Annotated in this window: 92 protein-coding genes and 1 pseudogene (1 of these 93 running past the window's edge); 56 read left to right on the forward strand and 37 right to left on the reverse strand. The window is 67.0% G+C overall.

Translation table 11 applies throughout. The annotated features are described in order from the left end of the window. The 4 genes and pseudogenes from ACM9HJ_RS14780 to ACM9HJ_RS14795 all read right to left on the reverse strand — a co-directional run. The coding region (locus tag ACM9HJ_RS14780) for a hypothetical protein (protein WP_416572509.1) at nucleotides 1–502 on the reverse strand (502 nt) is incomplete at its 3' end. A gap of 12 nt (nucleotides 503–514) precedes the next feature. Further along, entirely contained in the window at nucleotides 515–712 is a 198-nt protein-coding gene (locus tag ACM9HJ_RS14785; protein ID WP_416572510.1) for a hypothetical protein, read from the reverse strand. Further along, nucleotides 637–1,725, reverse strand: a pseudogene (locus ACM9HJ_RS14790) (DUF4347 domain-containing protein). The gene ACM9HJ_RS14785 and the pseudogene ACM9HJ_RS14790 overlap by 76 nt, the downstream one beginning before the upstream one ends. A 567-nt stretch (nucleotides 1,726–2,292) precedes the next feature. After that, the gene (locus ACM9HJ_RS14795) at nucleotides 2,293–3,036 is read right to left on the reverse strand and encodes an aspartate/glutamate racemase family protein (RefSeq protein WP_416572511.1); all 744 of its coding nucleotides are present in this window, start codon (nucleotides 3,034–3,036) and stop codon (nucleotides 2,293–2,295) included. Between the two features lie 189 nt (nucleotides 3,037–3,225). On the opposite strand from ACM9HJ_RS14795, the gene ACM9HJ_RS14800 reads away from it, so the two are divergent. The 4 genes from ACM9HJ_RS14800 (at nucleotide 3,226) to ACM9HJ_RS14815 (ending at nucleotide 11,194) form a co-directional block, all read left to right on the forward strand. Further along, nucleotides 3,226–5,931, forward strand: coding sequence for a LuxR C-terminal-related transcriptional regulator (locus ACM9HJ_RS14800; protein ID WP_416572512.1), 2,706 nt, complete (start codon nucleotides 3,226–3,228; stop codon nucleotides 5,929–5,931). A 282-nt stretch (nucleotides 5,932–6,213) separates the two neighbouring features. Next, nucleotides 6,214–7,779: a hydantoinase/oxoprolinase N-terminal domain-containing protein gene (locus ACM9HJ_RS14805; RefSeq protein ID WP_416572513.1), complete on the forward strand. Its 1,566-nt coding sequence runs from the start codon at nucleotides 6,214–6,216 to the stop codon at nucleotides 7,777–7,779. A gap of 42 nt (nucleotides 7,780–7,821) precedes the next feature. Then, a complete protein-coding gene (locus tag ACM9HJ_RS14810; RefSeq protein WP_416572514.1) occupies nucleotides 7,822–8,922 on the forward strand; it encodes a DUF917 domain-containing protein in 1,101 nt (366 codons plus the stop codon). Nucleotides 8,923–9,109: 187 nt separating this feature from the next. Continuing rightward, nucleotides 9,110–11,194: a TonB-dependent receptor gene (locus ACM9HJ_RS14815; RefSeq protein ID WP_416572515.1), complete on the forward strand. Its 2,085-nt coding sequence runs from the start codon at nucleotides 9,110–9,112 to the stop codon at nucleotides 11,192–11,194. Nucleotides 11,195–11,252: 58 nt separating this feature from the next. Here ACM9HJ_RS14815 and ACM9HJ_RS14820 read toward each other — a convergent pair whose 3' ends face one another. Both ACM9HJ_RS14820 and ACM9HJ_RS14825 read right to left on the reverse strand, forming a co-directional pair. Further along, complete coding sequence (locus ACM9HJ_RS14820) at nucleotides 11,253–11,657, reverse strand: 2,4'-dihydroxyacetophenone dioxygenase family protein (protein ID WP_416572516.1); 405 nt, start codon at nucleotides 11,655–11,657, stop codon at nucleotides 11,253–11,255. Between the two features lie 24 nt (nucleotides 11,658–11,681). Further along, the gene (locus ACM9HJ_RS14825) at nucleotides 11,682–13,880 is read right to left on the reverse strand and encodes a TonB-dependent receptor (RefSeq protein WP_416572517.1); all 2,199 of its coding nucleotides are present in this window, start codon (nucleotides 13,878–13,880) and stop codon (nucleotides 11,682–11,684) included. Between the two features lie 263 nt (nucleotides 13,881–14,143). Here ACM9HJ_RS14825 and ACM9HJ_RS14830 point away from each other — a divergent pair, with 263 nt between their 5' ends. From ACM9HJ_RS14830 to ACM9HJ_RS14860, 7 genes are all read left to right on the forward strand, one after another. Continuing rightward, nucleotides 14,144–15,112: a helix-turn-helix domain-containing protein gene (locus ACM9HJ_RS14830; protein WP_416572518.1), complete on the forward strand. Its 969-nt coding sequence runs from the start codon at nucleotides 14,144–14,146 to the stop codon at nucleotides 15,110–15,112. A 186-nt stretch (nucleotides 15,113–15,298) separates the two neighbouring features. Then, complete coding sequence (locus tag ACM9HJ_RS14835; protein WP_416572519.1) at nucleotides 15,299–16,051, forward strand: SDR family NAD(P)-dependent oxidoreductase; 753 nt, start codon at nucleotides 15,299–15,301, stop codon at nucleotides 16,049–16,051. Next, nucleotides 16,048–17,052 carry a thiamine pyrophosphate-dependent dehydrogenase E1 component subunit alpha gene (locus ACM9HJ_RS14840; RefSeq protein ID WP_416572520.1) on the forward strand — a complete coding sequence of 335 codons (1,005 nt, stop codon included), beginning with the start codon at nucleotides 16,048–16,050 and terminating at the stop codon, nucleotides 17,050–17,052. The genes ACM9HJ_RS14835 and ACM9HJ_RS14840 overlap by 4 nt, the downstream gene beginning before the upstream one ends. Next, a complete protein-coding gene (locus ACM9HJ_RS14845; RefSeq protein ID WP_416572521.1) occupies nucleotides 17,052–18,068 on the forward strand; it encodes an alpha-ketoacid dehydrogenase subunit beta in 1,017 nt (338 codons plus the stop codon). The genes ACM9HJ_RS14840 and ACM9HJ_RS14845 overlap by 1 nt, the downstream gene beginning before the upstream one ends. Beyond that, the gene (locus ACM9HJ_RS14850) at nucleotides 18,065–18,301 is read left to right on the forward strand and encodes a lipoyl domain-containing protein (RefSeq protein WP_416572522.1); all 237 of its coding nucleotides are present in this window, start codon (nucleotides 18,065–18,067) and stop codon (nucleotides 18,299–18,301) included. Before ACM9HJ_RS14845 ends, ACM9HJ_RS14850 begins: the two co-directional genes overlap by 4 nt. Then, nucleotides 18,301–18,990, forward strand: coding sequence for a 2-oxo acid dehydrogenase subunit E2 (locus ACM9HJ_RS14855; protein WP_416572523.1), 690 nt, complete (start codon nucleotides 18,301–18,303; stop codon nucleotides 18,988–18,990). The genes ACM9HJ_RS14850 and ACM9HJ_RS14855 overlap by 1 nt, the downstream gene beginning before the upstream one ends. Further along, nucleotides 18,959–19,714, forward strand: a complete 756-nt coding sequence (locus ACM9HJ_RS14860; protein ID WP_416572524.1) for a lipoate--protein ligase family protein — start codon at nucleotides 18,959–18,961, stop codon at nucleotides 19,712–19,714. The genes ACM9HJ_RS14855 and ACM9HJ_RS14860 overlap by 32 nt, the downstream gene beginning before the upstream one ends. Here ACM9HJ_RS14860 and ACM9HJ_RS14865 read toward each other — a convergent pair. From ACM9HJ_RS14865 to ACM9HJ_RS14885, 5 genes are all read right to left on the reverse strand, one after another. Then, entirely contained in the window at nucleotides 19,662–21,071 is a 1,410-nt protein-coding gene (locus tag ACM9HJ_RS14865; protein WP_416572525.1) for a glycoside hydrolase family 30 protein, read from the reverse strand. The genes ACM9HJ_RS14860 and ACM9HJ_RS14865 overlap by 53 nt on opposite strands. Nucleotides 21,072–21,208: 137 nt before the next feature. Continuing rightward, on the reverse strand, nucleotides 21,209–23,467 hold the full coding sequence (locus ACM9HJ_RS14870; RefSeq protein WP_416572526.1) for a beta-glucosidase: 2,259 nt from the start codon (nucleotides 23,465–23,467) through the stop codon (nucleotides 21,209–21,211). A 54-nt stretch (nucleotides 23,468–23,521) separates the two neighbouring features. After that, nucleotides 23,522–25,036: a tryptophan halogenase family protein gene (locus tag ACM9HJ_RS14875; protein WP_416572527.1), complete on the reverse strand. Its 1,515-nt coding sequence runs from the start codon at nucleotides 25,034–25,036 to the stop codon at nucleotides 23,522–23,524. 68 nt (nucleotides 25,037–25,104) lie between these two features. Further along, the gene (locus tag ACM9HJ_RS14880) at nucleotides 25,105–27,939 is read right to left on the reverse strand and encodes a TonB-dependent receptor (protein WP_416572528.1); all 2,835 of its coding nucleotides are present in this window, start codon (nucleotides 27,937–27,939) and stop codon (nucleotides 25,105–25,107) included. Between the two features lie 252 nt (nucleotides 27,940–28,191). Further along, entirely contained in the window at nucleotides 28,192–29,235 is a 1,044-nt protein-coding gene (locus ACM9HJ_RS14885; protein WP_416572529.1) for a LacI family DNA-binding transcriptional regulator, read from the reverse strand. A 285-nt stretch (nucleotides 29,236–29,520) separates the two neighbouring features. On the opposite strand from ACM9HJ_RS14885, the gene ACM9HJ_RS14890 reads away from it, so the two are divergent. The 4 genes from ACM9HJ_RS14890 (at nucleotide 29,521) to ACM9HJ_RS14905 (ending at nucleotide 33,042) form a co-directional block, all read left to right on the forward strand. Continuing rightward, the gene (locus ACM9HJ_RS14890) at nucleotides 29,521–30,534 is read left to right on the forward strand and encodes an aldo/keto reductase (RefSeq protein ID WP_416572530.1); all 1,014 of its coding nucleotides are present in this window, start codon (nucleotides 29,521–29,523) and stop codon (nucleotides 30,532–30,534) included. A gap of 38 nt (nucleotides 30,535–30,572) precedes the next feature. Beyond that, nucleotides 30,573–31,421 carry a VOC family protein gene (locus tag ACM9HJ_RS14895; protein ID WP_416572531.1) on the forward strand — a complete coding sequence of 283 codons (849 nt, stop codon included), beginning with the start codon at nucleotides 30,573–30,575 and terminating at the stop codon, nucleotides 31,419–31,421. 72 nt (nucleotides 31,422–31,493) lie between these two features. Further along, nucleotides 31,494–31,898 carry a putative quinol monooxygenase gene (locus tag ACM9HJ_RS14900; RefSeq protein WP_416572532.1) on the forward strand — a complete coding sequence of 135 codons (405 nt, stop codon included), beginning with the start codon at nucleotides 31,494–31,496 and terminating at the stop codon, nucleotides 31,896–31,898. 43 nt (nucleotides 31,899–31,941) lie between these two features. Then, nucleotides 31,942–33,042: an alkene reductase gene (locus ACM9HJ_RS14905; protein WP_416572533.1), complete on the forward strand. Its 1,101-nt coding sequence runs from the start codon at nucleotides 31,942–31,944 to the stop codon at nucleotides 33,040–33,042. A gap of 53 nt (nucleotides 33,043–33,095) precedes the next feature. Here the strand turns inward: ACM9HJ_RS14905 and ACM9HJ_RS14910 are convergent, their stop codons facing one another. Beyond that, nucleotides 33,096–33,863 carry a helix-turn-helix domain-containing protein gene (locus ACM9HJ_RS14910; RefSeq protein WP_416572534.1) on the reverse strand — a complete coding sequence of 256 codons (768 nt, stop codon included), beginning with the start codon at nucleotides 33,861–33,863 and terminating at the stop codon, nucleotides 33,096–33,098. Between the two features lie 188 nt (nucleotides 33,864–34,051). Here ACM9HJ_RS14910 and ACM9HJ_RS14915 point away from each other — a divergent pair, with 188 nt between their 5' ends. From ACM9HJ_RS14915 to ACM9HJ_RS14930, 4 genes are all read left to right on the forward strand, one after another. Then, nucleotides 34,052–35,014 (forward strand): alpha/beta hydrolase, encoded by a 963-nt coding sequence (locus tag ACM9HJ_RS14915; RefSeq protein WP_416572535.1) that lies wholly within the window; start codon nucleotides 34,052–34,054, stop codon nucleotides 35,012–35,014. Between the two features lie 273 nt (nucleotides 35,015–35,287). After that, on the forward strand, nucleotides 35,288–37,510 hold the full coding sequence (locus tag ACM9HJ_RS14920) for a TonB-dependent receptor (protein ID WP_416572536.1): 2,223 nt from the start codon (nucleotides 35,288–35,290) through the stop codon (nucleotides 37,508–37,510). Between the two features lie 247 nt (nucleotides 37,511–37,757). Continuing rightward, nucleotides 37,758–39,911 (forward strand): S9 family peptidase, encoded by a 2,154-nt coding sequence (locus ACM9HJ_RS14925; RefSeq protein WP_416572537.1) that lies wholly within the window; start codon nucleotides 37,758–37,760, stop codon nucleotides 39,909–39,911. Then, nucleotides 39,908–41,293, forward strand: a complete 1,386-nt coding sequence (locus ACM9HJ_RS14930) for an amidase family protein (RefSeq protein ID WP_416572538.1) — start codon at nucleotides 39,908–39,910, stop codon at nucleotides 41,291–41,293. The genes ACM9HJ_RS14925 and ACM9HJ_RS14930 overlap by 4 nt, the downstream gene beginning before the upstream one ends. 156 nt (nucleotides 41,294–41,449) lie before the next feature. On the opposite strand, the gene ACM9HJ_RS14935 is transcribed toward ACM9HJ_RS14930, so the two are convergent. Together ACM9HJ_RS14935 and ACM9HJ_RS14940 are read right to left on the reverse strand one after the other, a co-directional pair. Continuing rightward, nucleotides 41,450–42,538 carry a PepSY-associated TM helix domain-containing protein gene (locus tag ACM9HJ_RS14935; RefSeq protein WP_416572539.1) on the reverse strand — a complete coding sequence of 363 codons (1,089 nt, stop codon included), beginning with the start codon at nucleotides 42,536–42,538 and terminating at the stop codon, nucleotides 41,450–41,452. Between the two features lie 92 nt (nucleotides 42,539–42,630). Continuing rightward, nucleotides 42,631–44,091 carry a PLP-dependent aminotransferase family protein gene (locus tag ACM9HJ_RS14940; RefSeq protein ID WP_416572540.1) on the reverse strand — a complete coding sequence of 487 codons (1,461 nt, stop codon included), beginning with the start codon at nucleotides 44,089–44,091 and terminating at the stop codon, nucleotides 42,631–42,633. A 107-nt stretch (nucleotides 44,092–44,198) separates the two neighbouring features. Here ACM9HJ_RS14940 and ACM9HJ_RS14945 point away from each other — a divergent pair, with 107 nt between their 5' ends. The 4 genes from ACM9HJ_RS14945 (at nucleotide 44,199) to ACM9HJ_RS14960 (ending at nucleotide 48,453) form a co-directional block, all read left to right on the forward strand. After that, on the forward strand, nucleotides 44,199–44,813 hold the full coding sequence (locus tag ACM9HJ_RS14945) for an FMN-binding negative transcriptional regulator (protein WP_416572541.1): 615 nt from the start codon (nucleotides 44,199–44,201) through the stop codon (nucleotides 44,811–44,813). Beyond that, nucleotides 44,806–45,579, forward strand: a complete 774-nt coding sequence (gene proC / locus ACM9HJ_RS14950; protein ID WP_416572542.1) for a pyrroline-5-carboxylate reductase — start codon at nucleotides 44,806–44,808, stop codon at nucleotides 45,577–45,579. Before ACM9HJ_RS14945 ends, proC begins: the two co-directional genes overlap by 8 nt. A gap of 102 nt (nucleotides 45,580–45,681) precedes the next feature. Then, nucleotides 45,682–46,824 (forward strand): CaiB/BaiF CoA transferase family protein, encoded by a 1,143-nt coding sequence (locus ACM9HJ_RS14955; RefSeq protein ID WP_416572543.1) that lies wholly within the window; start codon nucleotides 45,682–45,684, stop codon nucleotides 46,822–46,824. Nucleotides 46,825–46,938: 114 nt separating this feature from the next. Further along, the gene (locus ACM9HJ_RS14960) at nucleotides 46,939–48,453 is read left to right on the forward strand and encodes an APC family permease (RefSeq protein ID WP_416572544.1); all 1,515 of its coding nucleotides are present in this window, start codon (nucleotides 46,939–46,941) and stop codon (nucleotides 48,451–48,453) included. A gap of 16 nt (nucleotides 48,454–48,469) precedes the next feature. Here ACM9HJ_RS14960 and ACM9HJ_RS14965 read toward each other — a convergent pair whose 3' ends face one another. Then, nucleotides 48,470–49,426: an alpha/beta hydrolase fold domain-containing protein gene (locus tag ACM9HJ_RS14965; RefSeq protein ID WP_416572545.1), complete on the reverse strand. Its 957-nt coding sequence runs from the start codon at nucleotides 49,424–49,426 to the stop codon at nucleotides 48,470–48,472. Nucleotides 49,427–49,758: 332 nt separating this feature from the next. Between ACM9HJ_RS14965 and ACM9HJ_RS14970 the strand changes: the two genes are divergently transcribed. Next, a complete protein-coding gene (locus ACM9HJ_RS14970) occupies nucleotides 49,759–51,912 on the forward strand; it encodes a TonB-dependent siderophore receptor (protein ID WP_416572546.1) in 2,154 nt (717 codons plus the stop codon). A 54-nt stretch (nucleotides 51,913–51,966) separates the two neighbouring features. Then, a complete protein-coding gene (locus tag ACM9HJ_RS14975) occupies nucleotides 51,967–53,721 on the forward strand; it encodes an amidohydrolase (RefSeq protein WP_416572547.1) in 1,755 nt (584 codons plus the stop codon). Nucleotides 53,722–53,850: 129 nt separating this feature from the next. Here ACM9HJ_RS14975 and ACM9HJ_RS14980 read toward each other — a convergent pair whose 3' ends face one another. From ACM9HJ_RS14980 to ACM9HJ_RS15000, 5 genes are read right to left on the reverse strand one after another with little or no spacing between them, the layout of a single operon-like run. Beyond that, a complete protein-coding gene (locus ACM9HJ_RS14980; RefSeq protein WP_416572548.1) occupies nucleotides 53,851–54,735 on the reverse strand; it encodes an alpha/beta hydrolase in 885 nt (294 codons plus the stop codon). A gap of 16 nt (nucleotides 54,736–54,751) precedes the next feature. After that, nucleotides 54,752–56,134, reverse strand: coding sequence for an amidase (locus ACM9HJ_RS14985; RefSeq protein WP_416572549.1), 1,383 nt, complete (start codon nucleotides 56,132–56,134; stop codon nucleotides 54,752–54,754). Further along, on the reverse strand, nucleotides 56,131–57,393 hold the full coding sequence (locus ACM9HJ_RS14990; RefSeq protein WP_416572550.1) for a cytosine permease: 1,263 nt from the start codon (nucleotides 57,391–57,393) through the stop codon (nucleotides 56,131–56,133). Before ACM9HJ_RS14990 ends, ACM9HJ_RS14985 begins: the two co-directional genes overlap by 4 nt. After that, complete coding sequence (locus ACM9HJ_RS14995) at nucleotides 57,390–58,493, reverse strand: DUF917 domain-containing protein (RefSeq protein ID WP_416572551.1); 1,104 nt, start codon at nucleotides 58,491–58,493, stop codon at nucleotides 57,390–57,392. Before ACM9HJ_RS14995 ends, ACM9HJ_RS14990 begins: the two co-directional genes overlap by 4 nt. After that, entirely contained in the window at nucleotides 58,483–60,051 is a 1,569-nt protein-coding gene (locus ACM9HJ_RS15000; RefSeq protein WP_416572552.1) for a hydantoinase/oxoprolinase N-terminal domain-containing protein, read from the reverse strand. Before ACM9HJ_RS15000 ends, ACM9HJ_RS14995 begins: the two co-directional genes overlap by 11 nt. Before the next feature lie 208 nt (nucleotides 60,052–60,259). Here ACM9HJ_RS15000 and ACM9HJ_RS15005 point away from each other — a divergent pair, with 208 nt between their 5' ends. Further along, the gene (locus ACM9HJ_RS15005) at nucleotides 60,260–62,968 is read left to right on the forward strand and encodes an AAA family ATPase (RefSeq protein ID WP_416572553.1); all 2,709 of its coding nucleotides are present in this window, start codon (nucleotides 60,260–60,262) and stop codon (nucleotides 62,966–62,968) included. A gap of 6 nt (nucleotides 62,969–62,974) precedes the next feature. On the opposite strand, the gene ACM9HJ_RS15010 is transcribed toward ACM9HJ_RS15005, so the two are convergent. From ACM9HJ_RS15010 to aroQ, 6 genes are all read right to left on the reverse strand, one after another. After that, the gene (locus ACM9HJ_RS15010; protein WP_416572554.1) at nucleotides 62,975–64,234 is read right to left on the reverse strand and encodes an MFS transporter; all 1,260 of its coding nucleotides are present in this window, start codon (nucleotides 64,232–64,234) and stop codon (nucleotides 62,975–62,977) included. Between the two features lie 91 nt (nucleotides 64,235–64,325). Beyond that, on the reverse strand, nucleotides 64,326–65,090 hold the full coding sequence (locus ACM9HJ_RS15015; protein ID WP_416572555.1) for an SDR family NAD(P)-dependent oxidoreductase: 765 nt from the start codon (nucleotides 65,088–65,090) through the stop codon (nucleotides 64,326–64,328). 13 nt (nucleotides 65,091–65,103) lie between these two features. Continuing rightward, entirely contained in the window at nucleotides 65,104–66,585 is a 1,482-nt protein-coding gene (locus tag ACM9HJ_RS15020; RefSeq protein ID WP_416572556.1) for an aldehyde dehydrogenase, read from the reverse strand. Between the two features lie 111 nt (nucleotides 66,586–66,696). Beyond that, a complete protein-coding gene (locus ACM9HJ_RS15025) occupies nucleotides 66,697–68,034 on the reverse strand; it encodes an MFS transporter (RefSeq protein WP_416572557.1) in 1,338 nt (445 codons plus the stop codon). 54 nt (nucleotides 68,035–68,088) lie between these two features. Then, nucleotides 68,089–68,940: a shikimate dehydrogenase gene (locus tag ACM9HJ_RS15030; RefSeq protein ID WP_416572558.1), complete on the reverse strand. Its 852-nt coding sequence runs from the start codon at nucleotides 68,938–68,940 to the stop codon at nucleotides 68,089–68,091. Further along, nucleotides 68,937–69,401 (reverse strand): type II 3-dehydroquinate dehydratase, encoded by a 465-nt coding sequence (gene aroQ, locus ACM9HJ_RS15035; protein ID WP_416572559.1) that lies wholly within the window; start codon nucleotides 69,399–69,401, stop codon nucleotides 68,937–68,939. The genes ACM9HJ_RS15030 and aroQ overlap by 4 nt, the downstream gene beginning before the upstream one ends. Before the next feature lie 139 nt (nucleotides 69,402–69,540). Between aroQ and ACM9HJ_RS15040 the strand changes: the two genes are divergently transcribed. From ACM9HJ_RS15040 to ACM9HJ_RS15065, 6 genes are all read left to right on the forward strand, one after another. After that, nucleotides 69,541–71,550: a bifunctional sugar phosphate isomerase/epimerase/4-hydroxyphenylpyruvate dioxygenase family protein gene (locus tag ACM9HJ_RS15040; protein WP_416572560.1), complete on the forward strand. Its 2,010-nt coding sequence runs from the start codon at nucleotides 69,541–69,543 to the stop codon at nucleotides 71,548–71,550. 269 nt (nucleotides 71,551–71,819) lie between these two features. Then, nucleotides 71,820–73,406: a carboxylesterase/lipase family protein gene (locus tag ACM9HJ_RS15045; RefSeq protein WP_416572561.1), complete on the forward strand. Its 1,587-nt coding sequence runs from the start codon at nucleotides 71,820–71,822 to the stop codon at nucleotides 73,404–73,406. Between the two features lie 5 nt (nucleotides 73,407–73,411). After that, nucleotides 73,412–73,891, forward strand: coding sequence for a DUF3237 family protein (locus tag ACM9HJ_RS15050; RefSeq protein WP_416572562.1), 480 nt, complete (start codon nucleotides 73,412–73,414; stop codon nucleotides 73,889–73,891). A 71-nt stretch (nucleotides 73,892–73,962) separates the two neighbouring features. After that, complete coding sequence (locus ACM9HJ_RS15055; RefSeq protein ID WP_416572563.1) at nucleotides 73,963–74,613, forward strand: TetR/AcrR family transcriptional regulator; 651 nt, start codon at nucleotides 73,963–73,965, stop codon at nucleotides 74,611–74,613. 317 nt (nucleotides 74,614–74,930) lie between these two features. Beyond that, nucleotides 74,931–76,016, forward strand: coding sequence for an alpha/beta fold hydrolase (locus ACM9HJ_RS15060; protein ID WP_416572564.1), 1,086 nt, complete (start codon nucleotides 74,931–74,933; stop codon nucleotides 76,014–76,016). Nucleotides 76,017–76,111: 95 nt separating this feature from the next. Next, nucleotides 76,112–79,036, forward strand: a complete 2,925-nt coding sequence (locus ACM9HJ_RS15065) for a TonB-dependent receptor domain-containing protein (protein WP_416572565.1) — start codon at nucleotides 76,112–76,114, stop codon at nucleotides 79,034–79,036. Nucleotides 79,037–79,057: 21 nt separating this feature from the next. Here ACM9HJ_RS15065 and ACM9HJ_RS15070 read toward each other — a convergent pair whose 3' ends face one another. Next, the gene (locus tag ACM9HJ_RS15070) at nucleotides 79,058–79,915 is read right to left on the reverse strand and encodes a helix-turn-helix domain-containing protein (protein WP_416572566.1); all 858 of its coding nucleotides are present in this window, start codon (nucleotides 79,913–79,915) and stop codon (nucleotides 79,058–79,060) included. A 148-nt stretch (nucleotides 79,916–80,063) separates the two neighbouring features. On the opposite strand from ACM9HJ_RS15070, the gene pobA reads away from it, so the two are divergent. From pobA to ACM9HJ_RS15125, 11 genes are all read left to right on the forward strand, one after another. After that, complete coding sequence (gene pobA, locus ACM9HJ_RS15075) at nucleotides 80,064–81,233, forward strand: 4-hydroxybenzoate 3-monooxygenase (protein WP_416572567.1); 1,170 nt, start codon at nucleotides 80,064–80,066, stop codon at nucleotides 81,231–81,233. A gap of 24 nt (nucleotides 81,234–81,257) precedes the next feature. Beyond that, nucleotides 81,258–81,980: a CoA transferase subunit A gene (locus ACM9HJ_RS15080; protein WP_416572568.1), complete on the forward strand. Its 723-nt coding sequence runs from the start codon at nucleotides 81,258–81,260 to the stop codon at nucleotides 81,978–81,980. A gap of 3 nt (nucleotides 81,981–81,983) precedes the next feature. After that, nucleotides 81,984–82,634: a 3-oxoacid CoA-transferase subunit B gene (locus tag ACM9HJ_RS15085; RefSeq protein ID WP_416572569.1), complete on the forward strand. Its 651-nt coding sequence runs from the start codon at nucleotides 81,984–81,986 to the stop codon at nucleotides 82,632–82,634. Next, nucleotides 82,631–83,836 (forward strand): 3-oxoadipyl-CoA thiolase, encoded by a 1,206-nt coding sequence (gene pcaF, locus ACM9HJ_RS15090; RefSeq protein ID WP_416572570.1) that lies wholly within the window; start codon nucleotides 82,631–82,633, stop codon nucleotides 83,834–83,836. Before ACM9HJ_RS15085 ends, pcaF begins: the two co-directional genes overlap by 4 nt. A 15-nt stretch (nucleotides 83,837–83,851) precedes the next feature. Further along, nucleotides 83,852–84,556 (forward strand): protocatechuate 3,4-dioxygenase subunit beta, encoded by a 705-nt coding sequence (gene pcaH / locus ACM9HJ_RS15095; RefSeq protein ID WP_416572571.1) that lies wholly within the window; start codon nucleotides 83,852–83,854, stop codon nucleotides 84,554–84,556. A gap of 3 nt (nucleotides 84,557–84,559) precedes the next feature. Then, nucleotides 84,560–85,201, forward strand: a complete 642-nt coding sequence (gene pcaG, locus ACM9HJ_RS15100) for a protocatechuate 3,4-dioxygenase subunit alpha (RefSeq protein WP_416572572.1) — start codon at nucleotides 84,560–84,562, stop codon at nucleotides 85,199–85,201. A 182-nt stretch (nucleotides 85,202–85,383) separates the two neighbouring features. After that, nucleotides 85,384–86,733, forward strand: a complete 1,350-nt coding sequence (gene pcaB, locus ACM9HJ_RS15105; RefSeq protein WP_416572573.1) for a 3-carboxy-cis,cis-muconate cycloisomerase — start codon at nucleotides 85,384–85,386, stop codon at nucleotides 86,731–86,733. Further along, nucleotides 86,733–87,518, forward strand: a complete 786-nt coding sequence (gene pcaD / locus ACM9HJ_RS15110) for a 3-oxoadipate enol-lactonase (protein WP_416572574.1) — start codon at nucleotides 86,733–86,735, stop codon at nucleotides 87,516–87,518. Before pcaB ends, pcaD begins: the two co-directional genes overlap by 1 nt. Before the next feature lie 5 nt (nucleotides 87,519–87,523). After that, nucleotides 87,524–87,907 (forward strand): 4-carboxymuconolactone decarboxylase, encoded by a 384-nt coding sequence (pcaC, locus tag ACM9HJ_RS15115; RefSeq protein WP_416572575.1) that lies wholly within the window; start codon nucleotides 87,524–87,526, stop codon nucleotides 87,905–87,907. Nucleotides 87,908–87,978: 71 nt separating this feature from the next. Further along, the gene (locus ACM9HJ_RS15120; RefSeq protein WP_416572576.1) at nucleotides 87,979–88,458 is read left to right on the forward strand and encodes a VOC family protein; all 480 of its coding nucleotides are present in this window, start codon (nucleotides 87,979–87,981) and stop codon (nucleotides 88,456–88,458) included. Nucleotides 88,459–88,566: 108 nt separating this feature from the next. Further along, nucleotides 88,567–90,051 (forward strand): glycoside hydrolase family 28 protein, encoded by a 1,485-nt coding sequence (locus tag ACM9HJ_RS15125; RefSeq protein ID WP_416572577.1) that lies wholly within the window; start codon nucleotides 88,567–88,569, stop codon nucleotides 90,049–90,051. Nucleotides 90,052–90,053: 2 nt separating this feature from the next. Here the strand turns inward: ACM9HJ_RS15125 and ACM9HJ_RS15130 are convergent, their stop codons facing one another. The 3 genes from ACM9HJ_RS15130 to gspD all read right to left on the reverse strand — a co-directional run bounded on the left by ACM9HJ_RS15130 (nucleotide 90,054) and on the right by gspD (nucleotide 93,932). Further along, the gene (locus ACM9HJ_RS15130; protein WP_416572578.1) at nucleotides 90,054–90,899 is read right to left on the reverse strand and encodes an OmpA/MotB family protein; all 846 of its coding nucleotides are present in this window, start codon (nucleotides 90,897–90,899) and stop codon (nucleotides 90,054–90,056) included. Beyond that, nucleotides 90,889–91,683, reverse strand: coding sequence for a motility protein A (locus ACM9HJ_RS15135; RefSeq protein ID WP_416572579.1), 795 nt, complete (start codon nucleotides 91,681–91,683; stop codon nucleotides 90,889–90,891). The genes ACM9HJ_RS15130 and ACM9HJ_RS15135 overlap by 11 nt, the downstream gene beginning before the upstream one ends. A 179-nt stretch (nucleotides 91,684–91,862) precedes the next feature. Next, complete coding sequence (gene gspD / locus ACM9HJ_RS15140; protein WP_416572580.1) at nucleotides 91,863–93,932, reverse strand: type II secretion system secretin GspD; 2,070 nt, start codon at nucleotides 93,930–93,932, stop codon at nucleotides 91,863–91,865. Nucleotides 93,933–94,182: 250 nt separating this feature from the next. On the opposite strand from gspD, the gene ACM9HJ_RS15145 reads away from it, so the two are divergent. Genes ACM9HJ_RS15145 through ACM9HJ_RS15195 form a run of 11 tightly spaced genes read left to right on the forward strand, consistent with a single transcriptional unit; the run spans nucleotide 94,183 to nucleotide 102,318 of the window. Then, nucleotides 94,183–95,871, forward strand: coding sequence for a GspE/PulE family protein (locus ACM9HJ_RS15145; protein WP_416572581.1), 1,689 nt, complete (start codon nucleotides 94,183–94,185; stop codon nucleotides 95,869–95,871). Nucleotides 95,872–95,875: 4 nt separating this feature from the next. Next, nucleotides 95,876–97,066 (forward strand): type II secretion system F family protein, encoded by a 1,191-nt coding sequence (locus ACM9HJ_RS15150; RefSeq protein ID WP_416572582.1) that lies wholly within the window; start codon nucleotides 95,876–95,878, stop codon nucleotides 97,064–97,066. Next, nucleotides 97,050–97,490: a GspH/FimT family pseudopilin gene (locus tag ACM9HJ_RS15155; protein ID WP_416572583.1), complete on the forward strand. Its 441-nt coding sequence runs from the start codon at nucleotides 97,050–97,052 to the stop codon at nucleotides 97,488–97,490. The genes ACM9HJ_RS15150 and ACM9HJ_RS15155 overlap by 17 nt, the downstream gene beginning before the upstream one ends. Further along, entirely contained in the window at nucleotides 97,477–97,863 is a 387-nt protein-coding gene (locus ACM9HJ_RS15160; protein ID WP_416572584.1) for a prepilin-type N-terminal cleavage/methylation domain-containing protein, read from the forward strand. The genes ACM9HJ_RS15155 and ACM9HJ_RS15160 overlap by 14 nt, the downstream gene beginning before the upstream one ends. Beyond that, nucleotides 97,860–98,474, forward strand: coding sequence for a prepilin-type N-terminal cleavage/methylation domain-containing protein (locus tag ACM9HJ_RS15165; protein ID WP_416572585.1), 615 nt, complete (start codon nucleotides 97,860–97,862; stop codon nucleotides 98,472–98,474). The genes ACM9HJ_RS15160 and ACM9HJ_RS15165 overlap by 4 nt, the downstream gene beginning before the upstream one ends. Further along, nucleotides 98,458–99,267 (forward strand): hypothetical protein, encoded by an 810-nt coding sequence (locus ACM9HJ_RS15170; RefSeq protein ID WP_416572586.1) that lies wholly within the window; start codon nucleotides 98,458–98,460, stop codon nucleotides 99,265–99,267. The genes ACM9HJ_RS15165 and ACM9HJ_RS15170 overlap by 17 nt, the downstream gene beginning before the upstream one ends. Further along, nucleotides 99,264–100,190, forward strand: coding sequence for a PilN domain-containing protein (locus tag ACM9HJ_RS15175; RefSeq protein WP_416572587.1), 927 nt, complete (start codon nucleotides 99,264–99,266; stop codon nucleotides 100,188–100,190). The genes ACM9HJ_RS15170 and ACM9HJ_RS15175 overlap by 4 nt, the downstream gene beginning before the upstream one ends. Beyond that, on the forward strand, nucleotides 100,180–100,743 hold the full coding sequence (gene gspM / locus ACM9HJ_RS15180; RefSeq protein ID WP_416572588.1) for a type II secretion system protein GspM: 564 nt from the start codon (nucleotides 100,180–100,182) through the stop codon (nucleotides 100,741–100,743). Before ACM9HJ_RS15175 ends, gspM begins: the two co-directional genes overlap by 11 nt. Next, complete coding sequence (locus ACM9HJ_RS15185) at nucleotides 100,740–101,117, forward strand: hypothetical protein (RefSeq protein WP_416572589.1); 378 nt, start codon at nucleotides 100,740–100,742, stop codon at nucleotides 101,115–101,117. The genes gspM and ACM9HJ_RS15185 overlap by 4 nt, the downstream gene beginning before the upstream one ends. Next, nucleotides 101,114–101,596, forward strand: a complete 483-nt coding sequence (gspG, locus tag ACM9HJ_RS15190) for a type II secretion system major pseudopilin GspG (protein ID WP_416572590.1) — start codon at nucleotides 101,114–101,116, stop codon at nucleotides 101,594–101,596. The genes ACM9HJ_RS15185 and gspG overlap by 4 nt, the downstream gene beginning before the upstream one ends. Next, nucleotides 101,593–102,318 (forward strand): prepilin peptidase, encoded by a 726-nt coding sequence (locus ACM9HJ_RS15195; RefSeq protein WP_416572591.1) that lies wholly within the window; start codon nucleotides 101,593–101,595, stop codon nucleotides 102,316–102,318. Before gspG ends, ACM9HJ_RS15195 begins: the two co-directional genes overlap by 4 nt. On the opposite strand, the gene ACM9HJ_RS15200 is transcribed toward ACM9HJ_RS15195, so the two are convergent. Then, nucleotides 102,308–102,976, reverse strand: coding sequence for a helix-turn-helix domain-containing protein (locus tag ACM9HJ_RS15200; protein ID WP_416572592.1), 669 nt, complete (start codon nucleotides 102,974–102,976; stop codon nucleotides 102,308–102,310). The two genes, ACM9HJ_RS15195 and ACM9HJ_RS15200, sit on opposite strands and share 11 nt — an antisense overlap. A 146-nt stretch (nucleotides 102,977–103,122) precedes the next feature. Further along, on the reverse strand, nucleotides 103,123–105,339 hold the full coding sequence (locus tag ACM9HJ_RS15205; protein ID WP_416572593.1) for a TonB-dependent receptor: 2,217 nt from the start codon (nucleotides 105,337–105,339) through the stop codon (nucleotides 103,123–103,125). A 369-nt stretch (nucleotides 105,340–105,708) separates the two neighbouring features. Here ACM9HJ_RS15205 and ACM9HJ_RS15210 point away from each other — a divergent pair, with 369 nt between their 5' ends. Then, on the forward strand, nucleotides 105,709–106,848 hold the full coding sequence (locus ACM9HJ_RS15210; protein WP_416572594.1) for an NAD(P)/FAD-dependent oxidoreductase: 1,140 nt from the start codon (nucleotides 105,709–105,711) through the stop codon (nucleotides 106,846–106,848). A gap of 4 nt (nucleotides 106,849–106,852) precedes the next feature. Then, nucleotides 106,853–108,334 (forward strand): M81 family metallopeptidase, encoded by a 1,482-nt coding sequence (locus tag ACM9HJ_RS15215; protein ID WP_416572595.1) that lies wholly within the window; start codon nucleotides 106,853–106,855, stop codon nucleotides 108,332–108,334. Nucleotides 108,335–108,398: 64 nt separating this feature from the next. Here the strand turns inward: ACM9HJ_RS15215 and ACM9HJ_RS15220 are convergent, their stop codons facing one another. From ACM9HJ_RS15220 to ACM9HJ_RS15240, 5 genes are all read right to left on the reverse strand, one after another. Further along, complete coding sequence (locus tag ACM9HJ_RS15220) at nucleotides 108,399–108,749, reverse strand: RidA family protein (RefSeq protein WP_416572596.1); 351 nt, start codon at nucleotides 108,747–108,749, stop codon at nucleotides 108,399–108,401. 77 nt (nucleotides 108,750–108,826) lie between these two features. Next, on the reverse strand, nucleotides 108,827–110,815 hold the full coding sequence (locus ACM9HJ_RS15225) for a serine hydrolase domain-containing protein (RefSeq protein ID WP_416572597.1): 1,989 nt from the start codon (nucleotides 110,813–110,815) through the stop codon (nucleotides 108,827–108,829). A 173-nt stretch (nucleotides 110,816–110,988) separates the two neighbouring features. Continuing rightward, nucleotides 110,989–112,329: an MFS transporter gene (locus ACM9HJ_RS15230; RefSeq protein WP_416572598.1), complete on the reverse strand. Its 1,341-nt coding sequence runs from the start codon at nucleotides 112,327–112,329 to the stop codon at nucleotides 110,989–110,991. Between the two features lie 171 nt (nucleotides 112,330–112,500). Next, entirely contained in the window at nucleotides 112,501–114,546 is a 2,046-nt protein-coding gene (gene pbpC / locus ACM9HJ_RS15235; RefSeq protein WP_416572599.1) for a penicillin-binding protein 1C, read from the reverse strand. Next, nucleotides 114,543–115,343, reverse strand: the final stretch of a protein-coding gene (locus tag ACM9HJ_RS15240; protein ID WP_416572600.1) for an alpha-2-macroglobulin family protein. 4,155 nt of this gene lie beyond the right edge of the window; only the last 801 of its 4,956 coding nucleotides appear in the window; its start codon lies beyond the right edge, outside the window; it ends in the stop codon at nucleotides 114,543–114,545. Before ACM9HJ_RS15240 ends, pbpC begins: the two co-directional genes overlap by 4 nt.

Raw genomic sequence — 115,343 nt, forward strand, 5'->3', positions numbered from 1 at the left:
AGCCGGTCAGGTTGGTGACGTCGTTCGTGCTGTTGTAGCGGTAAAGGTTGACGTAGGAACCGGAAGCGCTGGGCGACGTGAAATAGAGCGTACCCCCGATGTCCCAGATGCCGGTCAGATGCTTGGCAGCACCCGGATTGTATTCGGTGGTCACCGTGCTGTTGCTGGGGTCATAGGAGATCAGCCAGCGGGAATTGATGTCGTTCGTGCCGGAAGACGCGTTTGAATTGGCGCCGGCACAGAAGATCTTGCCGTCATGCACCGTGAGGTGGAACGGCATGTTCATCAAGGCGCTGTTGGAGGTGCCGACACGGTTGGTGACCTGCGTCGTCGTGTTGGTCGTCGCGTTGTACTTGTAGAGTTCGTGGAAGTTCACGGTGGCGGAGCCGCCGATGGATTCGGCCACGGGCTGCACGGCGCCGAAATACAGTTCCCCGTTCAGCGCCACCATGTTGTTGGAGAAGTCGGAGAGGTTGGCCAGCGCCTGGAACACGTTCTCCACGGCGCTGCCGTTTCAGCGGGCCAGATTATAGTCCTGGGTATAGAAATAGGGTTTGCCGTCATAGATGGTGAACGGACTGGCCATGGACACGGCGGTCAGCGTCGTCAGCGTGGACGTGCCGACATCGAACTGCATCAGCATGAAACCGCCGCTTTCGGACAGCGAGGCGGTGAAATAGATCTTGCCGTCGCCGACGGCGGCGACCTGCATGTAATCGAACCGCTGCGTGCTGGCACTGCCGAAATACTCGATCTGCGTGCCGTCATAGCGGCCGAACCGCAGGCCGAGCGCGATCTCTGGGTCGGCGAACAGCCCGTAGACCTTGTCCTGGTAGACGAAGAAGCCGTCACTGCTGCTGTTGGTGGCCAGGCCGTCGCGGCCATAGGGGCTGGCATCGACGATGACCCGGGCGCCCAGACCATCCGTGGCATTGTGCCCGCCCAGGTTGCCGGCGGAGGAAAGAGCGTCGGTGGCGCTGTCCTTAACCCTTCATTGTTGCCGCTCGTATAGAACCGGTTCGAGGAGGAGGGGATGCTGCCATCGTAGCTGGCGTCGGTGAAATGGATGACGGTGCCGGACCCGATATCGCGCAGAGCGACGAAGGCCCAGCGCTGTTCCCCGCTGGTGTCGTCGGCATTCAGGCCCAGGATGGCGATATCACCGGCCGCCAGGGTGGTGGCCGTCATCAGGCCGTCCCAGCCCTGTGCAACCTCGGGGGCGATGGCGCCGTTGGTCTCCACCGTCCCGACCTGGTTCTCCAGCACCCAGTCGCCGCCCCGTGCCACGGCACCCGTATCGTCGGTCGACGCGGCCACGTCGGCCCCGGTCAGCGTGGACAGCCGCTGCGCGAAGACCTGCCCATCACCCTAGGAGACATCGCAGCCATAGAGCAGGATATCGCCACCCTGCGTGAGGCTGGCGCCGATCGCGGACAGGGCGGCTTCGTTGTGGTCCAGCGTGTCGGTATTGACCCGGCTGGCCCCCAGGAAGATGCCGCCTTCGAAAGCATGGCTCAGCACATGGATGGCGTCATAACCGCTGTGGGTCTGCGCCCACTCGGCCATCTGCGCCAGCCCGTCCCGGCCCCCGTCCAGCACCACCACCTCCACCCCGTCGCGCAAGGTCTGCCAACCGGTAATGGCGGTATCGATGAAGGCGACCTCCTTGCGGGCAGGGTCCACCATGATAGCGGGTGCGGAAGCATCGGAACCTGTCCGTGGCATATCCGCCGCCAGCCGGGCCAACAGGTCGCCGGCCGTTTCATTATCCACGGGCACCCTTGCTTTTCGTGCCGCCGGTGGTCCCCTTGATCATCACTGGTCCTTTCGACTGAGAAGTCCGACCCGCACAATGTAAACGGGTTAACAATAAGTGATAAAATCACTTATGCTTTAGTGATAGCCATTTTGACTTGCGACTGAAAAACAGACGGGGTGCGTGTTCAGTCAAAAGGCGTTTGTTTCTATCTGAAATGTTCCTATATTTTGAAAATACATCTTCGTTTATTTTTCATTTTTAAAATAACGCCGCGCTCTGGGTGTTTTTCATAGAGTTGGTCGCGCGAAGGCAAACGTTCGCCGATCATTTCGAATTTCTAACCATTTGCGTGAAAGTGGCAGCATGCGCCCATGACCGGCAGATATTGTGCCAAGCCGGAAACCGGACTGATCATCTCCGGCGCGCACACGCCTACATTGTTCGTGTCCACCCGCCCATGGGGCTCAAATCCGCTTCGGGTTGATCGGGAACAGCTTTTGGCTGATCACGCCACAACAGGCCGGCGGCCGCGTTCAGCGCGCGATATCGAAACCGACCAGCGGCTTCACAGCCGGTGTCGGATAGGTCTTCTTGCTGTGGCGCAGGCCGGCGCGGACCAGCCCCGCCGCCACCATCACCGTCGTCGGGATCGGGTCGATGACCGGGATGTCATACCCCCGGGCCAGCAGGTGCCCGCCGATCTGTGTGGCACAGCCCAGGAACCCGGTGCAGCCCAGGACGATGGCGTCGGCATGGTGGTGGCGGACGGCGTGCAGGGCCTTCTCGGCCAGCCCCGCCCTTACCTCATCCATCCGCGCGCCCAGTTCCAGCACCGGGATGTCCACCACCTCCACCGAGGCCAGCTTGCCCGCCACGCCATAGGTCTGGGCAAGGTTGCCCAGCATGGGGCGTACGCTTTCCAGCACGGTGACGATGGAGAAACGGTGGCCCAGCATGGCCGCGACATGCATGCTGGTCTCCGCTGGGCCGAAGACGGGGACCTTCACCAGTTCGCGGGCCGGCTTCAGGCCGGGATCGCCCATGCAGTCGATGATGATGGCATCCACGCCCGCGCGCTCGGCCTCCAGCACCCTGGCCAGGGTGCCGGGCACGGACAGCGCCTCGTCGAACTCGCTCTCGATGGACGGGGGACCGGTATCGATCAGGCTGTGGCTGAAGCCCAGGTCCGCACTTTCCAGATGCGCGATTTCCGCCAGGTCGCGCAGGCCCCTGGTGGTTACCGGTGTGATCAGACGGAGATCGAGTTTGCGTGCCATGCGGGCCTCCTGCCATTGCGGCTGTGGATGATCGGGCCGTGGCGGGGCCGGCACAATGGTGGTGGCGGGTAACGGCCCGGCCCTACCCTCGACCGGGCCGCGCCCTACCCATGGGTGGGCATGGCAGGGGCGACGGCAGCTGTCATTGATGATATGTGCGGATATCGGCAGCCGAACCCGTTGAGGCCCATGGACCCGATCCACGACATCCATCTTGCCGCCAAGCTGGCCCCGCCGCGCCAGATGGTGGCGCTGGTGGAACGACCCGAACTGGCGCCGGTCGCGGCCGGGCTGGACGCCCGTGCCCTGACCCTGGTCCGCACGCCGGCCGGATATGGCAAGACGACGCTGCTGACCCAATGGTGGGCCGGCCTGGGCGAGGGCGACAGGCATCGCGCCTGGGTGACGCTGGAGCCGGAGGACCGGCAGCCGCTGGCCTTCCTGTCCGGCATCGTCGCCGCCTTGCGCCGGTCGGGGGTGGAGGTGGCGGAGGTCGTGCAGAATGCCGAACGCACCATGCGCGACCTGCCGGCCAGTTTCGTCCTGCGCATGCTGCTACGGGATATCGAGGCGGCGGCCCGGCCCATCATCCTGATGCTGGACGATTATCATCTGGTGGAATCCAGCGACAATGACGCCCTGATGGGCTTCCTGCTGCGCAACCGGCCGGACCATCTGCATCTGGTCGTCGCCATGCGGTCCCGCCCCGGCTTTCCCGTTTCGGCCCTGCGGCTGGCCGGCGCCCTGGTGGAGGTGACGGAGGCGGCGCTGCGTTTCACGCCGGCCCAGGTCCAGCATTATTTCGCCGGCCGCCTGGGCACCGACGACATCGCCCACCTGGTCGACCGGACGGAAGGCTGGCCGGTGGCGCTGCAGCTGGTCCGCCTGTGGCTGGACCAGCAGGGGGATGTGGCGCAATGGGTGCGGGGATTCACCGGATCGCGTGATGAGATGGCGGCCTATATCGCCGAACAGGTGGTCGCCGGCCTGCCCGACAATCTGCGCGACTTCCTGGCCGCCACCGCCATCCTGGAACGGGTGAACGGGGAACTGGCCGATGCCGTCTGCGGCACGCAGGACGGCTGGTCCCTGCTGGAGGAACTGGCGCGGCGCAATTCCCTGATCTTTCCGCTGGACCGGGAGGGGCAGTGGTTCCGCTATCACCAGCTTCTGCGGGAATTCCTGGCGGGCTGGCTGCGGCGCCATCGCGGCCGGGACCTGGCGCAGCTGCACGCCAACGCCTCGCGCTGGTACGAGGCGCGGGGGCAGCTGGTCGATGCCGTCCGCCATGCGGCCCTGGCGGAGGACATGGACAGGGTGGTGGCCCTGATCGGCGGCAATGATTGCCTGCTGGTGCTGCTGTCGCGGGGCGCGCATGTGGTCGATGCCATCCTGGCCCATGTGCCGGCGCATGTCGCGGCGCGCGAGCCGCGCATCCAGGTGGCCCAGGCCCTGCGCGCGGCCAAGCGCGGCCAGCTGGTGGAGGCGCGCAACCTGTCGGACGCCATACGCGCCCATCACCGGGCCGCCGATCCGGCCCGCCCCGATCCGGTGGAGGCCGACCTGCTGGTCATGGAGGGCCTGCTGGCCGCCTACCAGGACAACCGCCTGCCGCCGGCCCGGCTGGAGGCGCTGGAAATCGTCGGTGCGCGGCTGAACAGTGGCGATTATTACCAGGGGTTCGTGAACAACATCCTGTGCATCATGCATTACCGGCAGGGCGAGGTGGCCTTCGCCGGGGCCACGGCGGCCACGGCCGACCGGTTGTTCGTGAAGGTGAATTCCAGCTACGGCCGCATCTTCATCGCCATCCATCAGGGTTTCTTCTTCATCGAACGGCTGCGACTGGAGGCGGCGGACGAGGCGCTGGACCGGGCGCAGTCCATGGCCCATGCCGATATTCCCGACGACCGCCGCCTGCATGCCATCATCCAGGTTTACCGCGCCGCCCTGTTTCATGAGCGGGGTGAGCGCGAGCCCGCCGACGAACTGATCCTGGAGGGCTTGCGCGGCGTGGAGGAGGGGGAGGGCTGGGTGGAGGTGTTCGTCACCGGCTATCGCACGGCGGCCGGGCTGGCCTTCGCGCGCGCCGGGCTGGACGCCGCCCTGGCCATCCTGGACCGGGGGGAGGATGTGGCCCGCGCCCGCGCCCTGCCGCGCCTGTCGGCCCTGCTGCTGGGCCTGCGCATCGATCTGCTGCGCCGGGCGGGGCGGGTGGCGGAGGCCCGCGCGCTGGCCGATACCACGGGATTTTCTGTGACGGGGACGCATTGCGCCCAGCCGGACCTGATCCAGCGGCTGGAGGCGATCGAGGCCGGGCTGACCCTGGCATCGCTGGCCCTGGCGGAGGGAGCCCCGGATCAGGCCCTGACCCTGCTGGCCCCGCTGGGGGAACCGGCCCGCGCCGGCGGGTTCGAGCGGGGCACGGCCCGCATCCAGCTGCTGCGCGCCCTGGCGCTTGCCGCCCTGGGCCGGTTGGAGGAGACGGTGCCGACCCTGCGCCAGCTGCTGGCTACGACGCGGGAGGAGGGGGCGCGGCAGATCTTCATCGACCAGGGGACGGCCGTCATCGGCCTGCTGCGCCAGCTGGTGGCGCAGGTGGGGGCGGCGGGCCTGGCGCGGGCCAACCTGGACTGGATCGCCGAGTTGCTGGTGGCGCTGGGCGACCGTGACGGGTCGGGTGACGCCAGCCTGCCCGCCCTGCTGCTGACCCCGCGTGAACGCGAGATACTGTCGTCCCTGGCGGCGGGTGGATCGAACAAGGTCATCGCCCGCCGTCTGGACATGACCGACAATGCCGTGAAGTTCCATCTGAAGAACATCTTCCGCAAGCTGGGCGCCAACGACCGCAAGCTGGCGCTGGCCATCGCCGAGCGGCAGGGGTTTCTGGGATAGGGCTTATACCAGTTCCCGATGAGTAGAACTCATCGGGAACTGGTATCGGCGGCGACCGCCGCCGCGCCGCACGTGCGGCGTAGCCAAGCCCACGGATGTGGGCGCCGGCGATTGAGGGACTGAAAAGATTGGCCATCGGTCAATCTTTTCAGCCGATGGTATTACGCCACCCGGACCCGCTACCCATCGCCGCCCGCCACCCTACCCCCGGCCCCCATCGCCGCCGCTGCGCACCCTGGCCATGATCAGGGCCAGCAACCAAGCAGCAAGGGGAGCGCCGCGATGCGCATAGGGGTGGATGTCGGGGGCACCAATACCGACGCCGTGATCATTCACGACGGGCAGGTGATCGCGGCGCTGAAGACGCCGACCACCGACGATGTCGGGACGGGCGTGGTCCTGGCCATCCGCGGCGTCCTGGCCCAGGCCGGCGTGCCGCCGGGGGCCATTGGCCAGGTGACCATCGGCACGACCCACTTCACCAACGCCTTCATCGAGCGGCGCCGGCTGATGGAGGTGGCGGTGCTGCGCCTGACCCTGCCGTCCAACACCTCCGTCCGACCGATGATCGACTGGCCGTCGGACCTGACCTCGGTGATCGGCGACCATGTCTACTGGGCCCATGGCGGGTACGAGTTCGACGGGCGGGAGATCGCCCCGTTCGATGCGACCGAGATCGAGGATGCCGCCCGCGACATCGCCCGCAAGGGCCTGCGCCATGTCGCCATTTCCTGCGCCTTCTCCCCCATCAACGACGCGATGGAACAGCGGGCGGCCGCCATCCTGCGCGACAGGATCCCCGGCCTGCATGTCACGCTGTCCAGCGAGGTGGGCCGCATGGGCATCATCGAGCGGGAGAACGCCGCCATCATGAACGCCGCCCTGTCCGCCATGTCGGGCACGGTGGTGGGCGCCTTCCGGTCGGCCTTGCAGAAACTGTCGATCACCGCGCCCTTCTATATCAGCCAGAATGACGGGACCATCATGGGGGCCGCCCATGTCGAGCGGTTCCCCGTGCTGACCTTCGCGTCGGGCCTGACCAACTCCATGCGCGGGGCCGCCTGGCTGTCCGGCCTGCAGGATGCCATCGTCGTTGATATCGGCGGCACCACCACCGATGTCGGGGTGCTGGCGCATGGCTATCCGCGGGAAACCGCCATGGCCATCGATGTGGGCGGGGTGCGCACCAATTTCCGCATGCCCGATCTCCATTCCATCGGTCTGGGCGGCGGCAGTCTGGTGGTGCGCCAGCCCGACGGCACGGTCGCCGTCGGCCCGCGCAGCGTCGGCTACGACCTGATCACCAAGGGGCTGGTGTTCGGCGGCGACGTGCTGACCGCCACCGACATCGCGGTGGCGGCGGGCAGGGGCGGCATCGGCGATGGGGCCGCCGTGGCGGGGCTGGACCGGGCGCTGGTGGGCGCGGCGGTGGATACGATCCATGCCATGGTGGAGGCCGCCATCGACCGCATGAAGACCAGCGTCACGGCCGTGCCCGTCATCCTGGTCGGTGGGGGCGGGGTCCTGGTCTCCCGCCCGCTGGCCGGCGTGTCGGAACTGCATGTGCCCCGTCATGCCGACGTGGCCAATGCCATCGGCGCGGCCATGGCCCAGGTGGGGGGCGAGGCCGACCGCATCCATTTCTACGACCGGGTGGGCCGGGAGGCGGCCCTGGACGGCGCCAAGGCCGAAGCGGTGGCCGCCGCCGTCACCGCCGGTGCCGATCCGGCCAGCGTCCGGGTGATGGAGGTGGAGGAGACGCCCGTCGCCTACATGCCCGGCAACGCCATGCGGGTGCGGGCCAAGGCCGTGGGCGACCTCGCCGCCACCGCCCCGACCGCCGCCTGACGACGGTGCCCAGCACCTGAGGGAACAAAGGATAATCCTGAAATGCAGATCACGATCAATGACTTGGTCGATTTCACCCGCGGGGCCGCCTTCCTGGGCACCGGTGGTGGGGGCGATCCCTATGTCGGCCGCCTGCTGCTGAAGCAGGAGATGGAGAATGGCCGGACCATCACCATCATGCGCCCGCAGGATGTGGCCGACGACGCGCTGGTCGTTCCCATCGCGGCCATCGGCGCACCGTCGGTGATGCTGGAACGCGCGCCGAAGATCGAGGCGCTGGAAAAGGCGCTGTCGGTGCTGGAGAAGAAGCTAGGTCGCAAGGCGGATGCGCTGAGCTGCATCGAAAGCGGTGGCATCAACGCCACCCTGCCGCTGATCCTGGCGGCGCGGACGGGCCTGCCCGTCGTCGATGCCGACGGCATGGGTCGCGCCTTTCCCGAATTGCAGATGGTGACCTTCAACATCTATGGCCTGAAGGCGTCGCCCTTCGTCATGACCAACGACCGCTGCGAAAGCGTGACGTTCGAGGTGGAAAGCAACCATTTCGCCGAACAGCTGGCCCGGTCGACGGTCATGGCCATGGCGGGTGCCGCCCATCTGGCGATCTACCCCATGTCGGGCCGGCAGCTGAAGGATGCGGGCGTGCCCGGCACCTTGTCGCTGGCGCTGGATATCGGTCGGGCCATCGTCGAGGCGCGGCGCGGCCGGGCCGATCCGGTGCGGGGCCTGCTGGATTTCCTGCGCACCATGCCCGAACCGCGCCACGCCGTCGTGCTGGCCGAGGGCAAGGTGGTGGATATCCGGCGGGAGACGCGCGACGGGTTCAATTTCGGCCGCGTGCTGGTGCAGCCCTTCAGCGATGCGTCCGCCGTGCCGGCGGAGATCGTCTTCCGCAACGAATACCTGACCGTGAAGCGCGGGGAGGCCTTCCTGGCCATGGTGCCGGACCTGGTCTGCGTGCTGGATGCGGAATCCGCCGAGCCGATCACCACCGAGACGCTGAAATACGGGGCGCGGGTGAAGGTGGTGGGGGTCAGCGTGCCACCCGTCATGCGCACCGGTGCCGCCCTGGCCACCTTCGGCCCGCGCGCCTTCGGCATCGACAGCGATTACCTGGCCATCGAGGGGCTGGTGCCTGCCTGACTTACCCGGCGCTACCCGCTTTCGGGTCCCGCGCTACCCGGCCCCCGCTTTGACGGTGGGGCGGATGTTTCGGGAAGATGACCTGGGATGGCGGTCAAGAACAGGATGGCTCCGGTACATCATACGTCAAGATGTGAACTGGCCGGAACCCTTCAGCTGCAAACAAAATGAACGGATGGGGATGCAAATGGGACGGCTTCATAAGCGACAGGATGTGATGCGGCGGATTTTCACCGGCTCCCTGGCCGGACTGTCACTGGCGGTTCCCGCCATGGCGCAGGAAACGCTGGTGCTGGAGGAGATCATCGTCACCGCGCAGAAGCGGGCGGAGAAATTGCAGGAGGTGCCGGTTTCCGTCACGGCCTTCTCCGCCGGGATGGTGGAGGATGCGGGCATCAAGACGGCGGAGGATTTTCTGTCGCTGACGCCCAACATCCGCATGGTTCAGTCCTTCACGGTGGGCAACAGCTTCGTCACCGTGCGCGGCATCTCCCAGATCAACAACAACGACCCGTCGGTGGCCGTCGTCGTCGATGGCGTGCCGCAGGCCAACCAGAAGCAGCTGAGCCAGCAATTCTTCGATATCGAGCGGATCGAGGTGCTGAAGGGTCCGCAGGGCGCGCTCTACGGCCGCAATTCCATCGGTGGCGCCATCAACATCATCACCCGCCAGCCCAAGGACAGGATGGAGGGTTCGGCGGAACTGGGCTATGGCAATGGCGACAGCTGGTCGGCCACCGCCGCCATCGGCGGGCCGGTGGTGAAGGACAAGCTGCTGTTCCGCGCCGCCGCCTCCTACCAGGACAGCGATGGGCTGATCACCAACAGTTTCCTGGACCGCAAGGCCGATTTCTACCAGGACAAGACCGGCCGCCTGCAGGGCACCTGGCTGGCGGCGGAGGACATTTCCGTCGATGCCCGCGCTTCCCTGTCGCGTACGGAAGGCGGGGCCGTGCTCTACAGCCAGTTCGGCACGACGGGCCTGTCGAATGCCACCCATATCAAGCCGACGGAAAACGTGCTGGGTGAAAGCCAGCGCGACATGGATGATCTGTCGCTGAAGGTCGACTGGGATTTCGGTGCCGCCACCCTGACCGCCATCACCGCCTACAGCACGGTGAAGGAGAGCTATCGCGGCGATCTGGATTTCTCGTCGGCCCGGGTGCTGGGCCAGGGCCAGGACCTGGATGTCGACATGCTGAGCCAGGAGGTGCGCCTCACCTCCCCCAACGACCAGCCCTTCCGCTGGATCGGCGGTGCCTATTACCTGCATACCGACCGGGCGCTGCGCACCACCGTGTTCCTGGACAATAACGGCACCATCGCCGGCTTCACGCCGCTGGTGGTGTTCGGGGACGAGACCAACGACAATGACGCCTATGCGGTGTTCGGCCAGGGCGCCTTCGATGTGACGCAGAAGCTGGAACTGTCGGCCGCCCTTCGCTACGACAGCGACCAGCGCCAGCAGACCGACCTGCTGCGCAACAATGCCGTACGCGAGAAGACCTTCCGCAAGTGGCAGCCGAAATTCACCGCCAAGTACCAGTGGACCGACGCGGTGATGAGCTATGCCACCTTCTCCACGGGCTTCCGGTCCGGCGGCTTCAACGCCCCCACGGTCAATCCCGCGATCTTCGCCAAGGAAACCACCACCAATTACGAGGCGGGCTTCAAGGCGACGATGGCCGATGGCCGCGTCGTGCTGAACGGGTCGGCCTTCCGCACGAAATTGCGCAACGCCCAGATCTTCAAGGTCGACCTGACGGCCGGCGCCCAGATCATCGACAATATCCGCCGGGCCACCCTGACCGGCCTGGAGCTGGAGCTGCAGGCACGGCTGGCGCTGGGCTGGGACCTGTTCGGCGGGCTGGGCATCACCGACAGCGAGATCAGGGATTTCGACGGCACCGCCGCTTACCGGGGCAACCAGCTTCCCAGCAATACCAAGGCCACGCTGAATGTCGGCAGCCAGTACAGCTTCGACATCACCGACAGTCTGGGCGGCCTGCTGCGTTTCGATATCGATCATCGCGGCAAGCAATATTACACGGCCGACAATATCGACTTCCGCAAGTCGGTCACGCTCATCGACCTGCGGGCCGGTCTGACCTATGGCGACTGGTCACTCACCGCCTATGTCCGGAACCTGACCGACAAGCAATATTTCGCCGAATATGCCGACGCCAAATGGTCCGGCTCGGCCACGGGACAGGATCTGGGCCAGCTTTCCCGCCCGCGCTCCTATGGCGTGACGGCCAAGGCCAGGTTCTGAACGACCGTTCCCCCGCCCGGAAGGGCGGGGGACGCATCATGTTTGAAAACGGAACCTTTCAACTAGGATTGGCCTGGTCGTGGAGCGCCTTGACCAAGCTACCATCCAGGGCCGACAGGATCGTCCCGTCCTCCGCGATGAACATCACCGGGCCGTGATTGGTGAACAGCAGTTCGGTATATTCGGGGAAGGTCGTGCATTCGTGGATCGTGTCCAGCGGTTCATATCCCCAGGTGCCGGCCAGCGCCACGCCCATGCGGTATTCCATGCGGCCCTTGACCACGAAATATTCCCCGGCCCCGTAATGCTTGTGCCGGCCGAAGGAACTGCCGGGCTGGCAGCGCAGCAGCACGGTCCAGCGCCCGGTTTCCGCACTGGTGAACAGCAGGCGGAAATCGATCCCCTCGGCCAGCGGCACCCAGGGCTTCTCCTCCGCCGGGATCAGGCTTTCATCGGTGGACATGGCGTCCCTCCTTCACGTGATGGGTCAGAAACGTTGGGTGAATTCCACACCCCAGGTGGCCCGCTCGCCGTAATAGAGCGGGATCAGCCCGAAATCGCGCAGGTCGGTGGCGTCGACGATATAGGCCTTGTCGGTGACGTTGCGGCCCCAGAAGGCCAGTTCCCAATCCGCCTCCGGCGCCGACAGCGCGACGCGCAGGTTCAGCAGCCCATGGCCGCCCCGGCTGCTGACCGCCTCGTCCTGGGCATTGTTGTAGTATTTCCTGGCCGTGTAATTGTATTCGGCCCGAAACGCCGCACTGTAGGTATCGTTCAGCGGCACCCGGTATTGCGCGAAGCTGGACAGGGTGAATTTCGGCGCTCCCGGCAGCGTATTGCCGGAGAAGTCGCGCGGGCGGCCCGTGGCCGGGTCGATGGCGCCCGAAGTGTAGTTGCGGTACTGCGCGTCCAGGATGCCCAGGTTCAGGCCCAGATCCAGCCCGTCGGCGGGGATGGCGGTCACTTCCACCTCGATCCCCTTGATGCGGGCGTCGGCGGCATTGTCCAGGCCCAGGGTGGGCACGCCGCTGCCCTGCTGGTTCACCGACAGCACCTGCAGGTCGCTGTAATCGTAAAGGAAGGCGGCGACGTTGGCGCGCAGGCGGCGGTCCAGCAGGGTGGTCTTCAGCCCGACCTCGTAGGCCGTCAGGAATTCCGGGTCGACCTTGGTGCGCTCGGCCACGCTGGTGATGATGCCGATATTGAAATTGCCCGACTTGAAGCCGCGCGTGACGGAGCCATAGGCCATGACATCGCGGGTCACGTCGTAATCGGCGGCCAGCCGCCAGGACGACGCCTTGAACGTATCGCCCATGGCGGCGAAGGGCACCAGGGCGATGGGCGCGCCGTCGGGAATGCCGGCATCGAAGAAGCCGGGGATCAGCATGCCCTGGTGCGTGGCGTCCACCTTGTCCCAGGTATAGCGCGCGCCGCCCGTGAGGCGCAGGTCATCGGCCAGGTTGACGGTCGCCTGCCCGAAGATGGCATAGCTCTTGTTGGCGCGGGTGGCGTCGGTGACCAGGGGCACGGCGCCTTGCGCGAAGGTCAGCTCACCCACCAGGTCGGCTTCGGAATGGGAGGTGAAATCCTCATCGAAATAGAAGGCGCCGACCAGGGCCTGGATGCCGTCGCCGGTGTAGGCGACCTGCATTTCCTGCGACTTCTGCTCCGTGCCGGTCAGAAACCGGATCTGGTCGATGCGCCGGGGTCCGCCATCCACATCGACGCGGTTGTCCACGTCGCCCTTATCGTAGCCGGTGATGGATTTCAGCGACACGCTGTCGGTCAGGCTGAAGGATGCCGTCAGCGAGACCCAGTCATTGTCGGAATGGTTGCGGCTGTCGCCGTTGAAATTCAGGATCTTCACGTCGCCGGGGGCCGGATCGCGATAGCCGAACAGGTCGGCGCCGTTGATCTGCCCGTCGGGCTTGGGCTGCAGGTAATCGCTGCGGTCGCGGCCCGTGCCGGCGGCCAGGCGGATATCGACATCATGATCGCCATCCGGGTGGTAGCGCAGGATGGCGCGCACCGCCCCCTCATCCACATCGATGGCGCGTTCGCCGGTATGAATGTTGACCCGTTCGCCGTCGCGCCGGCGCAGGGTGCCGGACACCCGCGCCGACAGTCCGTCGGCCAGCGGCATGGAGGCGGCGGCTTCGGCCTCCAGCAGATTGAACCGGCCGTAGCCCAGTCGGAAATAACCCTCCTGCGCCCCATCCGGCAGCTTGGAGATATAGACGATGGCCCCGCCCGTCGTGTTCTTGCCGAACAGGGTCCCCTGCGGCCCGCGCAGCACCTCCACCCGGTCCAGATCGAACAGGGAGAAGATCTGGCTGCCCGTGGAGGCCACGGCCACATCGTCGCGATAGATGCTGACGGGACCGACGGAGGAGGAGTTGAAATCGTTGTTGCCCACGCCGCGGATGAAGATGTTGGGCACGCCGCCGAAGGTCTTGATCTCCAGGTTGGGCACCACGTCACCGATGGCCAGACTGTTGGACAGGCCCGCCTCCTGCAACTGTTCCCCGCCCATGGCGGTGACGGAGACCGGCACCTCCTGCAGGTTCTGGGCCCGGCGCTGGGCCATGACCACGATCTCCTCGATGGCTTCCTGTGCCTGTACCGGTGCCGCCAGTGCCGTACCGGCCAGCAGCGACAGGGCCAGCGCCGCCTTCCTGTTCCCCATGTTTCCTCCCTCGTCCCTTCTGTTCGGGCGTTATTCTGCGATGGCTGCAAAATATCCCGGCCGGCGGGGGACGGCTTGGCGCTGAGCGTCAGAACTCATGCGCCAGAGCGCGGCGTTCGGGCCGATTTGCGCGGCAGCGACAGTTCTCTTGTTCGCCAGCGCATCGCCCTGTATGCGCATCCTCGTCAGAAGGGGGATTGCGGTCTACTGTGAGGGACCCGAACGGATCGGGCCAAAAACAAGATCAATCCGTGGGAGGGAACATGTCGTCGGTCGAGATCGAGAACTGGTCATCGCAATCCATGCCCGTCGCGCGCCGGTTCCGCGGCTTCCAGGACGTGCTGGACCGCACCCATTTCCATTGGGACCTGCATGTCGACCGGGGCGACAATTACAGCGCGGAGGTGCTGCGCCGCCCCGTGGATGATTTCGTCTTCACCCGCGTGGTGGCCGACCCGCTGTCCGGTTGGCGCCGGGCCGACGATATCCGCAAGTCGCAGGCGGGGTATTTCTGCCTGTTGTTCCTGGAACAGGGCCATACGCTGCTGGAACAGGGCCGCAATCAGAGTGAGCTGGGGGCCGGCAGCATCTCGCTGTGGGACAGCACGCGCCCGGCCTATTTCGCGGCCCGGCAGGTGCAGCACCAGTATTCCCTGCTGATCCCGCGCCCCCAGGCGCTGTCGGCGCTGCCCTGTATCGAGGATATGTGCGGGTTGCAGGTGCGCGGCGACAGCGGGGTGGGGGCCGTGCTGCTGGCCCATCTGCGCCAGTTGCACCGGTCCATCGACAGCATCGATCCCGCCGACCGGCCGGCCATGCTGCGCGCCACCGTGGAACTGGCGGCCATCGCCTTCAGGCCGGAACTGGAACGGCTGAACGGCTCGGCCTTCCAGCGGGCCCTGCTGGCGCGCGTGCAGGATTACATCAACACCCATGTCGGCGATCCCGACCTGGGGCCGCAGGGCATCGCCGCCGCTTTCCGCTTCTCCCCCCGCTACCTGCACCGGCTGTTCGAAGCCACCGACATGACCGTGTCGGAATGGATCAAGCAGCGGCGGTTGCAGCGCTGCCGGTCCGACCTGGCGTCGGCGGGATGTGACGGGCTGTCGCTGACGCAGATCGCCATGAAGAACGGCTTCGCCGACGCCCCGCAATTCAGCCGTTCCTTCCGCGGCGCCTTCGGCACCACCCCGCGCGAATTCCGCCAGCAGGCGCGTGAGGGGCGGGGGTAACGCCAACGGTCGTGATTTATGACCGTTGGTGCCGGCGCCTGAGGCCGGTGATCGGTGACGATCACCGGATATGGTGTAAGCCCCGTGCGCTGACCGTCAAACTATCCGCCCCTGCCTGACAAGCCGCCCCCGGCGTTCGCGTCCATCATTCCCGCCAACGAACGGCAGGGGAGGGGCGAGGAACCCATGGCAAGGCGATTGGAAGGCAAGGTGGCGCTGGTCACCGGGGCCGCACGCGGGATCGGGGCCGGCATCGCCGCCGCGTTCCGCGAGGAAGGGGCCGCCGTCTATGGCGGCGACCTGGGGGTGCCGGATGGTGCGGACGATCATTTCCTGCACCTGGATGTCCGGCGCGAGGATCACTGGCAGGCGGCGGAACGCCATATCCGGGAACGGGAAGGGCGGCTGGACATCCTGGTCAACAATGCCGGGGTGGAACTGGTGCGGCCGCTGCCGGAAATATCGCTGGCGGACTGGCGCCATGTCATGGCGGTCAATGTCGAGGGCGTGTTCCTGGGCTGCCGGGTGCTCCACGGCCTGATGGCGGCGTCCGCGTCGTCGATCATCAACATCTCCTCCATCGCCGGCATCGTGGGATATCCCGACCAGGCGGCCTATAACACTTCCAAGGGGGCGGTCCGGCACCTGACCAAGAGCCTGGCCATCGAATTCGCCGCCCATGGTCAGCCCATCCGCGTCAATTCCATCCATCCCGGCTGCATCCGCACGCCCATGCTGGAGGAGGCCGTGGACGGCTGGGCCCGGCAGGGCCTGCTGGACCGCGACGATCCGTGGAAGGATGTGGGCGCCATGTGCCCCATGAACCGCGTCGGCTCCCCCCGCGACATCGCCATGGGGGCGGTCTATCTGGCCTCCGACGAGGCCGGCTTCGTCACCGGCATCGAACTGGTCATCGACGGAGGATGGGTGGCGCGATGAACGATATCGGCAGCAACCATCATCACCGGCTCTGGATGTATGAGCGGATGGTGAAGAGCCGGCATTTCGAGGATCTGATCAAGCCGGCCTATCTGGAGGGCAAGAAGCCCCTGTTCAACATGGCCAAGGGCCCCATCCCCGGCGAGATGCACCTGTCCGACGGGCAGGAACCGTGCGCCGTCGGGGTCTGCGCCCATCTGCGCCCCACCGACACGGTCACGGCCACGCACCGGCCCCACCATGTCGCCATCGCCAAGGGTGTGGACCTGGACGCCATGGCGGCGGAGATTTTCGGCAAGGCGGACGGCCTGTCCGGTGGCAGGGGCGGGCACATGCACCTGTTCGATCCGGCCGTCAATTTCTGCTGCTCCGGCATCATCGCCCAGGGGCTGGGGCCGGCGGTGGGTGCCGCCATGGCGGCCAGGCTGCGCGGGCGTGACGATGTGGCGGTCGCCTTCCTGGGCGATGGGGCGGCCAACCAGGGGGCATTCCACGAGGCACTCAACCTGGCCGCCATCTGGAAGGCCCCGGTGGTCTTCGTGATCGAGGATAACCGCTACGGCATCTCCGTGCCCAAGGCCGAATGCACCGCTGTGGCCCGCAATGCCGATCGGGCCGCCTCCTATGGCATGCCCGGCACCCATGTGCCTGGCAACGATCCCGACCTGGTGCATGCGGCGGCGGGTGAGGCCATCGCCCGTGCCCGGCGGGGGGAGGGACCAAGTCTGATCGAGATCGAAACGACAAGGCTGGAGGGCCATTTCATGGGCGATGCCGAGGGTTACCGTCCGCCGGGCGAGGTGGCGCGGCTGCGCGAGCAGGACCCGATCCCGGCCTATCGCCGCCGCCTGCTGGCCGACGGGTTCGAGGCGGGGGAACTGGATGGGCTGGAGGCGGCGGCCAAGGGGGCCGTCGAGGCTGCGTTTGCCCACGCCCGCGCCGGTGTCCTTCCGGAACCGGAACAAGCCTTCCTCCAGGTCTTCGTGGAAAGGGCCGTGTGATGCAGGCGACCCAGACGATGCGCAAGCTGACCATCGCCAAGGCCATGGCCGAGGCCATCGGCCAGGAGATGGCGCGTGATCCCGACGTGCTGGTGATGGGCGAGGATATCGCCCGGCTGGGCGGCGTGTTCGGCAATACCGCCGGCCTGCTGGACCGGTTCGGGGCCGGGCGGGTGCGCGACACGCCCATTTCCGAAACCGGCTTCATCGGCGCTGCCGTGGGCATGGCGGCCGCCGGCCTGAAGCCGGTCGTCGAACTGATGTTCGTGGATTTCTTCGGCGTCTGCATGGACGCCATCTACAACCTGGCCGCCAAGCAGAGCTATTTCAGCGGCGGCCGGGTTTCCTGCCCCATGGTGCTGATGACCTCGGTCGGTGGCGGCTATGGCGATGCCGGCCAGCATTCGCAATGCCTCTACGCCACCTTCGGGCACCTGCCGGGGCTGAAGGTGGTGGTGCCTTCCACCGCGTACGACGCCAAGGGCCTGATGCTGGCCGCCATCCGCGATCCCAACCCCGTGATCTTCATGTATCACAAGGCGTTGCAGGGCATGGGCTGGCTGGGCACCGTGCCCGGTTCCATCACCCGCGTGCCGGAGGAGGATTACGAGATCCCCATCGGAAAGGCCCAGGTGGTGCGCGAAGGCGCCGATATCACCCTGGTGGGCCTGGGCGTCACCGTCCACCACGCCCTGGATGCCGCCCGGGCGCTGGAGAAGGACGGCGTGTCGGCGGAAGTGATCGACCTGCGCAGCGTGGCGCCGCTGGACCGCGACACGATCCGGGGATCGGCGGCGAAGACAGGCCGGCTGCTGGTCATCGACGATGATTACATGAGCTTTGGCGTATCGGCGGAGGTGATCGCCACCGTGGCGGAGGCGGGCATCGCGCTGAAGGCACCGCCGCGCCGGCTAGCCTATCCCGACATTCCGGTCCCCTTCTCCCCCGCCCTGGAACACCACGTCCTGCCCAACGCGGACAAGGCCCTGGCCGCCGCGCGCGAGATCCTGTCATGAACCAGACCCCCATCCTGATCCCCGCCACCCTCTGGGACGATGACAGTCCCGGCGTCATCTCCACCTGGCTGTTCGAGGATGGCGATGCCGTCACGCAAGATGCCGTGGTGGCCGAGGTGATGAACGAGAAGGTCAGCTTCGAGATCATGGCACCGGCCACGGGCACCCTGTCCATCGCGGTGCCGGCCGAGGCGGAGGTGGCCCTGGGCCAGCGGATCGGGGCGGTCGGGTGATGAACACCGCATCCCCGATCCGCCCCATTCCCCTGAAGGGCGTGCGCGGCGTCATCGCGGCGCGCATGATGGACAGCCTGCAAGGCTCCGCCCAGCTGACCTATCATGCCGAGGCCGACATCGCGTCCCTGCTTGCCCGCCGCCTTGAATGGAAGGAACGGGGGCTGAGGATCAGCGTGGAGGATTGCGTTATCCACGCCCTGGCCGGCGTGTTGGCGGCATTCCCCGCCTTCAACGGCACGCTGGAGGATGGATTGTTCACGCCGTCGCCCGTGCTGGACCTGTCCATCGCCATCACCACGCCGGGCGGGCTGATGACGCCCGTGCTGCGCGGGGCCTCCGGCCTGTCGCCGGCCGACATCGCCGCCGCCCGCGCCGATCTGGTGGCCCGTGCCCAGGCCGGGAAGCTGGCCGTGTCGGAGATGAAGGGCGGCAGTTTCACCCTGTCCAACCTGGGCACGACGCGCGTGCGCTTCTTCACCCCCATCCTGAACCGGCCGCAGGTGGCGCTGCTGGGGCTGGGCCGGGTCGTGCCCGTGCTGGTGCCGGACGGCGATGGCGGCGTGCGCGTGGCCCAATGCCTGGGCCTGTCGCTGACGGCCGACCACCGGCTGCTGGACGGCTATCCCTGCGGCCGTTTCCTGGAGGCCCTGTGCCATGCTGTTGAGCGGTTCGACGCGGCTGTCTGACCTGGCGTCGCTGTTCCTGGGCTGCCTGTCGCTGCATGTCGGCGCGGTGCGGCTGGAACGGCCGGCCGGCGATGTGCAGATGATGGTGGATGGCGACATGGCGCTGCTGGCCCGCGTCATGGGGCGGGGCGGTCTGCAATGGCGCTGCTGGCAGAACCGGCACTGCTTGGTGGTGCCGCGCCACTGGTCCCGCCTGGCGGGCTTCCGCGATGCCGTGCTGGATTGCCCGCTGCCCGTGGCGCTGCGGGCATCGGGCGGCAGCGCCGTCATCCATGGCCCCCATATCCTGAATGTCAGCCTCGCCTGGCAGGTTGCGGAGGCGGACGGGATCGGCATCCAGCAGGGATATGAGCGGCTGGCGGCCCCGATGATCGCCGCCCTGTCGGACATGGGTGTGCCCGCCGAACTGTCGCATGTGCCGGGTGCCAGCTGCGACGGCCGGTACAATCTGGTGCATGGCGGGCGCAAGCTGGCGGGGACGGCCGGGCTGATCCGCCCGGCCGATGGCGTGCGGGGATTGCTGCTGCATGCCAGCATGTCGCTTGGCATGTTCGCCGGGGATCTGGAGGCGATCTCAGGGTTCGAGCGCCGCCTGGGACGATCCGCCGATTACCGGCTCGATGCCCATACCTGCCTGGCCGCGCGCACTCCCGGGCAACAGGCCGATGCCGTCACGGCGACCAGACGAAGCTGCCCGCCGCCTTGGCCGGCAGGGCGACCGTGAAGCGCCTGGCCCCGTCGGCGATGGCGAACCGCGCCGGCTTGCCGCCATGGTTCAGCGCGATCAGGACGCGGCTGCCATCCTTGTTCTCGAACGCCACCGTATCGACAGTACCGACCTCCGCCGGCGATCCGATGCGCACGGCACCGGGCTTCACGAAGCGGCTGGCATGGCCGAAGGCGTAATATTCCTGGTTGCGGGTGACGGCACCGGTCTTTGAATGCACCGTCACGATGCCGCGGCAGGTGTCGCAGCCGCCGGCATGCGGCCCATGCCTCTCATCCAGGGCCAGATTCCACATCACCACCCCGCGCGATCCGTGACGGGTGGAACCGATGATCAGGTTGCGCATCATCCAGGTGAAGCTGGCGCTGTAATCCGGCGCCCATTCCCCGCCCGAACATTCAGTCAGGAATACCTCCTTGTCGGGATATGCGGCCCGCACCAATTCCTGCGCCCGCACCTGACCGTTATAGCAGTGCCAGGCGACGCCGGAGACGAGGTCCCTGGCCTTTTCATTGGCGAAGACGGTCAGGGGCTGTTCCGGCTGGTCCCAATTATGGTCCCAGTCCAGGACATGGGAACGGATGCCCTCGGCCTTGAATACCGGGGCCAGATGGTCGGCATAGAAACGGGCGCGGTCGACCGCGTTCCAGCGCATGCCGGGATAATCCTTGGGCTCGAAATCCGGTTCGTTCTGGATGGTCAGGTAATCGGTGGGCACGCCATGCCCCGCCGCCGCCTTGATATAGCGGGCGAAGAAGCGGGCATAGACGGGGTAGGCATCATCCCGCAGTTGCCCCTTGATCAGCGACCCGTTGGTCTTCATCCAGGCCGGCGCGCTCCACGGCGACGCAATGACGCGCAAGTCGCGGTTGATGGACAGGGCCGCGCGCACGGCCGGGAAAACCTCCGCCGCCGGCCGGTCGATGGAGAAATGTGCCAGATCGGGATCGGTGGCACCGCCCGGCGCATCGTCCAGGCTGTAATGGTCCAGCGAAAAGTCGGACGCACCGATGGTGACGCGGGTCAGGCTGAAGCCCAGGCCATTGCCCTCATGCCCGAACAGCTCCTGCATCAGCGCTGTGCGTTTGGGCTCGTCCAGGCGCTTTTGCAGGATATGGGCGGAGGCATCGGTGATGGCGGCCCCGAACCCGACGATGGTCTGGTGGCGTTCCTTCGCATCCACGGTGACCAGCGGCACCTTGCCCACCGCATCGGGTGCCACTGCCTCCACCGGTTTCTGTTCGCTCAGGGACAGCTTGCGGTCGCCACTGGTGATCCAGGACCGCAACGGCTCCGCCGCCGCCGGGGCGGCGAGAAGCGTGGACAGAAGCAGGGTGCAGAGGAGGCGGCGCATGGGGGGCTCTCCGTTCATGGATATTCATGCCGTAGGTCAGGTCGAGGGGCGAAGCCCCGAGCCCTGACAGAAAAGGCTTCAAGCTTTGCTGTCAGGGCTCGCCTCCGGCTCGACCTGACCTACGGCCCTTCGGCGGATCAGGGTTTGCCTGTCCACGCCTTCAGCGTCGCGGTTCCCGGCAGGGCCGCATCGCCGGCATGGGCACCGACATAGAGCGCGTAATCGCCGGCCGGCAGGGTCCAGCCGGCGGCATTCACGTCGTAATCGGCCAGCAGGCGGGGATCGACGGTCAGCGTGACGCGCTGTGTGGCGCCCGGTGCCAGATCGACCTTCTGGAACCCGGCCAGACGCAGCATCTGCCGGCGCTTGCCCGCCGTCACGTAAAGCTGCGGCGTATCGGCGCCGGCCAGCTTGCCGCCGTTGGTGACGTCGAAGCTGACCTTCAGCGCCGCCCCACCCTCCACCGTCAGGTTGGCATAGGTGAAGCTGGTGTAGGAAAGGCCATAGCCGAAGGGGAACAGCGGCCGCAGCTTCTCCTGCGCGTACCAGCGATAGCCGACGGCCGCTCCCTCCACATACTCCACCGGGAAGCCCTTGATGGCATCCACCTTCTTGCCGGCGCGGCGGGCATCATCGATGGCGGCCTGTTCAGGCCAACCGGGGGCGGACGCGCGCGGCGCCTGCTTTTCCGCCGCCGGGAAGGTCATCGGCAGGCGGCCGGACGGGTTGGCATCGCCGAACAGCAGGTTCGCGATGGCTTCCCCGCCCCGCTGACCGGGATACCAGGCGGCCAGCACCGCCCCCACCTTGTCCAGCCAGGGCATCAGCACCGGCCCGCCGCTTTCCAGCACCACGACGGTATTCTTGTTGGCGGCGGCCACGGCATCGATCAGCGCGTCCTGGCCCTCGGGCAGGGCGACGGAGGGGGCGTCGGCGGCTTCGGTCTGCCAGTGCCAGGCGAACAGGATCACGGCGTCGGCACCCTGGGCGGCCCTGGCGGCGGCCGCCGGGTCCTTGCCGTCGATATAGGTCACCTCCGCGCCCGGTGCGATGGCCTGCACGGCCTTCAAGGGCGAAGAGGCGTGCCAGGTGACACGCACGAAGGACGCGGCCTCACCCCCGTTCAACGGGATTTCCACCGGCGCGCCGCCGACGGAACGCACCTGTGACGACCCGCCGCCCGACAGTACGCCGACATCGGCATGGGCGCCGATCAGCACGATCCTCTTGGCGGTTTTCTTCAGGGGCAGCAGGCCCTGGTTCTTCAACAGCACCGACCCGCGCTCCGCGACAAGCTGGGCCAGCTTGGCGTTGGCGGCGTAATCGATGGGCTGTTCGCTGGCCGGGGTCGGGTTGTCGATCAGGCCGGTCTGGATGACGCCGTACAGGATGCGGCGGACCATGTCGTCCAGCCGCGCCGGCTTCACGTCACCCTTGGCCACCGCCGCCTTCAAATCCTCGCCGAAGAAGATCTGCTTGTCCAGTTCCTGGCCCGACTGCTGGTCCAGGCCGGCATTGACCGCCTTGACGGTGGAATGCACCGCCCCCCAGTCGGACATGACCCAGCCCGGATAGGCCCAATCCTTCTTCAGCACCCGGTTCAGCAGGAAGTCGTTCTCGCACGCCCAGTCGCCATTGACCTTGTTATAGGCGCACATGACAGAGGCCGGCTTGCCCCGTTCCATGGCGATCTGGAAGGCCAGCAGGTCGCTTTCACGCAAGTCCGCCTCGCCGATGCGGGCATCCATGACATGGCGGCCCGTCTCCTGGGCGTTCAGCGCGAAATGCTTGATGGTGGAAACGATGTTGTTGGACTGCACGCCGCGGATGCTTTCGCCGGCCAGCATGCCGGCCAGCAGCGGGTCCTCCCCCAGATATTCGAAATTGCGCCCGGCCCAGGGGTCGCGGGTCAGGTTGACGCCGCCGGCCAGCAGCACGTTGAAGGTCTTGGCCCGCGCCTCCGCCCCGATCATGGCGCCGGACGCATAGGCCAGCTCCGGCTCGAACGTGCCGGCCAGGGCCAGGCTGGCGGGCAGGGCGGTGGCCGTGTCGCCCTTGCGCTGTTCCACCTGGTTGGCCACGCCCAGGCTGGCGTCGCTTTCGCGCAAGGTCGGGATCTTCAGGCGCGGCACGCCGGGGACATATCCCGCCGACGGGATCATGTCGGCATGTTTCTCCTTGGTCAGCGGCGGAAACAGGCCGTGGAGATAGGTGATCTTCTCTTCCAAGGTCATCTGCCTGACCAACGCGTCGGCGCGCGCCCAGACCGGGTCCTGGGCCAGGGTTGCAAGCGGCGGGCTGTCCTTGGTCGGCATGGTCTGGGCGATGGCGGCAGGGGAAAAGGCAAGCAGGCTGGCCATGGCCGTCGTCAGGCTCAGGCGGCGAAGGCGCTTCATGGGGCACTCCCTGAAATGTTGGTTTTCATCTGAGTTCCAAAGAACGGGGAGACCTCATGAGGGTCTGGTCCCCGCAGCGACGATCCGTTCCAGATAGGCATCGTGCCCCGGCATAACGGCGACGCATTTGGCCACCACGGTGGCGATGTTGGACAGGTAGCGCTCGATCTCCCCATCCGGCTGCACGCGCACCAGCGGATCGGGGCTTTTCGGGATCACGCCCTGGCCCAGCAGAACCTGGATCCAGCTTTCCTCCGCGAACAGTTCCTCATCCTCGCGGAAGATGCGGCCATTGGCGGCGAACAGCTCCATCTTGCGGCGCAGCGTGTCCGGCACCTCCATGGTGCGGCAATGGTTCCAGAACGGGCTGTCGTCGCGGGCCGTGGCTTTGTAATGCAGGATGATGAAGTCGCGGATGCGCTCATATTCGAAATCGGCCTGGCGGTTGAACTCCGCCCGGTTGGCCTCCTCGTTCCCGGCATCGGGCATCAGCCGCACCAGACGCGTGGCGGCCGACTGGATCAGGTGCAGGCTGGTGCTTTCCAGCGGTTCCAGGAAACCCGACGCCAACCCGATGGCCACGCAATTGCGGTTCCACAGCTTACGCCGCTTGCCGGTGACAAAGCGGATGCGGTTGGGCTCTGCCAATTGCTGGCCGTCCAGGTTGGACAGCAGGATACGCTCGGCCTCTTCCTCGTCCATGAAACGGCCGGAGAAGACATGGCCGTTGCCGGTGCGGTGCTGCAACGGGATGCGCCATTGCCAGCCGGCCGAATGGGCGGTGGAGCGGGTATAGGGCGTGAAATTCTCGGACCGGGCACAGGGCACGGCCAGCGCCCGGTCGCACGGCAGCCAATGGGTCCAGTCCTCGTACCCGGTCATCAGCGCCTGTTCGATGACCAGACCGCGAAAGCCGGAACAGTCGATGAAGAAATCAGCCTCGATCTCCCGCCCATCGACCAAGCTGACGGATTTCACATAGCCGTCGTCGGACCGCAAATTGACCTTGCCGATCCGCCCCTCCACCCGCTCCACCCCGCGTGCCTCGGCATAGCGGCGCAGATAACGGGCATAGAGACCGGCATCGAAATGGAAGGCATGGGCGATATGGGCCAGCGGGCTGTCCTTCATGTCGGGTCGGGCCCGCATGAACTTGTTGGGGGCGCAGGCGGCCGTATTGATCGACAGGCTGGCGAAGTCGGGCGCGCGGCCCAGTTCCTTCATGCGCAGCCAGTAATGATGGCAGCGCAGCCAGCCCAGGTCCTGGCCGATGACACCGAACCCGTGGATATAGCTTTCGCCCTTACGCCACCAGTCGACGAACTGGATGCCCAGCTTGAAACTGCCCTTGGTTTCGCGCAGGAACTCATCCTCGTCGATGCCCAGCAGCTCGTTGTATTTCTTGATGGCCGGGATCGTGGCCTCACCCACGCCGATGGTGCCGATCTCCTCGGACTCCACCAGGGTGATCTCGTACAGGCCGTTGAACAGCCGGGCGAACAGGGCGGCACTCATCCACCCGGCCGACCCGCCGCCGACGATCAGGATTTTCTTGATTTGTTGTTGCACGGGGGCACGCCTTCCAACCGCCGAAGGGAAGGGGACCGGCGACCCCCATCGGGACCGCCGGTCATTGGTCAGAACCGGTAGTTCACGCCGAACAGGAACTGCCGTCCATATTTCTCATAGGTTTCCGGCAGGTAGGACCCGTCGGCGGTCTTCGTGCCGCCATCATCCACACCCAGGCGCGTACGATAGGGCGTGTCGGTCAGGTTGTTGACCTGCAGCAGGAAGCCCAGTCCTTCGAACTGCCCTTCCTGCATCGTATAGCCGATCTGGGCGTCCACCTGCTTGTCGGACAGGATTTCGGAGACGCCGCGATTGGCGTAAAGCTGCACCACCTCACCCTTGAATGCGGAACGGTAGCGCTGGCTGACACGGGCCTGGAACCCGTCACGCTCGTAATAGCCCGTTATGTTGTAGACGGTCTTGGACAGGCCGGGGATGCGGGATTTCACCGTCGCCCCCTTGTCCGCCATGGTGATGCTGGACCAGGTCAGCGACAGGCTGCCCTGCACGCCCAGCCCTTCCAGCGGTTCCCAGACCTGACCGAAATCCAGGGCGCCGCTGAATTCCATGCCCTTCACCGTGCCGCCGGTGCCATTGTCGAAATAGGTGATGGAACCGGCCGGGCTGACAATCACGCCGGGCGGCAGGCCGGTGCCCGTGGACGGGATCGGCACGCCGGTGAAATCATACGGCTCCGTGCGCTTGTAGATGTAGGTCTTCAGGTCCTTGTAGAAGCCGGCCACCGAAACATAGGTCGTCGGCGCGATGTACCATTCGTACGCCGCATCGACGGCATTCGCCTTCCAGGGCTTCAGATAAGGATTGCCGCCCGATGCCGACCAGGGATTGACCGTCGTTCCCGGCGGACAGGCCTGGTTGGAACAGACCATGGCATCGAAGGACGGGGTCAGGTTGGCCCGCATGTCGTCCATGCGCGGCCGGGCCATGGTCCTGGACACGCCAAAGCGCAGCCGGTGGCCGTCGCCCAGATCATAGATAGCGTTCAAGGAGGGCAGGATGTCGGTATAGCTGCTCTTGGCATCGACGGCCGCCGGCACCACCACGCCGCTGGCATTGGTGGCGATCATCGTGCCGCTGGACGCCTGCACCTGCCGGACCGCCTGCACGCCGATATTGCCGGTCAGGTTGCCGAATTCGTAATTGGCGCGGGCGAAGAAGGTGGTGACCTTTTCCGAGATGTCCCAGGCCTTGTCGTAATTGTTGAGATCGAGGATCGGGCTGGTGTCGTAATATTTGCGCCAGACATCGCCGATCTTCACCGACAGCACGTCGCCCATGCCGACAAAGCCCAGCGAGGTGGGATCGACCAGATCGGCGGCATCGACCACGACTTGCTGGCGCCCGTTCTTCAGGAACAGGTCGAATTCATCGACGGTCTTGCCCTTGTCGCGGTGGGTGTAATTGACGCCGGCCGACAGCTTGGTGATGAAGCTGTCCATGTCGTGCTCGACCCGGCCATCCAGCGCCGTCACCTCCTCCTTCACATGCGGATAGCGGATGGCGCCGTCATGGCCCCAGCCACCCCAGGGTGCGCGGTCGCCAAGCGTCACCTGCGCCGCATCGGCATAGTTCAGGCCGGGATCATACTGGGAAAAGCCGTTCTCATTGACCTGGAAGCCGATCGTATCGAAGGTCCGGCCCACATCCGGCGTACCGCCCGTGACCCCGCCCACGCCGCGCCCATAGCCGGCATAGGTCTCCATGACCTGTTCCTTGCGGTCGTTGCGCGAATAGGACAGGTCGGCATAGAGGCGGGTATCCTCGGTCAGCTCGAACTCGTTATTCAGGCCGGCGGAGAACAGCTTGTCCTGGCGGGTGTTGAAATCATTGCGCAATTGCAGGACGCCGCGGTTCAGCGTGCCGCTGCTGGCGAATTGCGAGCCGCCCAGGTCCTTGGTCTGGACATTGGTGAAGGTGGCATTGTCGGCCCAGCCGTTGGAGAACCATTGCGCGCCGCGCGTCGTCTCCTCCTGCTCGAACTTCGAATAATAGAGATCCAGGGTGGAATGGATCTTCTCGTTGGGTTCGAATTCGAAGATGCCGATGACCGCGTCGCGCTTGTTGGTGCGCGAGGTCACCCAGGCCTCCTGGCCGTTCAGCATCAGCGCGCTGTCGGCGCTGTCCGGCGTCACCGCGTCGGGGAACGCCTCATAGCCATAGGCCTTGTAATGCTTGACCTGGCTGGGGCTGTCCAAGTGGGCGTAACCGATGGCGATGCCCAGCTTGCCGTCCATCAACTGGTCGATATAGGACGCGCTGGCCCGGCCGCCCCACAGCGAGACATCGTCATTCAGCTTGGAGCCGGCCACCTTCTCCCCGCGCAGGTTCACCGACGCGGTGCGCTTGCCATATTCCAGCGGGCGCACGGTGCGCAGATCGGCCGTACCCGACAGGCCCATGCCCGATACCTGCGCGTCCGGCGTCTTGTAGATGACGACAGAGGACAGCAGTTCCGACGGGTACTGGTCGAATTCCACGGCGCGGTTGTCGCCGGAGCTGGCCTGCTGGCGGCCGTTCAGCAGCGTGGTGGTGAAGTCGGGCGACAGGCCGCGGATGGAGATGACCTGGGCGCGGCCATTGACGCGCTGCGCGGCCAGGCCCGGCAGGCGGGCGATGCTTTCAGCGATGGAGACGTCGGGCAGCTTGCCGATATCCTCCGCTGACACCGCTTCCACGATGGAGGTCTCGTTCTTCTTGATATTGATGGAGTTCTGAATGCCGGCACGGATGCCGGTCACCACGATCTCCTCCATCGCCGGACCGGCGGCCGGGTCCTGGGCATAGGCGGTACCCGCCAGTGCCAGGCTGATCGCCATGCCCGATGCCGTCCGGTTCAGCAGGCCGGACAGCATCCAGCCACCGCCGGAATTGCGGTTCGCCATCTCACTCCCTCCCATCAACCAGGGATCGCCCCGTCGGCGCCCTGTTTATTGTTGTCTGCCCGATGCCTTGATTTGCGGCATTGAAAGCGCTTCCAATCTGCGTGACAGCGATATCGCTTGTCAAGCGGTTGCCATGACAGCCTTGTCGCAAACGATGTGACTTATCGGAATTCGGCGGTAACGATCATGAACGCCGGACGGTCAAGGATGGTTCCCGCGGCGGTCGAAGAATCATGTCCGGCAATGGTGTAGCTACACGAATGCCTGGGTCGTCTGGCGGCAGACCAGGGCATGGTCCAACTGCTCGAAGGCGGGCGGGCCGTCCGGTTCGCCACCGGTCAGGCGCCGGACCAGCAGTTCCACGGCTCGCTGGCCCAGCGATTTTACCGGCTGGTGCACCGTTGTCAGGGGTGGCCAGACGATGGCGGCCACGGGCGCGTCGTCGAATCCGGTGATGGCGATGTCGCGCGGAATATCCAGCCCGCGTGCATGCGCCGCCGCCAGCGCGCCCGCCGCCATGTCGTCATTGGCGCAGACCAGGACGGAGGGCGGGTTCGGATCATCCAGCATCACAGGCGCCAGCCGCACGCCGGAGCGGAAGGTGAAATCGCCCCGCCCCAGCAGGAAGGCCTCGTCCCCCAACCCATGATCGGCCAGGGCACGGCGGAACCCCTCGAACCGCCGTTCGGCGGACAGGTGGGCCTGCAGCCCGGCCATGAAGCCGAACCGGCGGTGGCCCAGCCGGATCAGTTCCACCGCCAGATCATAACCGCCGGCCTCGTCATCGACGCCGACGCCATCGACGATGGCCCGCGTCACCGGACCGGGGGAGACGGCGACGATCCTGCAGTCCACGGCCAGGACGGCGTCGATCAGGTCGCGATCATCGCTGTAGGGCGGACAGAGGATCAGCCCTTCGACGCGGTGGCCGGTAATCAGTTCAACGATGCGGCGGCTCTGGTCGGGCATGTGCTGGGGCACATGGTGGATCAGCAACTGGTACCCCAGCGCCAGGCAGGCGCGCAGCGCCCCCAGTTCCAGGGCCGCCTCGTAATAGGAATTGGGATCGCTTTCGGGATCGGAGGTGAAGACGAAGGCCAGGGTGCGGGACGAGCCGCCGGCCAGGCTGCGGGCCTGATGGTTGACCTTGTAATCCAGCGTCCTGACCGCCTCCATCACCTTGGCGCGGACTTCCGGCCGCACATTGGGCCCGCCATTCAGGACGCGCGACACCGTCACGCGGGCCACGCCCGACAGGCGGGCGACATCATCGATGGTCGGCTTCTTGGTGGTCAAACCCGGTCCCTTCCGGTTGGCCGCGCTGGCGGGGCTGGACAGGCGATGTATCACAATCGGCGGCTTTGCCCAATCATGCAGGCGGGCAACCTTGGCGGCTGGTTCCCGCGCACAAGAAGCCTCCGGCCGTTGGGGATTCGAGATATAATCCTGAATGAATATCCAAAATCAGATTAATAAATTTCCGGAATGTTTTCTGCCGGCGCATCCTCTGTTCATCCAATCAAGGGCGCCGCCGACGAATGAACCGCCCGGCCCCATTCCAAGGTGAAAAGGAACAGGACAATGGCACTCAAGGACATCCTTTCCAGCCGTCTGGGTTTCGGCGCTGCCCCACTGGGCAACATGTTCCGGGATATTCCGGAGAGCGAGGCGCAGGCGACGGTGAACGCCGCCTGGAATGACGGCATCCGCTTCTTCGACAATGCGCCCTTCTATGGCGCCGGCCTGGCGGAAATCCGTATGGGCGAGGCGTTGGCCGGCCGGCCGCGCGACGAATATGTCATCGCCACCAAGGTCGGCCGCCTGATCCTGGACGAGGTCGAGGATGTCAGTGCCCGCGACCTGGGCGAGAAGGGTGAGGTGTTCAAGCACGGCCTGCCCAACAAGATCGTCAACGACTATTCCGCCGAGGCCACCCTGCGGTCGATCGAGGACAGCCTGAAGCGGTTGAAGACCGACCATATCGACATCGTCTGGGTCCATGACGTGGCCCAGGATTTTTACGGCGATGAATGGCTGGGCGTGTTCGAGACAGCTCGCAAGGGCGCCTTCAAGGTGCTGGACGGCCTGCGCGACCAGGGCGTGATCAAGGGCTGGGGTCTGGGCGTGAACCGGGTGGAACCGATCGAACTGCTGCTGGGCCTGGAAGGCCCGCGCCCCGACGGTTTCCTGCTGGCCGGCCGCTATACGCTGCTGGATCACGGCAAGGCGTTGCAGCGGGTGATGCCGATGGTGGCCGAACGCGGCCTGGGTATCGTCGTCGGTGGCCCCTACAGCTCCGGCGCGCTGGTCGGTGGTCCCAACTTCGAATATGTGCCGGCCACCCCGGCCATTCTGGACAAGGTGGCGAAGATCAAGGCGCTGGCCGACCGCCATGGCATCAGCATGAAGGCCGCCGGCCTGCAATTCGCTCTGGCCCACCCGGCCGTGGCCGCCGTGATCCCCGGCGCCAGCCGTCCGGGCCGCATCACGGAGGACCGTGCCGCCTTGAACGAAGTGGTTCCCGCCGATTTCTGGCGTGACCTGCGCGCGGCCGGTCTGGTCGACCCCGCCGCCCCGTTGCCCATCCTGGGCTGAAAAGTGAAGACCCTGAACTACGGCAGATGGAGATGGAAATGGCTGATCTTACGACGTTCGACGCGGCCGATCTGGGTCGCCGTGATGTGATGCGCAGTGCCGGTGCTGCCATGCTGGCGGGGCTGGCCGTGGCCGGCTCCAGCCCGGCAACGGCGCAGGCGGCCGGCAAGATATCGGCGGCGGCGCGTAATGCCGGCCCGTTGGGGTTGCGGTTGCAGGGGGTTCAGCATTTTGGCCTGACCGTGCAGAACATGGACCGTGCCTATGAATTCTATACTCAGGTTCTGGGCGGCACGGAGGTGATGCGCGACGGTGATTTCCAGGGCGAGCGTATCCATAACACCCTGCTGACCGATCAGGAGATCGAGGCGCGCGAGCGGCATGTCAATCCGCGTACCATGGGTGTGCCCGACCTGCGCGGCGGTGCCCAGCGCCTGGATGTGCGTTTCATCCAGTTCGACAATGTGGTGATCGAGCTGTTGCAGTACCGCGATGCCGACCAGCCCATGGGCGGCGGCAACAGCTTTGCCGAGCCGCTGGACCATATGAGCCCGGCCTTCCCGCGAATGATGCACATCTGTTTCCATATCCGCGACGATGTCGATTTCAACAGCTTCATCCGCGATCTGGAGGCCGAAGCCGCCAAGCGTGGCATGACCCAGGTGCGCGCCAACCGGGTGATCACCGTGAATTCGGAACCCGAGCGTCAGGCCGCCCCGCTGGACAGCAATTCCAACCCGATCACCGAGGGCAAGTCCAACGGCTGGCGCCTGATCTATGCCAAGGGGCCGGAGGGTGAGCAGCTGGAATTCGTCCAGGCCCTCGGCCCGGTGAAGAAGACCTTCGACGACGCCCTGGCCGCCCGCCGACGTCTGACCGCAGGCTAAGCTTAACCCTTCCCCTATCCGACCTTAATCGACGACGACCGGCATGAGCGCGGTCGCCGAATGGAGATGATCATGTCCAATTCCAAGCGTCTGGGCACCTGCATCGGCGCCCTTCTCACCGCTGCCCTGCTGGTCGGCACGGCTCCCGCGATAGCCGATGTGGTGGCCTATCCCAAGATCCCCGATGGCGCCTATGCCGTCGTCGCCCGGATCAGCGCCAAGCCCGGCAAGGAGGCCGCCTTGCGCGAAGCCTCCCGGCAGCTGATCCCGGCGGTGCGGGCGGAGCCCAACAACCTGGCCTATTTCCTTCATGAAAGCCGCGAGGAGCCGGGTCGCTTCACCTTCTACGAGATTTTCGCCACCCAGGCGGATTTCGAGGCCCATGTCGCCACCAAACATGTCCAGGACTGGTTCGCCAAGCTGCCCGAGTTGGCCGACGGCACCGTCCAGGTCACCCCTCTGAATATCCTGAAATAACGCCGTTGATTGTCAGCCGCGTTCCGATCAAAGGATCATCCAAATGTCCACCGTTTCTGAAACCGCCTTGTTCACACCCACCAAAATCGGCGCTATTCCGGTCGCCAACCGCATTGCCATGGCGCCCCTGACCCGGTCGCGCGCCGATATGGACGGCAACCACACCCCGCTCGCCATCGATTATTACCGCCAGCGCGCCAGCGCCGGCCTGATCATCGCGGAGGCCACCAACATCTCCCGCCAGGGGCGCGGCTATGCCCTGACCCCCGGCATCTATACCGACGCGCATGTCGAAGCCTGGCGCCCCGTGACCCGGGCCGTGCATGAGGCGGGCGGCAGCATCGTGCTTCAGCTCTGGCATGTCGGCCGGGTGTCGCATTCGAACCTGCAGGCCGATGGCGCCGCCCCCGTGGCCCCGTCCGCCATCCAGGCCGGCGGCAATGTCTTCACCCTGAACGGCAATGAGCCGCCGACCATGCCGCGTGCCCTGGCGACGGAGGAGATTGCCGGCCTGGTCCAGGATTACCGCAATGCCGCGACCAAGGCCAAGCAGGCCGGGTTCGACGGGGTGGAGGTGCATGTCGCCAACGGCTATCTGCTGGAACAGTTCCTGCGCGACAGCACCAACCACCGCACCGACCAGTATGGCGGCTCCATCGAGAACCGCGCCCGTCTGCCGATCGAGGTGGTGACGGCGGTGGCGGAAATCTGGGGGGCCGACCGGGTGGGCGTGCGCCTGTCACCGATGTCCACCGCCATCGGCGACACCCCGCTGGACAGCACGCCGCAGCAGACCTACGGCTATCTGGCGGAACAGCTGGGCCGCCTGGGTCTGGCCTATCTGCACGCCATCGAGGGCCAGACGCGCAGCGAGAATGCCGTCGCCGCCTTCGATTACAAGGCGCTGCATGCTTCCTTCGGCGGCGCCTATATCGCCAATAACGGCTATGACCGGCAGATGGCGATCGATGCCGTGGACTCGGGCCATGCCGACATGGTGTCCTTCGGCCGCCATTTCATCGGCAATCCCGACCTGGTGGAGCGGCTGCGCCGTGACGCCCCGCTGTTCCAGGCGCCGGGCGAGGCCTATTATGGCGGCGGTGCCAAGGGTTACACGGATTTCGCCACCCTGGACGCCGCGTAATTTCAGCCGTTCCGCAAAGCCGCTGGTCCCCCCGGATCAGCGGCTTTTCGCGTTCAGCCGCCTTCGCGCATCTGGTACAGGCTGGGCGGCACGCCGAAGGTGCGGTGGAACATGGCGGTAAAGGCGCTGGGGCTGTCATAGCCGACATCGAAGGCCACCAGCGTCACCGGCCTTCCGCTGGCCAGCAGCGACAGGGCCTCCATCAGCCGCACCTGCTGGCGCCAGATGGCGACACCCATGCCGGTTTCCTGCTTGAACAGGCGGGTGAAGGTGCGCCGGCTCATCATCGCCACCCGCGCCCAGTCATCCAGGTCGCGATTATCGGCCGGTTCGGCCAGGATGGCCCGGCAGACGCGCAGCAGCCGCTCATCCGTGGGCATCCGCACCTCGTACGGTGCGTTGGGCATGCGCTCGATCTCGTCCAGCAGCAGGGAAACGATCCGCCCCTCGCGGCCGGCCATATCATAATCGGGCGGGAAACCCACGCTTTCCAGGATCAGGGCGCGCAGGAAATCCGACACCTCGATCACCCGGCACGCCCCTGGCTCCCGGTCGCGCTTGGGATCGATATAGAGGGTGCGCAGGGAAACCGGCCCCCGGCACGACACCTCATGCGGGGTGCCGGCCGGCAGCCACAAGGCCCGCTGCGGTGGCAGCACGAAGGAGGTGCAGTCGGTCACCACCGACATCACCCCGGCCGAGGCATAGAGCAGCTGCGTATGCTGGTGGCTGTGGAACGGATCGACGAAACCGGCGGGATATTCGTCCTGCAGCGCGATGACGGGCCGCTGCGTCACCAGATAATCGGCACTGCGCTTCATCTGCCCGTTCCTTCCCTGCGATAATTCATGGCCCGGATGCGGTAACGAAATCGCTATCACGCCATCCGGGTCAAGCCAAGGCGCATGGATCGGCCCATCCGCGGCAGTGATTGGCCCATGACGGCAAGCGCCGTTCGCATCCACTCCCGTAGCATCCTGCCCATGGATATTGCCGGGAGAGTTGCCTCGTGAGTGACGACATCAAAGCCGCCGCCGATCTTGCCCCGGAAATCCAGCGCTTCCACGAAGCCATCAATGGCGGCTATGCCGCATACCCGCCGCATCCGGGCCAGACCTTGGCCGATCGGCGGCAGGTGGCGGAAAAGGTGCGCGCACCCTGGACCAAGGGTGGCCCGGTGATGGCCCGGACGCGCGAGATGTGCATCGGTCAGCGCAATGTGCGCGTGCGCATCCATGAACCGGTGCTGGGCGCCGATCTGCCCGTGCTGATCTATATCCATGGCGGCGGCTGGATGCTGTTCAGCCTGGACACCCATGACCGGCTGATGCGCGAATATGCGGCCCGCGCCGGTGTTGCCGTCGTCGGTATCGATTACAGCCTGTCGCCGGAGGCCAAGTTCCCCACGGCGCTGGAAGAGATTGTCAGCGTCATCGATGCATTGCGGGCAGGCGAGGCGGGGGAGGGGCTGGATGCCACCCGTCTGGCCATCGCCGGCGACAGTGTCGGCGGCAACATGTCGGTGGCCACCAACCTGCTGCTGAAGTGCCAGGGCAAGCCGGTCCTGAACGCCATGCTGATGAATTACGGCGCCTTCGACCATGCGGTGACGTCCTCGCACGAACGCTACGGTTCCGACGGCTATATGCTGAACAGCGCGGAGATGGTGGTGTTCTGGGACGCCTATCTGCGCGGACCGGACGATTACCGGGACCCGCTGGCCGCCCCTCTGCGCGCCGACCTGTCCGGCCTGCCGCCCGCCTTCCTGGCCATCGCCGCCTGCGACATCCTGGTGGATGAGAACCTGGCCATGGCCGACGCCCTGCGCGCCGCCGGGGTGGCGGTGGTGGCCAACCTTTATGAAGGTGCGAGCCACAGTTTCCTGGAAGCCGTCTCCATCTCCCCCCTGGCCGACCGGGCCTTGACGGAGGCGGCGGCATGGCTGGCGGCAAAGATCGGGAGCCGCACCTAAGACGTGCGGTGCGATGCAAAAGTTCCGGCAGGGCCGAGTTTGGGCGCCCCGGATAAATCTGAGGTTTATCAATCCTGTCGCGTTGCGACCGACCTGCAAAGCCGTGCGCTGCGGCGCATCACGATGTTTTGATTGCTAACCATTCCTAATTGGCCCGATCGCGTCAGTAAATGACCTACCCCGGTGTGCCGGGCCGGCGCGATGGGCATAGGCTGAACCCCGAACAGAGGCTGGATCACGGCCCCGACCTTCATCAGAACAGGGAACCTCGACATGACCAGAACCCATTGGCACCGTACGTTCCTGCTGACCGGCATCGCCGCCCTGGCGCCCCTGTCGGCCACAGCGCAGGAAGCCGCTTCCGACAAGGGCATCCTGCTGGAAGAGATCATCGTCACCGCCACGAAGCGCCAGGAAAGCGTGCGCGACGTCTCCGGTTCCGTTTCCGCGGTTTCCGGCGCGCAGCTGCAGGCCATCGGTGCCCAGAGCTTCGCCGACTATATCCAGCGCACGCCCGGCGTCGTGTTCAACGACTTCCAGCCCGGCACCTCGCATGTCGTGATCCGTGGCGTCGCCACCAATTCCGGCAATGTGCAGGGCCAGGGCACCACGGGTTACTACATCAATGAAGTGCCGCTGACCGAACCCGGCTGGACTATCGTCATCCCCGATATCGACGCTTTCGACGTCGATCGGGTCGAGGTGCTGCGTGGTCCGCAGGGTTCGCTGTTTGGCTCGGCCTCCATGGGTGGTGCCGTCAACTATATCGCCGCCAAGGCCGACGCGTCCAAGCAGGACGCGGCGCTGGAAAGCACCATTTCCCGCACCCGCAATGCCGATGTGGGCTGGACCGGCAAGGTCATGCTGAACACGCCGCTGGTGGAGGACAAGCTAGCCGTGCGCGCCGTCGGCACCTTCCGCCGCGATCCCGGTTACCTGGACAATGCCGGCACGGGCGAGAAGGGTTCCAGCGATATCGATGTCGGCGGCGGCCGCCTGTCGGTGGTCTGGACACCGGATGAGGAAACCGAGATTTCCTGGCTCAGCCTGTACCAGAAGACCGACGTTGATGATGCGCCCTATCGCAACCCGGCCTATGGCAGCTTCGGCCGCTCCACCGCCCTGCCGGAAACCAACGACACGGATGTGCAGGTCCATAGCCTGCGTCTGGACCGCGACCTGGGGTTCGCCACCCTGACGGCACTGGGTGCGTATCAGAAGAAGAACCAGGAATTCGTCTTCGACTACACCCCCTGGCGCGGTGCCTATAACACCGATCTGGGCCTGAACCTGACCAATCCGCTCTATATCCGTTCCGGCGGCGACAGTGACGGCAAGAGTGCGGAGCTGCGCTTGGCCTCGAACGGCGGCGGTTCGCTGGAATGGCTGTTCGGCGGCATGTATTTCGAGAGCGACAAGCATCTCTATGAACAGCTGGGTGCCCGCGGTGCGGCCGCCGCCTTCGACGCCTCGCCGCTGTACCGGCCGGGTGCGGGCGCGATCATCGCCCCCGATGGGGAGATCTTCAACGCCTTCTATACCGACCTGACCGGCAAGGAGAGCGCGCTGTTCGGCGAGGCATCGTACTATTTCACGCCGGAATTCAAGATCACCGCCGGCGGCCGCCTCTACAAGACGGAAGTGACCAGCACGTCCTCCAGCGTCGGGTTCTCCACCTATCCCGGCAACCCGACCTCGGACCGCACCAAGACCAAGGAAGACGGTTTCTCGCCCAAGGTCTCGCTGACCTATAAGCCCAGCGAGACGCTGATGGTCTATGGTCTTTATTCCGAAGGCTTCCGTTTCGGCACACCCAACACCCAGGGCCTGTCCACCTATCCGGTCCCCAGCGGGTCGAAGAGCGACAGCCTGAAGAACTATGAGGCCGGTCTGCGCACCACGCTGGCCGATGGCATGCTGTTGCTGGACGCCACCGCCTTCTATGTGGATTGGACGGACATCCAGCTGCGCCTGCTGACGCCGGATAATTTCAACTATGCCTCCAACGGGGCCTCGGCCTCCATCAAGGGTCTGGAATTCTCCGGTTCCTGGCACGCGACGGCCAATCTGGACCTGCAGAGCACCGTCACCTACATGAAGGCGCGGCTGGAGGAAGATCTGTTCATCCTGTGGTACGGTACGGCGCCCAAGGGCTCGCAGCTGGCGGGTTCGGCCGACTGGTCGATTTCCAACACGGCGATCTACAGCTTCAACACCGACTATGATCCGACCATCACCGTGGCCCATCGCTACCTGTCGAAGGGCATCAGCGACATGAACTCCGCCGTGCCCGGCATCGCGGTCAATGAACAGGGCGGTTACAACCTGATCGACCTGCGCATCGGCGCCACCTTCGGCACGACCAAGGCCACGGTCTTCGCCAACAACATCACCGACAAGCGCGGCATCACCCGCACCTTGCCGGAGGCCAACGGCCTGAGCCAGGGGCTGGTGCGCCCGCGTACCTATGGCGTGACCCTGCACTGGACGATGTGAGGTAACGTGCTTCCCGCCGGGAAAGTTTGGGCACCTTCGTTTGCGTCTCTCCTACCGTCACCCCGGCGAAGGCCGGGGCCCAGGTGACAAGCGCTTCGCTCTACGACTTGGGCCCCGGCCTTCGCCGGGGTGACGGTGGATATTGTTGAAACGCTGGTGTCCCAGACTTTTGCCGGTAAGTGCTGAAAACCCAACGACCCCCTCAGGTCACCGGGACTCTGTGTGAAGTTAAGGGAGAGCAAAGGCAATGCAGCGTCGTTCATTCCTGATGGTGGCCGGTGTCGCCTTGCTCCCCTTGCCAAGTCTGGCGGCCGATATGCCGGCCCCGCCGCGGCCGCCCAAGCGGCCCAAGCGCATCGTGCAACTTGGCCGAACCCGCATCGATGACTACGCCTGGCTGCGTGATCCCAACTGGGCCAAGGTCTCGCGCGACACATCCCTGATGGACCCGGAAATCCGGGCGCACCTGGACGCCGAAAACCGCTATGCCGACGCAATGCTGGCCCCGACCAAGCGAACGCAGGCCGAATTCGTCCAGGCGATGCAGGCGCTGACCGGCGCCGACATGGCCAACCCGCCTTCGGCCGATGGCCCGTGGGATTACTACACCTATGTCCGGCCCGGCCAGGACCATAAGGTTTATGCCCGCCGCCCGCGTGGTGGTGGCGATGAACAGGTGCTGCTGGACGCGCAGGAACGCGCCAGGGGCCATGCCTATTTCCGCATCACCGAGGCCGAGCACAGCCCCGACCACAAGCTGTTCCTGTGGGCGGAGGATGTGGAGGGCGGGGACCGCCACCGTGTCTGTGTCCGCGACCTGGAAACCGGGACGGTCAGCACGACGCCCAATGCCGATGCCTATGGCTACCACGCCGTCACCTTCTCGCCGGACAGTCACTATGTGTTCTGGATCTGGCGTGACCCGCTGTCGCGGCCGGTGAAGGTCTATCGCCGCCCGGCGCGCGGGGGCGAGGATGTGCTGGTCTATACCGAACCCGATCCGGCCCTGTTCATGTCGCTGTCGCGCACGGCGTCCAATTCCCATGTCGTCATCCATATCCTGGGTCCGGATGTGGATGAGGTGCGGCTGATCCCCGCCGCCAACCCCATGGCCGAACCGCTGCTGGTGGAACCGCGCCAGCCCGGCCTACATTACAAGGTGCAGGAATGGGCCGGCGAACTGGTCATCCTGACCGATGCCGATGGCGCCCTGGATGGCAAGCTGATGCGGGCCAGCCCGGCCGCACCCGGCCGCGCGCAGTGGAAGGACTGGGTCCCGCACCAGCCGGGCCGCCATATCCTGGAAACCCTGTCTTTCCGCGACCATTTCGTGCGCCTGCAGCGCGTCGATGGCAGGCTGGAACTGGTGGTGACCGGCCGCGATGGCAAGGAGGGGACGGTCGGGTTCGATGAAGCCGCCTATGCCCTGACCCTGGCGCCGGTGCAGGAACATGAAGGATCGATCCTGCGCCTGATCTATGAAAGCCCGCGCACGCCGCGCCAATGGCTGGATTACGACACGGCCAGCGGCACGCGCCGCGTCGTGCAGGCGCAATCGGTGGGCAAGGGCTTCGATCCCGACCGGTACGAGGTGCGGCGCCTGATGGCTCCGGCCACGGACGGGGAACTGGTGCCCGTCACCCTGCTGATGCGCAAGGGGCAGAAGCTGGACGGTTCATCGCCGCTGCTGATCACCGCCTATGCGGCTTACGGCATCTCGTCGGAGGCGGAATTCTCCATCCCGGCCCTGGCGCTGGTCGACAAGGGCTGGGTCTTCGCAATTTCCCATGCGCGCGGCGGGTCGGAGAAGGGGCGGCGCTGGTTCCTGGAGGGGCGGCGCTTCAAGAAGAAGAACACCTTCACCGACTTCATCGCCTGTGCCGAGCATCTGATCAAGGAACGATATACCTCGCGTCGCCGCGTCGTGGCCTATGGGCTGTCGGCGGGCGGGCTGCTGATGGGCGGCATCCTCAACCTGCGGCCCGATCTCTGGGGTGGGGCCATCGCCCAGGTGCCGTTCGTCGATATGCTGAACACGATGAGCGACAAGGACCATCCGCTGGTCCCCGCCTTCCGTCCCGACTGGGGTGATCCGCTGGCCGATCCGGAGGCGTATGATTACATCGCCTCCATCTCGCCCTACGAGAATGTGAAGGATGCCGCCTATCCGCCGATCCTGGCCACGGCCGGCATCCGCGACGACCGTGTCTCCTATTGGGAAGCGGGCAAGTGGGTGGCAACATTGCGCGACCATAACAAGGGCCCGGCCCCCACCCTGTTCCATGTCGACATGGCGGCGGGGCATCAGGCGGGGGCGGGCTTGACCGACCAGTTCAAGCAGATGGCCCTGTTCTGGGCCTTCGCCGAACAGAGCCTGGTCTGGAGTAAGGGACTGAAATGAAGCTGGAAGACGCTATCGCCATCGGCCGCCTGGATGCGCATGGCCAAGCCGAACTGGTGCGATCGGGCCAGGTATCGGCCCCGGAGCTGACCGAGGCCGCCATCCTGCGGATCGAGGCGCTGGACCCGGCCCTGCAATCGGTCAGCTGCAAGGCCTACGATCTGGGCCGCACACGTGCCGCCGGCCCCTTGCCCGACCATGTGCTGGCCGGCGTGCCCTATCTGTTGAAGGACAGCCTGGATTATCCGGGCCTGCCCAGCCGGGGGGGATCGGCCAGCAAGCCGCTGACGCCCGTCACCACGGGCCATGAGTATGTCCGCCGGCTGGATGAGGCCGGTCTGGTGCCGGTGGGCAAGAGTGCGATGCCGGAATTCGGCCTGCTGGGCGTGACGGAACCGAAGATCGGCCCCGTGACGCGCAATCCCTGGTCCCATGCCCATTCACCAGGCGGGTCCAGCGGTGGGGCGGGGGCGGCCGTGGCGGCGGGTCTGGTGCCGCTGGCCCATGGCAGCGACGGGGCCGGATCGATCCGCATCCCCGCGTCGTGCTGCGGCATTGTCGGGCTGAAGCCGGGGCGCGGCACCACGGTGCGCGTGCGCGCCCGGCATGTCGTGGAAGACCTTCTGGTCGGCGACAGCCTGATGGCGCGGTCGGTGCGCGATGTGGCCGCCGGCTTCGCCCTGGCGCATCCGGGCCGGCCCGCACCCGTGACCGGTCCGTTCCATGGCAAGCTGCGCATCGGCATGATCCTGCCGACCCTGTCCAACCCGATGCCGTCGGTGGAGACATTGGCCGCCGTGACCGAAGCCTGCATGCTGTGCGCCGATCTGGGGCATGAGGTCATTTCCATCGGCTGGCCGTTCGACGCGCCCGAGGCCGACCGTGCCGAACGCACCCTCTGGTGCCATATCGGTGCCGATTGCGTGGATGCGGTGCGAGCCCAGGGGCGCGACCCCGCACAGGTGCTGGAACCCTGGACCCTGGCATTGGGCCGCATGGCCGAAGCCTTGACGACCGACGATCTGGAACGCGCCTGGACGCAGGTGGCCGAACTGCCCAAGCGTCTGCACGCCTTCTACCAGGACCAATACGACCTGATCCTCACGCCCACCCTGGCCGCCCCGCCGCCGCCGATCGGCTTCATGGCGCCGGACGTGGACCCGGCCATATTGATGGACCGCATGTTCCGCTGGCTGGGCTATACGCCCCTGCAGAACCTGTCGGGCACGCCCGCCATCTCCGTGCCGCTGTCCTGGACCAAGGAAGGGCTGCCCATCGGCGTGATGTTCGCCGCCGACCGGGGGCGGGAGGACCTGCTGCTGTCGCTGGCCTATCAGCTGGAAGAGGCGCGGCCCTGGAAGGATCGCTGGCCGGCGCTTTAGGGATTTTCCCCTTTCTACGTCATCCCGGCGAAAGCCGGGACCCAGGGGCCGCAAGATCAAACCTATACGCTGCGGGGCGGAATGCTGCTGACAGGTTTGGCGCTTGGCTCCTGGTTCCCGGCTTTCGCCGGGATGACGAGGGATAGGTTGGGTATTTCAGCCAGGACCCACAGTGGCCCGCCGCGTCCGCCGCCACCAGAGCAGCAGGCCGTAAACCAGCACATAGGTTAGGCCCATGCCGGTCAGCAGCGCCAGGATGCGGCCGGCCGTGCCCGCCGCCTCACCCGTGTGCAGCGGGTAGAAGGAGGCGACGAAGGACTTGGCGGCCGGCGCTTGCGTCACCGGCCAGGCGCCACGGATGCCGGCGTCATTGGCGTTGACGATCACCAGGCTGCCGCCATAGCCGCCGCGATACAGCTCGCCCGGTGCCCGCACCCACAGGTAATAGCTGGCATCGGCATCCGACGGCACGGTGGTGCCCACGAAGCGGCTGCCGGGAATGGCGGCCACGCCGGCCTGCACGGCCGCGGCCAGCCCCACGCCCGGTCCCTGCGGCGGGTTGGGGGGCAGCTGGATATCCTCCGCCCCCACCAGATCGCCGATCTCATGTTCGAACAGGATCAGGCTGCCGGTGCCGGCCAGCAGCAGGGCCGGGATCACCACCCACAGCCCCACGGCCTTGTGCAGGGAATAGGATCGCGCCACCGGATGCGCCGTCTTCAACGGTGTCAGCGCCCGGCGCCAGGTGCCGCCGCGCGGCCAGGCCACCACCAGCCCGAAGATCAGGTTGGTGACCAGCAGCAGACCCGTCACCACCATGATCCAATGCCCGACACGGCCGGCCAGCAGGTCGATATGGATGCCGCGGATCAGTTCGAAGAAGGTATATTCATCCGACGGCCGGTCGCGCAGCACGTCGCCCCCGCCGTCGATCCGCGCCTTGCGCGCCACGCCGTCGGCATCCGTGTAGTTCACGACATAGCGGTCGGGCAGGCCGGCCGTCGTCCAGATCCACACCACCCCCGGCCCCAGTGCCTCCAGCCGCTTTTCCACCGCTGCCATGTCGGTGGGCCGGCTGTCGGTGCTGATCAGCGCGTCATCCAGTTCGAAATGGAAGCTGAGCAGGGTGCCCGTGACCGCCTGGATCAGCCAGAACAGGGCCGCCCCCAGGCCCAGCCAGCGATGCAGCCGCACGAACCAGCCGCGCGGCGTCACCTTCTGCTGGCCTGATGATGGATTGGACATTGATACCCCCACTCGTTCCCACCTGATCCAGATGCCGTCTGTGCGCGCTACCCGGAACCTCCAGTTTCCCTGAACCACACGGGTCCAACCGCTTACCCTGTCGCTCTCCCAAGGATGGCGATGGCGGTCCGTGCCTCCGCCTCGTCCAGTGAGGCGAAACCGACGCGCAATCCGCGCGGTGCCTCGGGCCTGGCCATGAAGGAATTTGAACTGGCAAAGCGCAGCCCCGCCGCCCGGGCCCGTTCCTCGATCCCGTCCATATCCCCGGCAAAGCGCAGCCAGAAGGCCAGACCGCCATCGGGGATGCGGAAATCCACCCGGTCGCCCAGCACCCGGCGCAGTTCGGCGGCGAAGCTTTCGCGGCGGCCGGCATAGACCTGGCGCGCCTTGCGGGCGTGGCGGCGCAACTCGCCATTCTCGATCAGGATGGCGGCGGTGGTCTCCGTCACGCCATTGCCCATGCCGTCGCTCAGCGACACCATATGGGCCAGCGCATCCACCACCGGGGCCGGGGCCGCGACATAACCGATGCGCAGGGCCGGCAGCAGCAGCTTGGACAGCGATCCGACATGGATCACCTGTCCCGGCGCATAGGCCGCGATGGGCAGCAGCGGTTGTGACTGGAAATGGAATTCGTGATCGTAGTCATCCTCGATCAGGGCGAACCCGTGCTGTCGCGCCAGTTCCACCAGCCGCAGCCGCCGTTCGGGGCGCAGCGCCACGGTGGTGGGGAACTGGTGGTGCGGGGTGACGAAGGCGGCCTTCACATGGTGCAGGCGGCAGGCATCCTCCACCGCGTCCAGGTCCATCCCGCCCTCGTCCAGCCCCACGGGGATGATGCGGGCCCCCAGCGCCTGGAACACGGCCATGGCCGGTTCATAGGTCAGTTCCTCCACGATCACCGCGTCGCCGGGGCGCAGCAGGGCCATGGCGGCCAGGAAGATGCCGTTCTGGCTGCCCCGCGTGATGCAGATATTCTCCACCCCCACCGGCATGCCGCGCTGGGTCTTCAGCATGCCGGCGATGGCCTGACGCAGTTCCGGCACGCCGCGTGGGTCGCGATATTGCAGACCATTGGCGCGCGAGGCGCGGTGGGTGGCGGCGCGATAGGCCCTTGCCAGCAGTTCCGGCGGGAACAGTCGCCCGTCGGGCGCGCCCTCATCCAGCTTCAGTCCCGTGCCCCCTGGCAGGGCCAATGGGCGTTCCGGCGGGGTGTTGAAGCCATAGCCGGGTGTCGCGATGCCGTCGGGACGGGCGGCGGCCTTGCGCCTGGTCCCGCCGCTTTCCGGCAAGGTCACCGACACCATGGTGCCGCGCGTGGCCGTGCTGGCCAGCCAGCCCTGGGCGATCAGGTCCTCGTACGCCAGCACCACGGTCTTGCGGTTCACCCCCAGCATTTCCGCCAGCAGGCGGCTGGACGGCAGATAGGTGCCGGATGCCAGCCGCCCGCTCTCGATATCGTGGATCACCGCCTGGATGATCTGCATGTAGAGCGGTGCCGGCCGTGCGGCGTCGATCCGCTCGCTGAGACTGACCTGCCAGGTCGGTGCCATTGGACCCATCGATTTTAATATCTTGGTGGTTTCCTATGGTCCAATACCGCCCGATCATCAAGCCCTGACAACGGGTAATCCGTGGATCGCAGACGGGTAAACAGGGCATGTCCACCATTTTCGAGACTTACAGCGCGGCCGATATCCGCCATCTCATCGAACAGCATCCGCTGGCCTGGGTCATGACCAAGGACGGGGAGGAGGCGAGCCTGCTGCCCCTGGTGGGCGTCTATGATGAAGAGGGCGGGTTGACCGAACTGATCGGCCATTTCGCGCGGTCCAATCCGCTGAACGCCGCGTTCGCGCGTGATCCACGCGCCGTGATCCTGTTCCGCGGGCCGCAATCCTATGTCTCCCCCTCCCATGCCGGGCGGCGCGACTGGGGCCCGACCTGGAACTACGCGCAGCTGCGCGTCTGGGCCAACATCTCGGTGGAGGAGGGGCTGACCGCCCCGTCGCTGGACCTGCTGGCCGTACAGGTGGAGCGGGACATGGCGCAGCCCTGGGTGCCGTCGGAACTGGGCCCGCGCTATGACCAGCTGATCAAGCACATCGTCGGCTTCCGCGCCCGTGTCACCCGGACCAGCGCCAAGTTCAAGCTGGGCCAGGATGAACGGCCCGACACGCTGCGCAGCATCCTGGCCAACATGCCCGACAAGGACCTGGCTGGATGGATGCGCCGCTTCAATCCCGGCAGGTTCGAGGAGGGCAGCGATGTCTGATGCCGTGTTGATGATCGGCTGCGGCCGTATGGGCGGGGCCATCGCCAGGGCCCTGGTGGCCAGTCGCCGGGTGCTGGCCTTTGATCCGCATGCCGCCGCGCTGCCGGTGGGGGTGGAGCGGCTGTCCTCCCTGGCCGACGGGGCCGGTTGCGGCACGGTGATCCTGGCGGTGAAGCCGCAGACTTTTGGCGCCATCGCGCCGCAACTGGCGACGCTGGGACGCCCGGGCACGCTGTTCCTGTCGATCATGGCCGGCATTCCGCTGGCCCGGCTGACCGAAGCCGCCGGCGCTGGTGCCGCCGTGGTGCGCGCCATGCCCAACACCCCGGCCGCCATCGGCCATGGCATCAGCGCCGCCGTGGCCTCACCCGCCGTCACCGAGGCCCAGCGCGCTCTGGTGGGCCAAATCCTGGAAGCGACCGGGCAGTTGCTGTGGCTGGAGGGGGAGGGCGATCTGGATGCAGTCACCGCCCTGTCCGGCAGCGGCCCCGCCTATTTTTTCCGCTTCACCGAGGCGCTGATCCGCGCCGGCATGGCGGAGGGGCTGAATGCGGAAACGGCGACAAGGCTGGCCCGCCAGACCTTCATCGGTGCCGCCCGTCTGGCGGAGGAGGAAAATACTGGCCTGGACGAGTTGCGGCGGCAGGTGACCAGCCCCGGCGGTACCACGGCGGCCGGTCTGGGTGCGATGGAAGCGACCATCGATGGCTTGGCCGGGCAGGTGGTGGCCGCCGCCGCCGCAAGGTCGCGTGAGCTGGCGGGTTAGGAACGTTGGTTCCGCGCCGACCGGCGCGGCATGTGCGGTGTGTTGCCCAAACCGCCGCATGGCGGCGCCCGGCGCCTGAGGGAACATGAAGGAAAAAGGACCATGTTCGATCTGTTGAAGGGGGTGCGCGTCGTCGATCTGTCCACCGTGGTGCTGGGCCCCTATGCCACGCAGCTGGTGGCGGACATGGGTGCGGACGTCATCAAGGTGGAGACGGTCGCCGGCGACGTGTTCCGCGCCGCCCGGCCAGGCCGGCCGGGGGGCGACGGGGCGGGTTTCCTGAACCTGAACCGCAACAAGCGCTCCATCGCCCTGGACCTGACCAGGCCCGACGACAAGCGCATCCTGGAACGGCTGGTCGCCAGTGCCGACGTCTTCGTCCACAACATGCGCGAGAACGCCGCTCGCAAGCTGGGCCTGGACTATGCCGCGATCAAGGCGGCCAAGCCCGACATCGTCTATTGCGCGGCGCGTGGCTTCGGGCGTGGATTATATGGGGACGAGCCGGCTTATGATGACTGCATCCAGGCGGCGTCCGGCCTTGCCTGGCTGAACGCCGACGCCAATGGCGAACCGCGCTTCGTGCGCACCGTGATGTGCGACAAGGTGGCTGGGCTGCATCTGGCCTTCGCCATTGCCGCCGGGCTGGCCTCGCGCGGCCGCACGGGCGAGGGATGCCATGTCGAAACCCCGATGTACGAGGCGATGGCGTCGTTCCTGCTGATCGAACAGCTGTCGGGCCAGAGCTTCGTGCCGCCGCTGCCCGACCGCGGCTATGGGCGGTTGAACTCGCCGGGCCGCCGGCCCTACCGCACGCGCGACGGCTACGTCACCATCATGCCCTACACGGCCGCCCAGTGGCAGCGCTTCCTGCGGCTGGTGGGGCTGGAGGAACTGGCCGCGTCCCCCGACGTGACTAACGACCAGCAACGGTCGCGCAATATCGACCGGCTGTACGGTCTGGTGGCCGATGCCGCCCCGCAGCGGACCTCGGCGGAATGGCTGGACCTGCTGCGCGGGGCCGACATCCCGTGCGCACCGGTCAACCGGCTGGAGGACCTGCCGGATGAGCCGCACCTGGCCGGCTCCGGCTATTTCCGCACCATGACCCATCCGGTGGAAGGCGGGCTGATGTACACGGCCCCGCCCTTTGCCAGCGACACCGCCCAGGAACTGCCCGACCGCCCCGCCCCCGCCCTGGACGCCGACCGCGCGGCGATCCTGGCGGAGTTGGGGTTGGCGTAGGTCAGGTCGAGGGGCGAAGCCCCGAGCCCTGACATTCATCCGCATCGTCGTTCGTCAGGGCTCGCCTTCGGCTCGACCTGTCCTACGGCACCCCCCACATTTGAAGGAAGCCCCATGGACAAGCCGCCCCGTTCCTACCTCATGCGTAAACCCATGGAACTGGCGCGGCAGGACGCGGAAAGCGGCGGCATGACCCGCACGCTGGGGCCGCTCCAGCTGATCTTCATCGGCATCGGCTGCATCGTCGGCGCCGGGGTCTATGTGATGACGGGGGCGGCCGCGGCGCATTATGCCGGGCCGGCCGTCATCCTGTCCTTCCTGATCGCGGCATTGGCCTGCGGCTTCATCTGCCTGTGCTATGCGGAGCTGGCCTCGGTACTGCCGCTGTCGGGGGCGTCCTACGCCTATGCCTATACGGTGCTGGGGGAGGTGTTCGCCTGGGGGCTGGGCTGGATGCTGATGCTGGAATTCGGGCTGGCGGGAGCGGCGCTGGCCGTCGGGTTCTCCGGATATCTGGTCAGCCTGCTGGGCGATTTCGGCGTCGTGGTGCCGGCGGCCATCTCCACCTCCTGGCTGCGGGCCCAGGGCGGGGCCGGCGGGGTGGTACTGGTGCCCGATGGCGGTGTCAATCTGGTGGCTGTGGCGGCGCTGGGCGTGGTGACCTGGGTGCTGATCCGCGGCATCCGGCAATCGGCCTTCGTCAATACCGTGCTGGTGGTGGTGAAGGTGGGCGTGCTGATCGGCTTCGTCCTGGTCGGCGCCGGCAAGGTGGACAGTGCCAACTGGCTGCCCTTCATCCCGGAAAGCGAGGGCGGGTTCCGCTATGGCGTGCCCGGCATTTTCCGCGCCGCCTCCATCCTGTTCTTCGCCTATCTGGGGTTCGAGGCAGTGGCGACAGCAGCGGCCGAGGCGCGCAAGCCGCAACGCGACGTTCCGCTGGGCATCCTGGGGGCGCTGGTGGCCAGTTCGGTGCTCTATGGCGCCGTGGCCCTGGTGATGACCGGGCTGGTGCCCTTCACTGCCTTGGACGCACCCGACCCAATCGCCGTGGCCGTGGGCGCCGTCGGCATGCCGGTGATGGCCGTCATCATCAAGACCGGTGCCTTGACCGGGCTGGCGTCCGTCCTGCTGATCAACACCTATGCCCAGTCGCGGGTCTGCCACGCCATGTCCAGCGACGGGCTGCTGCCGCCGCGTTTTTCCAGCCTGCATCCGCGTTTCAACACCCCGGGCTTCGCCACCATCATCGTGGCCGCCATCTCCGCCTTGGCGGCGGCCCTGTTGCCCATCACCCTGCTGGGGGACATGGTCAGCCTGGGCACGATCTGTGTCTTCTCCACCGTTGCCATCGCGGTGATGAGGCTGCGTGTCACCCATCCGGACCTGCCGCGCCCGTTCAAGGTGCCGTTGGGCGGGATCCGGGTGAAGGGTATGTGGATCGGCATCGTGCCGGTGCTGGCGCTGGCATCCTGCGTGATGATGGCGGGGCCGGTGCTGGATGATGTGATCACCCGCGCCATCCATGGCGAATGGACGCCGGCTTTGATCCTGCTGGTCTATATCACCTGCGGTGTGATGCTGTATCTGGGCTACGGCCACCGCAATGCGCGCATCCGCGCCAAGGTTTAAGGGATGGGCCTCGCCGTCAGGCGGGGCCGCCGATCCGCCTGGCAATGAACGCCGCCCCGTCGGCGATGGCCCGGCGGGCCAGGGCCGAGATCGACATGGCCTCCAGGAAGCTGTGCAGTGCGCCCGGATAGATCACGCATTCCACTTCCACGCCCGCCTGTTTCAGCCGCTCATGCATTTCCAGGCTGTGTTCGGCCACCAGGTCCAGTTCCGGCACGGCCAGGAAACAGGGCGGGAAACCGCCGACATCGGCCAGCAGCGGGCAGGCCTGGGGATCCTCCTCATCCTCCGGCCCGCGCAGGTAATTGGCCCAGTATCCCCGCGCCTCCTCCCGATGCAGGATCGATCCCGGCCCGCCGAACCGCGCCTCCGCTTCATCCGATATGGTAGCGGAGAAGCCACCATAGTTGGACAGGATGGCCTTCACCAGCCCTGCCTCACCCCGATCCCGCAGCCGCAGGAAGGTGGCAAACGACAGATTGCCGCCGGCGCTGTCGCCACCCATGGCCAGCCGGTCGGGATCGACGCCCCAGCGCCCGGCATTGTCCCGCAGCCACAGCATCAACCCCTCGATCCGGTTCAGCGCGGTCGGGTATTTCGCTTCCGGCGACAAGGGGTAGTCGACGCCGATGACGACGAAACCCCCACGTGAGGCATATTCGCGCATCAGCCGGTCATGCGTGTCGATGCTGAACAGGGTGAAGCCGCCGCCATGGATGTAAATCATGGCCGGTAGGGGCGTGTCGTCATTGGTGGGCCGATAGACCCGGACCCGTAATTCCCCGGCGCCGGGATCGAAGCTGCGTTCCAGGATGCGCGCCATCACCGGCCCGCCCACGGTCCAGCGCGCCCGCACCTTTTCCGCCGCCACCCGCTGTTCGGGAAACGACAGGCTCTCGAATGGCGGGAACTGCTTCCAGTCCTGGCGCATCTGGTCCACGAAACGGGCGATATCCGGGTCGATCCTGTCCATTTCTTGGCCCTTTCCAACGCTTGGTTTTGCCGGGTGAAGGGTGGGTCGTGCCTGATATCCGTGCAACGGGACGAAAGGGTAAGACGCCCGGCAATCGGGTAAGAAAACAGGACGTAAAGCCTTGTTCCGCCAGATACCCGCTGCGTCTGCGTCTGAGTTACCCGTCTTTACCCGGCATTACCCTGTTTAAGACACCCCTCCCGGACGGGGTTGCGCCAAGCTGATTTCCGGCAAGAGGCGAGCGGACACGGTCGGGCCGTGAACGAACGTCCGTGCAATCCAAAAATCAATGGTGCTGGCCAAGTACAGCAGGGATGGTAAAGGGGACTACGATGGAAATGATGCTTACCGAGACCAAGACTGCATTGTCGATGAAGGCGCTGCGACTGGCGCTGCTGTCGACCCTGGTACTGCCGACGGCGGCGATGGCGCAGCAGGGCGGCACCGACGCGCTGGAAGAGATCGTGGTCACCGCCGACCGCGCCATCGTCGGCACCAAGACCAACGCCGCCCTGACCGAGACGCCGCAGGCCATCAGCGTCATCACCGACCAGGAATTCCGCGACCGCACGGCCGTGGACCTGCAGGACGTCTACCGCTACAGCGCCGGCGTGGCCGCCGCGACCAGCATCGACAGCCGCGGCGACTTCGTCACGGCCCGCGGCTTCGACGCCGCCCAGTATCTGGACGGGCTGAAGCGCATGCCCGACTTCATCTACGGCGCCCGGCTGGAGACCTTCACGCTGGAACGTGCCGAGGTGATGCGCGGCCCGTCATCGGTGCTGTACGGTGCGGGCGGCCCCGGCGGTATCCTGAACGGCGCCAGCAAGACCCCGAAATTCGACACGGGCGGTGAGGTCGGCATCGTCGTCGGCACCGACAAGCGCAAGCAGATCCAGGGCGACGTGACCGGTGCCCTGTCGGAGACCGTGGCCGGCCGTCTGGTGGCGGTGGTCCGTGACGGTGAATCGCAGTTCGGCACGCCCGACGACCGCATCCTGGTCAACCCGTCCCTGACCTGGGAGATCACGCCCGACACCGACCTGACGCTGATCGGCCTGTACCAGGATGACAGCCAGGGCTCGCTGGCCTATCACCCGCTGTCCAAGTCGCTGCTGGCACCGAACAAGACAGTCAAGGTCGCCCATAATTTCTATCAGGGCGAAAAAGATTTCGGCGGCATGGACACGAAATACACGTCCGGCACCGCCATCCTGACCCACAAGTTCACCCAGGATATCAGCTTCAGCAGCCGTACCCGCTATTCGCACATGGATACGGACTACAAGGAGGTCTATGGCGACCTTTCCGACGGCGGTTACGCCGTCTATGTCAGCCCGTTCGCCGATGCGGCCCAGACGCTGATGCGCCGCGAATTCTATGTGAACCGGGAGAAGAGCAAGGTCCTGAACACCGACAACAATCTGGCTGTCGTGTTCATGACCGGCGAGATCAAGCACCAGATGCTGTTCGGCATCGATTACACTTGGTTCAAGCAGTCCAAGGATGAGGGCTTCTCCTGCTCCGGCTGGCTGTTTGCCCCCTGCCATGCCGGTGGCAGCCCGCCGCCGATCAATATCTACAACCCGCAATATGGCGCGGATTTCAGCTGGGGCTACACCAATTTCCTGGATTACAAGAGCACGCAGCTGGGCTTCTATGTGCAGGACCAGATCAGCTTCGGCGAGCGTATCCACATGCTGCTGGGCGCCCGGCGTGACCGGTCCACGTCGGATCGCAACGATGTTCGCGAGCTGAAGCAGAATGCCTGGTCCTATCGCGGCGGCCTGATCGGTGAGCTGTTCGAGGGCTTCTCGCCCTATATCAGCTATTCGGAAAGCTTCCTGCCCGTGCCGGGCGGCGACTTCTTCGGCAATGCCTTCAGCCCCCGCACGGCCCGCCAGTATGAGGGTGGTGCCAAGTGGGAGCCGATGCGCGGCGCCCTGTTCACCGCCGCCTATTTCGATATCGAGGAAAGCAACTACGTTTCCGCCGACCCGAACAATATCCAGAACTTCATCCAGGGTGGTTCGGTCGGCTCCAAGGGCGTGGAGTTCGAGGCGACGATCCGCCTGCCGGACGATTACGAGGTCGCGGCCTCCTACAGCTACGCCAACCCGAAGGTGTTGACCGCCAGCTCGACCCTGGCAGCCGGCACCCGGATCATCGACATCCCCAAGCAGATGGCCTCCCTCTGGGCCGCCAAGACCGTCGAGGTCGGGGCGGACTGGGTGGTCAAGGCCGGTGCCGGCGTGCGCTATATCGGCAACCGCATCGACACGACCCAGACGCTGCTGACCCCGTCGGAGACGCTGGTGGATGCCATGGTTTCCGCCACCTATGGCGATTGGGTGGCCTCGGTCAATGCCAGCAACCTGTTCAACACCAAGTATTATGCCAGCTGCGGCCTGTCCTCTCCGCCGGACGGGTTCTGCGTGCCGGCCAAGGACCGTACGGTCCTGGCGTCGCTGACGCGCAAGTTCTGATGATGTAGGAAGGGCGGCTTCGGCCGCCCTTTCGATTTTGAGGGGAACTGATTGATGTCGATGCTTTCAGGCCGCCTGGGCCGGCGTTCCGTTGAGGGGCTGTTGCTGCTGTTGGGCACGACGGCTTTGGTTTCCTGCGGGGACAAGGTTCCGGCCGCCGATCTGCTGTTCACCAATGCCCGCGTCTATACCGTGGAAAAGGCCCAGCCCTGGGCCGACGCCGTGGCCGTCGACGATGGCAGGATCGTCGCCGTGGGCACGGCCGCCGACCTGGCCCGGTATAAGGGCGAGGACACCAAGGTGATTGACCTGGGTGGCAAGCTGCTGATGCCGTCCTTCGGCGATGCCCATGCCCATCCGGTGTTCGGCGGCCTGGCCTATTCCCGCTGCTCCCTGCATGCCGGCAAGACGCTGGAGGATTACCAGCGGATCATCGCGGCTTGCGTCGCGGCCACGCCCGGCACCGGCGTGATCTATGGCGTGGGCTGGCAGGATGCGTTGTTCCCGCCCAACGGCATTCCGCGCAAGGAAGTGCTGGACGCCGTCTCCAAAGACCGCGCCCTGATCTTCGACAGCGTCGGCGGCCACAGCAACTGGCTGAATTCCAAGGCCCTGGAACTGGCCGGCATCACCAAGGACACGCCCGACCCGGCCAACGGCCATATCGACCGCGATCCCAAGACCGGGGAGCCGGTGGGTGGTTTGCAGGAAAGCGCCCAGGCGCTGGTCCAGCACCTGATCCCGCCGCCGACCGCTACGGATTTGCAGAATTCCATCATCTATACCGCCAAGCTGTTCAACAGCCTGGGCATCACCAGCTGGCACGATGCCGGCATCCCGGTGGAGCCCGACGGGTCCAGCCCCGTCCTGGAGGCCTACAAGGCCGTGAAGGACAAGGGCGAGTTGACCAGCCATGTCGCCATCGCCATGAAATGGGAGAACGGCCGCGGCCTGGACCAGATCCCCGGCATCCTGACTGCGGCCAAGCGCGCCGAAAGCTATGGTTTCCAGGCCAAGGCGGTGAAATTCTACGCCGACGGCGTCATCCCGCAGAAGACGGCGGCGATGATCGAACCGTACGAGGGCGACCCGCACAATCACGGCACCCTGCAGATCACGCCGGAGATTTTCGGCCAGGCGGTGACGCAGCTGGGGGCCAAGGGCATCCAGCCCTATGTCCACGCCATTGGCGACATGGCGACGCGTGCGGCCCTGGATGCCTTCGACAAGGCCAAGGCCGCCAATGGCAGCATCTACCGCCCGATGATCACCCACATGAATGTCGTGGACCCGGCCGACCAGCCGCGTTTCGGCCAGCTGGGCGTCATCGCGCAGTTCCAGGCCACATGGGCCAGCAACTATCCCTATATGGACCTGACCAAGCAGGTGATCGGCCCGGTGCGGTCGCAGTCGATCTATCCGGTGAAGAGCATCCTGAAGGGTGGCGGCATCATCGCCTATGGTGCCGACTGGCCCGTGGCCACCGCCAACCCGCTGTCGGGCCTGCAGGTGGCCATCACCCGGGTGAATTACGAGGACACGGCCAGCCCGCCGCTGCTGCCCGGTGAGGTGCTGACCCTGGAAGAGGCGGTGAAGGCGCATACGGCCGACGTCGCCTATGCCAACAGCATGGAGGGCTTCACCGGCACCATCGCGGCCGGCAAGAGTGCGGATCTGGTCGTGCTGGACCAGGACATCTTCAAGGCCGAACCGATGCAGATCGGCAAGACCAGCGTGCTGCTGACCCTGTTCGAAGGCAAGCCGGTGCATGGCACGCTGGAACAGTTCGGGGGAAAGCCGGCCCAATAGGGCCGGCGGACCGGTCTGGGTGTCGATCACTACCCCGATTTCCCCCACAAACCGTCACCCCGGCGGAGATTGCTGAAATCTGGCAGCCCAAACTTTACGGCGCAGGCGTCCAATTTGCATACCGCATCCTCACGGCCACTGCATCGCCGCGCGCAGCACCATCGTCACCGACCGCGCCGGCACGGTGACATGGCTTTCGCCGTCCAGCACCTTGTAGCTGCTGCGCAGCCCATAGGTCGACAGCGGCTCCAGCCGCTTGGCGAGTGCCGTACTGTCGGTGACGGTCACCTCTGTCTCCTCCCGCTCTCCCGCCAGCATCAGCAGGCGGGTGCCGCGGCCCAGCGCCGGTTCCTTCTCCAGCTTGGCCTTGAAGGCTGGCTCCTCGGCAACGATGGCTTGGCTGTCCCACCAGATCGATGGGCTGGCCGCGATGATGGTGTGGAAGGCGCCGGGCCGGGAATAGAGCACATGCAGCGCGAACAGCCCGCCCAGCGAATGGCCATAGAGTGATTGGCGCAGCGGATGGGTGGCGTAGCGCCGGGATATCTCCGGCCGCAGCTGGTCGATCAGGAAAGCCGCGAACTGGTCACGTCCGCCGGCCGGGAAATCCTTGTACAGGGCCTTCAGGGCCGGTGTGGCGATGGGGGCGGTGAAATCGCCCATGCGGCGGCTGTCATAGGGCGTATCGACGGGATAGCCGATGCCCACCACGATCATCTTGTCCTGACCGTCCTTATAGACGCTCTGGATACGCCGCGCCTCCGCGAAGCCGGCGAACATGGCGTTGCCGTCCAGCACATACAGCACCGGATAGCCATCCTTGGGTGCCTCGCCTGCGGGCCGTGAGACGAAGATGCGATAGGTCTGGCCGTGGGCGGCCTGGATATCCCAGGTCTCCGTATCGGGCATGGCGACCGGTATCACCGGCGCGGGGGCCGCCGCCAGGGCGGGCAGGGGGGACAGGGCCAGCAGGCAGGCGCCCAGCAGCAGCGGCTTCAGGATGGATTTCCGCATGGATGTTTCCCCCGTTTCAAGCGACCGGCGGCCGGCGGTGCGCCCACGGGTGGGCCGCCTCCAGGCTGGTGCCCAGCGCCAGTAGCAAATCGTCGCCACCATGGCCAGTCCAGAACATCGCCCCCGCCGGCAGCCCCTCCGCCCCCTCGAACAGCGGCAGCGACAGGCCCGGATATCCGGCCATGTTCTGCAGCTGCGTATGGTTCACATGGCGGAAATGGTCGTCCCACAGCCCGTCGAACTCCCGGTCGGGCGCCAGCACGCCCAGCTTGGGCGCAGTGCTGCCGGCCACGGGGCTCAGCACCACATCGAACTCCTCCCAGAACCGGGCCAGGTGCAGGTCGATGCGGCCGATGGCGGACAGGGCATTGGCCAGATCGTGGGGCGTGATGTCCTGGCGCCGTTCGGCCAGCCGCAGGGTCCAGGGTTCCAGCAGGTCGCCGGCCACCGGCCCCAGCTTGGCTTGGAAAATATCTGCCACCTCGCCCGCACCATAGGACCACAAAATGTCGAAGGCGCGGTTCAGGGCCGCCATATCCAGCGGCAGTTCCTTGTTCTCCACCTTATGGCCCAGATCGGCGCAGAGCTTGGCCGATTTCCCGATCATCGCCACGATGTCGGGTTCCGGCAATTGCCCGTCCAGCCCGGACAGGCTGACCGCGATGCGCAGCGGCCGGTCCAGGACCAGCGTCCCCGGCTTCTGCGTGCGCAGCGTCTGCGCCGCCCACACCGTGTCGCGCATCGACCGTCCGTAAAGACCGTCCGACGCCAGCAGATCATCGATCAGGCTGACGGCGCGGGCGCGCAGGTTCCAGTTGCGGCTGGGCTTGAAGCCGATGATGCCGCAATGCGACGCCGGAATGCGGATCGACCCGCCGCCATCGCTGCCCGTGGCGAACGGCACCAGGCCGGCGGCCACCGCCGCCCCGGCCCCGCTGCTGGACCCGCCAGCCCCGCGCGTCGGGTCCCAGGGATTGCGGGTGGGGCCATAGACCAGGGCCTCGCCCGACCCGATCAGGCCAAATTCCGGCATGGTCGACATGCCGACGGGGATCAGCCCCGCCGCATCCATGGCAGCGGCGAACGGATAGCGGTTGCGACCCACCCGGTCACGGCAGGCGCGCGACCCCGATACCCAGGGAAATCCCGGATACTCCATCGATGCCTTCAGCAGATAGGGCACCCCCGCCATCGGCGCCGACCGGTCGATGCGGGCGGCCTGCGTCAGGGCATGATCGGCCGCGATATGGCTGACGGCATTCAGGGTCGGGTTCAGGGCGGCGATCCGCTCCAGTGCCGCTTGCACCGGGGCATGGGGCGGCACCTCGCCTTTGGCTACCAAAGCCGCCTGGTCATGGGCGTCCAGCAGGCTGAGTGCTTTCAGGTCGGTGACCATCATTTCCTCTTGAGACGCAGAACGATGAGATAGGCGACCGCTGCCAGCAGGGTGGCATCCAGGGCCGGCACCGTGGTGAGCGACAGGTCAAGGGCCATGGCCGGGATGGTGACGGCGAGCGAGCCCAGCCATACCGCCACCGCTTCCCAGCGGATGGCGGGCGCATCTTCCTGTTCGGCCACACCCTGGCGTAACACCATGAACCCGTCGATGACATAGACGGCGGCGATGGGCGGGATGATCAGCCCCAGCGCCACCAGGAACGGGATGAAGCTGTTGATGATGCCCAGCAGGGCGAAGGTGCAACCGACCACCCCGCCGCCCAGGATGAACCAGACCTGCCGGGCCCTGGGGAAGGTGGCGGCCATGGACAGGCTGGCGGAATAGAGGTTCAGCGCATTGATCGTCCATACCGACAGCAGCAGCATCAGCAGCGCCGGCACCCCGAAGCCCAGCCCCACCACCAGCTTCATGATATCCGTCTGTCCCGTCGCCAGGGCGATCAGGGCGGACACGACCATCAAAACCGGGGCCGCGAACGGGAAGGACAGGGCCATGCCGACCAGGGCACCCTTTTCCGTGCGGATGAAGCGCGCCAGATCGGGCATCGCCGCCACGGTCAGCATGTTGCCGCCGACCAGGGCCGACAGGGCGATGCCGAAACTCATCGGTACCGGCGGGTTTTCCACCGGCGCCAGGCTGACCGGCCCGGCATCGAGTGCCATGTAGCAGACTGCGATCAGGATCACGCCGACCAGCGGCACCGCCACCATGGCCAACCGGTCCAGGGTGCGGAAGCCGAAGATGGTGGAAATGGTGATCAGGACGCTGCCGATGACCACGAAGCTGCTGAAACTGCCGGGAATGCCGAACCCATCCTCGGCCGCCGCCACCATGGCGTCACCGAAGAAGGAGACATTCACCCCGAACCAGCAATAATGCACGATGGCGATCACCAGATTGACCAGTGCGGCCCCCTTCACCCCGAACGACCGCTGCACCAGCAGATATGTCGTGAGCCGCGTGCGCACGGAGATGATGGCGGTCAGGCAGGCCCCGGCGCACAGCACGATGCCGGCGACCAGGGCCGCCGTCACGGCATGACCGAAGCCCAGCGCCAGGCCCGTCTGGGCCCCGTTGAGGAAGCCCGGCAGGGAGAAGGTGAAGCTGGCGATGATCAGGGCCACGCGCCAACCGGCGACGGTCAGGTGTTCGGGCAGCGGCCCGGATGCATACGCGTCGCTGGATTGGCCGTGGCTCATGCGCCCTCGATCTTGTTCAGGGTTTCAATGGGGGTGAAGTGCGGATCGAAGCCGAACGCCCCCGGCCCCATCAGGGCCAGTGCCGCCGGTTCCCGTAGCATGGACGGGGCCGATGCCGCGATCACCTTCACCCGCTGGCCGTATTTCAGGCGCTCGGTGGTGATGGTGTCGGCTGTCTCCCGGTCCATGATGGTGATCAGGTCGGGCACCATGGCCCGGACCTCGCCATTCAGCTTGGCTACCAGATTCTCGTTCTGGAACAGCACTTCCATATGGCCGCCGCCGCCGAACCCGTCGATCACCACCTTGCCGATGGAGAAGCCGCCGCGCGTCTCCCGCTCCAGATCGGTGATCTTGCCATCGAACAGGGTCAGGCAATGCGGGTAAAGGCCGGTGGCGCGCAGGGCCGCCGCCAGCGCGTCGAACGGATCGCGTCGTTCGGCCCGCGCATTGCGGATGGCGGCACCGATGGCGATGGCGGCACTGACGCTGCCGGGGATGGACTGGTGCTTGGCCTGGGCGCCGGTCAGCGGATATTCCACCATATGGGCGATGCCGCCCAGGGCCACCGACAGGCCGCGCGCGATGCGTTCATGCGTCTGGTTATTGTCCGTTTCGATCACCGCCAGCGATCCGCAGGCCGCCGTCAGCACAGACGGGCAGGCCGACACGCCGCGGACATTGAAGATCACCATCTGGCTTTCCGGGAAGGCGCGGCCCATCCCGTCGCAATCGACCACCGGCACGCCCAGTTCCGCCGCCGCGATGAAGGGCGCCAGACCGTTGCCGCCGCCGATTTCCACCGGCAGGACGGCGTCGATCTTCCGGCCCATGATCTGTTCCAGGCGCCTGAGGCCGGCCACCGTCTCCCCGCCATTGGGCAGCTTTTCCACCGACACGGTGGGCGCGCCGATCCAGCCGCAGGGGGCGACCAGGGCATCGTCGGCAAGGTCGGACGGGGAAATCAGCTCGAATCCGCCCGTCCGCTCGAACGCGGCCTCGGCCAGCAGCAGCCCGTAATAAGGATCGCCACCGCCGCCGGACCCCAGGAACGCCGCACCCCGTGCCAGATCGGCCAGGGAAGCACGATCAATGCGCATGCTGGACCTCCTGATGGACGGACAGGTCGCCGACCGCCTTCAACCGCACCTGGGCCGACCGGCCCGGCAGGTAGGACAGGAACACTTCTTCCATATCGACAATCTCGATTGTATCGGGGTCACCGCCGGCCGCGACCACGCGCGCCGTGGCATCTTCCTTCAGGCGAGCCAGGGCCGTCTCGCGCGGGATGGCGGCATAATCGACTATCTGTTCGATCTGCGCGCCGATCTGGGCGATGGCGGCACCCACCGCGTTGGCCACGTCGGCATGGGGCGGGCGGATGACCTTGGCCGCCCCCTTCAGATCGTCGGCGACCAGGAAATGGCCGCCGCCGACAGCGATGATGGTGGCATCGCCGCGCGCCGTCTTCATCCGGTCCACCCCGTCGGCCAGCATCGTCTGGATGCGGGTCCAGATGGTGTTCAGCGTGGCCGGCCCCAGGTCTGGCACGCGTGAGGCGTCACCGAAGCTGGCCTTGCCCGCCGCCACCGCGATATCGCTGGTGGTCAGCGTTTCGCCGCCGAACAGGAAGGCGTCCTGCGTGATGCGATAGCCCACGGAATCCGGCCCGATGCGCAAGGTCTCCCCGTTCAGATGGACACGCGTGCCCCCACCCAAGCCGATGGCCAGGATGTCGGGCATGCGGAAATTGGTGCGCACCCCGCCAATATCCACCGCAATGGAGCTTTCGCGCGGAAAACCGTTGGCCAGCACGCCGATATCGCAGGTGGTGCCGCCGACATCCATGACGATCCCGTCCTGCACCCCGGTCAGGAAGGCGGCACCGCGCATGGAATTGGTGGGGCCGGACCCGATGGTCATCACCGGATAGCGGGCGGCATAGGCGGCGGAGATCAGCGTCCCGTCATTCTGCGAGATATAGAGCGGGGCGGACAACCCCAGCTCCCGCAAGGCCCGCTCGAACGAGGCGATGACATGCCGGGCCAGGCTGGCCAATGCTGCATTCAGGATGACGCCGTTTTCCCGCTCGATCAGGCCCAGGCGGCCGATGGCGTGCGACAGGCTGATCTCCGCTTCCGGATATTCCTGGCGCAGCACGGCGGCGGCGCGCTCCTCCATGGCGGCATTGATGGGGGCGAAGGCGCTGCTGACCGCGATGCTGGTGATGCCGCGTTGCTTGCAAGCCCTGGCGGCCGCCCGCACCTTGCCCTCGTCGAACGGCGACATCTCGCGCCCGTCCACCTCGTACCCGCCGGGCAGCAGGAAGCAGTCGCGGCCGATCTGCGCGGCCAGTTCCGCCGGCCAGCCGGTCAGGGGCGGCAGCGCCTCACCCGACGGGCTGGCCAGCCGGATGACGCCCACGCGGTCCAGATGCTTGCGCTCCACCAGCGCGTTGGTGAAATGCGTCGTCCCGATCATCACGGCCGTGACCGTGGCGGGCGACGTCCCGGCCTTGGACAGCACGGCGGTGATCGCCGCCGCGACGCCCGAGCTGACATCCGCTGTCGTGGGCTGCTTGGTGGAGGCCACGACAAGGGTGCCGTCTATCAGGACGGCATCCGTGTTCGTTCCACCCACATCGACGCCAATGCGCACTCCTCAACCCTCCCCACGCCTAAATCACCCCTGGATTAGAGGGAAGCGCACCCCGATGCGGCAACGCGGAAAACGGGTGTAGGCGGGTGGGAACGGGTAAGCAGCATGTTTGGGGCGGGTAGAAGTGTTGAAAGGCCGATCCCCAGACCGTAACCTGCCTGTCACGGACCCCCGGCCGGACAAACTCAGCAGGTGAGGGCAAGGTTCCATGGACGAATTGATCGCCGCCAAGTTCGGCCCGCCCGTCTGGATGGGCGACCAGATAAGGCGCGACACCCTGCTGGACCTGCTGGACCGGGCGCTGACCCATCGCCTGACCCTGGTGCAGGCGCCGGCCGGATACGGCAAGACCAGCATCCTGGCGCAATGGCGCGAACGGCTGGCCAAGCAGTCGGTGAAGGCCGTGTGGCTGACCCTGGAACGCGACGATTGCGACCTGAAGCGGCTGGTGCGCTACCTGGTGCTGGCGATCAGGGGGGAGGGGGCGGAGGGGGACGCACCGGCGCTGGCCGCCGACCTGCCGCCGCGCGCCGCCTTGTCGGCCATCGTCAATGAACTGGCGGGGGAGGCGGGGCCCTTCGTCCTGATCCTGGACGATCTGCACCATGCCCAGGGTGACGGGGTGGCGGGGTTCCTGCAGGCGCTGATCCGGCTGGCACCCGCCAATTGCCGCTTCGTCCTGGCATCGCGCGATTACCCGTGGCTGGGCCAGTCCGCCCTGGCGGCGGAAGAACAGCTGCTGGAGATCACCGCCCGCGACCTGCGCTTTTCCACGCAAGAAGCCGAAAGCCTGCTCGCCCGCGCCGGCCGTACCCTGGCCGCCGATGATGTCGGCCGCATCCTGGACCGCACCGAAGGCTGGCCCATCGCCCTGCAGCTGACGTCGCTATCGCTGAAACGCGGCATCGGCCAGGAACGGCTGATCGCGCAGTCGGGCGGGTCGGGTGCCGATCTGGCCCGCTATTTGTCCGAACAGGTGCTGATGACCTTGCCCGACGAGATACGGGACGTGGTGATCCGCACGGCCCTGCTGGACCGGCTGACCGGTGATCTGGTCAATCTGCTCTGCGGCCGGTCCGATGGCTGGATGGTGCTTGAACGGCTGGAACAGCAGGGCGTGTTCCTGACATCGGTGGGCCCGGACCGGCGCGAATACCGTTTCCACCAGCTGTTCGCCGAATATCTGCGCGACCGTCTGGAACGGTCGGACAGCGTGCTGTTCGCGGCCTTGCAGCGTCGCGCCGCCGACTGGTTCGCGCAGCGTGGACAGGTGGCCGACGCCGTCAACCACGCCATCCTGGCCGGCGACGACATGCGCCTGGCGGAAATCCTGGAGGAGGCCGGCGGCTGGCGCCTGATCCCGCAGGGGCTGCAGGGCGTGGTGGCGCGCGGGCTGGCGCAGCTGCCCCGCGCCCTGGTCCATACAAGGCCACGGCTGGTGCTGGCCCATGTCTATCTCCAGATGAAGCTGGGCGAGCTGGGGGCGGCCCGCGTCGCCTTCGACGCGTTCGCCGTGCGGACGGAGGAGGCGGTGCTGTCCGCCGACCTGCGCACGGAGATCCAGGTGGTGGGCGACACGCTGGCCGATTACGAGAACCAGCCCGTCACCTTCGACGATCTGCTGGCGCGCGAGGCGCTCTTACGCAAGCTGCCGGCCAACGACCATCTGGTCCTGGCCAATATCAGCGAGACGCTGGCCGCCAAATATTTCGAGGGCGGCTGGCTGGAGCGCGCCTTGCAGCCCACGCTGGCGGCGCGGGAACATTACCGGGCCTTCGGATCGCTCTACAGCGACATCTTCACCCGCTTCCTGGAGGCCCGCATCAAGCGGGCGCAGGGAAGGTCGAAGGAGGCGGAGACCATCCTGGCCGCGGCAAAGCAGGAGATCGTCGAGAATTTCGGCGACCATTCCGATCTGGCCGCCAATTGCGGCGCCTTCCAGGCCGAACTGCTGTACGAGCAGGACCGTGTGGCCGATGCCCGCGCCCTGATGGAATGGGCCCTGCCGCACATGGAGCAGTCCGACGGCTGGGTCGATGTCTATGCCGTCGCCTATTTCACCGAGGCCAAGGCGCTGGCCGGGGAAGGGGCGTTCGACGAGGCCTGGAACATCATCGCCCGTGCCCGGCGCACCGCGGCGCGACGTCGGTTGCGGCAGCTGGAACTGCTGGCCGACATCGCGGAGGTGGAACTGCTGATCGTGCACGGCGCCGGGCTGGATGCCGCCATCGCGGCAGCAGGGGCCGCTGGCATCGACGGTCTGGCCGCCATGGCGGCGGAGGAATCCCCGCTCTATCGGCCCGTGGCCCTGGCGGCCTCGCTGGCGCGGGTCAAGCTGAACCTGCTGTCGGGTGATTTCGCCCCGGCCATGGCGGAACTGGCGCTGCTGCGCGGCTGGGCCGACCAGCGCGGGGCCGGCCGCCTGCTGATCGACATCAACATCCTGGCCGCCTTCGGCCATCGCGCCCTGGGGCAGGAGGAGGAGGCGCGGACCTGCTTCGACGATGCCGTGGGCATCGCCATGTTCCAGAACATCGTCCGCCCCTTCGTGGAGGCCCGCCGCTTCGTGCAGCCCAGCCTGGACGAGGCGATGGAGGATGGGGCCCAGGTCGACCGGTTCCGCGGCCAGTTCCTGAAGGTGCTGGCCAAGTCGGTGCTGGCCTGCCGCAACAACATCACCGCCCCCGGCCTGTTCAACGAGGCGGAGGCGGAGGTGCTGAACCTGCTGTGCCAGGGCCATTCCAACAAGGAGATCGCGCGCCTGATCGGCATGTCGCCGGACACGGTGAAGTACCGGCTGAAATCCCTGTTCCGCAAGATCGGCGTGTCCAAGCGCCGCGACGCGGTACGGGTATCGGCCGAACGCGGGTTGATCCCTGGGGCGGGATCGCGGCCGGCGGTGATGCCGGCCCTGTGAACCGGGTTACCACCGCCGCACCAGCAGCCAAACCATCAGCGCCGCGACCAGCCCGCCGGCCCCCAGGGCCAACGAGACGGGTAGCAGCCCGCTGCCGGCCGCGAACATCGCACCGGCGACGATCGGGCCGATGGCCGATCCGCCGCGCCCGACCCCGATGACGAAGCCGATGCCGCTGGCACGCAGATGCGCCGGGAAGGTCGCCCCCATGATCGGGTAGAGCCCCACCACCCCGGCATTGATGCAGAACGCGGCCACCGCCACCACCAGCGACAGCGCACCCAGCCCCGACAGGCCGGACCCGAACAGGGCGATGGCGAAGAAGCCCGCCACCATCGACCCCATGACCAGGGGGCGCAGCGGCAGCTTCTGCGACGCCAGCCCGATCAGCACCGCACTGGCCAGCGACCCGATATTGGCGGCCACCAGCACGCGGGTGGCCTCCGCCGGTGTATGGCCCATATCGACGATGATCTTGGGCACCCATTTCTGCACGAAATAGAACAGCATGATCTGCGCGAAATAGGCGACGGTCAGCAGCAGCGTGACGCGCGCATGCCCACCCGTGAACAGGGCCAGCGGCGACGGTTTCACCGCCCCGGTGACGGGGTCGGGCAAGGTGCCCAGCGGATCACGCCCCAGGCTCAGCAGGGTGCGGTTGACACGGTCCAATGCGTCGGCGGGCCGGCGCGCGATCAGGCTGTCGATGGATTCCGGCAGGAAGAACCACAGCAGCGGCAGGATGGCCAGCGTCGCCGCAGCGCCGAACAGGAACACGCTGCGCCAGTCGCCCGTGCGTTCCAGCAGTGCGGCCGCCACCAGCCCGCCCAGGATGGCGCCGACCGAATAACCGGCGATGTTCAGCACCATGTTCAGGCTGCGGCGTTTGGTGTTGGAGAATTCGGCCACCATAGCGCTGGTGGCGGAGATCATGCCGCCGATGCCCAGCCCCGTGGCCAGCCGCGTCGCCGACAGCCATGTGACATCCCGCGCCGTCGCCGACAGCACCATGCCCGCCACCATCAGCGCCAGGCAGGCCAGGATGGTCGGCCGCCGCCCGATGCGGTCGGCCAGATTGCCGATCAGCACCGATCCCGTGGCCATGCCCAGCAGTTCCATGGACAGCACCAGGCCCAGCACGGCCCGGTCGATGCCCCATTCTTGCGCGATGCCGGGGGCGGCGAAGCTGATGGCCAGCACGTCGAACCCGTCCAGCGCGTTCAGCGCGATGCACAGGGCCACCACCACCCATTGCCGCCGATGCATGGGCGCGTCTTCCAACAAGCCGCCCGTCCCCTCTGTACCCATCAATGCCATGGTCGCAGCCCTTCCAGACGCATGGGTTGACTTGAAGGGTTTATCGCGCGGTGAAGCCGCCATCCACCGGGAGGGCCACGCCGGTGACGAAGCTGGCCTCATCCGACACCAGCCACAGCACGGCATCCGCCACCTCGCCCGGCTTGACCAGCCTGCCCATGGGTACGGCACCCACCACCTTGGCCTCGTTCGCCGCCGCTTCGGCCGGATCGCCATTGCGGCCGGTGAAGCCGATCTTCATCGGCGTATCGGCCAGACCGGGGCAGACGACATTGACGCGGATATTGTCGGCGGCCAGCGCCAGGGCCAGCGACTTGGTCAGCCCGACCACGGCCCATTTCGCTGCCGAATAGATCGGGCTCATCATCGATCCGACCAGACCGGAGATGGACGAGGTGAAGACGATGGCCCCGCCGCCGCGCGCCCGCATATGGGCCGCCACCTGTCCGGCACCCAGCGTGGCCGACGTGACGTTCAGGTCGATGGCCTTCTGATAGGCGGCAAGGTCCAGGTTCTCCACCGAGGCCGGGCCCGGCATGCCGGCATGGGCCCATAATATGTCGGCCCCGCCCAATGCCGCCACGGCCTGATCGATGCTGCCCCTCGCCCCTTCCGGTGTGGACAGGTCGGCGACGATGGGGACCACCTTGTCGGCACCGAAATCGGCGACCAGCTGGTCCAAGGCGGCGGCACTGATATCGATGGCGGCCACCCGTGCGCCTTCACGCACGAACCGTTCAACGCCCGCCCGGCCCATGCCCGATGCGGCGGCGGTGACAATGGCGAGCTTGCCCTTCAGGCGCATTTATTCTCTCCCTTTAGGATGCGAACGGGTCGGTGAAGCGCCCGGTCGTCGAGATGATGGTGGTGCGGGTCTCAAGATAGCTGTCCAGCGCCTCGATCCCGTTCTCGCGGCCCCAGCCGCTGGCCTTCACGCCGCCATAGGGGGTGGACCAGCGGATATAGCGGTAGGTATTGACCCAGACCATCCCGGCCTCGATCCGGTTGGCGACGCGATGGGCGCGTCCGGTGTCACCCGTCCACAGCCCGGCCGCCAGGCCATAGGGCGTGCCATTGGCGATGGACACCGCCTCATCCTCGCCCTCGAACGGGATGATGGCGGCGACGGGGCCGAAGATCTCCTCCTGCGCGATGCGCATGGTCGGCGCCACGCCGGCGAACACCGTCGGTTCCACGAAATAGCCGTCGGCCAGACCGGCACTGGTCAGGCGCGACCCGCCGGCGACCAGTTCCGCCCCTTCATTGCGGCCGATATCGACATAGGACAGGGTCTTGTCCAGTTGCTGCTGGTGCGCCTGCGGGCCCATATGGGTGGCGGGGTCCAGCGGCATGCCGACCCGCACACGGCTCGCCCGCTCGCGGAACGCGTCGACCACCCTTTCATAGACCGACCGTTCGGCCAGGATACGCGACCCCAGCGCACAGGACTGCCCGCACAGCGCCCAGGCCGACCCCGTGGCGGCGTTCAACGCCTGTTCGATATCGGCATCGGCGAAGATTATGTGCGGGGCCTTGCCACCCAACTCGAAGCTGAACCGCTTCAGCGTGTCGGCACCGGTCTTCAGGATGGTCTTGGCCGTCGCCCCCTCACCGGTGAAGGCGATCTTGTCCACACCGGGATGCGACACGAGGTGTGCACCCGCCACCGGCCCGTCGCCCGGCACGACATTGACCACGCCGGGCGGGAACCCCGCCGCCTCGAATATCCGGGCCAGGGCCAGGGACGAGGCTGGGGTCTGTTCCGCCGGCTTCAGCACGACCGTGCATCCCGCTGCCAGGGCCGGCCCCAGCTTCCAGGCCGCCGCCATCAACGGCACATTCCACGGCGTGATGGTGCCGACCACACCGACGGCCAAGCGGGTGGTGAAGGCATGGACGCTGTCATCCATGGGGATGGTGCGGCCCGACAGCTTGTCGGCCAGGGAGGCGAACCAATGGTAATATTGGGCATGCAGCCCGATATCGCCGCGGCTTTCCCGGATGGCACGGCCATTGTCCCGGCTTTCGATCCGGGCCAGGGCATCGACCTGCGTTGCGTAAAGGTCGGCAAAGCGGCGCAGGATGGCGGCGCGTTCCCATCCCGCCATCTTGCGCCAGGGCCCCTCGAAGGCGGCGCGGGCCGCCGCCACGGCGCGGTCGATATCGGCCTTGCCGCCATAGGCGACATCGCCCCAGGGCTGGCCGGTGGCGGGATCGATACTGCCGCGCACGCCCCCGTCCAGCGGGGCCACCCATTCACCATTGATGAACAGCCGGTCGAAACGGAAATCGTCCAGCATCATCCTCCCCCATGGAAATTATCTCTGCGTTGAGACAGAAATGTCCATGAAGGGGGCAGGGTCAACGGGAAGCAGGCGGCTTACCCGTCTTGGTCACTTTGACCCGTTCGCTCAGTTTTTGGTGCTGGACACCATCCACGCCGCCGCCGCCGCGATGGCCAGCGGGATGGCATAGATCAGGAACAGCATGCCCCGGTCCGTGCCGATTTCCATCAGGTATCCGGCGGCCAGCGGTCCCAGGATGGCGCCGCTGCGCCCGACGGCCATGGCGGTGCCGATGCCGGTGGTGCGGATTTCCGTGGGATAAAGCTGGGCCGCCGTCGGGTAGAAGGCGTTGAACCCGCCCTGGACCAGCACGCCCAGGCCCAGAATGGTGGCAAAGGTGGCGGCGATGGGCATGGACACCCAGCCGAACACCAGCATCAGCAAAGTCGCCGAGCCCAGGAAGGCCGGGATCAGCCGGTTCAGCGGCAGGCGCGTGGCCAGCAGGCCGATGCCGGCACTGCCGATGAAGGCGCCGATATTGAAGGTGGCACCGGCCATGATCGCCTGATCCAGCGCCAGCCCGGCATTGACCGCGATGCGCGGGATCCAGCTGATCAGGAAATACAGCCCGGCCCAGCCCATGGTCATGCCCAGCCACAGGGCCAGGGTGGATTTGGCCCGCGGTCCCTCGAACAGCGCGCCGATATTCACCCCGCGCTTTTCCGGCAGGGACGGCGCCTCGCGCAGCGCCTTCTGGTCCAGCTTGACCAGCAGCTTGTTCAGCCTTTCCAGCCTGTCGGGTGCCGGCCGTGCCGCCAGGAACTGCAACGATTCCGGCATCAGCCAGGCGACGACGGGCAGGATCACCACCGACAGCATGCCGGCGCCTAGGAACAGCGGCTTCCAGCCATATTCATGGATCAGCACGGCCGAGGTGAAGCCGGTGATGATGGCCCCGATGGGCCAGCCGGCCTGCAGGAACGCCACCCAGAAGCTGCGCTGTTTGGCGTTGGAGAATTCCGACGTGATGGAAGCCATGGAGGCCAGGATGGCGCCGATACCGACGCCGGTGACCACGCGCCAGATGGCCAGCATCACCATGTCATGGGCCGTGGCGGCTGCCAGCATGCCACCGCCGATCAGGGTGATGGCGATCAGCACCACCTTGCGCCGGCCGATCATGTCGGCCACCGGCCCCATCAGCATCGACCCGAAGGCCGTGCCCAGCAGGCTGGCGGTCAGCACGATGCCAAGCGCCCCGTCCTTCAATCCCCATTCCTGGGCGATGACGGGGGCGGCATAGGTCAGCAGCACGACATCGACGCCGTCCAGCAGGTTCAGCACGAAACACAGCAGCACCACGATCAGCCGCGTGCGGCCCATGGGGGCCGCCTCCAGCGCCGCGATGCGCGCCTGGAACTCGGTATCGGCACGGCCTGCCCGGCCGTCCGGCTTCTTCAACATCCTGTTCTTCCTCCCTGGTCCGTCCGGGCCTTCTGTCGGGCGCCGTAACGGTGGTTAATCCAGCATTGCCTTGAAATCGGCCCCCATGTCATCGGCTTTCGGCTCGATGCCGGTGAACAGGGCGAAGGCCCCCACCGCCTGGAACAGGGCCATGCCGCCGCCATCCAGCGTGCGACAGCCCAGTGCCCGCGCCGTGCGCAGCAGGGCGGTCTCGATGGGGAAATAGATGATCTCCGCCACCCACAGGTCGGGGCGAAGCAGGTTCTCGGCGACCGGCAGGCCCGGATAATCGGCCATGCCGCGCGGTGTGGTATTGACCAGGCCATGAGCGTGGGGAATGACCGCGTCCGGCGCCGGCACGGCCCGCGCCCGTCCTTCCCCGAACAGCGCACAGAGCCGTCCGGCCAGTTCATCGGCCCGCTCCGCCTGCACATCGAAGATCGACAGCTTCTCCACGCCCAGCCGCAGCAGGGCATAGCCGACGGCGGCCCCGGCCCCGCCGGCGCCCAGTTGCACGACATGGGCGAGATCCACGCCCGGCAGCCCGCGCCGGAACCCTTCGGCGAAGCCCCACCAGTCGGTATTATGGCCGGAACGCTTCCCATCTTTCAGAACGACGGTATTGACCGCCCCGATGGCCGCGGCCTCCGGCGATAATTCGTCCAGCAGGGGGATGACGGCTTGCTTGCAGGGATGGGTGATGTTCAGCCCGTCGAAGCCGAACCGTTCGGCCCCTTCGATCAGGCCGGGCAGGGCACCGACATCCAGGCCCAGTTGTTTCAGGTCGATCAGGCGGTAGACATAGCGCAGGCCCTGGCGGGCCCCTTCCTGTTCATGCATACGCGGCGTCAGGGATGCCTGTATCCCCGAACCGATGAGGCCCGCGAGGATGGATTTCCCGCTCATGATGGGCTGTACCCCAGGCTGTTGCCGAAAAAGGTGAGGGCGGCGCGATAGCCATCGGACCCAAGGCCGCAGATGACCCCCGTCGCCGCCAGCGAGACGTAGGAATGGTGGCGGAACGCGTCGCGCCGGTGGATGTTGGTCAAATGCACCTCCACCACCGGGATGGCGCAGGACAGCAGCGCATCCATGATGGCGACCGAGGTGTGGGACCAGGCCCCGGGATTGATGACGATCCCCGCCGCTTGCGTGCGTGCTTCATGGATCCAGTCGATCAGCTGGCCCTCATGGTTGGACTGCCGGCACTGCACCTCCATGCCGATGGCGGCACCGACGCGGCGGCACTCCGCCTCGATATCCGCCAGGGTGCGGCTTCCATATTTCTCCGGCTCGCGCGTGCCCAGCAGGTTGAGGTTCGGCCCGTTCAGCACATGCACGGGACGGCGTTCGACAGGGTCCGGCAAGATCCCCCCTGTGCCCGGTGAAAGGCGTTGTGATTGTCGTTGAGCGGTCGCCAAGGACCGTTGCGCGACTGTGTACGAAATAGTACGTTCACGTCAAGATGCGTCTTTCGCAATCCATCACGTGACAAGGGAGAAGGGCATGAACGCGGCGGAAAAGCCCGGCCTGGCCCTGGGTTTGGCCAAGTCCATCGCCACCGTATCGATCAGCGGCAGCCTTCCGGCCAAGCTGGAGGCGGCATCCGCCGCCGGCTTCGACGGGGTGGAGATTTTCGAGAATGACCTGCTGACCTTCGACGGCACGCCCGCCGATGTGCGGCGCATCGCGGCCGATCTGGGGCTGGCCATCACCATGTTCCAGCCGTTCCGGGATTTCGAGGGCATGCCCGGCACGCTGCGCACCCGCACGTTCGAGCGCATGCAGCGCAAGTTCGATGTGATGGCGGAGCTGGGTACCGACCTGCTGCTGGTCTGTTCCAACGTCTCCCCGCAATCGCTGTCCGAACGCGGCCGCATCGTCGATGATTTCCGCGAACTGGGCGATCTGGCGGCGGCGCGGGGCTTGCGCGTGGGGTACGAGGCGCTGGCCTGGGGCCGGCATGTCCATGACCATCGCGATGCCTGGGACATCGTCCACCGCGCCAACCATCCCAATATCGGGCTGATCCTGGACAGTTTCCATTCGCTGGCGCGCAACGTGCCGACCGACAGCATCCGCGACATCGATCCAGCCAAGCTGTTCATCGTGCAGATCGCCGACGCGCCGCGCCTGGACATGGACCATCTCTACTGGAGCCGGCATTTCCGCAATATGCCGGGCCAGGGCGACCTGCCCATCACCGACTATGTGCGGGCCCTGCTTGCCATCGGTTACAAGGGGCCTTTGTCGCTGGAGATCTTCAACGACCGGTTTCGGGCGGGATCGGCATCGGGCATCGCGCTGGACGGCTATCGGTCGCTGAAACTGGTGGAGGATGAGGCGCTGGCAAGGCTGAAACGGCCGGCCGCCATGAAGCCGCGCGTGGGTGTCACCGGCGTCGAGTTCATCGAGTTCGCCGCGACGGAGGAGGAGGCGGGGCCGCTGGGCGCCATGCTATCCGCCATGGGGTTCGAACCGGTGGGCCGCCATGTCACCAAGGCGGTGACCCGATGGCGCCAGGGCGGCATCAATATCGTGCTGAACTGCGAAACCGAAGGCTTCGCGCACAGCCATTCCATTGTGCATGGCGCCTCGGTCTGCGCCCTGGCGCTCCGTGTGACGGATGTGCCGGCCGCCCTGGACCGCGCCCGGGAACTGCATATCCCGCGCTTCGCCCAGGCGGTGGGGCCGGGGGAGAAGGATATCCCCAGCGTGCGCGGCGTGGGCGGCAGTCTGGTCTATTTCATCGAGGACGGCACGCAGGAGCAGGTCTGGCGCAACGATTTCGTGCCCCTGGAGCAGTTTTCCATGGATTGGAAAACTGCTTCGGCGGCGACCGCCGCCGCGCCGCTTCGTAGCGGCTTAAGCCAAGCCGCGGATGCGGCGCCGGCGCCTGAGGAACGCGAAGGCTGTGCACCCGTCCCCGGCGCCGGCCTGACCCGCATCGACCATATCGCCCAGGCCATGGGGTACGAGGAATTCCTGTCCTGGCTGCTCTATTATTTCGCCCTGTTCGATGTGACCAAGACCCCGCAGCTGGAAATCGCCGATCCGCTGGGCATCGTCCACAGCCAGGCGATCGAGAATGAAGACCGGTCCTTCCGCGTCACCCTGAACGGGTCGGCGGCGGCCCAAACCCTGACCTCGCGCTTCCTCAACCATTATCTGGGGGCGGGCGTGCAGCATGTGGCCCTGGCCACGGATGACATCTTCGCCACGGCAAAGGCGCTGCGGGAACGCGGGCTGGAACGGCTGCCCATCCCGCGCAACTATTACGACGATATCGAGGCGCGGTTCGCCCTGGACCCGGAACTAGTGGAAAGGCTGGCGGCGCACGACATTCTTTATGACCGCAGTGAGGATTGCGAGTTCTTTCAGCTCTATTCCCGCGCCTTCGCCAAGCGCTTCTTCTTCGAATTCGTCGAACGCCGTGGCTACGACGCCTATGGTGCCGCCAACGCCGCCGTGCGTCTGGCGGCGCAGTCACGGTTCAATACCGATACGGTTTATTGAGGGGAGAAGGGTGCCGCCTCTCTCCACCGTCATCCCCGCGGAAATCTTTGCTGCGAGGGTTCCATCAATATCTACCGTCACCCCGGCGAAGGCCGGGGCCCAAGTGACAAGCACTTTGCTCTACGACCTGGGCCCCGGCCTTCGCCGGGGTGACGGTAGAGAGAGTGGCAACGATGGTGCCCGTGCGTTTCGCAGAGGCCTCGCTTTCGCGGGAATGACGGTGAAAAAGAACCCGGCCCATCTACCAACCAAAAATCACGGGAGGAAACATGTCCATCTGGTCCCGCCTGCTGCTGCTGGGCGCCACCTGCCTGTCGCTTGCCACCGCCACCGCCGCCCAGATTGTGCGGGTGGAAGGTGGCGTGATCGAGGGCAGGCCGCTCGACAGCGGCGTCAACGCCTTCCTGGGCGTGCCGTTCGCCGCCCCGCCGCTGCGTGACCTGCGCTGGCGTCCGCCGCAGCCGGTCCAGCCCTGGGCCGGCACCCTGCATGCCGACCGGTTCGCACCCATGTGCCTGCAGCCCATGCGCGGCTCCACCATCAACCATTATTTCGGGCATGAAGCGATCAGCGAGGATTGCCTTTACCTGAATGTCTGGGCGCCCAAGGAGCCGGCCCCGGCTGGCAAGCCCTATCCGGTGGTGGTCTGGATCTATGGCGGTGCCTTCAATGTCGGTTCCGCCAGCATGCTCAACTACTCGGGCGAGTTCCTGGCCAGGCAGGGCGTGGTCTATGTGGCGCTGTCCTACCGCGTCGGGACCCTGGGTTTCCTGGCACATCCAGAACTGACAGCGGAGGGCGGGGGGCATTCCGGCAATTACGGGTTGATGGACCAGGTTGCCGGCCTGGAATGGGTGCGCAACAATATCGCCGGCTTCGGCGGCGACCCCGGCAATGTCACCCTGGTGGGACAGTCGGCCGGGTCGATGTCCATCGGCCTGCTGATGGCCAGCCCGGCGGCCAAGGGCCTGTTCCACCGCGTGGTCGGCATGAGCGGCAGCCCCTTCGGCGCGCTGTTGCCACCCATTGCGCTGACCGATGCCGAGGCGGATGGCAAGCGGTTGCAAGACGTGCTGAGGGTTGGATCGCTTGCCGATATGCGGGCACTTGCCGGCGACCGCATCATCGCCACGCCCTTGCCCCGCCGATCGCCCATCGTGCTGGACGGCAAGCTGCTGTCCTTGCCGCCCGATCAGGCGATGAAGACCGGCGGGCACAGCGACGTGCCGGTGATGATCGGCTTCACCCGTGACGAAAGCTTCCGCAGCCTGGGCAATCCGGCGGACATTCCGGCCTATGAGGCGCTGGTGAAATCATCCTTCCCTGGCGTCGCCGACAAGGTCTTGAAGGCATACGCGGTGAAGGATGCGGCCGACCTGCGCCGCACCGTCACCGACATCCAGCGCGACGCCACCCTGGGAAGGCAGGTGGCCGCCTGGGCGCGGGCGCAGAAGCAGCCCGCCTATGTCTGGCTGTTCACCCGCCGGCATCCCTATACGGCGGGCATCAGTTTCGCCGACCATGATCCGGCGACGGTGGGCGCCTATCACACGGGCGATGTGCCCTATTGGCTGGGCACGCTGGACGCCCTCAACCTGTTCCGCCGCACCCGCGATTGGGAGCCGGCGGACCAGCAGCTGGCCGCGCGGATGCAGGGCATGCTGCTGTCCTTTGCCAAGGGCCAGCCGCCGGCACCCGACTGGCCGCGTTTCGATCCCAAGCGCCCCCGCCTGATGGAACTGGGCGAACAGGTGCGTGTCACGGATTGGCCACGCTACGCCACGCTTGACCTGCTGGCCGGGTGGGAGGCGGCACCGCCGCCCGCAGCCGCCACAGCGCCCCGCGTGCGGGATTGACGGCCATGAAGCGGCTTCTTCTCTGCCTGCTGCTGCTCACCGCCCCCGCCAATGCCTATGAGGACGTGCCCGCACCCACCCTGCGCCTTGTCCTGCAGGCCCGCGTTGCCATCGCGCCGGCCGTGGAGGTGGGGGGGAGCGATCATGGCAAGCGCCGATTCATCCCCATCACCGGCGGCACCTTCACCGGCGAGGGGATCAAGGGCGAGGTGCTGGCCGGTGGTGCCGACTGGCAGCTGGACCGGCCCGACGGGGTGCGGGAGATCGATGCGCATTACGCGCTGCGCACCGATGACGGGGCGGTGATCATCGTCCGCAACCAGGGCCTGTCGGTGCCCGACCCGCGCTATCTGCTGACCGTGCCGGCATTCCAGGCACCGGCCGGCAAATATGATTGGCTGAACCGGCGGGTCTTTGTCGGCCGCATCAATCCCGTGCCGGGCGGTGGGGCGGTGATCATCAGCGTCTTTGCCGCAGAAGGTTAAAAGCCTCTACCAAACGGGCGGGGCCGCAGTATCCTGAGGCTCCGCCAGCCCAACGAAAAACGGACCTCCTGATGAACGCCCCGGCGCCCAAATCCCGCAATCCCCGCGCCGCCGAAGCCGACGAGACCAAGGCCAATATCCTGGCCGTGGCGCGGCGGGAATTCGCCGACAAGGGGTTGATGGGGGCGCGTATCGACGAGATCGCAGAGAAGACCGACACGTCGAAGCGGATGATCTATTATCATTTCGGGTCCAAGGAGGGCCTGTATCAGGCGGTGCTGGAACAGGCCTATATCGCCATCCGTGATTCGGAAGCCGCATTGCCCATCCTGGAGGTGGGCGCGGAAGAGGCGTTGAAGGCCCATATCCGCCTGACCTTCGACCATCACTTCAAGAATCCGGAATTCGTCCGGCTGGTGATGAACGAGAATATCCTGCATGGCGCCTTCATCGGCCATGTCGATGGCATCAAGCGCCGCAGCCAGAACGTCATCCAGGGCCTGAAGGCCATTCTGGACAAGGGCGTGGCCGAGGGGTTGATCCGGCCGGGCATCGACCCGGTGGAACTGCACATGACCATCAGCGCGCTCTGCTTCTACAACGTCTCCAACCGCTACACCTTCTCCACCATCTTCGGGGTCGATCTGGGGTCGGACGAAGCCGCCGCAAAGCGTCGGGAACAGGTGGTGGAGATCGTTATGACATGGTGCCGGAAGGGGTGAGTTGGCTGCGCGCGATCATCAATCTTGATCGTCATCCCGGCGAAAGCCGGGACCCAGGGGCCAAGTGCCCGACCTATCGGCAAATTTGATCGACGTAGCTTCGGCGTTCGACCTGTGGCCCCTGGGTCCCGGCTTTCGCCGGGATGACGGAAGGTTGGTGCCATTTCCCAGCACCAGCAAAGAAACGCACTGCGCCATAACAATCGACATTGACTACGTACGAACTGTTTCGTACATTAACCTCATCGAAAGAATAGGGGGGTATCCGGCAACGACCGGCCCCCGTAAAAATCCAAGAAATTCGGTCGGGGGGAAGAATGAAGCGTTCCGTCACCGTCCTGTCCGCCTTGCTGTGCCTGTCCGCACTGGTGCCCGTGTCGGCCCGTGCCGCGGGTGCCGGGGCCGATATCGCGGCCAATGCCGCCATCGGCGCCTCGGTGCAACAAGTGGGGGCCGATACACTCTCCACCGTCACCGTGCCGTTCGCGGGCGGCGTCACCGGTCTGCCGGAAACGGTCTACAAGACGGTGCCGGGCTATCGCCCCCTGAAGCTGGACCTGTTCCTGCCGGCCGGTGCCGGCACGGATGGCAGGCAGCACCCGGTCATCGTCTATATCCATGGCGGCGGCTGGATGGGCGGTGGCCCGCGGCGCAGTGCGGCTTTCCAGGACTGGCCCAAGGTTCTGGCCGGCATCGCCGCCAAGGGCTATGTCGTGGCCTCCGTCGGCTATCGCTTCTCCGCCGAGGCGCCGTTTCCGGCGGCGGTGAAGGATGTGAAATCGGCGGTGCGCTGGCTGCGCGCCAATGGTGCCCGCTACGGCGTCGATCCCGGCCGCTTCGCCGTCTGGGGACAGTCGGCGGGCGGACATCTGGCGGCCCTGGTCGGGGCGAGCTGCGGCGATCCGGCCTTTGCCGACGATGCGCCGGCCCCGGCCCGGCCGGCGACGGTGGAAACCGTGCCCATCGGGGCGGGTGGTGCCGATCAGGCGTCGGACTGCGTGCAGGCCGTGGTGTCCTGGTTCGGTATCTACGACTTCGCCTCCATGCCCAGCTATCTGAAACAGGATGCGGCGACCACCGACCCGCTGCGTATGTTCCTGGGCTGCAATGCCGGGGGATGCGATGCGGACCGCACGCGCCAGGCCTCGCCCATCGCCCATGTCGATGCCAAGGACCCGCCTTTCCTGCTGCTGCACGGTCGCGACGACAATGTCGTGCCGGTGGCCCAGCAGGACCGGTTCGCTTCGGCCCTGTCGGCGTCGAAAGTTTCCGTGAAGACCCGTGTGTTCGAGGGTGCCAACCATAGCTGGATCGCCCAGGCGCCCGAACGCACCCGGGAAGTAAGCCGTCAGGCCCTGACGGATACGATCGACTTCATCGAGGCGGCGATCGGTCCCCGCTGACCGGTCGCCCCCGCCACAACCATCAAAAGCAAAGCCGGGGGCCCGTGCCTTCACCGGAACGGTGACCCCTGCGCGCCAATAAAGGGAGGAAAGCAGTGAACAAGAAGATGAATGCGTGCCATTTGATGCGGACGGCCTCGCCGCTCGCCCTGACGCTGGCGGTGCTGGGAGCATGGCCGGTGCTGGCCCAATCGGCGGATGGCGGCAAGGTGGAGATGATCGAGGAGATCGTCGTCACCGGCTCGCTGATCCAGCGGCCCAACAATGTCTCCGTCAGCCCCATCACCACCGTGTCGCCCGAAGCCATCAAGGAAAGCGGGCAGGTGGAGATCGAGGCGGCGTTGAACCAGCTGCCCTCCTTCACCGCTGCCGGCACGTCCAGCACGGGCGGGCAGGGGCAGGGTGGTCGCGCCAGCCTTAACCTGCGTGGCTTGGGATCGAACCGCAATCTGGTGCTGCTGAACGGCAAGCGCCTGCCGCTGTCCGATATCAACGGCAATGTCGACATCAACATCCTGCCCGAGGCCATCATCGGCGGCGTGGATGTGATCACCGGTGGTGCGTCCGCCATCTATGGCTCCGACGCCATGTCCGGCGTGGTGAATTTCAAGACCATCCCCTATTTCGATGGCGTACAGGCCGATGTGCAGTTCGGCCAGGATGAACGCGGCGACGTGTTCAAGAAATCCGCCTCCGTCACGCTGGGCAGCAGCATCGGGGAGGATCGGGGCCATGTCCTGTTCTCCGCCAGCTACACCGACCGGCCGGGCCTGCAGGGCTCCAAACGCTCCTTCTTCGAATTCGTGACGCCATCTGGCTTCATCGGCACCGGCACCTATGTGCCCAATGCCAGCAACCTGCCCACCCAGGCGGCCATCAATTCCGTCTTCACCCGCTATGGCGTGACCTCCACGGTGGCCCGCACCCTGAACCTGGGGTTCAACAATGATGGCAGCCTGTTCGTGCAGACGGGCGCCTTGAACTACAAGGGCCCGACCGACAATGGCTATGCCATCGTGGCCGGCAATGTCCGCATGCCGGTGGGCCAGCAGGTGCAGTTCCAGAACGCCCTGGAACGCAAGACCGCCTTCGGTTCCTTCGATTACGAGGTGACGGAAGGTATCACCGCCTATGGCCAGTTCATGTATGTCGACAGTCTGGTCCATACCGAAAGCGGCGGCAGCCTGACCCAGATCGGCAACCTGACCACCATTCCCGTCACCAACCCGTTCATTCCGGCCGATCTGCGCACCATCCTGGCGTCGCGCCCCAACCCCAACGCGCCCTTCACCTGGAACGGCCGCTATGTCGGCATTCCCGACAAGAACTGGGACGAGCAGTACAAGGTTAGCCAGTTCGCGCTGGGCTTCAAGGGCGACCTGGGCGCGTCGTGGAAGTGGGATCTCTATTCTTCCTACGACGAGAGCCAGCATGACCAGGCGCTGCACAGCGCGGTGGTGAAAAGCCGGGTGCAGGCGCTGCTGAACGCCGCCGATGGCGGGGCATCGCTGTGCGCGGGCGGGTTCAATCCGTTCGGCATCAGCAACGCGCTGAACATCTCCGATGCCTGCGAAACCTATATGACCAAGACGGCGCTGAGCACGGAGAAGCTGACCCAGTCCCAGGTGCAGGCGCAGGTTTCCGGTCCCGTGGTGGAACTGCCGGCCGGTCCGTTGCAGGTGGCCTTGCTGGGTTCCTACCGCCGCAACACCTATCGCTTCACGCCCGACAGCGACCTTGTCACCTCCAATATCGAGGCGGTGACCGGGTCAGCCCCGGCACGTGGCAATATCGGGCTGAAGGAAATCGCCGGTCAGGTGGATATCCCGCTGATCAGCGGGGCGGAGTTCGCGGAGGAACTGGCCGTGGGTGCCGCCGCCCGTTATTCCGATTATTCCACGACCGGCAGCGTGACCAGTTACGAGGGTGACCTGCGCTGGAAGCCCATCGGGTCGCTGATGCTGCGCGGTTCGTACCAGCGCGCGGTGCGTGCGCCCAATATCGGTGAACTGTTCTCCCCGCCCACCGGTACGCAGGTGCAGTTCGGCACGCCGCCGGCCTCTGTCGGTGATCCCTGCGACGTGCGCTCCATCGCCCGTACCGGCACCGGCGGGGCGCAGGTCCGGGCGCTGTGCATCGCGCAGGGCGTGCCGGCCAATGTCGTCGATACCTACACCTTCCCGACCACGGCGACGGGTGGCACCATCCGCGGCAATCTGGGCCTGACCCCGGAAAAGGCCGACACCTATAATGTCGGCGGCGTCTTTACCGTGCCGGGCGACACGCCCTGGATCAGTGGCACCACCATTTCGGTCGACTATTACAACATCAAGATCAAGGAGGTGATCTCCTCGGTTCCCGGCCTGACCACGCTCTCCAAGTGCTATAATCTCGATGGCTCCAACCCGACCTATGCGGCGACGAACGAGTTCTGCCAGCTGCTGACCCGCGATGCGCAGGGCCAGTTGCAGGATGTCAGCCTGCCCTTCCTGAACCTGGGCGGGTTGGAGACGGACGGTATCGACATCCAGATCAACTGGTCGGCCAGCCTGTCCGATCTGGGGGCCGATGTTGGCGATCCCAGCGCGGAGATTTATGTCACGCCGAATATCGGCTGGGTGAACCATTACAATATCCAGACCCTGCCGGGTTCCGCCTTCCAGGATTATGTCAATACCAGCACCTTGGGCCGCGCCCTGCCGCGCTGGAAGGCGCTGACCACGGTCGGGTACAAGTCCGACGCGTTCGGTGTCGGCCTGCGCTGGCGTTACCAGGGTGCGATGGATGATGTGACGGCGGTGACCACGCCCACCAATCCGTCGCCGGGCGTGCCCGCCTATAATCTGTTTGACCTGTTCGGCAATGTGCGGGTCAGCGAGGGCATCGACCTGCGGGCCGGCGTCACCAACCTGTTCGACAAGGGCCTGCCTATCGTGGCCAGTTCGCAGAACAGCACGGATGTCGGCGTCTATGACGCGGTTGGCCGCTCCTACTATGTGGGGCTGCGGGCGCGGTTCTGAGGGGTGAAGGGCAGGAGACCGCTAACCGGCGGCCCCCTGCCTGAACCGTCCGGGGGAACAACCCACGCGGCTGGTGAAGAAGCGGTTGAAATAGGCCGGGTCGCCGAAGCCCAGTTCGAACGCCACCTCCGCCACGCCCAGGTCGCTATAGAGCAGGCTGCGCTTGGCCTCGGCCAGCAGCCTTTCATGCAGCAGGTCGATGGGTGGGTGACCGGTCACGGCCATGCAGGCCGCACGCAGCCGTCCGGCCGTGACCCCCAGCGCATCGGCGAATTGTGCAACGCCCCAGCCTTCCCGGTAATGCGCCTCGATCAGGTCGCGGTAGCGGGCGACCAGGGCGGCGCGGGGGCCCCGTGCGGCGGCACCACCGCCCACCGACAGCCGGGCCGACCGCCAGGCATGGACCAGCAGGGCCATCAAGGCCGCTTCCACCAGCAGCGCCTTGCCCACGCGCCCGCCGGACATTTCCGCCTCTAGCAGCCCGGCCAGGCGCAGGCAGTCGGCCCCATCCTCCCCCAACTGTAAGGCGGCCGGGCGGTCGAACAGTTCAGCCAGACCCGGTTCCCGCCGCGCCAGCCCGCGCAGCAGCGGGTCAACGAAAGTGACGACATGGCCCTGGCTTTCGGCATCCCAGTCGAACCCGTGCACCTCCCCCGCCGGGATCAGCAGCAGGCAGGGTGCGGTGAACGCCTGTCGCTCCCCACCGGCCAGCAGCGCCCCGCCGCCGGAACCGATGACGAAGACATGGTTCAGGTCGGCATGGGCATGCGGCTGGATTTGCCAGCCGCTGGGCTGGCTGCGGCGTTCCAGGGTTTCGGCATGGATGAAATGTTCATCCGCCTTGGTCTCCGCCTCCCCATACAGGAAGAAGCGGGGCACGGGATTTCTGGCTTTCCGGATCATGCGGTGCAGCATGGCAGGGTGCGATGAAAAATCCAAGTTTTTGATGGATGCGTGTCCTGTGCCAATGGTTCGCCGGGGCTATCATCGGGCCAACAGCCAATAATTACCTCAGGGAGGGATGGTGATGCGCACCCAGGTGGCCATCATCGGCGCCGGTCCGGCAGGATTGCTTCTGGCCCATCTTTTGTACAAGGCGGGCGTGGAATGCGTGATCCTGGAACGGCGTGACCGCGCCTATGTCGAAAGCCGCATCCGCGCCGGCATCCTGGAGCAGGTGACCGTCGATCTTCTGCGCCAGGTCGGCGTGCATGACCGTATGGACCGCGAAGGCCTGCCGCATGGTGGCTTCGCCCTGTCGGCGGACGGTGAGCTGACGCGCATCGACATGGCGGCGCTGACGTCCAAGTCCGTGATGGTCTATGGCCAGACGGAGGTGACGCGTGACCTGATCGATGCCGCCATCGCCCGGGGTATCCCGCTGCTGTTCGAGGCCGAGGATGTGGCCCTGCATGATGTCACCAGCGCCCGGCCGGTGGTGACCTGGCGGCAGGATGGCGAGGAGAAGCGGCTGGAGGCCGATTTCATCGCCGGCTGCGACGGGTTCCATGGCGTGGCGCGGGCCAGCATCCCGGCCGATGTGCTGCGCACGTTCGAGCGGGTGTATCCGTTCGGCTGGCTGGGCGTGCTGGCCGATGTGCCGCCCTGCGATCATGAACTGATCTATGCCAGCCATGAACGCGGCTTCGCGCTGGCCTCCATGCGCTCCAACACCCGCTCGCGCTATTACGTGCAGGTGGCGAATAGTGAGAAACTGGGGGATTGGTCGGATGAGCGGTTCTGGGACGAGCTGTGCGTGCGGCTGGGGCCGGATGCCGCGTCGCGGGTGACGCGTGGTCCGTCGATCGAGAAATCCATCGCGCCGCTGCGCAGCTTCGTGGCGGAACCGATGCGCCATGGCAACCTGTTCCTGGCCGGCGATGCCGCCCATATCGTGCCGCCCACCGGCGCCAAGGGCCTGAACCTGGCTGCCACCGATGTCGCCTATCTGGCCGAGGGCTTGGCCGGCTTCTACCGGGGCGACAGCAGCGGTATCGACGCCTACTCGGCCCGTGCCCTGGCGCGGGTGTGGAAGGCGGAACGCTTCTCCTGGTGGTTCACCAGCCTGATGCACCGTTTCCCCGATACCGATGCCTTCGGCCGCCGCATGCAGATGGCCGAACTGGGCTATCTGCGCGGCTCCCCCGCCGCCCAGCGGGTGCTGGCGGAAAATTACGTGGGCCTGCCCCTGCACTGACCTGTTGCTTATGGGAACCATGAAATGGCTGGAAAGATTTATGCCGATGCCGGGTCGGCGCTGGAGGGTCTGCTGTTCGACGGCATGACCATCATGTCGGGCGGCTTCGGCCTGTCCGGCAATCCGGAGAACCTGATCCCCGCCATCCGCGAGGCGGGTGTGAAGGGCCTGACCATCATTTCCAACAATTGCGGGGCCGATGGTTTCGGCCTCTGGCAATTGCTGAACAATGGCCAGATCCGCAAGATGATCAGCTCCTATGTGGGGGAGAACAAGCTGTTCGAGCAGCTGTACATCTCCGGCCAGCTGGAACTGGAACTGAACCCGCAGGGCACGCTGGCCGAACGCATCCGCGCCGGCGGTGCCGGCATCCCCGCCTTCTACACCGCCACCGGTGTCGGCACCGTGGTGTCGGAAGGCAAGGTGGTGGAGGAGTTCGAGGGCAAGCGCTATGTGCGGGAGACCTGGCTGCGGTCCGACCTGTCGATCGTCAAGGCCTGGAAGGCCGATACCGAAGGCAACCTGATCTACCGGAAAACGGCGCGGAACTTCAATCCGGTGATGGCGACCGCCGGCAAGGTGACCGTGGCGGAGGTGGAGGAGATCGTGCCCGTGGGCAGTTTCGATCCCGACCATGTCCACACGCCCGGCATCTATGTCGATCGCGTCATTCAGGGTGCGGCCTATGCCAAGCTGATCGAAAAGCGCACCACGCGGCCGCGTCCGGCCGCCAGCAAGGAGGGCTGATCCATGCCCTGGACCCGCGATGAAATGGCCGCCCGCGCGGCGCGTGAGCTGCGCGACGGTTTCTATGTCAACCTGGGCATCGGCATCCCGACCCTGGTCGCCAATTACATCCCCGACGGCATGCAGGTGATCCTGCAGTCGGAAAACGGCATGCTGGGCATCGGTCCCTTCCCGTTCGAGGGGGAGGAGGATGCCGACCTGATCAATGCCGGCAAGCAGACCATCACCGAACTGCCGACCTCATCCTATTTCAGCAGCGCCGACAGCTTCGCCATGATCCGCGGCGGCCATATCGACCTGACCGTGCTGGGCGCCATGCAGGTGGCCGGCAATGGCGATCTGGCCAACTGGACCATTCCCGGCAAGATGGTCAAGGGCATGGGCGGCGCCATGGATCTGGTGGCCGGGGTCAGGAAGGTCGTGGTGGTGATGGATCATCAGGACAAGGGCGGCGGGTCCAAGCTGCTGCCCGAGTGCACCCTGCCGCTGACCGGGGCCGGGGTGGTGGACATGGTCATCACCGATCTGGGTGTCTTCACCATCGACAAGGTCGGCGATGGCGGCATGGTGCTGGTGGAACTGGCGCCGGGCGTGACGCTGGAACAGATCAGTGCGGCCACCGGTGCCCCGTTCCGGGCGGAGGTGGCGGCATGAGCCACGCCTATATCTGCGACGGGGTGCGCAGCCCCATCGGCCGCTTTGGTGGTGCCCTGTCCCGCCTGCGGCCCGACGACATGGCCGCCCAGGTGATCGCCGCCTTGCTGGCCCGCCATCCGAATCTGGATGCCGGTGCGGTGGAGGAGGTGTTCCTGGGCTGCGCCAACCAGGCCGGGGAGGATAACCGCAACGTGGCCCGCATGGCGGCCTTGCTGGCTGGATTGCCGGTCGGTGTACCCGGCACCACCATCAACCGCCTTTGTGCATCCGGTGCCGATGCCGTGGGCACGGCTGCCCGCGCCATCCAGGCCGGCGCCCTGGACCTGGCCATCGCCGGTGGTGTGGAAAGCATGACCCGCGCCCCGCTGGTCATGGGCAAGGCCGAAAGCGCCTTCCAGCGCACCGCCCAGATCGAGGACACGACCATCGGCTGGCGCTTCGTCAACAAGGCGATGAAGGAACGTTACGGTACCGATAGCATGCCGGAAACGGCGGAGAATGTGGCGGTCGAGCAGGGGGTTTCCCGCGAGGACCAGGACGCCTTCGCCCTGTCCAGCCAGCTGCGCACCGCCAAGGCCCAGGCCGATGGTTATTTCGAAGGCGAAATAACACCCGTCACGGTCCTGGACGGCAAGGGCAAACCCACCGCCGTGACGGTGGATGAGCATCCCCGTGCCGACACGACGCTGGAGGCATTGGCAAGGCTGAAGCCCGTGGTCCGCCCCGGCGGCACCGTGACGGCCGGCAATGCCAGCGGCGTCAATGATGGCGCCGTCGCCCTGCTGATTGCTTCGGAATCCGCAGTAAATCGTCATGGACTGACGCCGCGCGGCCGCATCCTGGGCATGGCCACGGCCGGCGTGGAACCGCGCGTCATGGGCATCGGCCCGGTGCCGGCTTCACGCAAGCTCATGGAAAGGCTGGGCCTTTCGATCGGTGATTTCGACCTGATCGAATTGAACGAGGCCTTCGCGTCCCAGGTCATCGCATCCCTGCGGGCGCTGGGCGTCGATCCGATGTCCGGGATCGTGAACCCGCATGGCGGCGCCATCGCGCTGGGTCATCCGCTGGGAGCATCGGGTGCCAGGCTGGCGCTGACGGCGCTGCGCGGCCTGGAACGCACGGGCGGCAAGCGCGCCCTGGTCACCATGTGCATCGGCGTCGGGCAGGGCCTAGCGCTGGCCGTCGAACGCGTATGAGGGAGGAACCGAGCAATGACCCTGATCCTGCCCTATAACCGCGAGGAGGAGGGGGCGCATCCCGCCTTCCTGTCGCCCGACTACAAGGCCACCATCAAGCGGTCGCCGCACCAGCCCCTGATCCGCATCCCGCAGACCCTGACGGAGCTGACCGGTCCCGCCGGCCGCTGGGACCGGCTGATGGGGCCCGCCGTTGCTGATCTGACGAAGAGTGCGACGGGGGAGGCGCTGGGCCAGCGCATCATCGTGTCCGGCCGGGTGCTGGACGAGGATGGGCGGCCCGTGCCGCATACCATCGTGGAAGTATGGCAGGCCAATGCCGCCGGCCGTTACATCCACAAGAAGGATCAGTGGAACGCGCCGCTGGACCCGCATTTCACCGGCTCCGGCCGGGTGATCACCGATGACCAGGGCCGTTACCGGTTCACCACCATCACGCCCGGCGCCTATCCCTGGGGCAACCATTATAACGCCTGGCGGCCGGCCCATATCCATTTCTCCTTGCTGGGCCCGGCCTTTGCCACCCGGCTGGTGACGCAGATGTATTTCCCCGGCGATCCGCTGATCCCGCTGGACCCGATCGCCAATGCCGTGCCGGCCCATGCGTTGCCGCGCATGATCAGCCGCTTCGATATCGAAACGACGCAGGAGGCCTTCGCGCTGTCCTTCATTTTCGACATCGTGCTGCGCGGCCGCGACGCCACGCCCATGGAGGATTGATCGATGAGCGGACAAACCCCCTGGCAGACCGTCGGTCCCTATTTCCATTACGGCCTGTCCTGGAAGGGTGGGGCCGATCTGGTGGAAGGCAAGGGCGATGCCGGTGCCCGCATGGACCTGCTGCCCGATGGCCATTACACCCTGAACCCCAATGACCAGCCGCGCGGGGTCGCCAAGGGCGAGGTGGTGACCATCACCGGCACCATCTATGACGGCGATGGCACGCCCATCCCCGACAGTTTCGTGGAACTGTGGCAGGCCAACGCCGCCGGCCGCTATGACAGCCCCGACGATACGCGGGAAGACGTGGCCCTGGACCCGGATTTCATCGGCTTCGGCAGGTCCGCGACCAGTGCGGAGGGGGTCTTCACCATCCGTACGGTGAAGCCCGGCCGCGTGCCCGGCCCCGGCAACAGCCTTCAGGCCCCGCATATCGCCATTTCCGTGCTGGCGCGCGGCGTCATCAAGCGCATGGTCAGCCGCATCTATTTCGCCGACGACCCGTCGAACGGAGAGGACCCGATCCTGGACCTGGTCCCCGCCGCCCGCCGCGCCACGTTGCTGGCGGTGCCGGAAGGGGAGGGGGCCTATCGCTTCGATATCCGCCTGCAGGGCGAGGGGGAGACGGTGTTCTTCGACGTATGAACCATCTCCCCTCTTCTTTCCCGTCATCCCGGCGAAAGCCGGGACCCAGGGGCCAAACGCCCGACCTGTCGGCAGCTTGATCCGAGCCGCGTAGAGGTCTGATCCTGTGGCCCCTGGGTCCCGGCTTTCGCCGGGATGACGAAAGGGGGTAAGCTGCTGACATTCCATCGCATGGTTACCACATGACCTCCCTCTTCACGCCCCTGTTCCAGACGGAAGCCATGGCGGCCCTGTTCGCGGACGAAGCCGTGCTGTCCACCATGTTGCGGGTGGAGGCGGCTTTGGCCCGCGCGCAATCCCGTGTCGGCATGGTGCCGCCCACCGCCCTGCCGGCGATCGAGGCGGCCTGCGACGCCGGTCTTTACGATCTGGCCGCCCTGGGCCGGGCCACGGCCCTGGCCGGCAATCCGGCCATCCCGCTGGTCAAGGCGCTGACCGCCCAGGTGGCTGCGGCCGATCCAGCCGCCGCCCGCCATGTCCATCGCGGCGCCACCAGCCAGGACATCATCGATACCGGCCTGGTGCTGCGCACCCGCGATGCGGTGGCATTGATCCGGATCGATCTGGAGCGTGCGATCCACGCCCTGGCCACCTTGGCCCGCACCCATGCTGCCACGCCCATGGCCGGCCGCACCCTGTGGCAGCAGGCGCTGCCGGTAACATTCGGGTTGAAGGCTGCCGGCTGGCTGTCGCTGCTGCTGCGTGTCCGGTCACGGCTGAAAGCCGCCGGAGAAGCGGCATCCACGCTGCAATTCGGCGGGGCGGCCGGCACGCTGGCCAGCCAGGGTGGCCAAGGGCTGGATATCGCGGCGGCATTGGCCGACGAATTGTCGCTGACCCTGCCCGACATGCCCTGGCACAGCCAGCGCGACCGCATCGCCGATCTGGGGGCCGCCCTGGGGCTGTTGGCCGGCGCGCTGGGCAAGATCGCCCGCGACATCGCCCACCTGATGTCCAGCGAGGTGGCCGAAGCGTTCGAGCCCGCCGCCGCCGGCAAGGGCGGATCGTCGGCCATGCCGCACAAGCGCAATCCCGTGGGCACCACCATCGCCCTGTCGGCAGCCGCCCGCGCGCCGGGGCTGGTGGCCACGCTGCTGTCGGCCATGGTGCAGGAACAGGAGCGCGGTGTCGGCGGCTGGCATGCCGAATGGCCGGTGCTGGCGGAACTGTTCCTGCTGGCATCCGGTGCGGCGGCGCATATGGCGGACACGCTATCCGGCCTGGAACTGGATCTGGATGCCATGCGCGCCAACCTGGACCTGACCAACGGGCTGATGATGGCCGAACCGGTGACCCAGGCCCTGGCCGAAGCATCGGGGCGCCATGACGCGGTCGGGATCGTGGAGGCGGCCTGCAAGCGGGCTGTCGCCGCCGGCCATGGGCTGCTGGCGGCACTCACCGCCGATCCCGCCGTGACGGCGCACCTGCCGCCCGACCGGCTGGCGGAGCTGACGCGGCCGGAGAATTACCTGGGATCGGCGGCGGAATTCGTGGCCCGTGTCCTGGCCAGTTATGAACGGGAGAGGGTGTGATGGCGGATTTCGTGACCCTGGCCGATGGCTGCCGCCTGCATTGGCGCTTCGACGGGCATGAGGGGGCGCCCGTCCTGTTGTTGTCCAACTCGCTGGGCACCGATTTGGACATGTGGGCGCCACAGATGCCGGTGCTGAGCCAGCATTTCCGCGTCCTGCGCTATGACAGCCGCGGCCATGGCGCGTCCGATGCCCCGGCCGGCCCCTACAGCATCGAACAGCTGGGCCGCGACGTGCTGGGCCTGATCGATGCGCTGGGCCTGGGCAAGGTGCGTTTCGCCGGCCTGTCCAAGGGCGGCATGGTGGGGCAGTGGCTGGGGGCCCATGCGCCCGACCGGCTGTCGCACCTGGTCCTGTGCAACACGGCGGCGGAGATGGCACCGAAGGCGCCCTGGGACGCCCGCATCGCCCTGGTCCGGGCCCAGGGCGTGGCCAGCATCGTGGATGCGGTGGTGGAACGCTGGTTCACCGAACCGTTCCGCATGGCGCATCCTGAGGCCATCGCCCCCATCGCCGCCATGCTGCGCGCCACCAGCACGGAGGGCTATGCCGCCTGCTGTGCCGCCGTGCGCGACATGGATCAGCGCGCCCTGCTGCCCCGCATACCCTTGCCCACCCTGGTCATCGGCGGCACCCGGGACCCCGCCACGCCCATCGCCAAGAGCCATGAGCTGGTGAACGGCATTCCCGGCGCGACGCTGGTGGAACTGGACGCGGCACACCTGTCGAATGTGGAGCAGGCGGACGCCTTTACCGCCGCCCTGCTGACCTTCCTGAAGGACTGACGAGAATGGATGAAGCCGCGCGCAAGGAACTGGGCTTCACGGCCCGCCGTTCCGTCCTGGGCGACGCGCATGTCGACCGCGCCATCGCCAACACCACCGACTTCACGGCCGAATTCCAGGACCTGATCACCCGCTATGCCTGGGGCGAGATCTGGACCCGGCCGGGCATCGACCATACGACCCGCCGCCTGATGGTGCTGTCCACGATGATCGCGCTGAACCGGGAGGAGGAGTTCATGATGCATGTCCGCGCCGCAATCACCCATGGCGTGTCGCGCGACTTGATCAAGGAGGTGATCCTGCAGGCCGCGATCTATTGCGGCGTGCCGGCCGCCAACAGCGCCTTCCACGCCGCATCCCGGGTGTTCAAGGAATTGGACGGCGCCTAGTCACATCCATCCCGCATGGCTTCATGCTATGGTGCCCGCCTTCCAGCCCCCGGGAACGGAAAGGACGGGTCATGGCCACGCCCAAGAACACCATCTGTGTTTGGTACGACAAGGATGCCGAGGAGGCGGCCCGTTTCTATGCCGGGCTGTTCCCCGACAGCAAGGTGACCGCCGTCCACCGTGCCCCCAGCGATTACCCGTCCGGCAAGGCCGGCGACGTGCTGACGGTCGATTTCACTGTCGCCGGCATCCCCTGCATGGGCCTGAATGGCGGCCCGGCCTTCAAGCATAGCGAGGCCTTTTCCTTCCAGATCGCCACCGACGATCAGGAGGAAACCGACCGTTACTGGAACGCCATCGTCGGCAATGGCGGCCGGGAAAGCGCCTGCGGCTGGTGCAAGGACAAATGGGGCATCAACTGGCAGATCACCCCGCGCGCCCTGACCGAGGCCATGGCCGCCGGCGGCGAGGAGGCCAGGCGCGCGTTCGAGGCGATGATGGAGATGACGAAGATCGATGTCGCCAGGATCGAGGCGGCCCGGCGCGGCTGACTATCGGCGGTCGCCGCGGCCCTGCCATTTCGCTTTACCTTGCTGTGCCAACGCTGGCAAAAGAATGAAAAGCGCACCCGGCAACCGGTGCCGGCGAGGGAGATGAAGATGACAGCCAGCGGCCCGGTCACGCGCCGACACCTGCTGACCGGTGCCGCTTGGGTCGGGCTGGCCATGGCGGTGCCCGCCGGGATTGCCGGAGCGGCGACCTTTCCCGCCGACCGCGCGGCCGCCATCGTGCGGCGCATCCGGGTGCCGCGCATCCCCCCGCGCGTCCTTGCCGTGGCGGATTTCGGCGGCAGCGGCGACGGCGTGACGGACGATAGCGCGGCCATTGGCCGTGCCATCGCGGCCTGTGCGCAGGCGGGTGGCGGGCGCATCCTGCTGCCGCCCGGGACCTGCCTGTCGGGTCCCATCCGGCTGCGTTCCAACATGGAACTGCATGTGCCGGCAGGCTGCCGCCTGAAGTTCCTGGCCGATCCCGCCCGCTATCTGCCCGTGGTGGCGACGCGGTGGGAGGGGGTGGAGCTGATGGGCTATCACCCGCTGATCTATGCCCATGGCGAACATGACATCGCGGTGACCGGCGGCGGCATCATCGACGGGTCGGCGGATGACGAGACCTGGTGGCCCTGGAAAGGGCCCTGGGCCGGCCGCTATGGCGACACCGTCGTCGCGGAACGCCAGGTGGGCGACCGCACCCGCCTGTTCGAGATGGCCGAGAAGGGGGTGCCGCCCGAACAGCGTGTGTTCGGAGCGGGCAGCCGTCTGCGCCCGCCCCTGTTCCAGCCCTATCGCTGCCGCAATGTGCTGGTCGAGGGGGTGACCATCACCAACTCCCCCTTCTGGCTGCTGCATCCGGTGGAATGTGAGAGCGTCACCTTCCGCAGCGTCACCTGTTCCAGCCACGGTCCCAACAATGACGGGATCGATCCGGAATCCTGCGTGGATGTGCTGATCGACGGCTGCACCTTCGACACGGGCGACGATTGCATCGCCATCAAGGCGGGGCGCAATGCCGATGGGCGGCGCATCGGCAAGCCGTGCGAGAATATCGTCATCCGCAACTGCCACATGAAGGACGGCCATGGCGGTATCGCCATCGGCAGCGAGATGACGGGCGGGGTGCGCAATGTCTTCGTCCAGGATTGCGTGATGGACAGCCCGCACCTGATCTGGGCGCTGACCATCAAGACCAATGCCTATCGCGGCGGCCGGGCGGAGGATATCCATCTGGACCGGATCAAGGTCGGCACCGTCGACAAGACCTTCGTGCAGATCTGGCTGTTCTACGAGGAAGGGGAGGGCGGCGCCTTCGTGCCATCGGTCGAACGGGTCACCGTCAGCAATTCCACGGTGGCCAGCACGGGCCGCGTCCTGCTGGTAAGGGGGCGGAAGGACAGCCCGGTGCGCGGGCTGGTCCTGGACAAGGTGACGGTGGTGCGGGAGAAAACGCCCTCCGTCGTCATCGATGCGGTCAATGTCGGTCTGCGGGATGTCACCCTGGCCGGCAAACCCTGGCGGACCGCCGACCTGGCTTCACTGCCGGGGCTGGACAGCATCACATGCGACAAATGGGCGGTGTGCCGATAGCGTTACCGCGTGGCGGCCTGCGCCGTCTTCGCATCCGTATCCACGACGATCTCCACCCGCCGGTTCTCCGCCCGGCGCGCGGGATCGGCGGTGATGGGGCGGCTGTCGGCCAGACCCAGGGCACCCAGGCGGGCGGGGGCTATGCCCTGGGCCGCCAGTTCGCGCACCACCGCCGCCGCGCGCGCCGCCGACAATTCCCAGTTGGACGGGAAGCGCACCGTGCTGATGGCCACATCGTCGCTATGCCCCTCCACCGTGATGCTGCCGCGCAATCCCGCCAGCGACGGGACCAGCCGGCGCAGCAGCTCCACCGCTTCGGGTTGCAAGGTGGCGGAGCCGGAGCCGAACAGGATGCGGTCGCGCACGACGATGGTCACCTTGCGCTCCGCCGTATGGATATCCACGTCCTCGGGCAGGCCCATTCCCTCAAGCTGCTGCAACAGGCGGTTGGCGGTGGGGGAGGGCGGGGCCTGTGTCTGGGCCGATGGCGGCGGCCTGGATGCCGCACCCGGCAGTGACGGGCCGGACGGCCGCCCCGGTTCGGTCGCGTCCACCACCGCGTCGGCCACCTGATCGGGCGCGTGGACGGAGACGCCGTCGGCGATGGCCTGTCCGGCCTCCTTTTTCACCGCCAGGCGCCCATCCATGCCCAGGATGGCCAGCATGCCCAGGAACACGGTCATCAGCACGGTGACCATGTCCATGTAGCTGATGACCCATTCCTCGCTCTCCTCCGTCGTTTCCACAGGCCGGGCGAGGTGGGTCTGGTCCAGCCGGTAGTTCAGGCGCAGGCTGTCGGTTTCCCGGCGCCCGCGCGACAGCGACCGGCGATCGGTTTCACCGGCCACGACCCACCTCGTGTGCGGCCATCAGATAGGTGTTCAGCGTCTCCTGGATCGCCGAGGGGGAGCGGTTCAGCTGGATCAGCACCACGCCCTCCAGCAGGATGTTCAGCTGCGCCACATGTTCGGTGGTGCGCTGTTCCAGCTTGATGGCCATGGGCTTGAACACCAGGTTGGCCAGAACCAGCCCATAGAGCGTGGCCAGCATGGCAATGGCCATGGACGATCCGATCAGCCCGATATCGCCGGCCCCCAGCTGCTTCAGCATCCCCACCATGCCGGCCAGCGTGCCCAGCAGGCCGAAGGCGGGCGCGAAGGCGGCCAGCACGCGGAAGAAGCGCGACTGCGCCTGTTCGGCCTCCGCCTGCTTCTGGATGCGCCAGTTCATGACATGCATGATGTCATCCAGACTGGCCCCGTCCACCACCATCTGCAAGCCCAGCTTCAGGAACGGGCTGGATACCCGCCGCACGCGGTCGTCGGCGGGCGCGATCTGCTTGCTGTACAGCAGCTTGGACACGTCCAGCAGGTCCACCACCTCCCGCTCCAGCCCGGGCGAGGCGCGGAAGACCGAGGCGATGGCCGACAAGGCCGCCTTGATCTCGTCGCCGCGAAACGCCAGCAGGGCCACGCAGACCACGCCGCCACCCACGATCAGCAGCCCTTCCTCGTTATAGAAGAAGCGCGCATCGCCGCTGGCATAGGTGACGTACCAGAGCAGGGCGATGGTGGCGACGATGCCCAGGATGGAGGTGAGGACGAAACGCGAGGGAGGGGCTTTTTTGGCCATGGAGATGATGCCGCAAATATTCCGCTGCTGAATGAATAGCCTAAATCCGCGCGGAAACCATGATCCATCTCAAGTAAGTGTGCCCTCAGGCGCCGGGCGCCCACATCCGTGGGCTTGGCTTACGCCGCACGTGCGGCGGGCCGGCAGTCGCCGGCCTCCAGGGGCATGATGCCCCTGGCTTATCCCTTTGGCCGTACCGGCGGCTGGATGGATTTCAGGCGCGACACCATCTCCGCCGTCACGGCTTCCGCCTCGCGCTCGTCCCGGATGACGCGCGGGGTGATGAAGACGATCAGTTCGGTGCGCACGCTGCGGTTCCGCTTCTCCCCGAACAGGGCGCCGATGCCGGGCAGGCGGGACAGGACGGGGATGCCGTCGGTCCCCGCCTGCTGTTCCTCGGAGATCAGGCCGCCCAGCACCACCGTCTGGCCGCTGTCCACGGCGACGTTCGACGTGATCTGCCGCTGGCTGATGGTCGGCGTCAGGTTGCCGGAATTGCGGGTACCGGAGACGTTGGAAATCTCCTGGTACACCTCCATCGTCACCTTGCCGCTCTGGCTGATGCGCGGCACGACGCGCAGGATGACGCCGGTATTCACGTACTCGACCTGGCTGACGATGGGCGCGTCGGGATTGTCCACCGACTGCGCTGTGCGGGTCAGGATGGGCACGCGGTCGCCGACCAGCAGCTGTGCCACCTGACTGTCCAGCACCACCACCTGCGGCGAGGACACGACGCGCACATCGGTCACCTCGTCCAGCGCCGACAGGACCACACGCGGATCGCCATTCTGGGAGAAGACCAGATTGAAGCCCGGCACCTGCGTCACCGGCCGCATGCTGCCCGTGGCACTGTTCAGCGTGAAACCACCCTGCACGTCGCCGCCATCGCCGCGGAAGAAGCTCTGCACCCCGTAACGCAACTGGTCGTTCAGCGTCACCTCGGCGATCGTCGCCTCGATCAGCACCTGGGAGGGCGACACGTCCAGCTTGCGCACCGCCTCGCCCACGATCTCCGCCTGGCGCGGGCTGGCATGGACCAGCACGGCATTGTTGGCGGGGTCGGCGATGATGCGCACGTCACCGCCGCCCACGGGGGCCGCATCGGCCCCCGGTGCCGCCCCGCTGGCATCCGATGCGATGGTGGACAGCCGGCCGGCACTTTCCGCCAGACCGGTGGTACCGCCGCCGCCGCTGGCCGGCGTGGACAGGCTGGCCACGGGTCGGCCGGACGGCACGGGGCTGTCGGCCCCCACCGTGCCGCCGAACAGCCGGCCCAGCAGCCGCGCCACCTTGCCGGCATCGGCATTGGTCAGGCTGAACACATGCAGGCGCGGCGTGTTGGCCCCGCCGCCATCCAGCCGCCGCACCCAGCCGCCGGCCCGGTCCAGCGTGCCGGCATCATCGGCGATGACCAGCACGGCGTTCAGCCGATCCACCGGCATGACGCGCACGCTCGCGTCCGCCTGTTCGCCTTCGTTGCCCAGAATGGCCTGAACCTCCCGCGCAACGGCGGCGGGGCCGGCCTGGGTCAGGGGGAACAGACCCACCGAGCGGCCGGCCATCCAATCCACATCGAAGCCGCGCAGCAGCTCCGCCGCCGCCTGACGTTCCGGTGCCGGCCCGCTGACCAGCAGCAGGCCCAGGCGCGGTTCCACCGTCACCGTGCCGCTTTTCACCAGCGGTGCCACCAGCGCCTGCGCCACATCGGCCTGGATATGGCGCAGCGGCAGGACCGACGTGGCCTGTCCCGGCGTGCCCGGTGCCGCCAGCCCCAACGTCTGCGCGCCATTGGCCGCCGGCACCACGGCGATGCCGCCATCGCCGGTGCGCAGCATGGCGGCACCCCGCCCTGCCAGCACGGATTCCAGCAGGCGCAGAGCCTCACGCGGGGAAAGCTCCCGCCCGCTGTCGATGCTGACCAGCCCTTGCAAGGACGGATCGACGGAATGCGGCAGGCCCAGCATGTCGCCCAGCACGGCATCGACCACCACGGCCAGCGGCGCGTCGGTGAAGCGCAGATGCAAAGGCGGGCCCGGCGGCAGGGCCAGTTCGTCGGCCGTTACCGCCACGCGCGGCACCGATCCCTTGACGATGACTGGAGCGGGCGGGAGGACGGTTCCGGCGGGTGTCGTCGCGGCCGTCGCCGTCTTCGCCTTGCCGGCGGAAATCGACAATCCCAGGGAACCCAGGTCCAATGCCGATGGCGGTGCCTTCGCCTGCCTGTCGGCACAACCGGAAAGCAACAACAGGGAAATCATACCAGTAGCGGTAGCCCGTAAGGGTAATGTCGCTGTCATCGTCGTCCTGGCGGCTGGAACGCGCGGGAAAATGCCGTCCATAGTCTAATAAAAACAAGCCCTATCTGGCTATGACATCAATCTGTAATGAACGGCGTTTTTGTCACAATTCCGTCAGATATACGACGCGAAGCCATTACGGAAATAAGTCATACTGATGTCGTCTCCGGCCACCGGCGGTTATTGGTGATCAATGTTCATGACCTTGTCCGACATCCAGGCGGCCGGCCTGCGCGTCAATGACGCCGACCTTCGCCGGGCCGAAGCCACGGCACGGGCCGACGGGCGGCCGCTGGATCAGGTATTGCTGGAATCCGGGCTGATAACGCCGCTGGACCGTGCCCTGTTCCTGGCGCGCCAGCATGGGTTGCCGTTGCTGCGGGCCAGCGCCTTGCCCGATGTGCCGCAGGATCTGGCGCCGCTGTCGCCAGACTGGCTGCGCCGTCACCGGCTGCTGCCGGTTCTGGCCGATGAGGACGGGGTGCTGCTGGCCGCCTGCGATCCGGTGGCGGACGGCGTGCGGTTGCAGGCCGAACTGGCGCTGTCCGTGCATGTGCGTCTCGGTATCATGCCTGTCCCGGAATGGGAGGAATTGTTCCAGGAAAGGCTGGGCGGCGGGCGCAGTGCGCTGGACAGCATCGTCGGCGACGTGGCCAACGACCATCACGGGCATGAGGATGAAGCCGTCGACCGGCTGAAGGACCAGGCCAGCGAGGCGCCCGTGGTCCGGCTGGTCGCCCATGTCATCGACGAGGCGGTGAAGGCCCGTGCGTCGGACATCCATATCGAACCCTTCGCCGACACCCTGATCCTGCGCTATCGCATCGACGGGGTGCTGCATAACCGGCCGCCGCCGCCTTTGTCGCTGGTCCGTGCGATGGTCAGCCGCATCAAGATCCTGGCCGGGCTGGACATCGCCGAACGCCGCCTGCCGCAGGATGGACGCGTGCGCCACAGGATGGGCACGCGGTCGGTGGATCTGCGCGTCTCCACCCTGCCCACCGTGCATGGGGAAAGCGTGGTCATCCGCGTGCTGGACGGGTCGGTCGGGGCCATGGAACTGCCGGCCCTGGGCCTGTCGGGGGGGGATGAGGGCGCGCTGCGCCGGATGATGGCCAACCCGCACGGCCTCGTCCTGGTCACCGGACCCACGGGCAGCGGCAAGACCACGACGCTGTACGCCGCGCTACGCCTGGTCGATGCTGCCACGCGCAAGGTGCTGACGGTGGAGGACCCGGTCGAGTACCAGATGGCGCGGGTCAATCAGGTGCAGGTGCATCCTTCCATCGGCCTGGATTTCGCCGCCGTCCTGCGCTCCATGCTGCGCCAGAACCCCGACGTGATCCTGGTGGGGGAGACGCGCGATGCGGAGACGGCCGACATCGCCGTGCAGGCCGCCTTGACCGGCCATCTGGTGCTGACCACCCTGCACACCAACAGTGCCGCCGGGGCCGTGACCCGGCTGATGGAGATGGGGGTGGAACCCTTCCTGATCGCATCGACCCTGCGCGGGGTGGTGGCGCAGCGGCTGGTGCGCATGCTCTGCCCCCGCTGCAAGGCGCCGGCCCCGGCGGACGAGGCGGCCCAGGCCGCCTTGCGCGCTGCCGGCCTGCTGGCGCCGGGCGAGCCCTGCCCGCCCCTGATGGGGCCGGTGGGCTGCTCGCGCTGCGGAGGCACCGGCTATGTCGGCCGCGCCGGCATCTTCGAGATGCTGCGCCTGGATGAGAGTATGCGCCGTCTGGTCATCGAACGCGCGCCGACGGGTGCCATTGAGGCGGCGGCGCGGGCATCCGGCTTTCACACCTTGCGCCGCGACGGGCTGGCGCGCGTGCTGGAAGGGCTGACCAGCTTTGCCGAGGTGGCGCGCGTGACAGAGGCCGGGGACTGACCCCATGCCGGAATTCACCTATATCGCGCTGGACAATGCGGGCACCGAACGCAGCGGCCGGATGGAGGGCGCCAGCGACGCCGCCATCCTGGAACGGCTGCGCGGCCAGGGCTGGCATCCGGTGCGCGTCGCGCCTGTGGCCGCCCGCCGCCTGTCCAGTGCCGGGGCCGACACCGACGATCTGCTGCTGGCCACCAAGGAACTGCGCCTGCTGCTGCGCGCCGGATTGCCGCTGGAACGCGCCTTGAGCCTGCTGGCCGGTGGGCTGGCGCCGGCGGCGCTGCGTCCGCGCCTGACCAAGGCACTGGACCGGCTGCATGGCGGGGCGGGGCTGGGCGATGCGCTGGCCAAGGCCGGCGGCTTCCCCCCGCTCTATGCCGCCATGGTGCGGGCGGGGGAGGGGGCCGGCGCTCTCGATCTGGTGCTGGAACAGCTCTGCCTGCTGCTGGACCGGCAGCGGCGGGTGGCGCGCGCCGTCACCTCGGCCCTGATCTATCCCACCGTGCTGGGGCTGGTGGCCGTGTCCTCTCTGCTGCTGCTGCTGCTCTATGTCGTGCCGCAATTCGCGCCTTTGTTCGCCAATGCCAGGCAGGCGCTGCCGGCGTCGACGGAACTGGTGCTGGCCTTGTCCGCCTTTCTGGGCAATTGGGCCGACATGGCGTTCGCCGGCCTGTTGTGCCTGGTGCTGCTGGGCTGGCTGCTGCTGCGCCGGCCGTCGCTGGGGCCGTGGCGTGACCGGATGAGGCTGCGCCTGCCGCTGCTGGGGCCGATGGCGGTGATGGCCGGCGTGGCGCGGATGGCGCGCGGCCTGTCGGTGCTGCTGCGCGCCGGGGTGGGGCTGCCGCGTGCCCTGGAACTGTCGGCAGGGATGGCGGGAAACAGCGTGCTGGCGACATCCGTCCTGGCCATGCGTGACGCTGTGCGCGACGGAAGGCCCCTGACCGCGGGCCTGCCCAAGGATCATCCGCTGCCCGACCTGGCCGTTACCCTGATCCGGGTGGGGGAGCAGAGCGCGCGGCTGGCCGAGGTGGCCGAACAACTGGCGGAGATGTACGAGGACAAGCTGGAAACCGCCATCAAGCGCTTCCTGGCGCTGCTGGAGCCGGCCCTGATCCTGCTGCTGGCCCTGTTCGTGGGCGGCATCGTGGTTTCCATCCTGATGGCCCTGGTGTCGATCAATGAGCTGGCCTTCTGATCGAAACCGCCGGCAGGCGGGCTTCACCCTGCTGGAGATGCTGGTGGTCCTGCTGCTGCTGGGCGTGGCCACGGCCCTGGTCGCCCCACGCCTGAGCCTGGGCCGCGCCGCCCTGGATGCCGATGCGCGCACCCTGGCCATGGTGCTGTCGGATGCACGCGAACAGGCGGTGCTGACCGGGGAGCCGGTGACCCTGGCGCTCAATCTGGCCGATCCCGGCTGGGGCGGCGGCAACCTGCCGGCCACATCTTCGTTGCATGTGGAAGGCGATGCGGAACTGATGGCCGATGGTGTCGCCCGCATCCGCTTCCTGCCCGATGGCAGCGCCAGCGGGGCGACCATCCGCCTGACGGGGCGGGGCGGGGGGGAACGCAGGCTGCGCGTCGACTGGCTGACGGGACGGGTACACCATGAAACGGACTGAGGGACAGGACGGTTTCACGCTCCTGGAGGCCATGGTGGCCCTGGTGCTGCTGGCCCTGGTGCTGGCACCCGCCTACACGCTGCTGTCCGGCGGTGGCCGGGCCGCGCGCACCGTGGAACGCCGCGCCATGGCCCTGTCCATCGCCGAGGCGCAGTTGGCGGCATTGGGTGTCGAACAGAATCTGGCGCCCGGTGAGTATCAGGGGGAGGGCGGTGGCTATCGCTGGACCCTGTCCGTCACGCCGCGCAGCGACCCGCCCTTCGACGGTGCCGCCGCCCGCGGCATGGCGGCCTATCGCGTCGCAGTATCCGTGTCGGACCAAGCCGGACCGGTGCTGGACCTTGCCAGCACCAGACTGGTGGCGGCACCATGAGGAAGCGGCAGGCGGGGTTCACCTTGCTGGAGGCGATGGTGGCGCTGGCCGTGCTGGGGCTGGTGCTGACCGTGGCAGCCATGGCCATGGGCACCCTGGGCAAGGCGCGGGCCCGCGTCACCGATGCCGCCGACCGGGCGGGGCAGCTGTCGCTGGTCCGCGACGTGCTGCGCCGGCAGGTATCGCGCGCCCTGCTGCTGATGGTGGAGGATGGGCTGGGCGTGCGCTACGTCCTGACCGCCAAGGCCGACCGGCTGAGCTTCCCCCTGGCCGACCCGCCCTTGCCCGGCCGGGGCGGGCTGGCCATCGCCGACATCAGGGCCGATGGCGGCAGGCTGCTCTATGCGCAGAGCCGTGAGGGCCATCCCCGGTACGAAACCGTTCTGGCCGAGGGCGATTTCAGCTTCCGCCTGTCCTATCGCGGTGATGATCCGCGCCAGGGATGGGTGTCCGACTGGACCGACAATGTTCGCTGGCCGCGTCTGGTCCGGCTGGAGGTGATTGCGGGCGGGCGGGTGATGCCGGCCATCGTCCTGCCGGTGCGCGCCGATGCCGACCGGGGCTGCGTCCTGGCGCTGGGGGAGGGGTTCTGCCGTGACCGCCAGGGCTGACCAACATTCCCGCCAGCGCGGCATCGCCCTGCCCATGGCGCTGTGGGTGTCGATGGCGCTGGCCCTGCTGGCCGCCGGCATCGCCGCCACCGCCGGTCAGGCCACGCGCCGGCAGGCGGGTGCCGACCAACTGGCTCAGGCCCGTGCCCTGGTCGATACCGGGATCAGCCTGGGGGTGATGCTGGCCGTCCATCCCGATCCCGCCCGCCAGCTGGCGGCCGACGGCCGCCCCGTGATGCTGGCGGAACCGGAGGGGGAGGTCACCCTGCGCCTGTGGGATGAAGCCGGGCGGATGGATCTGAACCGCACACCGCAGGCGCGCATCCTTGCCGTGGCTGCCCGCCTGCTGCCCGCCGATCAACTGGGCGCCCTGACCACTGCTCTGGCTCAACGCAGAAGCAGCGGGGGCGAGCCTTGGAACAGCACCCTGGAACTGGGTGCCTTCCTGTCGCCCGACGCCTTCGCCCGGCTGTACCCGCTGTTGACCGTGCATGGCCCGGTCATGGCGGAAGGGGCGGTGTCATTGCGTGCCATGCCGCCTGTGCTGCGCGCCCGCTGGCCCGGCCTGGTGCGGGGTATGCAGGACCCGGGCGTGCTGGCCGGCCTGGGCCTGACGCCGAGCGGTCCACCATCGACCCTGTTCACCCTGCGTGTCACGGCACGCACCCCGCAAGGGGCGGTCGCCAGTGCCGAGGCCCTGGTCTGGATCACCATCCAGGGGGCGCAGGCCTTTCATATCCTGGAATGGCGGGAACCGGCCCCCGCCATCGCCGCCGATGACGAGGCATCATGAGCAGATATGCCGACATGGCCCGCCGCCTGGCGGGCTGGTGGCTGGATCGCAGCCTATCGCACCTGCCGCGCTGGCTGACCCGGACGGGACCGGACCCTGTCCCTTGGCGCCTGGGCGTGAGGGGGCTGGAACCGCTGGGCGTCGCCCGCACCCCCTGGCATCTGCGGCTGGACGGTGTGGCCCCCCTGACCCTGTATTACCAGCTGCCGGCCACGGCCCGACCGCATCTGCGCCGGCTGGTGGGGATGCAGCTGGGCCACTGGACGCCGCTGACCCCGGAAACCGCCCTTTATGACGCGCAGGTGGAGGGCACGGCCGAAGGCGGGGTGCTGAATGTCCGCATCGATGCTTTGCCCCGCGCCCGCATCGCCGCGGCCCTGACCGCCGCCGCCGACCGGGGCATGCCCCCGCCCCTGGCCGTGGAATTGGCGGGAGCCACCCTGCCAATGGGCGACCCGCTGCCCCGCCGCCTGCCGCCGCGCCTGCTGCTGGCCTGCCTGTTGCTGCTGGTCCCGCCCTTGGCCCTGGCCCTGTCGCAGGAAGGGCAGTTGATCGCGCTGCGCACGGAGGTGGAGGCCGGCACGATGGAGGCCGCGCAGGCCCGCGCCCTGGGCCAGCGCGTGTCCCGCCTGCGCACGGACACCCTGGCCGCCGTCACCGCCAGGCGCGAGGCACCCAGCCAGTTGGTCATGCTGGAACGGTTGAGCGCTCTGCTGCCCGATAGCAGCTATCTGACCGAATTGCGGGTGGAGGGGGACCGCATCCACCTGCTGGGCTACAGCCGCGATGGTGCCGCCCTGCCATCCCTTCTGTCCACCGCCGCGCGTTTCGAGGATGTGCGGTTCGAGGCGCCCCTGCTGCGCAGCGGGCCGCAGGGCGACCGTTTCCACCTATCGCTGAAGGCGCGCACCGATGCCGCTTGAAACCTTCCTGGCCCGGCCAGCCCAGGCGAACCGCCTTTATTGGGGGCTGAACTTGTTGCTGGCGCTGCTGTTCCTGGTGCTGCTGGTCTGGCCCCTGGCCGGGCTGCTGCTGGATCAGCATGCGGAGATCAAGGCACTGGAAATCCAGCGTACGGCCCAGGGCAATCTGGCCGGCCGGGTGGAACGGCTGATGGCGGAACAGGCGGAACTGGTGGCGTTGGATGGCTTGGCCGCCGATTACCTGTCCGGTGACAGCCCCGCCCTGGCGGCGGCCGAACTGCAAGGGCTGCTGTCGCGGCGGGTGAATGAGGCGGGTGGGCAGCTTTACAGTGTCCGCCTGCTGCCCACCGAAGACCCGCAGGTCGCCGCCCGCCTGGACGCCGCCGTCAGCCATGCCCAGCTGCGGGCATTGCTGCACGCGCTGGAGGGGGGGCGACCCAGGCTGGTCATCACGGGGCTGGAGCTGCAAGCGGGCGAAGGCGGGGAGCGGCTGACGCTGTCGCTGACCGTCACCGGCCTGCGCCGCCGGATGGCGGGGGGAGGAGAGGAATGAAGCCCCTCATCCCCTTTCTGACCCTGCTGGCGACCACCCCGGCATCGGCCGCCCAGTCCGACTACACGTTGCCGCCTTTGTCGGAGTTTCCCGCCATCGTCGAGCGCCCGCTTTTCATGCCCGGCCGCCAGGGTGTGGCTCCGGCCACCCCTCCTTCCGCCGCCATAGCCGGCGAACGACGCCTGATCGGCACCATGCGCCGCGGCGGGCAGCGGGTGGCGCTGCTGCTGCTGGTCGACGGGACCAGCCGGTCTTTGTCGCCGGGCGACGAGCTGGATGGCTGGCGCCTGCTGTCCGTGGAGCCGGGTGCAGCATTGCTCACCGCCCCCGACGGCACCCGTCTTCGCCTTTCCGTGGGCGGGTCATTGCCATGAACATTATCGATCACGAGGACATCATCATGCCCAACCCGTCCCGCATCGCCCGGCGCCGCAGTCAGGCCGGCTTCACGCTTCTGGAGATGCTGGTGGTGCTGGTCATCATCGGCCTGCTGCTGGGCCTGGTCGGCATGCGGCTTCTGTCCAATGTCGATCGCGGCAAGGTGACGGCGGCCACGGCCCAGGCCCGTGTGCTGAAGACCGCGCTGGACACGCTGCACCTGGACCTGGGCCGCTTCCCCAGCAAGGCGGAGGGGCTGGCGCTGCTGGTCACCCCGCCCAAGGACGGGGCGGCCGCGCGGCGCTGGATGGGGCCGTACCTGGAGGGGGGCGTGCCCAACGATCCCTGGGACCGCGCCTATCTCTATGAACCCGACGAGAGCGGGCGGCAGGCCCGCGTGCTGAGCCTGGGAGCCGACGGCAAGCCGGGCGGTTCCGGGGCCGATGCCGATATCGCCGTGCCGGGAGCGCCATGATCGATCCCTTGCCGCCGGTCTTCGCCGTCACCGGCGCCTGCTTCGGCAGCCTGACGGCCGCCATGGCTTGGCGCCTGCCGCGGCAGATCACGCCCTGGGGACGGTCGGCGTGCCCGACCTGCGGCCATGTGCTGGGGCCGCTGGACCTGATGCCGGTGCTGTCCTGGCTGTGGACACGGGGGCATTGCCGGCACTGCGCCGCCGCCATCAGCCCTAGCTATCCGCTGATCGAGGGGGGGACGGCGCTGTTCTGGGGTCTGTGCCCGCTGCTGGTTCCCGATCCGCTGCAGGCCCTGGTCTTGGCCTTGTTGGGCAGCGTGCTGCTGTTCCTGGCGCTGGTCGATGCGCAATGGCGCTATCTGCCGGATGTGGGCGTGGCGCTGGTGGCCCTGCTGGTGCTGGTGCCGGGGCGGATCGACCTTGCCGACACGCTGGCGGGTGGCCTGCTGTTCGGCCTGCTGGCGCTGGGCGTGCGCTATCTGGTGGGAAGGCGCGTGGGGCGGGAGGCGCTGGGGCTGGGTGATGTGAAGCTGATGGCGGCGGCCGGTCTGTGGCTGGGACCGTTCGGCCTGCCGCCCTTCCTGCTGCTGTCGGGTCTGGCCGGCATCGCGCAGATATTGTGCCTGCGCGCCCTGGGGCGGGAAACGGCGGCGGGCATCGCCTTCGGCCCGGCGCTGTGCCTGTCGCTGCTGGCCTGCGTGCTGTGGGGCCCTATTCCTTGACCGGCTTCTTCAGGGTCACGGTCGGCTCGTTCACCATCAGCGCCTTGGCCAGGGCGGTCTCCGGACTGGAACAGACCGACAGGGTGCGGCACGGCCCGTCGGAGGCCGCCAGATAGGCATGGCCCATGGTGCTGTCCAGATAGATGCTCTCCCCCGCCTTCACCAGGGTGGGGGCGTAGAATTCGGTGTGCAGCTCGATGGCCCCTTCCATCACATAGACGAATTCCTCCCCCGGATGGCGGACCAGGGCGCCGAATTCCTCCATGGTGCGGGCGCGATGTTCCACCAGGATGGGGATCATCTTCTTGTGGGTGATATCGGTGTTCAGATAGCGGTGGCGGTAATTCTTGGTGGGCACCAGCGCATCATCCCCGCTACCCTTGTCGACGCTGCGCCTGGTCATCATGGCCACTGGCGCGGCCGATGCATCCGCCTCGCCCGCCTGCGGCGCGTCGCCGGTGAACAGGGTGCCGATATCGACGCCCAGCCCCTCGCACAGGCTGACGATCTTGTCGAAGGTCAGCGACATGCGGTCATTCTCGACCTTGGACAGGGTGGAGACGGCCAGGCCGGTGCGTTCCGCCACGTCGGCCAGCGTCCAGTCGTTCTGCTGGCGCAACCGGCGCAGGGCCTTGCCGATCGGTGCTCTCCGCGTCATCTCTCCACGATCCCCGGTACATCCCGCATTTTCCGTTCCTGCGGGTTGGTTTAGCGCTTCGGAAACAAAAAATGCCACAGGGGCAGGGTCGAATGGAACCCTTTTCCCTGTGGCAGTTCACAGCAGCCGAAGGTTGGTGAAACAGGTCAGTAGGTCAAATCCAGGCTGAGGCCGATGGTGCGCGGTTGCAGCACCGTCCGGTCGATCTGCACCGGCGCGCCAAGTGCACTGGTGATCAGGTCGGCCGCCGTGGTCGCGTGGGAATTGGTGGCGTTGCGGATATAGAAGCGCAGGGCCACAGTGTCGTTGCCGACGCCGGCGTTCAAATCCAGCACCCCATGCGCCTTGGTCCGCACGAATTCAGGCGAGCTTTCGGGATCGCTGTGCACGGCCCCGGTCCAGCGATAGCCGCCGCCGACATTGGCGGTCCATTCCGCCGCCAGGTCCCATTCATAATCGGCGGTCAGCGCGAAGGAATATTTGGGGATCAGCGGCAACCGGTCGCCATCCTGCGCGCCCACGCCGGGAATGTCGCCCTTGAAGCTGGCGTCGGTATAGGCGCCGTTGGCCCCCAGGCGCCAGCCATCGGCCGGCACGAACACGGTTTCAAACTCCAGCCCCTTGCTCTGCGCCTTGCCGCCATTCTGCAGGAAGGAGACGCCGCCGGTGGACGCGCTGATCTGGATATCCTTCCAGTCGACATAGAAGATCGAGGCATTGGCCTGCAACCGTCCGTCCAGCAGGGTCGATTTCACCCCGGCCTCGTAGCTGACCAGGGTGTCGGCATCGACGCTGGGCGGCACGTTGGGCAGGGCGACGTTGGGGCCGCCGGGCCGGTAGGAACTGGCCACGCGGCCATAGAGCGTCAGGTCCTCATCCACGCGCAAACGCGGGCTGGCCATGAAGGTCAGGACGTTCTCCGACGATGTGCCCGGCACCTCCTGCGCCCCGCCCAGCAGGGCGCCGTCTGAGATCTGGGTGAAATCCTGGCTGTTATGGGCCCAGCGCAGCCCGCCGGTAATGTCGAACCGGTCGGTGATGGCGACGGTGGCATTGCCGAACACTGCCACCTCCTCGTACGTCGTGGGCAGGCTGGCCGTGGCCAGCGGGTCCAGGCCGGGGATGGAGGCGCCACTCATCGTCTGGGCGCTGGCCGCCTGGATGTTGGTGCTGTCCTCCCAGGTATAGAACCCGCCCAGCATCCATTCCAGCCCGCCGCCCGACGGGGAGGCGAGGCGGACTTCCTGGGTGAATTTCTCATGGTCCAGCAGCAGGTCGAAGCGCGACAGGCCGGCCGGCACCGCCCCGCCGGTCAGGGCCGGGAAGGCCACGCCATAGATCTCGCTGGCATCCTGCACCGTGTCCACCTTGGCCGTGGAATAGCTGCTGGCAGAGGTCAGCGCCGCGAAATCCAGGTCCCATTCCAGGGTGGCCGTATAGAGGTCAAGGTCCTTCTCGAACGGCTGGTCCATATGGTACCGGCTGTCCAGCCGGCCATCGATGGGCTGGTCGGTACCCGTGTCATAGGCGACGACGGCATTGTTGCGGCTGTCGGTATTCTGGAACAGGGCCGACAGGCGCACCGTAACCGGTTCCGCCGGCCGCCACAGCAGGGCGACGCGGGCACCCTTCTGCGTGGAGGGGTTGATGCCGTCGGCGCCGGTACGCGCATCGTTGATATAGCCCTGGTTCTTCTGCTTGTAGAGGCTGGCCTGCACCGCCAGCCGGTCATCGACCAGCGGCAGGTTCACCTGTCCGCGTATGCCCCAGTTGGCGGCACCGGTGCCGTCGGTGCCCGACAGGTCGGTGCCCAGGCGGATTTCCGTCTCCTTCAGGTCGGGCTTGCGGGTGACGTATTTCAGCAGGCCGCCCATGGTGCTGGCGCCATAGAGCGTGCCCTGCGGCCCGCGCAGCACCTCCACCTGCTGGATGTCATAGGGGAACAGGTCCAGCGCATAGATGGCGGCGCGGGCGTAATTGGCGCTGGAACCCAGCGGCGTGTCGTCGATATAGGTGCCGACCGTGGCCCCCGGCCCCACGGGGGACACGCCGCGCAGGCTGATCGACACCTGGCCCGGCGTGCCGCCGCTGCTGATGGCCAGGCCCGGCATGTAGGCGGCATAGTCGGCGACACCCGTGGGGCTGGACCGGGCGATGCGTTCCCCGCTCAGCACGGAGACCGATGCCGGCACGGTCTGGAGATTTTCCAGGCGCTTTTGCGCCGTGACGATGATCTCCTCCAGCATCAGCGGTTCGGTACTGGTCTGTCCCGTCGCCGGCAGCAGCGGCAGCACCGACAGCGCGATGCCGGCCAGCAGGCCGGCCCGCATCCGTGGGCGTGGCCCTTCATGCATGAAATCCATTGTAACCGCCTTTCCTGTCCGAGGCTGGGGCCGTTGGCCGGCCCCTTGCGTTGAGGGCGCACGAACCTGTTCCGGCCCACACCCGAGCGGCCGGTTACAGAAGCGCGTTTGATTGATTACCGGAAAATTAAAACAGGGATCGGCAAGGGGGTCAACAAGCATTATTCCGATAAGAAAATTTTGCGACAGATTGCCGATGCCCGCCCGTCATGGCCGCAAGCCCCTGCAACATATTGCGCCCTTTCGCTCCGGATATCAGGGGCCCCCGATCCACGCCCGATCCATCATCCTTAACGATATTCACTATAAGAAAAAAATTTGACATACTCGGCAAGATTACCGACCATGGCGCCCCAAGGGAGGTTTCACATGCAGGAATTCGACATCGCGATCATCGGCGCCGGTATTGGTGGCGCCTCGCTGGCAGCGATGCTGGCCGGCGGGGTACCGGGCCGGCGCATCCTGCTGGCGGAGCGGGAGAGTTTCCCCGGTTACCACACGACGGGGCGGTCCGCGGCGCTATACAGCGTGCTTTACGGCAACAGCACCGTCTGCACGCTGACGGCGGCCAGCCGCGCCTTCTTCATGGATCCGCCGCCGGGCTTTGCCGACCATCCGCTGCTCACACCGCGGGGCGTGCTCTACATCACCGATGATCCGCAATCCGACGCCGTACGGGAAATCCGGGAGTCCGCCATCCGCACCGGTGCGACCGCCCTGGAGATGTCGCCGCGGGCCGCCCTGGACATGGTGCCCATCCTGCATCCCGGCCCGCTGCGCGGGGCGCTGTGGGAAGCGGACGCCATGGACATGGATGTGCATGCCATCCACCAGGGCTTCCTGCGCCGGGCCAAGGCCGGCGGGGTGGAATTGCGCACCGACGCGGCGTTGACGGGTGCCGGCTGGGACGGTTCCGCCTGGACGCTGTCCTTCGCCGATGGGCCGGTACGGGCGAAGAAGCTGGTCAATGCCGCCGGCGCCTGGGCGGATGAGCTGGCGCGGATGGCCGGCGTGCCCACGGTCGGGCTGATGCCGCTGCGCCGTACGGCCATGATGCTGGACCCGCCGCCCGGCTTCGACATCCATCGCTGGCCGGCGGTCATCGATGCCGGCGGCAGCTTCTATTTCAAGCCCGACGCCGGCATGATCCTGGCCTCGCCCGCCGATGAGACGCCGTCGCCGCCGTGCGACGCCCAGGCGGACGAGATGGACATCGCCATCTGCGTCGACCGGGTGCAGGCATCCGCCGACCTGCCCGTGCGCCGCGTATCGCGCAGCTGGGCCGGCCTGCGCAGCTTCGTTGCCGACCGCAGCCCCGTGGTGGGCGCGCCCGCCAGCCACCCGTCCTTCTTCTGGTTCGCGGCCCAGGGCGGCTATGGCATCCAGATGGCGCCGGCCCTGGCGCGGGTGGGGGCCAGCCTGCTGGACCATGGCGTGCTGCCCGCCGACATCGCCGATGCCGGGGTATCGGTGGCCGACCTGTCGCCCGACCGCTGCAAGGGGGAATGACAAGATGCGCATGTTCATGGCGGCCCTGGTCACGGAGACCAACAGCTTCGCGCCGATGCCCACCGGCCTGGGCAGTTTCCAGGAATATGGCATCTTCCACGGCGATGCCTCCACCAGCCCGCAGATCAACGAGGGCGGGCCCTTGCTGCGCATCTGGCGCCGCCGGGCCGAAGCCGCCGGGATCGAGGTCGCCGAAGGGCTGTGCGCCTTCGCCCAGCCGGCGGGCCGCACCCTTGCCCCCGTGTGGGAGGATTTCAGGGCGGAATTGCTGGACGGTCTGGCCCAGGCCGGGCCGGTGGACATGGTCCTGCTGCTGCTGCACGGCGCCATGATGGCCGTGGGCCAGGATGATTGCGAGGGCGCGCTGCTAGCCGCCATCCGGGCGCAGGTGGGGCCGGACGTGGTGATCGGGGTGGAACTGGACCCGCATTGCCACCTGTCGCCCGCCATGCTGGACAGCGCCGACGTGCTGATCGCCATGAAGGAATATCCCCATACCGACGGGCTGGAGCGGGCGGACGAGCTGTTCGACCTGTGCCTGCGCGCGGCCAGGCGGGAAATAAGGCCGGTCATGCGCGATTTCGACTGCCGCATGATCACGCTCTATCCGACCACGGTGGAGCCCATGCTGTCCTTCGTGCGCGACATGCAGACGGCGCAGCGGCAGGACGGCATCCTGTCCGTCTCGCTCGCCCATGGTTTCCCCTGGGGCGACACGCCCTGGACGGGGACGCGCGTCTGGGCGGTGACCGATGGCGATGCCGGCAAGGCGGCCTTCGTGGCCCGCACCTTCGGCGAACGGCTTTATCGCGAGCGGGAGGCGTTGCGTCCCGCCGCCATCGGGCTGGACACGGCATTGGAAAAGATTCTGGCCGCACCCAGGGTGCCGGGCCGGCCGGCGGTGATCGCCGATGTGGCCGACAATCCCGGCGGCGGGGCGCCGGGCGACAGCACCTTCATCCTGCGCCGCCTGCTGGACCGGGGCATCGGCAATGCCGCCATCGGCTGTTTCTGGGACCTGGGGGCCATCAATATCTGCGTCAATGCCGGCATCGGTTCGCATTTCGACCTGCGGCTGGGCGGCAAGTGCGGGCCGGCATCGGGCGATCCCGTCGACCTGCCCGTCACCGTGCGCAACATCCTGCCGGCCCATACCCAGATGGGGCTGGACGGGGAACCGACATCGCTGGGCCTGTCGGTCTGGCTGGAGGGGCCGGGCGGATTGCAGATCGTGCTGGCCAGCCAGCGCAGCCAGGTGTTCCAGCCCGACGTCTTCACCGGCCTGGGCATCGACCTCTCGGGCCTGGACCTGATCGTGGTGAAATCGACCCAGCATTTCCATGCCGGCTTCGCGCCGCTGGCGTCCAGCATCCATTACGTATCGACGCCGGGCGCCATCGCGCCGGCATTCGCCACCATCCCCTATCGCACGCGCGCGCTGGATTTCTGGCCGCGCGTGGCCGATCCGTTGGGCCTGGACGCCTGACGGCCTTTGTTGCTCCTAGCTGACAACTGGCCCCGGACGGTCCGCCGCCCGGGGCCTTTTTCTATCAGCGCCGCAAAGCCACCGCATCGATCTCCACTTTGGCCCCCGGCAGCATCAGGTCGCTGCGTACGGTGGACCGGGCCGGGCGGTGGTCGCCGAGCGCCTTGGCATAGGCGGCATTGAAGGCGGGGAAATCGGCGGTGTCGGTCAGCCAGACGCTGGTCTTGACGATATCGGACAGGCCCAGCCCATGGGCCTTCAGCACACGTTCCAGATTGGCCAGTACCTGTGCCGTCTGCACCGACACATCATCGGGCGCCACGATGGCGCCATCCGGCCCGAAGGCCAGCTGGCCCGACAGGAACAGCAGGTCACCGGCGGCAACGGCAGGGGACAGGGCAGGGGCGACGGACATGATGAAAGCTCCTCATATGATGAAAAACCCCCGGACAGCGGGGCGCCGGCCGGGGGTGGGGAAGGGGAAAAGACAGCTTAATAGTCGAGCTTCAGGCTCAGCAGGTGGAAGGTCTCCACCACCCACAGCACATAGAGGAAGACCAGCACCATCAGGCTGGCGCGGATGCGGGCCCACCAGCCGGCATTGCGATCGGTCCACAGCTTCCAGGCACGCCAGCCGGCCGGGAACACGCCCAGCACGCCCAGCAGGCCCGCCAGCTGCAACAGCCGCAGCACCAGGTCCAGCTCGCCGAACATCAGCGGATCGATGGCCGTTGCCATGACGGTTGCGAATCCGCCCAGGCAGATCAGCGACGCCAGGGCTGCCCCGCGCACCAGCCGGTCGGCCAGCAGGTCGCGGCCGGTCAGCGGATGGGCCACGCCATAGCGGCGGCGGACCAATGCTGCCACCGGCCACCACAGCACGGCGAACAGGGCCAGCGTCAGGGTGAGGCCCAGGGCCGGCAGGTTCCAGCCCTTGTTGATGCCGGCCGGCACCGGCTGGGCGATGAAGATGGCGGGGTAATCGTCGGTGGTGATGGCGGTGACCTTGCCCGAGGCGTCGGTCTTCGTATGCATCAGGCTGTCGGTGCCCGGCTCCTGCCAGCGGTCGGGGGCCACCTCGCGCCAGCGCTTGGGCTTGCCGGCATAATCGCGGAACATGCTGAAGGTGACGGTGCCATCGTCGTTGGTGACCAGATCGCCCTGGCCGACCAGGTTGATCAGGCTGACCAGGGTACCTTCCGCCCGGCGCGACATGTAATAGGTGCCGCCCACCGGCACGGCGCGCTTGATGGGGGCGGCGGCCACGGCCGGTTCCGCCGGCTTGGTCTTGGGCGGGAAATAGCGGTCGGCGATCATGCGGTGCAGCTGGTCGCGGATCGGCCCGCGCGAGACATCGTCGCCCGTGCTGTTGAAGGAGATATAGAGGCCGACCCCCTCATCCAGCCACATGGCCAGGTCGCTGTGGAACAGGGTGGTGTCGCCGCCATGGCCCATGATGCGGTAGCCATTGCGGTTCTGTTCATAGAAGCCCAGGCCCATGGCCAGTTCCTGGCCGGGCAGGGGGCGGTATTGCGGCTTCCACATCTGGGCCAGGCTTTCCGGCGTCAGGATGCGGCCGTTGGGGGCCTCGCCCTTGTTCAGCAGGGCGATCATGAACCGGCCCATATCGGCGCCGCTGGCCGACAGCGAGCCGGCCGGCGCATGGTTCACCACCTCGAATGCCTGCGCCTTGTCGCGCGACGAGCCATAGCCCTTGGACATTAGCGGCGCCAGATGGGGCGGCAGCGGCTGGGCCATGCTGGAATGTTTCATGCCGGCCGGGGCCAGGATGTGCTTGTCGATATAATCTTCGAACTTCTCGCCGCTGACCCGCTGCACGATCAGGCCAGCCAGCGCCGTGGCATAGTTGGAATATGCGGGCACCGTACCCGGCTTGAAGGCGCGTTCCGGTATCCAGCGGGCCAGCAGCGCCTCAAGCTCCAGCGGATGGTCCTGGCCGCGCACGATCAGGTCGCGCACCGTTTCGGCGAACCCGGCCGTATGCGTCATGACATGGCGCATGGTGATGGGTTCGGGCCAGGTATTGGGAATCTTGAAGCCCAGATACTTGTTGATGTCGGTGTCCAGGTCGATGCGGCCCGCCTCTACCTGCTGCATCACCGCGATCCAGGTGAACAGCTTGGAGATGGAACCCGGCCGGAACAGGTGCTTTTCGGGATCCACCGGCTCGTTCGTTTCCCGGTCGGCAACACCGTAGCCCTTGGTGAACAGGATCTGCCCGTCCTTGACCACGGTGACGACGGCCCCGGCAATGTCGCCGCGCTGCAGGGCATAGGGCAGGAAACCGTCGACCAGCAGTTCCACATCCGCCTTGGTCAAGGCGGCGGGGGCGGCGGCCTCCACCGCGGTCGGCCCGGCGGGCGGCGGGGGCGGTGACAAGGGGTCCTGGGCCAGGACGGGGGTGGGGGACAGCAAGGTGGCGGCCAGAAGGGGTACCAGCAGGCGTTTACGGTGTGTCATGGATCGATCCCTGTTCAGAAGGTTGTCTTTGCTTTTATGAAGCTGCATTCGCAGCCCCTCAGGCGCCGGGCGGGCGCATCCGCGCCCTTGGCTTCCGCGCACATGTGTGCGCGGGCGCTCAACGCGCCAACCAGACTGCGATGAGTTCCACTCATCGCAGTCTGGTAATTGGTTCAAGATTGCGCCGCACCCGCCAGCCTCTGGCGGACGCGGGCGTAATGGGGCAGCGACCGCCACATGGCCAGGGCCGACAGGGCCAGCAGCGGAATGCCGGTGACGCTGATCGACAGGCCCACGGATAGCGGGTCGGCGAAGACATGGTCGGTGGTGACGGCCACCAGCGTCGGCCCCAGCCCCAGCCCGAAGGCCGTATAGGCGAAGGCCTGCACGGCCGTGGTCATGCCGCGCAGCTCCGACGGCACCAGATCCAGGATGGCGGCGATGCCGACCCCGGCCCCGATGGCCAGCAGGAACGCATAGGCCGTGAACAAGGCCAGCGATGCCGTGACGCCCGGCATCACCGCGAACAGCAGGCAAGGCACGCCCGCCGTGACGGCGGTGGCCGCCACCAGCGGCTTGCTGGTGCTGTATCCGCGTGCCTCCAGGAAATCAGCCAGCAGCCCGCCCACGATGGTGCCCAGCCCGGCCACCCCGATCAGGATGGACCCCAAGGCCGTGCCCGTCTCCGCCGGGGTGAAGCCATGGACGCGCATCAGCAGCGACGGCGTCCAGCTGTTGGCCCCGTAATCCACGATCTGGGTCAGCGTCAGCCCGCCCAGCAGCAGGCCGAAGGCCGCCCGGTTCTCCACCAGATAGCGGCGCAGCGTGTCCAGCCCCGGCTTGACGTCGCCGCCCAGGCTTTCGCGGCGTTCCGGCTCGCGGATGGTGGCGACCAGCAGGGCCAGCACCACGCCCGCCAGCCCCAGGGTCAGCAGCACGGCGCGCCAGGGCTCCACATTCGCTGCCTGGGCCAGGCCGGACAGCGAACCATGGCTGAACGTGTCGATCAGGATGCCGCCGACCAGGGTGGCCATCCCGGCCCCCATGACCATGCCGCCGATGAAGATGGCCACCGCCGTGCCGCGCCGGTGCGGCGGGAACAGGTCGGGCACCATGGACAGCACGGCCGGGGCCAGGGCCGCCTCGCCGATGCCCACCAGGATGCGGGCGCCGAACAGCTGGCCATAGGATTGGGCCAGGCCGCACAGGGCGGTGGCCAGGCTCCACAGGCCGATACCGGCCAGGATCAGGTTGCGCCGCCCGTGCCGGTCGGCATGCCTGCCCATGGGCAGGCCGGCGAAGGCATAGATGATGGCGAAAGCGGCACCCTGGAGGAAACTGACTTGGGTGTCGGTGATCGCCATCTCCGCCCGGATCGGGGCGACCAGAAGGTTCAGGATCAGGCGGTCGGTATAGGATAGGACGGCCGCCAGCGCGAAAATGACGATGGCGTACCAGGCGCGGGCATCGGCTTCCCGCTTCAAACCCGGATCGGGCGGTGAGGATTGGTTCATCCCGGCTCTCCCTGCATTTATTTTCTTATACGAAAATTTTTTATGAAAAGATAGGGTCAGTTTCCGGGTTTGCAGGAGAGCCGATCGGACTTCGATGCCCGCGACGCCGGATCGCCGTCGCGGCATGGACCGCCGGCGACGCGATATTTTCCGATCATGAAAATCCGATGATCAAGGCAGGGAAGGGGCGTGCACGCGGATGGCGGCACTGGCCCGCTGGCCGGTTGCGTCCATCACCGTCAGGCGGGAGAAGCCGGCGCCGGCCGGGCGCCAGAAGCGGCTGTCGTCGGGCAGGGGCAGGTTGTCGGCCACCCAGCGATAGGGTGGGCGCCCGCCGGCCACCGACAAGGAAACGCCATCGGCCAGCGCCTCTACCTCCGCCCCGTCGGGCGGGAACAGGATGCGCAGCCGTTCCGTCCGCACGGCCACCGGCCCGCCCGCATCCAAGCGGGCCAGTCCCGGCGGCGGGCTTGCCCGCAAGAGCGCATGGTCGGGCTCGGGCGCCGGTTTGCCCGGCCCATCGGCCGGCAGCAGGTCAAAGACGCGGAACAATAGCGGTGCCGCCGCCAGCCGCCCGGCGGCACCCGGCCGCGGCGCGCCATCGGCCCGGCCGACCCAGACGGCCACCGTATAGTCGGTGGAGACACCCACGGTCCAGGCATCGCGGAAGCCGAAGGAGGTACCGGTCTTGAACGCTACGCGCCGCCGCCCGGCAATGCCCTGTCCACCGGCCAGCCCGTCCGGCAGGGGACTGTCGCGCAAAACGCCCAGCACCGCCCGTGCCGCCGCCGCCCCCACCAGCCTTCCCTTGGCATCCGGCGCCGGCTGATCGATCCGGTACCGCAACGGCTTCGCCATGCCGTCATCGCCCAGTGCCGCATAGAGCATGGCCAGATCGGTCAGTCTTGTGCCCGCCCCGCCCAGCGCCAGGGGCAATCCTGGTTCCGCCGCTGGCGGCAACAGCAATTCCGCCCCCGAAATGGTCAGCAGCGCCGCCAGCCGCGCCGGCCCCACCCGTTCCAGCACCCGCACGGCGGGGATGTTGAGGGAACGCTGCAACGCTTCGCGCGCCGTCACCACGCCGTGGAAGCCGTCATCGAAATTGCGCGGCAGCCAGTCGCCGAAACGCTGTGGCGCATCATCGATCAGGGTGCCGGGATGCAGCGACAAATCGTCGAAGGCCAGGGCATAGATGAAGGGCTTCAGCGCCGATCCCGGCGAGCGCACGGCGCGGGACAGGTCCAGCTGCCGCCGTGTCCAGTCACCACTGCCCAGATGCGCCAGCACGCGGCGGTCGTCATTGGCCAGGACCAGCACGGCCATGTCCGCGCCCGGTTCCAGCCGCGCCAGTTCCGCCCGGCCCAGCCCTTCCAGGGCGCGTTGCAGGTCGGCGCGCACGCCAGTTCGGATCACCGTACCCGGTCCGGCATTGGCCGCCAGCCGTTCGGCCAGATGCGGGGCCAGCATGGGCAAAGGCAGCATGGAGGCCGGTAGCGGTTCGTCGCGCGCCGCCGCGGCCACGTCGGGCGCGATCAGGCCGGCGGTGACGACCCGGTCCAGCACCTTGGCGCGTGCGGCCTTGGCCGCTGCTGGAAACCGGTCGGGCCGCAGCCGTTCGGGCGATTGCGGCAGGGCCACCAGCAGGGCGGCCTGCGCCGGGGTCAGCCGTTCCGGTTCCCGCCCGAACCAGGCCAAGGATGCCGCCCGCACCCCCTCCAGCGGGCCGCCGAAGGGGGCAAGCGTCATGTAGAGCGACAGGGTGCCGTCGGCGCCCAGCCGGCGGCGCAGCTGTACCGCCCGCGCCGCCTCCGTCAGTTTGGCGGAAAAGGTGCGCGGCTGCGGCGACAGCAGGCGGGCCGCCTGCATGGACAGGGTGGAGGCGCCGGAGATGACACGGCCATGGCTGGCCGCCTGTCCGGCCGCGCGCAGGATGGAAAGCGGATCGACGCCCGGATGCCAGGCATGGCGCCGGTCCTCCACCGCCAGCAGCATGGCGCGGTAGAGCGGATCGACGCGGGCCTGATCGGTAGCCAGCCGCCATGCCCCCTCCGCCGTGGGAAAGGCGCGCAGCAGGCGGCCGTCGCCATCCAGCACCTCCGCCGACCGCCCGTCCCGGCGCGTCATGTCGGGCGGCAGCGACAGGTCGGCGATAGCCGCCAGCCCGGCCAGCAGTGCCAGGGCGGCACCGGCGGTTAGCAGGCGGTGACGCCTGTTCACTGGGCGATCTCCAGCCGGCCCATGCCCGTCCGCGCCTTCACCTTGGGCACGTACATATGCTCCGCCACCGCGGCGGGCAGGGCGAAGGACCCCGGTGTCACCGCCCGCACGGCATAGGCGACGCGGAAACCCCATTGCTTGTCCAGGTCGAAACCGGCCGGGCCGCGCATGGCGGTGGTGTCACCCTCCAGATCGGCGGGCAGGCTGAGTGCCGCCACGAACCGGTCGTCACGTCCTTCCGCGATATTGGTGTCCGACAGCGTGCCCAGCCAGCGATAGCCGGCCCCGCCCGCCTTCACCACCCCCTCAACCTCCAGCCCGGCGGGCAGCAGGTCCAGGATGGCGTAATCGCCCGGGGTGTTGCCCTCGTCGGCATTGCCCTCCACCACCACGATGACGCGGTCATTCTGCTTGACCTTGGCGGGGTCCAGCGGCGTGCCGTCGGGGCTGTAGAAGGATTTGCGCAGGACGATGCCGCTCTGCGACGCCGGTACCGGTTCCACCGGCACGCCTTCCACCGACAGGGTGCGGTAAAGCCCCGTCTCCCCCTGGTTGGCCAGGGCCAGCCCGGCGCGCAGCCGGTCCAGCGGCACGGGCACCGACACCGGGTCGCCATTGCCCAGCGGCTTGCCATCCACGGTCACGGACAGTTTCGCCGCCTTGGGCGCCAGTGAGGCGGCGGCGCGCAGCATCCACGCCTTCTCCTGGGTATTCGTCTCCTCCGCGCGGGCATCCAGCAGATGCGCGGTTTCCAGCAGCCCCGGCACCGACGCCCCGCGCCCGCCGGCCGCCATCAG

The sequence above is a fragment of the Niveispirillum sp. KHB5.9 genome (genome assembly GCF_048066115.1).
Lineage (GTDB): Bacteria > Pseudomonadota > Alphaproteobacteria > Azospirillales > Azospirillaceae > Niveispirillum.

Coding starts and splice junctions, on each gene's coding strand:
- pobA (WP_416572567.1), top strand. CDS start 80,064: ATGCGCACCCAGGTGGCCATCATCGGCGCCGGTCCGGCAGGATTGCTT.
- ACM9HJ_RS15155 (WP_416572583.1), top strand. CDS start 97,050: ATGAGCTGGCCTTCTGATCGAAACCGCCGGCAGGCGGGCTTCACCCTG.
- ACM9HJ_RS15135 (WP_416572579.1), bottom strand. CDS start 91,683: ATGGCCAAAAAAGCCCCTCCCTCGCGTTTCGTCCTCACCTCCATCCTG.
- ACM9HJ_RS15175 (WP_416572587.1), top strand. CDS start 99,264: ATGAGCAGATATGCCGACATGGCCCGCCGCCTGGCGGGCTGGTGGCTG.
- gspG (WP_416572590.1), top strand. CDS start 101,114: ATGAACATTATCGATCACGAGGACATCATCATGCCCAACCCGTCCCGC.
- ACM9HJ_RS14985 (WP_416572549.1), bottom strand. CDS start 56,134: ATGATGGTCACCGACCTGAAAGCACTCAGCCTGCTGGACGCCCATGAC.
- ACM9HJ_RS14825 (WP_416572517.1), bottom strand. CDS start 13,880: ATGGGGAACAGGAAGGCGGCGCTGGCCCTGTCGCTGCTGGCCGGTACG.
- ACM9HJ_RS14830 (WP_416572518.1), top strand. CDS start 14,144: ATGTCGTCGGTCGAGATCGAGAACTGGTCATCGCAATCCATGCCCGTC.
- pcaC (WP_416572575.1), top strand. CDS start 87,524: ATGGATGAAGCCGCGCGCAAGGAACTGGGCTTCACGGCCCGCCGTTCC.
- pcaB (WP_416572573.1), top strand. CDS start 85,384: ATGACCTCCCTCTTCACGCCCCTGTTCCAGACGGAAGCCATGGCGGCC.
- ACM9HJ_RS14895 (WP_416572531.1), top strand. CDS start 30,573: ATGGCTGATCTTACGACGTTCGACGCGGCCGATCTGGGTCGCCGTGAT.
- pcaH (WP_416572571.1), top strand. CDS start 83,852: ATGACCCTGATCCTGCCCTATAACCGCGAGGAGGAGGGGGCGCATCCC.
- ACM9HJ_RS14845 (WP_416572521.1), top strand. CDS start 17,052: ATGCAGGCGACCCAGACGATGCGCAAGCTGACCATCGCCAAGGCCATG.
- ACM9HJ_RS15125 (WP_416572577.1), top strand. CDS start 88,567: ATGACAGCCAGCGGCCCGGTCACGCGCCGACACCTGCTGACCGGTGCC.
- ACM9HJ_RS15210 (WP_416572594.1), top strand. CDS start 105,709: ATGCAGGAATTCGACATCGCGATCATCGGCGCCGGTATTGGTGGCGCC.
- ACM9HJ_RS15025 (WP_416572557.1), bottom strand. CDS start 68,034: ATGTTGAAGAAGCCGGACGGCCGGGCAGGCCGTGCCGATACCGAGTTC.
- ACM9HJ_RS14995 (WP_416572551.1), bottom strand. CDS start 58,493: ATGCGCATTGATCGTGCTTCCCTGGCCGATCTGGCACGGGGTGCGGCG.
- ACM9HJ_RS14850 (WP_416572522.1), top strand. CDS start 18,065: ATGAACCAGACCCCCATCCTGATCCCCGCCACCCTCTGGGACGATGAC.
- proC (WP_416572542.1), top strand. CDS start 44,806: ATGTCTGATGCCGTGTTGATGATCGGCTGCGGCCGTATGGGCGGGGCC.
- ACM9HJ_RS14965 (WP_416572545.1), bottom strand. CDS start 49,426: ATGGACAGGATCGACCCGGATATCGCCCGTTTCGTGGACCAGATGCGC.
- ACM9HJ_RS14800 (WP_416572512.1), top strand. CDS start 3,226: ATGGACCCGATCCACGACATCCATCTTGCCGCCAAGCTGGCCCCGCCG.
- ACM9HJ_RS14805 (WP_416572513.1), top strand. CDS start 6,214: ATGCGCATAGGGGTGGATGTCGGGGGCACCAATACCGACGCCGTGATC.
- ACM9HJ_RS14810 (WP_416572514.1), top strand. CDS start 7,822: ATGCAGATCACGATCAATGACTTGGTCGATTTCACCCGCGGGGCCGCC.
- ACM9HJ_RS14820 (WP_416572516.1), bottom strand. CDS start 11,657: ATGTCCACCGATGAAAGCCTGATCCCGGCGGAGGAGAAGCCCTGGGTG.
- ACM9HJ_RS15230 (WP_416572598.1), bottom strand. CDS start 112,329: ATGAACCAATCCTCACCGCCCGATCCGGGTTTGAAGCGGGAAGCCGAT.
- ACM9HJ_RS15160 (WP_416572584.1), top strand. CDS start 97,477: ATGAAACGGACTGAGGGACAGGACGGTTTCACGCTCCTGGAGGCCATG.
- ACM9HJ_RS15220 (WP_416572596.1), bottom strand. CDS start 108,749: ATGTCCGTCGCCCCTGCCCTGTCCCCTGCCGTTGCCGCCGGTGACCTG.
- ACM9HJ_RS14880 (WP_416572528.1), bottom strand. CDS start 27,939: ATGGCGAACCGCAATTCCGGCGGTGGCTGGATGCTGTCCGGCCTGCTG.
- ACM9HJ_RS14815 (WP_416572515.1), top strand. CDS start 9,110: ATGGGACGGCTTCATAAGCGACAGGATGTGATGCGGCGGATTTTCACC.
- ACM9HJ_RS14840 (WP_416572520.1), top strand. CDS start 16,048: ATGAACGATATCGGCAGCAACCATCATCACCGGCTCTGGATGTATGAG.
- ACM9HJ_RS14970 (WP_416572546.1), top strand. CDS start 49,759: ATGGAAATGATGCTTACCGAGACCAAGACTGCATTGTCGATGAAGGCG.
- ACM9HJ_RS15145 (WP_416572581.1), top strand. CDS start 94,183: ATGACCTTGTCCGACATCCAGGCGGCCGGCCTGCGCGTCAATGACGCC.
- ACM9HJ_RS15200 (WP_416572592.1), bottom strand. CDS start 102,976: ATGACGCGGAGAGCACCGATCGGCAAGGCCCTGCGCCGGTTGCGCCAG.
- ACM9HJ_RS15185 (WP_416572589.1), top strand. CDS start 100,740: ATGAAGCCCCTCATCCCCTTTCTGACCCTGCTGGCGACCACCCCGGCA.
- ACM9HJ_RS15030 (WP_416572558.1), bottom strand. CDS start 68,940: ATGAGCGGGAAATCCATCCTCGCGGGCCTCATCGGTTCGGGGATACAG.
- ACM9HJ_RS14940 (WP_416572540.1), bottom strand. CDS start 44,091: ATGGCACCGACCTGGCAGGTCAGTCTCAGCGAGCGGATCGACGCCGCA.
- ACM9HJ_RS15165 (WP_416572585.1), top strand. CDS start 97,860: ATGAGGAAGCGGCAGGCGGGGTTCACCTTGCTGGAGGCGATGGTGGCG.
- ACM9HJ_RS15080 (WP_416572568.1), top strand. CDS start 81,258: ATGGCTGGAAAGATTTATGCCGATGCCGGGTCGGCGCTGGAGGGTCTG.
- ACM9HJ_RS14945 (WP_416572541.1), top strand. CDS start 44,199: ATGTCCACCATTTTCGAGACTTACAGCGCGGCCGATATCCGCCATCTC.
- ACM9HJ_RS14865 (WP_416572525.1), bottom strand. CDS start 21,071: ATGCGCCGCCTCCTCTGCACCCTGCTTCTGTCCACGCTTCTCGCCGCC.
- ACM9HJ_RS15215 (WP_416572595.1), top strand. CDS start 106,853: ATGCGCATGTTCATGGCGGCCCTGGTCACGGAGACCAACAGCTTCGCG.
- ACM9HJ_RS14870 (WP_416572526.1), bottom strand. CDS start 23,467: ATGAAGCGCCTTCGCCGCCTGAGCCTGACGACGGCCATGGCCAGCCTG.
- ACM9HJ_RS14905 (WP_416572533.1), top strand. CDS start 31,942: ATGTCCACCGTTTCTGAAACCGCCTTGTTCACACCCACCAAAATCGGC.
- ACM9HJ_RS15225 (WP_416572597.1), bottom strand. CDS start 110,815: ATGACACACCGTAAACGCCTGCTGGTACCCCTTCTGGCCGCCACCTTG.
- ACM9HJ_RS14890 (WP_416572530.1), top strand. CDS start 29,521: ATGGCACTCAAGGACATCCTTTCCAGCCGTCTGGGTTTCGGCGCTGCC.
- ACM9HJ_RS14960 (WP_416572544.1), top strand. CDS start 46,939: ATGGACAAGCCGCCCCGTTCCTACCTCATGCGTAAACCCATGGAACTG.
- ACM9HJ_RS15045 (WP_416572561.1), top strand. CDS start 71,820: ATGTCCATCTGGTCCCGCCTGCTGCTGCTGGGCGCCACCTGCCTGTCG.
- ACM9HJ_RS15085 (WP_416572569.1), top strand. CDS start 81,984: ATGCCCTGGACCCGCGATGAAATGGCCGCCCGCGCGGCGCGTGAGCTG.
- ACM9HJ_RS15015 (WP_416572555.1), bottom strand. CDS start 65,090: ATGCGCCTGAAGGGCAAGCTCGCCATTGTCACCGCCGCCGCATCGGGC.
- ACM9HJ_RS15055 (WP_416572563.1), top strand. CDS start 73,963: ATGAACGCCCCGGCGCCCAAATCCCGCAATCCCCGCGCCGCCGAAGCC.
- ACM9HJ_RS14920 (WP_416572536.1), top strand. CDS start 35,288: ATGACCAGAACCCATTGGCACCGTACGTTCCTGCTGACCGGCATCGCC.
- ACM9HJ_RS15205 (WP_416572593.1), bottom strand. CDS start 105,339: ATGGATTTCATGCATGAAGGGCCACGCCCACGGATGCGGGCCGGCCTG.
- pcaF (WP_416572570.1), top strand. CDS start 82,631: ATGAGCCACGCCTATATCTGCGACGGGGTGCGCAGCCCCATCGGCCGC.
- ACM9HJ_RS14860 (WP_416572524.1), top strand. CDS start 18,959: ATGCTGTTGAGCGGTTCGACGCGGCTGTCTGACCTGGCGTCGCTGTTC.
- ACM9HJ_RS15150 (WP_416572582.1), top strand. CDS start 95,876: ATGCCGGAATTCACCTATATCGCGCTGGACAATGCGGGCACCGAACGC.
- ACM9HJ_RS14835 (WP_416572519.1), top strand. CDS start 15,299: ATGGCAAGGCGATTGGAAGGCAAGGTGGCGCTGGTCACCGGGGCCGCA.
- ACM9HJ_RS15010 (WP_416572554.1), bottom strand. CDS start 64,234: ATGCATCGGCGGCAATGGGTGGTGGTGGCCCTGTGCATCGCGCTGAAC.
- ACM9HJ_RS14855 (WP_416572523.1), top strand. CDS start 18,301: ATGAACACCGCATCCCCGATCCGCCCCATTCCCCTGAAGGGCGTGCGC.
- ACM9HJ_RS14990 (WP_416572550.1), bottom strand. CDS start 57,393: ATGAGCCACGGCCAATCCAGCGACGCGTATGCATCCGGGCCGCTGCCC.
- ACM9HJ_RS15195 (WP_416572591.1), top strand. CDS start 101,593: ATGATCGATCCCTTGCCGCCGGTCTTCGCCGTCACCGGCGCCTGCTTC.
- ACM9HJ_RS15060 (WP_416572564.1), top strand. CDS start 74,931: ATGAAGCGTTCCGTCACCGTCCTGTCCGCCTTGCTGTGCCTGTCCGCA.
- ACM9HJ_RS15040 (WP_416572560.1), top strand. CDS start 69,541: ATGAACGCGGCGGAAAAGCCCGGCCTGGCCCTGGGTTTGGCCAAGTCC.
- ACM9HJ_RS15050 (WP_416572562.1), top strand. CDS start 73,412: ATGAAGCGGCTTCTTCTCTGCCTGCTGCTGCTCACCGCCCCCGCCAAT.
- gspM (WP_416572588.1), top strand. CDS start 100,180: ATGCCGCTTGAAACCTTCCTGGCCCGGCCAGCCCAGGCGAACCGCCTT.
- ACM9HJ_RS14795 (WP_416572511.1), bottom strand. CDS start 3,036: ATGGCACGCAAACTCGATCTCCGTCTGATCACACCGGTAACCACCAGG.
- ACM9HJ_RS14900 (WP_416572532.1), top strand. CDS start 31,494: ATGTCCAATTCCAAGCGTCTGGGCACCTGCATCGGCGCCCTTCTCACC.
- ACM9HJ_RS14910 (WP_416572534.1), bottom strand. CDS start 33,863: ATGAAGCGCAGTGCCGATTATCTGGTGACGCAGCGGCCCGTCATCGCG.
- ACM9HJ_RS14925 (WP_416572537.1), top strand. CDS start 37,758: ATGCAGCGTCGTTCATTCCTGATGGTGGCCGGTGTCGCCTTGCTCCCC.
- ACM9HJ_RS14935 (WP_416572539.1), bottom strand. CDS start 42,538: ATGTCCAATCCATCATCAGGCCAGCAGAAGGTGACGCCGCGCGGCTGG.
- ACM9HJ_RS15020 (WP_416572556.1), bottom strand. CDS start 66,585: ATGCTGGACGATTTCCGTTTCGACCGGCTGTTCATCAATGGTGAATGG.
- ACM9HJ_RS14980 (WP_416572548.1), bottom strand. CDS start 54,735: ATGCGGAAATCCATCCTGAAGCCGCTGCTGCTGGGCGCCTGCCTGCTG.
- ACM9HJ_RS14955 (WP_416572543.1), top strand. CDS start 45,682: ATGTTCGATCTGTTGAAGGGGGTGCGCGTCGTCGATCTGTCCACCGTG.
- ACM9HJ_RS14975 (WP_416572547.1), top strand. CDS start 51,967: ATGTCGATGCTTTCAGGCCGCCTGGGCCGGCGTTCCGTTGAGGGGCTG.
- ACM9HJ_RS14785 (WP_416572510.1), bottom strand. CDS start 712: ATGCAGGTCGCCGCCGTCGGCGACGGCAAGATCTATTTCACCGCCTCG.
- pcaD (WP_416572574.1), top strand. CDS start 86,733: ATGGCGGATTTCGTGACCCTGGCCGATGGCTGCCGCCTGCATTGGCGC.
- ACM9HJ_RS14930 (WP_416572538.1), top strand. CDS start 39,908: ATGAAGCTGGAAGACGCTATCGCCATCGGCCGCCTGGATGCGCATGGC.
- pcaG (WP_416572572.1), top strand. CDS start 84,560: ATGAGCGGACAAACCCCCTGGCAGACCGTCGGTCCCTATTTCCATTAC.
- ACM9HJ_RS15120 (WP_416572576.1), top strand. CDS start 87,979: ATGGCCACGCCCAAGAACACCATCTGTGTTTGGTACGACAAGGATGCC.
- ACM9HJ_RS15005 (WP_416572553.1), top strand. CDS start 60,260: ATGGACGAATTGATCGCCGCCAAGTTCGGCCCGCCCGTCTGGATGGGC.